Source organism: Citricoccus sp. CH26A (genome assembly GCF_000224415.1).
Classification (GTDB): domain Bacteria; phylum Actinomycetota; class Actinomycetes; order Actinomycetales; family Micrococcaceae; genus Citricoccus.
On record NZ_AFXQ01000014.1, the window covers coordinates 1 to 94,082 of the forward strand.

The 94,082-nt window shown below is 70.0% G+C and carries 77 protein-coding genes, 3 pseudogenes and 1 riboswitch; of the genes and pseudogenes, 30 read left to right on the forward strand and 50 right to left on the reverse strand.

Annotated elements, in window-relative coordinates; all coding sequences use genetic code 11:
• The 4 genes and pseudogenes from CITRI_RS20220 to CITRI_RS17235 form a co-directional block, all read right to left on the reverse strand.
• Positions 1–484: biotin/lipoyl-containing protein (locus CITRI_RS20220; protein ID WP_010144568.1), on the reverse strand; the 484-nt coding region annotated here is incomplete at its 3' end.
• A 99-nt stretch (positions 485–583) separates the two neighbouring features.
• A complete protein-coding gene (locus tag CITRI_RS0109630) occupies positions 584–1,651 on the reverse strand; it encodes an alpha-ketoacid dehydrogenase subunit beta (protein ID WP_010144569.1) in 1,068 nt (355 codons plus the stop codon).
• On the reverse strand, positions 1,648–2,829 hold the full coding sequence (locus CITRI_RS0109635; protein WP_010144570.1) for a thiamine pyrophosphate-dependent enzyme: 1,182 nt from the start codon (positions 2,827–2,829) through the stop codon (positions 1,648–1,650). The genes CITRI_RS0109630 and CITRI_RS0109635 overlap by 4 nt, the downstream gene beginning before the upstream one ends.
• Before the next feature lie 90 nt (positions 2,830–2,919).
• Positions 2,920–4,025 (reverse strand): annotated as a pseudogene (locus tag CITRI_RS17235) (histidinol-phosphate transaminase).
• A 183-nt stretch (positions 4,026–4,208) separates the two neighbouring features.
• Between CITRI_RS17235 and CITRI_RS0109645 the strand changes: the two are divergent.
• Complete coding sequence (locus CITRI_RS0109645) at positions 4,209–4,625, forward strand: phage holin family protein (protein ID WP_040386248.1); 417 nt, start codon at positions 4,209–4,211, stop codon at positions 4,623–4,625.
• A gap of 5 nt (positions 4,626–4,630) precedes the next feature.
• On the opposite strand, the gene CITRI_RS0109650 is transcribed toward CITRI_RS0109645, so the two are convergent.
• The 4 genes from CITRI_RS0109650 to CITRI_RS0109665 form a co-directional block, all read right to left on the reverse strand.
• Positions 4,631–7,306 (reverse strand): HAD-IC family P-type ATPase, encoded by a 2,676-nt coding sequence (locus tag CITRI_RS0109650; protein WP_141566053.1) that lies wholly within the window; start codon positions 7,304–7,306, stop codon positions 4,631–4,633.
• Positions 7,307–7,409: 103 nt separating this feature from the next.
• Positions 7,410–8,489: a hypothetical protein gene (locus tag CITRI_RS18455; RefSeq protein WP_010144575.1), complete on the reverse strand. Its 1,080-nt coding sequence runs from the start codon at positions 8,487–8,489 to the stop codon at positions 7,410–7,412.
• Positions 8,381–9,016: a hypothetical protein gene (locus tag CITRI_RS19645; protein ID WP_157998923.1), complete on the reverse strand. Its 636-nt coding sequence runs from the start codon at positions 9,014–9,016 to the stop codon at positions 8,381–8,383. The genes CITRI_RS18455 and CITRI_RS19645 overlap by 109 nt, the downstream gene beginning before the upstream one ends.
• Positions 9,016–9,507: a hypothetical protein gene (locus CITRI_RS0109665; protein ID WP_010144577.1), complete on the reverse strand. Its 492-nt coding sequence runs from the start codon at positions 9,505–9,507 to the stop codon at positions 9,016–9,018. The genes CITRI_RS19645 and CITRI_RS0109665 overlap by 1 nt, the downstream gene beginning before the upstream one ends.
• Before the next feature lie 210 nt (positions 9,508–9,717).
• Between CITRI_RS0109665 and CITRI_RS0109670 the strand changes: the two genes are divergently transcribed.
• Together CITRI_RS0109670 and CITRI_RS0109675 are read left to right on the forward strand one after the other, a co-directional pair.
• Positions 9,718–10,416 carry a flavin reductase gene (locus CITRI_RS0109670; RefSeq protein ID WP_010144578.1) on the forward strand — a complete coding sequence of 233 codons (699 nt, stop codon included), beginning with the start codon at positions 9,718–9,720 and terminating at the stop codon, positions 10,414–10,416.
• Between the two features lie 160 nt (positions 10,417–10,576).
• Complete coding sequence (locus CITRI_RS0109675) at positions 10,577–12,058, forward strand: DUF1846 domain-containing protein (protein ID WP_029139197.1); 1,482 nt, start codon at positions 10,577–10,579, stop codon at positions 12,056–12,058.
• A 121-nt stretch (positions 12,059–12,179) separates the two neighbouring features.
• On the opposite strand, the gene CITRI_RS0109680 is transcribed toward CITRI_RS0109675, so the two are convergent.
• From CITRI_RS0109680 to CITRI_RS0109695, 4 genes are all read right to left on the reverse strand, one after another.
• A complete protein-coding gene (locus CITRI_RS0109680; RefSeq protein ID WP_010144581.1) occupies positions 12,180–13,619 on the reverse strand; it encodes an aldehyde dehydrogenase family protein in 1,440 nt (479 codons plus the stop codon).
• A gap of 71 nt (positions 13,620–13,690) precedes the next feature.
• Complete coding sequence (locus CITRI_RS0109685) at positions 13,691–15,202, reverse strand: APC family permease (protein WP_010144582.1); 1,512 nt, start codon at positions 15,200–15,202, stop codon at positions 13,691–13,693.
• A gap of 228 nt (positions 15,203–15,430) precedes the next feature.
• Complete coding sequence (locus CITRI_RS0109690) at positions 15,431–16,363, reverse strand: helix-turn-helix domain-containing protein (protein WP_010144583.1); 933 nt, start codon at positions 16,361–16,363, stop codon at positions 15,431–15,433.
• A gap of 258 nt (positions 16,364–16,621) precedes the next feature.
• Positions 16,622–17,218 (reverse strand): TetR/AcrR family transcriptional regulator, encoded by a 597-nt coding sequence (locus CITRI_RS0109695; protein WP_010144584.1) that lies wholly within the window; start codon positions 17,216–17,218, stop codon positions 16,622–16,624.
• Positions 17,219–17,442: 224 nt separating this feature from the next.
• On the opposite strand from CITRI_RS0109695, the gene CITRI_RS0109700 reads away from it, so the two are divergent.
• From CITRI_RS0109700 to CITRI_RS0109710, 3 genes are all read left to right on the forward strand, one after another.
• A complete protein-coding gene (locus CITRI_RS0109700) occupies positions 17,443–19,446 on the forward strand; it encodes a primary-amine oxidase (RefSeq protein WP_010144585.1) in 2,004 nt (667 codons plus the stop codon).
• 151 nt (positions 19,447–19,597) lie between these two features.
• Positions 19,598–20,092 (forward strand): hypothetical protein, encoded by a 495-nt coding sequence (locus tag CITRI_RS18460; RefSeq protein ID WP_010144586.1) that lies wholly within the window; start codon positions 19,598–19,600, stop codon positions 20,090–20,092.
• A gap of 23 nt (positions 20,093–20,115) precedes the next feature.
• Positions 20,116–21,882, forward strand: a complete 1,767-nt coding sequence (locus CITRI_RS0109710; RefSeq protein WP_010144587.1) for an amidohydrolase — start codon at positions 20,116–20,118, stop codon at positions 21,880–21,882.
• A 154-nt stretch (positions 21,883–22,036) separates the two neighbouring features.
• On the opposite strand, the gene CITRI_RS0109715 is transcribed toward CITRI_RS0109710, so the two are convergent.
• The 3 genes from CITRI_RS0109715 to CITRI_RS0109725 all read right to left on the reverse strand — a co-directional run bounded on the left by CITRI_RS0109715 (position 22,037) and on the right by CITRI_RS0109725 (position 26,343).
• Positions 22,037–23,587 (reverse strand): GMC family oxidoreductase, encoded by a 1,551-nt coding sequence (locus CITRI_RS0109715; protein WP_010144588.1) that lies wholly within the window; start codon positions 23,585–23,587, stop codon positions 22,037–22,039.
• A 344-nt stretch (positions 23,588–23,931) separates the two neighbouring features.
• A complete protein-coding gene (locus CITRI_RS0109720) occupies positions 23,932–25,407 on the reverse strand; it encodes an aldehyde dehydrogenase family protein (protein ID WP_010144589.1) in 1,476 nt (491 codons plus the stop codon).
• Positions 25,408–25,509: 102 nt separating this feature from the next.
• Positions 25,510–26,343 (reverse strand): alpha/beta fold hydrolase, encoded by an 834-nt coding sequence (locus CITRI_RS0109725; protein WP_010144591.1) that lies wholly within the window; start codon positions 26,341–26,343, stop codon positions 25,510–25,512.
• A 146-nt stretch (positions 26,344–26,489) separates the two neighbouring features.
• Here CITRI_RS0109725 and purB point away from each other — a divergent pair, with 146 nt between their 5' ends.
• The 4 genes from purB (at position 26,490) to CITRI_RS0109745 (ending at position 30,389) form a co-directional block, all read left to right on the forward strand.
• Positions 26,490–27,983, forward strand: a complete 1,494-nt coding sequence (gene purB / locus CITRI_RS0109730; protein WP_010144592.1) for an adenylosuccinate lyase — start codon at positions 26,490–26,492, stop codon at positions 27,981–27,983.
• 19 nt (positions 27,984–28,002) lie between these two features.
• On the forward strand, positions 28,003–28,728 hold the full coding sequence (locus tag CITRI_RS0109735) for a trimeric intracellular cation channel family protein (protein ID WP_010144593.1): 726 nt from the start codon (positions 28,003–28,005) through the stop codon (positions 28,726–28,728).
• A gap of 121 nt (positions 28,729–28,849) precedes the next feature.
• Positions 28,850–29,710, forward strand: coding sequence for a methylenetetrahydrofolate reductase (locus CITRI_RS0109740; RefSeq protein ID WP_010144594.1), 861 nt, complete (start codon positions 28,850–28,852; stop codon positions 29,708–29,710).
• Between the two features lie 169 nt (positions 29,711–29,879).
• A complete protein-coding gene (locus tag CITRI_RS0109745) occupies positions 29,880–30,389 on the forward strand; it encodes a septum formation family protein (protein ID WP_083843406.1) in 510 nt (169 codons plus the stop codon).
• A 98-nt stretch (positions 30,390–30,487) separates the two neighbouring features.
• Here the strand turns inward: CITRI_RS0109745 and CITRI_RS18465 are convergent, their stop codons facing one another.
• Both CITRI_RS18465 and CITRI_RS0109755 read right to left on the reverse strand, forming a co-directional pair.
• Positions 30,488–31,552, reverse strand: coding sequence for a type IV toxin-antitoxin system AbiEi family antitoxin domain-containing protein (locus CITRI_RS18465; RefSeq protein WP_029139201.1), 1,065 nt, complete (start codon positions 31,550–31,552; stop codon positions 30,488–30,490).
• A gap of 401 nt (positions 31,553–31,953) precedes the next feature.
• Complete coding sequence (locus CITRI_RS0109755; RefSeq protein ID WP_237709034.1) at positions 31,954–33,381, reverse strand: aminomethyl transferase family protein; 1,428 nt, start codon at positions 33,379–33,381, stop codon at positions 31,954–31,956.
• 157 nt (positions 33,382–33,538) lie between these two features.
• On the opposite strand from CITRI_RS0109755, the gene CITRI_RS17255 reads away from it, so the two are divergent.
• The 5 genes from CITRI_RS17255 to CITRI_RS0109780 all read left to right on the forward strand — a co-directional run bounded on the left by CITRI_RS17255 (position 33,539) and on the right by CITRI_RS0109780 (position 37,978).
• Positions 33,539–34,033 carry an acyl-CoA thioesterase gene (locus tag CITRI_RS17255; protein WP_010144598.1) on the forward strand — a complete coding sequence of 165 codons (495 nt, stop codon included), beginning with the start codon at positions 33,539–33,541 and terminating at the stop codon, positions 34,031–34,033.
• Between the two features lie 91 nt (positions 34,034–34,124).
• Positions 34,125–34,328, forward strand: a complete 204-nt coding sequence (locus tag CITRI_RS17260) for a hypothetical protein (protein WP_010144599.1) — start codon at positions 34,125–34,127, stop codon at positions 34,326–34,328.
• Between the two features lie 237 nt (positions 34,329–34,565).
• Positions 34,566–34,799: a heavy-metal-associated domain-containing protein gene (locus CITRI_RS0109770; protein WP_010144600.1), complete on the forward strand. Its 234-nt coding sequence runs from the start codon at positions 34,566–34,568 to the stop codon at positions 34,797–34,799.
• 136 nt (positions 34,800–34,935) lie between these two features.
• The gene (locus CITRI_RS17265) at positions 34,936–36,960 is read left to right on the forward strand and encodes a cation-translocating P-type ATPase (RefSeq protein WP_010144601.1); all 2,025 of its coding nucleotides are present in this window, start codon (positions 34,936–34,938) and stop codon (positions 36,958–36,960) included.
• A 112-nt stretch (positions 36,961–37,072) separates the two neighbouring features.
• Positions 37,073–37,978, forward strand: a complete 906-nt coding sequence (locus CITRI_RS0109780) for an NADP-dependent oxidoreductase (RefSeq protein WP_010144602.1) — start codon at positions 37,073–37,075, stop codon at positions 37,976–37,978.
• Positions 37,979–38,031: 53 nt separating this feature from the next.
• On the opposite strand, the gene CITRI_RS0109785 is transcribed toward CITRI_RS0109780, so the two are convergent.
• Positions 38,032–38,226: a hypothetical protein gene (locus CITRI_RS0109785; protein ID WP_010144604.1), complete on the reverse strand. Its 195-nt coding sequence runs from the start codon at positions 38,224–38,226 to the stop codon at positions 38,032–38,034.
• A gap of 192 nt (positions 38,227–38,418) precedes the next feature.
• On the opposite strand from CITRI_RS0109785, the gene CITRI_RS0109790 reads away from it, so the two are divergent.
• On the forward strand, positions 38,419–39,858 hold the full coding sequence (locus tag CITRI_RS0109790; protein ID WP_010144605.1) for a rhodanese-like domain-containing protein: 1,440 nt from the start codon (positions 38,419–38,421) through the stop codon (positions 39,856–39,858).
• A gap of 202 nt (positions 39,859–40,060) precedes the next feature.
• Here CITRI_RS0109790 and CITRI_RS0109795 read toward each other — a convergent pair whose 3' ends face one another.
• Positions 40,061–40,318 carry a metal-sensitive transcriptional regulator gene (locus CITRI_RS0109795; protein ID WP_010144606.1) on the reverse strand — a complete coding sequence of 86 codons (258 nt, stop codon included), beginning with the start codon at positions 40,316–40,318 and terminating at the stop codon, positions 40,061–40,063.
• A 130-nt stretch (positions 40,319–40,448) separates the two neighbouring features.
• Between CITRI_RS0109795 and CITRI_RS0109800 the strand changes: the two genes are divergently transcribed.
• On the forward strand, positions 40,449–41,039 hold the full coding sequence (locus CITRI_RS0109800) for a rhodanese-like domain-containing protein (RefSeq protein WP_010144607.1): 591 nt from the start codon (positions 40,449–40,451) through the stop codon (positions 41,037–41,039).
• Between the two features lie 98 nt (positions 41,040–41,137).
• The gene (locus CITRI_RS0109805) at positions 41,138–42,034 is read left to right on the forward strand and encodes a sulfite exporter TauE/SafE family protein (RefSeq protein ID WP_010144608.1); all 897 of its coding nucleotides are present in this window, start codon (positions 41,138–41,140) and stop codon (positions 42,032–42,034) included.
• On the opposite strand, the gene CITRI_RS0109810 is transcribed toward CITRI_RS0109805, so the two are convergent.
• A complete protein-coding gene (locus CITRI_RS0109810) occupies positions 42,026–43,033 on the reverse strand; it encodes a hypothetical protein (protein ID WP_010144609.1) in 1,008 nt (335 codons plus the stop codon). The genes CITRI_RS0109805 and CITRI_RS0109810 overlap by 9 nt on opposite strands.
• A 308-nt stretch (positions 43,034–43,341) precedes the next feature.
• Between CITRI_RS0109810 and ppsA the strand changes: the two genes are divergently transcribed.
• Positions 43,342–45,750 (forward strand): phosphoenolpyruvate synthase, encoded by a 2,409-nt coding sequence (gene ppsA / locus CITRI_RS0109815; protein ID WP_010144610.1) that lies wholly within the window; start codon positions 43,342–43,344, stop codon positions 45,748–45,750.
• A gap of 26 nt (positions 45,751–45,776) precedes the next feature.
• Here ppsA and CITRI_RS0109820 read toward each other — a convergent pair whose 3' ends face one another.
• On the reverse strand, positions 45,777–46,208 hold the full coding sequence (locus CITRI_RS0109820; protein WP_010144611.1) for a universal stress protein: 432 nt from the start codon (positions 46,206–46,208) through the stop codon (positions 45,777–45,779).
• 233 nt (positions 46,209–46,441) lie between these two features.
• Between CITRI_RS0109820 and CITRI_RS0109825 the strand changes: the two genes are divergently transcribed.
• A complete protein-coding gene (locus tag CITRI_RS0109825; protein WP_010144612.1) occupies positions 46,442–47,425 on the forward strand; it encodes an MDR family oxidoreductase in 984 nt (327 codons plus the stop codon).
• Positions 47,426–47,429: 4 nt separating this feature from the next.
• Here CITRI_RS0109825 and CITRI_RS0109830 read toward each other — a convergent pair whose 3' ends face one another.
• The 8 genes and pseudogenes from CITRI_RS0109830 to CITRI_RS0109880 all read right to left on the reverse strand — a co-directional run.
• Entirely contained in the window at positions 47,430–47,645 is a 216-nt protein-coding gene (locus CITRI_RS0109830; RefSeq protein ID WP_010144613.1) for a hypothetical protein, read from the reverse strand.
• Positions 47,646–47,836: 191 nt separating this feature from the next.
• Positions 47,837–48,952 (reverse strand): ATP-binding protein, encoded by a 1,116-nt coding sequence (locus tag CITRI_RS0109840; RefSeq protein WP_050813652.1) that lies wholly within the window; start codon positions 48,950–48,952, stop codon positions 47,837–47,839.
• Between the two features lie 516 nt (positions 48,953–49,468).
• Positions 49,469–49,804, reverse strand: coding sequence for a DUF6504 family protein (locus CITRI_RS0109850; RefSeq protein WP_029139203.1), 336 nt, complete (start codon positions 49,802–49,804; stop codon positions 49,469–49,471).
• A 915-nt stretch (positions 49,805–50,719) separates the two neighbouring features.
• Entirely contained in the window at positions 50,720–51,334 is a 615-nt protein-coding gene (locus tag CITRI_RS0109860; RefSeq protein WP_010144617.1) for a TetR/AcrR family transcriptional regulator, read from the reverse strand.
• Between the two features lie 98 nt (positions 51,335–51,432).
• The gene (locus tag CITRI_RS0109865) at positions 51,433–52,593 is read right to left on the reverse strand and encodes an NAD(P)/FAD-dependent oxidoreductase (RefSeq protein WP_237709036.1); all 1,161 of its coding nucleotides are present in this window, start codon (positions 52,591–52,593) and stop codon (positions 51,433–51,435) included.
• Positions 52,594–52,610: 17 nt separating this feature from the next.
• A complete protein-coding gene (locus CITRI_RS0109870; protein WP_010144619.1) occupies positions 52,611–52,808 on the reverse strand; it encodes a ferredoxin in 198 nt (65 codons plus the stop codon).
• Entirely contained in the window at positions 52,805–53,977 is a 1,173-nt protein-coding gene (locus CITRI_RS0109875; protein WP_010144620.1) for a cytochrome P450, read from the reverse strand. The genes CITRI_RS0109870 and CITRI_RS0109875 overlap by 4 nt, the downstream gene beginning before the upstream one ends.
• A 46-nt stretch (positions 53,978–54,023) precedes the next feature.
• Positions 54,024–55,790, reverse strand: a pseudogene (locus CITRI_RS0109880) (MFS transporter); the annotation flags it as partial.
• A 352-nt stretch (positions 55,791–56,142) separates the two neighbouring features.
• On the opposite strand from CITRI_RS0109880, the gene CITRI_RS0109885 reads away from it, so the two are divergent.
• The 6 genes from CITRI_RS0109885 (at position 56,143) to CITRI_RS0109910 (ending at position 62,997) form a co-directional block, all read left to right on the forward strand.
• Positions 56,143–57,162, forward strand: a complete 1,020-nt coding sequence (locus CITRI_RS0109885) for a phosphotriesterase (RefSeq protein WP_010144623.1) — start codon at positions 56,143–56,145, stop codon at positions 57,160–57,162.
• Between the two features lie 56 nt (positions 57,163–57,218).
• Positions 57,219–58,172 carry an aryldialkylphosphatase gene (locus CITRI_RS0109890; RefSeq protein WP_010144624.1) on the forward strand — a complete coding sequence of 318 codons (954 nt, stop codon included), beginning with the start codon at positions 57,219–57,221 and terminating at the stop codon, positions 58,170–58,172.
• Between the two features lie 72 nt (positions 58,173–58,244).
• The gene (locus CITRI_RS0109895; protein WP_010144625.1) at positions 58,245–59,354 is read left to right on the forward strand and encodes an NAD(P)/FAD-dependent oxidoreductase; all 1,110 of its coding nucleotides are present in this window, start codon (positions 58,245–58,247) and stop codon (positions 59,352–59,354) included.
• A 114-nt stretch (positions 59,355–59,468) separates the two neighbouring features.
• Positions 59,469–60,299 carry an alpha/beta hydrolase gene (locus CITRI_RS0109900; RefSeq protein WP_237709037.1) on the forward strand — a complete coding sequence of 277 codons (831 nt, stop codon included), beginning with the start codon at positions 59,469–59,471 and terminating at the stop codon, positions 60,297–60,299.
• Positions 60,296–61,261 carry an MBL fold metallo-hydrolase gene (locus CITRI_RS0109905; RefSeq protein WP_010144627.1) on the forward strand — a complete coding sequence of 322 codons (966 nt, stop codon included), beginning with the start codon at positions 60,296–60,298 and terminating at the stop codon, positions 61,259–61,261. Before CITRI_RS0109900 ends, CITRI_RS0109905 begins: the two co-directional genes overlap by 4 nt.
• Positions 61,258–62,997 (forward strand): CocE/NonD family hydrolase, encoded by a 1,740-nt coding sequence (locus CITRI_RS0109910; RefSeq protein ID WP_010144628.1) that lies wholly within the window; start codon positions 61,258–61,260, stop codon positions 62,995–62,997. The genes CITRI_RS0109905 and CITRI_RS0109910 overlap by 4 nt, the downstream gene beginning before the upstream one ends.
• 60 nt (positions 62,998–63,057) lie before the next feature.
• Here CITRI_RS0109910 and CITRI_RS0109915 read toward each other — a convergent pair.
• The 5 genes and pseudogenes from CITRI_RS0109915 to CITRI_RS0109935 all read right to left on the reverse strand — a co-directional run.
• Positions 63,058–63,387: pseudogene (locus CITRI_RS0109915) on the reverse strand (integrase core domain-containing protein); the annotation flags it as partial.
• A 510-nt stretch (positions 63,388–63,897) separates the two neighbouring features.
• The gene (locus tag CITRI_RS0109920) at positions 63,898–64,779 is read right to left on the reverse strand and encodes a 3-hydroxyacyl-CoA dehydrogenase family protein (protein WP_010144631.1); all 882 of its coding nucleotides are present in this window, start codon (positions 64,777–64,779) and stop codon (positions 63,898–63,900) included.
• Positions 64,776–66,284, reverse strand: a complete 1,509-nt coding sequence (locus CITRI_RS0109925; RefSeq protein WP_237709038.1) for an aldehyde dehydrogenase — start codon at positions 66,282–66,284, stop codon at positions 64,776–64,778. The genes CITRI_RS0109920 and CITRI_RS0109925 overlap by 4 nt, the downstream gene beginning before the upstream one ends.
• 30 nt (positions 66,285–66,314) lie before the next feature.
• Entirely contained in the window at positions 66,315–67,517 is a 1,203-nt protein-coding gene (locus CITRI_RS0109930; RefSeq protein WP_010144633.1) for an acyl-CoA dehydrogenase family protein, read from the reverse strand.
• 84 nt (positions 67,518–67,601) lie between these two features.
• A complete protein-coding gene (locus tag CITRI_RS0109935) occupies positions 67,602–68,981 on the reverse strand; it encodes an aminotransferase class III-fold pyridoxal phosphate-dependent enzyme (protein WP_029139206.1) in 1,380 nt (459 codons plus the stop codon).
• Between the two features lie 81 nt (positions 68,982–69,062).
• On the opposite strand from CITRI_RS0109935, the gene CITRI_RS0109940 reads away from it, so the two are divergent.
• The gene (locus CITRI_RS0109940; protein WP_010144635.1) at positions 69,063–70,556 is read left to right on the forward strand and encodes a PucR family transcriptional regulator; all 1,494 of its coding nucleotides are present in this window, start codon (positions 69,063–69,065) and stop codon (positions 70,554–70,556) included.
• A 139-nt stretch (positions 70,557–70,695) separates the two neighbouring features.
• Here CITRI_RS0109940 and CITRI_RS0109945 read toward each other — a convergent pair whose 3' ends face one another.
• The 7 genes from CITRI_RS0109945 to CITRI_RS0109975 form a co-directional block, all read right to left on the reverse strand.
• Positions 70,696–71,925 carry a CaiB/BaiF CoA-transferase family protein gene (locus tag CITRI_RS0109945; RefSeq protein WP_010144636.1) on the reverse strand — a complete coding sequence of 410 codons (1,230 nt, stop codon included), beginning with the start codon at positions 71,923–71,925 and terminating at the stop codon, positions 70,696–70,698.
• A gap of 117 nt (positions 71,926–72,042) precedes the next feature.
• On the reverse strand, positions 72,043–73,332 hold the full coding sequence (locus CITRI_RS0109950; protein WP_010144637.1) for a Glu/Leu/Phe/Val dehydrogenase: 1,290 nt from the start codon (positions 73,330–73,332) through the stop codon (positions 72,043–72,045).
• An 834-nt stretch (positions 73,333–74,166) separates the two neighbouring features.
• Positions 74,167–75,639 carry an APC family permease gene (locus tag CITRI_RS0109955; protein ID WP_083843407.1) on the reverse strand — a complete coding sequence of 491 codons (1,473 nt, stop codon included), beginning with the start codon at positions 75,637–75,639 and terminating at the stop codon, positions 74,167–74,169.
• 934 nt (positions 75,640–76,573) lie between these two features.
• Entirely contained in the window at positions 76,574–77,359 is a 786-nt protein-coding gene (locus tag CITRI_RS17275; RefSeq protein ID WP_010144640.1) for a thiamine phosphate synthase, read from the reverse strand.
• Complete coding sequence (thiM, locus tag CITRI_RS0109965; RefSeq protein ID WP_010144641.1) at positions 77,356–78,204, reverse strand: hydroxyethylthiazole kinase; 849 nt, start codon at positions 78,202–78,204, stop codon at positions 77,356–77,358. The genes CITRI_RS17275 and thiM overlap by 4 nt, the downstream gene beginning before the upstream one ends.
• Positions 78,201–79,628, reverse strand: coding sequence for an MFS transporter (locus tag CITRI_RS0109970; RefSeq protein ID WP_010144642.1), 1,428 nt, complete (start codon positions 79,626–79,628; stop codon positions 78,201–78,203). Before CITRI_RS0109970 ends, thiM begins: the two co-directional genes overlap by 4 nt.
• Entirely contained in the window at positions 79,625–81,286 is a 1,662-nt protein-coding gene (locus tag CITRI_RS0109975; protein ID WP_237709039.1) for a bifunctional hydroxymethylpyrimidine kinase/phosphomethylpyrimidine kinase, read from the reverse strand. The genes CITRI_RS0109970 and CITRI_RS0109975 overlap by 4 nt, the downstream gene beginning before the upstream one ends.
• 35 nt (positions 81,287–81,321) lie before the next feature.
• Positions 81,322–81,415: riboswitch (TPP riboswitch) on the reverse strand.
• A 108-nt stretch (positions 81,416–81,523) separates the two neighbouring features.
• Between CITRI_RS0109975 and CITRI_RS0109980 the strand changes: the two genes are divergently transcribed.
• The gene (locus CITRI_RS0109980) at positions 81,524–81,931 is read left to right on the forward strand and encodes a hypothetical protein (RefSeq protein WP_010144644.1); all 408 of its coding nucleotides are present in this window, start codon (positions 81,524–81,526) and stop codon (positions 81,929–81,931) included.
• 33 nt (positions 81,932–81,964) lie between these two features.
• Here the strand turns inward: CITRI_RS0109980 and CITRI_RS0109985 are convergent, their stop codons facing one another.
• Entirely contained in the window at positions 81,965–82,630 is a 666-nt protein-coding gene (locus CITRI_RS0109985) for an NADPH-dependent F420 reductase (protein ID WP_010144645.1), read from the reverse strand.
• Between the two features lie 118 nt (positions 82,631–82,748).
• Complete coding sequence (locus CITRI_RS0109990; protein ID WP_029139209.1) at positions 82,749–85,862, reverse strand: DEAD/DEAH box helicase; 3,114 nt, start codon at positions 85,860–85,862, stop codon at positions 82,749–82,751.
• A gap of 200 nt (positions 85,863–86,062) precedes the next feature.
• On the opposite strand from CITRI_RS0109990, the gene CITRI_RS0109995 reads away from it, so the two are divergent.
• Positions 86,063–86,497, forward strand: coding sequence for a hypothetical protein (locus CITRI_RS0109995; RefSeq protein WP_010144647.1), 435 nt, complete (start codon positions 86,063–86,065; stop codon positions 86,495–86,497).
• Between the two features lie 66 nt (positions 86,498–86,563).
• Here the strand turns inward: CITRI_RS0109995 and CITRI_RS0110000 are convergent, their stop codons facing one another.
• Positions 86,564–87,838: an MFS transporter gene (locus CITRI_RS0110000; RefSeq protein ID WP_202798440.1), complete on the reverse strand. Its 1,275-nt coding sequence runs from the start codon at positions 87,836–87,838 to the stop codon at positions 86,564–86,566.
• 66 nt (positions 87,839–87,904) lie between these two features.
• Here CITRI_RS0110000 and CITRI_RS0110005 point away from each other — a divergent pair, with 66 nt between their 5' ends.
• Positions 87,905–88,360 (forward strand): MarR family winged helix-turn-helix transcriptional regulator, encoded by a 456-nt coding sequence (locus tag CITRI_RS0110005; protein WP_010144649.1) that lies wholly within the window; start codon positions 87,905–87,907, stop codon positions 88,358–88,360.
• A 173-nt stretch (positions 88,361–88,533) separates the two neighbouring features.
• On the opposite strand, the gene CITRI_RS0110015 is transcribed toward CITRI_RS0110005, so the two are convergent.
• The 6 genes from CITRI_RS0110015 to mbhE all read right to left on the reverse strand — a co-directional run.
• The gene (locus tag CITRI_RS0110015) at positions 88,534–88,896 is read right to left on the reverse strand and encodes a monovalent cation/H(+) antiporter subunit G (protein WP_010144650.1); all 363 of its coding nucleotides are present in this window, start codon (positions 88,894–88,896) and stop codon (positions 88,534–88,536) included.
• Positions 88,896–89,174 (reverse strand): monovalent cation/H+ antiporter complex subunit F, encoded by a 279-nt coding sequence (locus tag CITRI_RS0110020; protein ID WP_010144651.1) that lies wholly within the window; start codon positions 89,172–89,174, stop codon positions 88,896–88,898. Before CITRI_RS0110020 ends, CITRI_RS0110015 begins: the two co-directional genes overlap by 1 nt.
• Positions 89,171–89,581 (reverse strand): Na+/H+ antiporter subunit E, encoded by a 411-nt coding sequence (locus CITRI_RS0110025; RefSeq protein WP_010144652.1) that lies wholly within the window; start codon positions 89,579–89,581, stop codon positions 89,171–89,173. Before CITRI_RS0110025 ends, CITRI_RS0110020 begins: the two co-directional genes overlap by 4 nt.
• Positions 89,578–91,158 (reverse strand): proton-conducting transporter membrane subunit, encoded by a 1,581-nt coding sequence (locus tag CITRI_RS0110030; RefSeq protein ID WP_010144653.1) that lies wholly within the window; start codon positions 91,156–91,158, stop codon positions 89,578–89,580. The genes CITRI_RS0110025 and CITRI_RS0110030 overlap by 4 nt, the downstream gene beginning before the upstream one ends.
• Complete coding sequence (locus CITRI_RS0110035; RefSeq protein ID WP_029139211.1) at positions 91,155–91,484, reverse strand: sodium:proton antiporter; 330 nt, start codon at positions 91,482–91,484, stop codon at positions 91,155–91,157. The genes CITRI_RS0110030 and CITRI_RS0110035 overlap by 4 nt, the downstream gene beginning before the upstream one ends.
• Before the next feature lie 4 nt (positions 91,485–91,488).
• Positions 91,489–94,082: hydrogen gas-evolving membrane-bound hydrogenase subunit E (gene mbhE / locus CITRI_RS17280; RefSeq protein ID WP_010144656.1), on the reverse strand; the 2,594-nt coding region annotated here is incomplete at its 5' end.

The window sequence follows — 94,082 nt, forward strand, 5'->3', positions numbered from 1 at the left end:
GTCGGCCTTGGGGCCGGAACCGGTCAGCGCGGCCCCCCGATCCCCCGGCCGGGCCGGCACCGGTGCCGGCGCGCGGGACGCCGCCGTCGGCCGGGACCGGGGCCTCCTCGCCGACCCCCGGGCGGGGCGCCGGACCGTCCTCGTCCTCCTCCTGGGTGTCCGTCCCGTCACCGGGCGCGGGCATCCGGGCGTCCGGGATCTCCTGCTCCACCTCGGCGGAACCGTCCCCGCCGGACGGGGGCGCCTCGGCGCCGGTGGTGATGCCGATGATCGGGGTGCCGACGGCGACGGTCTCCCCCACGGGGACCATCAGCTCGGCCACCGTGCCGGCGTAGGGGCTGGGCAGCTCCACCAGCGACTTGGCCGTCTCGATCTCGCAGAGGACGTCGTTGACCGCCACGGTGTCCCCGACCGCCACCTTCCACTCGGTGATCTCGGCCTCGGTCAGTCCCTCGCCGACGTCCGGCAGGTTGAAGGTCTCCATGGTGGTCTCCGGCAGTCTCTCGGTTCGGCAGGCGGGGCGGTGCGCGATGCTGCGCGCGGCCCGGTGGTCGGGTTCGGCGGGCAGGCTCGGTGCGCGGGGTCAGTAGGCGAAGGTGCGGTCCACGGCGTCGAGGATCCGGTCCAGGTCCGGCAGGTACTGCTCCTCCACGCGTGAGGGCGGGTAGGGCAGGTGGAACCCGCCCACGCGCAGGATCGGGGCCTCGAGGTGCAGGAAGGACCGCTCCATCAACCGGGCGGCGATCTCCCCGCCGAGGCCGCCGAAGGTCGGGGCCTCGTGCGTGACGACCATCCGGCCGGTCTTCTCCACCGAGGCCTGCAGGGCGTCGAAGTCCACGGGCGAGAGGGAGCGCAGGTCGATGACCTCGATCGACCGGCCGTCCTCGGCGGCGGCGTTCGCGGCGGCCAGCGCCACGGGCACCAGCGGCCCCCAGGCGGCGATCGTGGCGTCGGTGCCCTCGCGGACCACCTGCGCCTGGAAGGCGGACACCCCGCGGTGGCCGTCCGCGGAGACGTCGACCTCGCCCTTGAGCCAGTACCGGCGCTTGGGCTCGAAGATGATGACCGGGTCCTGGGACCGGATCCCCTGGCGGGTCATCCAGTAGGCGTCGTGGGCGTTGGACGGGGTGATGACCCGCAGGCCCGCGGTGTGCGCGAACAGCGCCTCGGGCGACTCGGAGTGGTGCTCGATCGAGCCGATGCCGCCGCCGTAGGGGATGCGGATCGTCACCGGGACCGTGGCGGCGCCGCGGGTGCGGGCGTGCATCTTGGCCAGCTGGGTGGTGATCTGGTTGAAGCCCGGGAAGACGAAGCCGTCGAACTGGATCTCCGCCACCGGTCGGTAGCCGCGCAGGGCCAGGCCGATCGAGGTGCCGATGATGCCGGACTCGGCCAGCGGGGAGTCCACCACCCGGTCCGCGCCGAAGCGGGCCTTCAGCCCCTCGGTGACGCGGTAGACCCCGCCGAGCGAGCCGATGTCCTCGCCCATCAGCAGGACCTTCTCGTCCGCGGCCAGTTCATCGGCCAGGGCCCGGTTGATGGCCTTGGCGATGGTCAGGGTCTCGAGGGCGGTCCCGGCCCCGGTGACCGGCGCGGGTCCGGCGGCCGTACCGGGAACCGCCCCGGCCGGCGTCGTGGTGTCCGTGGTCATGAGCGGTCTCCTTCCACCTCGGTGTCCGCGAAGCCGGCCTGCCACTGCCGGTGCCAGGCCAGCTCCTCCGCCACGAGCGGGTGGGCCTCGGCGTAGACGGTCTCGAAGACGGTGTCCAGGGGGGCGACGGCGTCCCCGGTCATCGTCAGCACGGCCTCGCGGGTGCGCCGCGCCAGCTCCTCGCCCTCCGTGGCCACGTCGGCGAAGAAGCGGTCCGGGTCGGGCCCCGCGGCGCCGGTGGCCCGCAGGTGCGCCTCGAGCCGGGCCAGCGGGTCGACGGCGGCCCAGGCCTCTTCCTCGGCCCGGGTGCGGTACTTCGTGGGGTCGTCCGCGGTGGTGTGGGCGCCACCGCGGAAGGTGTGCGCCTCGATGAGCACGGGACCGGCCCCGGTGCGGGCCTGCTCGGCGGCCCAGGCGGTCACGGCATGCATGGCGAGCGGGTCGTTGCCGTCCACCGTGACGCCCTCGAAGCCGTAGCCGGCGGCGCGCCTCGCCAGCGGCACCCGGGTCTGGGTGGCGGCGGGCACCGAGATGGCCCACTGGTTGTTCTGGCAGAAGAACACCACCGGCAGGTCGTAGCTGGCGGCGAAGACCATGGACTCGTGGATGTCGCCCTCGGAGGAGGCACCGTCCCCGTAGCAGGCGAGCACGACCTGCCCCTCGGCCCGGCGGCGCTCGGCGTCCCAGCCGGCCTGGTCCCGGGAGATGCCCCAGGCGTAGCCGGTGGCGTGCAGGGCCTGGGCGGCCAGCACGAGCGTGTAGGGCTGCATCCGGTGGTCCTCGGCGGCCCAGCCGGCGTGGGCGACGCCGCGGAAGAGGGCGAGGAGCTGGCCCGGGGTGACGCCGCGGCCCAGGGCGAAGAGGTGCTCGCGGTAGGTGGGGAAGATCCAGTCGTCCTCGCGCAGTGCGGTCAGCGCCCCGGCCTGGGCACCCTCCTGGCCGACGGCGGGGACCCACAGCGCCAGTTGCCCCTGGCGCTGCAGGGAGGTGCCCTCCTGGTCCACGCGGCGCTCGGTGGCCATCAACCGGTACATGCGCTGTAGCGTGTCCTCGGTCAGGTCCGCCAGGTAGGGCGTGAACCGGGCGTCCTCGTGCAGGGTCCCGTCAGCGTCCAGCAGGCGGACGGCTCCTTCCGGCAGCTCGGTCGCCGGAGCCGGTGACGTCGGCGTATGGTGCACGGAGAACTCCTTCCATGCCGACGCACCCGGCGTCGGTCCCGGTCCAGCCTAGACCCGGACCGGCATATGCGCGCGTTCTGCGAAGGTCCGCTACTGCCCGTCCGAGGGCGCCCCGAACTCCCGGCACAGCTGCAGGAACCGTGCGTTGGCCTCCCGCTCGCCGACGGAGACGCGCACGCCCTCGGTGCCGAAGCCCCGCACGGACAGCGCCTGGCGGGCGGCCGCCTCCACGAACCCGGGGTCCGGTCCCCCAGGTCCAGCCAGACGAAGTTGGCCTGGGTCTCCGGCACGCTCCAGCCGGCCTCGGCCAGCCCGGCCACCATCTTCTGCCGCTCGGCGACCACGATGTCCACGCGTTCCATGACGTCCTCGAGGTGGTCCAGCGAGGCGATCGCGGCCTGCTCGGCCAGCGACGAGACCGCGAACGGGGTGGCCAGCACCCGCAGGTACTGGGTGACGTGGGGATGGGTCACGGAGTAGCCCACGCGCAGGTTCGCCAGGCCGTGGGCCTTGGAGAAGGTCCGCAGCACGGCAACGTTCGAGTGCCGGGAGAACACGTCGAGGCCGTCGACGGCGTCCGGCTGGCGGACGAACTCCTGGTACGCCTCGTCGATGACCACGAGCACGTGCTGGGGCACCTTCGCCAGGAAGTCCTCGACTTCCCGGGTGGTCAGCACCGGGCCGGTCGGGTTGTTGGGCGTGCACAGCAGGATCACGCGGGTGCGCTCGGTGATGGCCGCGGCCATGGCCTCGAGGTCGTGGCGGAAGTCCGCGGTCAGCGGCACCTGGACGTCCCGCGCCCCGGAGGAGCGCACCACGATCGGGTAGGCTTCGAAGGAGCGCCAGGCGAAGATCACCTCGTCCGGGGTGCCGTCCTCACCGGTCCCCGCGAAGGTGGTGATGATCTGGGTCAGCGCGCCGAGGGAACCGGCGCCCGTGACGATGTCCTGGGCGGCCACGCCGAGGTGGGCGGACAACCGCTCCCGCAGCGCGGTGGACAGCGGGTCCGGATAGCGGGCGATCGCGTCGAACCGCTCGACGGCCCGGCGCACCGCGGGAACGGGCCCGTAGGGGTTCTCGTTGGAGGCGAGCTTGTAGGAGACCAGCCCCTCCACCGGTGCGGGAGGCTTCCCGGCGGCGTAGGCGGGGAGCCTGCCCAGGACCGGACGCGGGCGGATCGGATGCGGTTCGTTCATGGATCACCAGACTAGTCCCGGCGCGGACGAATCGGCCTCGGATCCTCCCGAAGTCCCGACAGATCGCCTGATCGTTCCCTTCCGCCCGGACAGATTGCCCTCGGGCGAGGGCGCCACCGTCCGATCGGCGCTGGGGACGCGGACGCATATCCGGGCCACAGGGTGGCATGGGACGATGTGGACATGAGGTTTCTGCTCCGCGTCATCGTCAACGCCCTGGCCCTGTGGGTGGCCACCTGGCTCCTGCCCGGCATGGAGGTCATCCCCGGCGGGACCCTCGCCGACACCGGTGACCCCACCCTGAACCTGGTGATCGCCTACCTGGTGATCGGCCTGGTCTTCGGGGCCGTGAACGCGGTGGTCAAGCCGGTCATCTCGTTCCTGTCGATCCCGATCACCTGCCTGACGCTGGGGCTGTTCACCATCATCATCAACGCTGGCATGCTGATGCTGACGGTCTGGCTCACCTCCTACATGCCGATGCAGGTCACCGTGGACTCCTTCTGGTGGACCGCGGTCTTCGCCGCGATCATCATCTCGGTGGTCTCGATGCTGGCCAACGGCGTCCTGGGGATGCTCACGCCGGGCAGCCGGGACTGAGGCGGTCACACGTCCCGGCCCGCGGTGGCCAGCCGGCGGCGGATGAGCTTCTCCACCTCGACCAGGACGAGGACGGTCGAGCCGAACAGGATGCAGGTCCCCCACTCGAGCCCGGTCAGCGGCGCGAGACCGAGGACGCCGGCGGAGGCACCCCAGCTCATCACGCCCCAGTGCATCAGCAGGGCGACGATCGCAGAGATGACCAGGAGCGGGTTGCCCACCAAGTTGACCTGGAACAGTGAGCGCCGCTCGGTACGGGCGTTCATGACGTTGAAGAAGTTGAACATCACCATGGTCGTCAGCGCATAGGTCCGCGCGTGGTCAACGGCGTACCCGGTGTCGATCGCGTGACTGTAGACGAGCAGGGTGCCCGCGGCCATCCACACGCCGGTGAGCACGGTGCGCACCCACATGGTCCCGTTGAGCACGCCCTCGGTCCGGTCGCGTGGTTCCTGCCGCAACTCGTCCCCCTCACCCTTCTCGAAGGCCAGGGCGATGTCCTGGACGCCGTTGGTGACGATATTGGTCCAGAGCAGCATCACCGGCAGGAAGATCAGCGGATGGTCCGTGAAGAGGTTGACCGCGACTGCCAGCATGAACCCCGTGGCATTGGCCAGCAGGAAGAAGCTGGCCTTGCGGATGGCCGCGAAGGTCACCCGTCCCTGTTCCACCGCCTGGACGATCGTGACGAAGTTGTCGTCCGTCAGCACCAGGTCGGCCGACTCGCGTGCGACGTCCGTTCCCGAGCGCCCCATGGCCACCCCGATCGAGGCCACCTTGAGGGCGGGTGCGTCGTTGACCCCGTCCCCCGTCACCGCCACGGTCTCGCCCTCCTCGCGGAGCAGTTCCACGATGCGCAGCTTGTTCTGCGGGGTCATGCGAGCGGCGACGGAGGTGGTGCGCAGCCGTTCGCGCAATTCGTCGTCACCCAGCTCGTCGACCTCCCGCCCGGTCAGCGGCGCTGCACCGGATCCGACGTCCAGACCAAGCCTCCGACCGATCGAGGACGCCGTCACGGGATGGTCGCCGGTGATCATCATGACCCTGATCCCGGCGTCCTGGCAGGCGGTGACGGACTCGGGGACGCCGGGGCGCGGTGGATCGGCCATGCCCTCAAGCCCCAGCAGGTCCAGCCCACGGGGCCGGGGGAGTTCCTCGGGCAGGTCCTCACCGTCGGGGACCGGTCGGCTGGCCGTGGCCAGGACCCTCAACCCCTCGGCTCCCATCCGCACGCTGGCCGCGTTGACGGTGTCCGCGGCCGCCGCGTCCAGCGGCTGCGGACCCGAGGCGGTGGCCCACCGGTCGCAGAACTCCAGGACCTTCTCCGGTGCCCCCTTCACGTAGAGGGTCCGGGCGCCGTCGGGCCCGGTGACGACCGACTGGGAGAACTGATGATGTGGTTCGTAGGGCATGTGCCGCTCGGGCGTGATGGCCAGGTCCGCGGTTCCGACGACGCCGGTGCGCAGGGCGAAGGAGGCCATGGCGACGTCGACGGCATCGCCGTGCAGTTCGCCGGTGGACGGGTCCTTCACCCTGGCCTCATTGGTCAGCGCCCCGGCACGTGCCACGGCGCGCTCGAGTCCGCTGAGGTCACCGGCCGCCCGCTCGGTCGCTCCCTCGCCCGTGAGGTCACGGTCGCCGTCGGCCGTCCAGATCCGTTCCACGGTGAGGCGATTCTGGGTGAGGGTCCCGGTCTTGTCGGATCCGATGACCGTCGTCGACCCCAGGGTCTCCACGCTGGGCAGGTGCCGCACCACCGCGTGGTGGGCGGCCATCCGCGAGACGCCGACGCCCATCGCCACCGTGAGCACGATCGGCAGCGCCTCCGGCATGGCCGAGACGATGAGGGCCACCGCCGTGCGGAACAGTTCGTTCGGCTCATAGCCCAACCCCAGGCCCACCAGGAACATGGCCGCCGCCACGCCCAGGATGACGGCGGCGATGATCTTCTCCATCCGGTGGGTCAGGACCTGCAGGGGCGTTCGGGTATCGGTGGTCTGGACGAGTTCGTTGATCTCACCCAGCTCGGAGTGGCGGCCCGTGGCCGTGGTGAGTCCGACGGCCCGACCCGCGACCACGAGCGTGCCCGAGAACGCCATCGAGGACCGTTCCGCCAGGGGCGTGTCCGCGTCCACGGGCGTCGTCGATTTGTCGACCGCCAGGACCTCACCGGTCAGCATCGACTCGTCCACCCGCAACCCGCTGGTCTCGAGCAGTCGCAGGTCGGCGGGGACACGGTCCCCGGACTCCAGGAGCAAGACATCACCCGGTACCAGCGTGACCGCGTCCACCTGGAGTGCGTGGCCGTCCTGCAGGACCCGCGCCGTCGGGCTGCTGAGGGACCGCAGGGCCTGGACGTCGCGCAGGGCCTTGCGTTCCTGCCAATAGCCGATCACCGCGTTGAGGACCAGTGCCAGCAGGATGGCGCCGGTGTCGATCCACTCCCGCATGAAGGCCGTGACGACGGCGGCGACGAGCAGGAAGACGATCATCGGGCTGCCGAACTGCCTCACCAGCGTCAGCCAGCGAGGGTCGGGCCGCGCGGTCTCCAGGTCATTGGGCCCGTGGCGCGTGAACCGCGCGGAACGTTCGCCGACGGACAACCCGTGCCGGGTGGAGTCGAGGCGGCGGAGGGCATCCTCGGCGGGAAGGCCATGCAGGGCAGTGTCTGCCACGTCCATCACGATCACTCACGTCGACGTCAGGGAAGGGGCGCAGGACCAGCCTATAGAGAAGTCGTCGGCAGTACCGCGTCCCGGTGGCGGCGAGGGGTGACGCCGGTGGTCACGGCCCGGGAGCCGCAGGGCGAACGGAGTCTGCGATCCCGGTGGACGGGAAGGGCGCCAGCGGCCTGGACGGGTGGCCGAGGCCCGCACCCAGGGGGTTGCGCGGGCTTCCCGGACGCGTCCGCTCCAGGGTGACCGTCCGGGAGACGGCCGTTCCGGTGGTGAGCCAGGCGAGACGCTCCTGCGCCGGGACCAGGCGGTCGGCGTCCGGGCCCGCGACAGCGTCCCGCCCCTCGAGCCGGGCGACGTGGGCGCGGTAGTTGCCGAACTCGTGGGCGCTCGACGTGGTCCTCTCGTCCGGCTCCGCCCCCTCCGCGTACCCCGAGAAGGTCACGGTGGTCCGATGGGCGCCCTGCGGGTTTCCGCGTCCGTCCAGCCCGGCGACGACGTCCTGGTCGTGCTCCAGGTGCAGCGCCTCGATGTCCTGGTCCAGCGCGATTTCCCCGGTCGGAGAGCCGATGGTGACCAGGCCCTGCATGTCGTAGACCTCAGCGAGCCCGGGGTCGGCAGCGAGGCGGGCGGCGTGGATGCCGCCCTGGCTGTAGCCCATGGGCACCACGGCGTCACCCGGCCGGGCCCCCGCGGCCGCGAGGGCCTCCTGGACTCCCCTCGCCACGTGCTGGGAGTCCAAGGTCATCGCCTCGGCATTGCCGCTGATGTCGAAGGCGTTCGTGGACCAGCCGGCCGCGTCCCGGTAGTCCCCGCCCTGGGTGCCGGGGAGCGCGACCAGCCAGACCCGTTCCGGGGCGTCCTCCGCGTCCGGGGAGACACGGGTGACCTGCACGGCACCGGGCCCGGAGACGTCCTCCCGGGTGTGGTCCAGTTGCTCCATCAGGCCGGTGAGGGAGCCGTCCATCCGGTACTCGACCGTCGCCTTCCCCACGGAGTGGACCCTCACGGGGCCGATCTGGACCAGCCCGGCCAGGATCCCACCCGTGGCGATCAGCGGATACAACCGCTCCGGACCGGTCAGTGGACCGGAGCGGGCGTCGTCACGGGCCAGGACACCGGTGACATCGGAGGTGATCCAGAAACCGGTGGCCAGCCCACCGGACGCGGCCCCGAGCACCGCGGCCACGACGTCCGGAGCACCCTGGATCGCGAGGTCCGTGAGGGGGACGGGCAGCGGCCGGCCCCCGCGGCGAACCCCACCGCCAGGACGAACGCGGGGATTCCGGCGACGTCCTGGAACGCCCGCCGCGCCCGGTCCTCCGCCTCCCGGTAGGACCGCACCGAGAACCCGACCGCGTGTTCCAGCACCTCCGCCTCCGTGCCGACGGCCAACAGCCCGGACGACAATTCGGCCGTGCGTGCCCCCAGGGCACCGGCCAGGGGGCTCTGCTGTGTGGCGACCGTCAGCAGCGATCCCCACCCGGCGGCCCGGAGGGCCAGCGCCGTCGACTCCGCAGCCGCCGCGGCCAGCAGCATGCTGCCCCGCTCCAGTTCGTCCAGGTTCGCGTGGATGCTCGTGGGGCCGCCCCGGACGGAGAACGAGGGTCCTGCAGGGGTTCGCGCGGGGACCTGCCCCGTGCGCTCCTCCACGGTCCCGTCCCGCACGCCCTCCAGGAGCCCTGGCCGACCCACTCCGGCGGAGTGCCGCTCCATCAGCACACCCCCAACGCCGCGGCGGTGGCGAGCACGGCGCGGGCCGCGGCGAGCTCGGACCGGAGCCTGCCGATCCGCTGGTGCAGGTCATCGATCGCCGTGCGCCCCAGGACGACCTGTTCCTCGGCGGTGGCGGCGAGGTGCTCGGCGCGGACACGCAGCCGTCGGCTGCGCGCGGCGAAGGCGGCGCCGGCCGGGGACTCCCAGTCGATGGCTTCCAGCGCCTGGACCCGTTCGGCGACCTGACGGGTGCCGGCCCCGACCCGGCCCAGCTCCTCCACCACCTGGTGCAGCTGGGCCACCGCCGTCTCCAGCAACCAGACCAGGGACTCGTCCGGCACGATGGACCCGGCCGCCCGCACCGCATGGTGGCAGAGCGCCTCCTGGTTCGGCACGGGCACCGGGAGCGTGGCAGCGCCGCCGGGCAGCACCGGCACCGGCGTCTGGACGATCTCGATGAGCGGCGGCGGGGCACCGTGACCGGTCTTCATGCCTGTCCTCCTGGACGAACGGGATGGTGACGTCTCCGACGCTAGGGAGCCGGGTGGCGTCGGCGGTGGGCGGCCCCGGGGCGTGGGGACGGGCCCGGCGCGCCGGCCCGCTGTGGAGTGCGGGCCGGTGCACCGGCCGACCGCCACCAGCCGTCCACAGCCCGGCCCCACCGGGGCCCGCGGTCCCCGGGAGTGCGGCAGACTGGGCCCATGAGCACCGAGCCGAGCCCCGGACCGAACGCCGGATCGAACAGCGCCCCGGGCACTGAACCGAGCGGCGACGCGAGCACCGCCCCCGCCCCGCGGCGCACTGAGTTCGACCCCGCGGCGCTGGGTGACCGGGAGACGACCCTGCTGGTGAAGTCGATCCTCATCCCGCGGCCGATCGCCTGGGTCGGGTCGCTGTCCGCCGACGGCATCCCCAACCTGGCCCCGCACTCGTTCTTCACGATGGCCTCGGAGCAGCCGCCCATCGTGCTGTTCTCCTCGACCACGCGCAAGGACTCGCTGAACAACATCGAGGCCACCGGCCAGTTCACGATCTCCCTGGTCTCCCGGGCCCAGTTCGAGCAGGCGAACCAGACCTCGGCTCCCTACGGCCCCGAGGTCAGCGAGTTCGAGGCGGCGGGCATCGGGCGGGAGGAGTCCGTGGTGGTGGACCCGCCGCGGGTGGCCGGTTCCCCGGCGGTCATGGAGTGCACCCTGGACCGGGTGATCCCCGTGGGCGGGAACTTCCTGGTGCTGGGCAACGTCGTCCACGTCTCGGTGGACACGGACACGCTCAGCACGGATGCCCGGGGCCGCAGCCTGCCGCTGGCCGGCAGGCTGGACCCGCTGACCCGGCTGGGGCGCAACGAGTGGGGCACCCTGGGCGAGGTCCTCGCGATCGACCGGCCCAGGACCGGCTGAGCCCGCCACCCCTCCACGCGCACCCGCCCGGTGCTAGCGTGTCCGCGTGACCGCCTCGTCCTCCAGCCCCGCCCAGCACCCCTCCGATCCGGCTGCCCGGGCAGGGAACGACGCCGGCCCGCCCCGGCCCGCGGTACCCGGCACCGGTCCGGCCCGCCCCGTGGGCTTCGACCGCGAGAAGTACATCGAACTGCAGTCGCACCACATCCACGAGCGACGCCAACAGATCGGCGGCAAGCTCTACCTGGAGATGGGCGGCAAGCTCTTCGACGACCTGCACGCCTCCCGCGTGCTGCCCGGCTTCACCCCGGACAACAAGATCGCGATGCTGGAGCGGCTGCGGGACGAGGTCGAGATCCTCATCTGCATCAACGCCAAGGATCTTCAGCGGCAGAAGGTCCGGGCCGACCTCGGCATCCCCTACGAGGACGACGTGCTGCGGCTGATCGACGTGTTCCGCGAGCGCGGATTCCTGGTGGAGCACGTGGTGATGACCCAGTTGGAGGAGTCGAACCACATCGCCCACGCGTTCCGGGAACGGCTGGAGCGCCTCGGCCTGGAGGTCGCCCGGCACGGCATCATCCCCGGGTATCCGCAGGACACCCGCCGGATCGTCTCCGAGCAGGGCTTCGGCGCCAACGAGTACTCCGAGACCTCGCGGGACCTGATCGTGGTCACCGCACCGGGCCCGGGCTCCGGCAAGCTCGCCACGTGCCTGTCGCAGGTGTACCACGACCACGCCCGGGGCATCTCCTCCGGCTACGCCAAGTTCGAGACCTTCCCCATCTGGAACCTGCCGCTGGAACACCCCGTGAACCTGGCGTACGAGGCCGCCACGGCCGACCTGGACGACGTCAACCTGATCGACCCCTACCACCTGGCCGCCTACGGCGAGCAGGTCACCAGCTACAACCGGGACGTCGAGGTCTTCCCGCTGATGAAGACCCTGCTGGAGGAGCTCACCGGGGCCTCCCCCTACGCCTCCCCCACGGACATGGGCGTGAACCTGGCCGGGGAGTGCATCGTGGACGATGCCGTGTGCCGCGAGGCCTCCCGCCAGGAGATCATCCGCCGCTACTACAAGGCCCTCGTGGACGAGCGGATCAACGACCTGGACGACACGGTCTCCCAGCGCGTGGCCATGGTGATGTCCAAGGCGGGGTGCAAGACCGAGGACCGAGCCGTCGTCGGGCCCGCCCTGGCCGTGGAGGAAGGCACCGGTGAGCCCGCCTCGGCGATCGAGCTGGCCGACGGCACCATCATCACCGGCAAGACCTCCGACCTGCTGGGCTGCTCGGCGGCCATGCTGCTCAACGCGCTGAAGCACCTGGCCGGGATCGACGACGCGGTGCACCTGCTCTCCCCCCAGGCGATCGAGCCGATCCAGACGCTCAAGACCCAGCACCTGGGCTCGCGCAACCCGCGCCTGCACACGGACGAGGTGCTGATCGCGCTGTCCGTCTCCGCGGCCGATGACGACAACGCCCGGCGCGCGGTGGCCGAGTTGCGCAACCTCGCCGGCTGCAACGTGCACACCACCACCATCCTGGGCACCGTGGACGAGGACATCTTCCGCTCCCTCGGCGCGCTCGTCACCTCTGAACCGAGGTTCCAGCGCAAGGCGCTGTACCGCAAGCGGTAGGGCGGTCTCGGTCCACGGACACGCGTCAGGAGTGGGATTCGTCGGCCAAGACGCGGTTCATAGCCGACGAATCCCACTCCTGGTGTCGCGCGGCCGGGTTGCCCAGCCGGCGGGACTCAGCTCACCAGCTGGTGACCTTGGGCAGGGCCACGGACTTCAGGCCCTCCAGGCCGAACTCCAGGCCGTACCCGGACCTCTTCACCCCGCCGAAGGGCACCCGCGGGTCGATCGCGCCGTGCTTGTTGATCCACGTGGTGCCGGCCTGCAGCCGGGCGGCCACCGCACGGGCCGCCTCCAGGTCGGTGCCCCAGACCGAGGAGCCCAGCCCGACCTCCAGGGCGTTGGCCCAGTCGATGACCTCATCCAGGTCCGAGTACTTCACGATCGGCAGCGCCGGGCCGAACTGCTCCTGGGCCACCAGGGGGTTGTCGTTGTCGATGTCCGCCACCAGCGTCGTGGGGTAGAAGTACCCGGCCTGGTCCGCCTCCGGGTCCCCGCCGGTCAGGATCCGAGCCCCGGACGCCCGGGCCTGGTCGACCAGTGAGGAGACGATGTCGAACTGGGCCTTGTTCTGCAGCGGGCCGAGCACGTTCTGCTCGTCCATGCCCACGCCCATCGGCATCTTCTTGGCCACGTCCACCAGCGCCTCGCACACCTGGTCGTACTGCGACTCGTGCACGTAGAGGCGCTTGAGCGCCGCGCAGGTCTGGCCGGTGTTGATGAACGCCCCCCAGAACAGGCCCTCGGCGATCGCCTCGGGGTCGGCGTCGGGCAGCACGATCCCGGCATCGTTGCCGCCGAGCTCCAGGGTCAGCCGCTTCAGGGTGTCCGCCGCCGAACGCATGATCGCCTGGCCGGTGGAGGTCGATCCGGTGAACATCAGCTTGTCGATGTCCTGGTGCGCGGTCAACGCCGCCCCGAGCTCCCCGCCGCCGGGCACCACCTGCAGCACACCCTCCGGCAGCACCTGGTTCAGCACCGCGGCCAGGCCCAGCACGGACAGCGGGGTGTACTCGCTGGGCTTGAGCACCACGGTGTTGCCCATCCGCAGCGACGGGGCGATCTGCCAGACCGAGATCATCATCGGCCAGTTCCACGGCCCGATCGCCCCGACCACACCCACCGGCACGTACTCCAGCACGGCCTTGCCGGACTCATCGTCCACCAGTACCTCGGGCTCGATCTCGAACCCGGCGGTGGCGCGCAGCCACCCGGCGCAGGCCCCGACCTCGAACCGGGCGTTGGGGCCGTTGAGCGGCTTGCCCTGCTCACGGGAGAGCAGCTCGGCCAGTGCCTCCGCGGAGGCCTCCACGGCGTCGGCGGCGCGGTTCAGCAGCTCCGAGCGCTCGGCGTGGGACCTCGCCGCCCACTCCCGCTGGGCCTGACGGGCGATCTCCACGGCGGCGTCCAGGTCCGCCTCCGCATGCTGCGGAGCGCGCCCGACGACGGCCCCGGTGGCCGGGTCCCTCATCGGGACCCCCTGTCCCTCGGGCGCGGAGATGGCGGACAGCAGGTTCTCGTAGGTCGTCAGGTCGGCGGCGGTGGTGGTCTCGGTGGTCATGAGAGGTCCTTTCCTCAGGAGTTCAGGGTCGGGGAGGCGATGGTGCGGTTCAGGCTGTCGGCAGGATCAGGTCAGTCCAGCTCACCGCCCTGCCCGATGCCGCGGTAGGTCGCCGGCCGCTCGGCCCGCAGCCACCAGGCCCACAGGGTGCCGAAGAGGCCGGGCACCAGCACGATGGCCGGCAGCAGCCAGCTCAGGACCGTGACGCCCTCGGCGCCGATCAGGACGTTGAAGTTCACCACGATCAGCACGAAGAGGACGACGAGGCCGATCGCGGCCAGGCCCGGGGCGATGAGCCGGGTCCACACGGAGTACTCACCGGTCAGGCGCCGCAGATACCCGACCACGGCCATCGAGGCCAGGGCCATCAGCAGCACCAGTCCGAAGGCGCCCATGTTGGTCAGCCAGGTGAACAGGGTCAGCACGGGGAACAGGGGGTCGTCGGAGCCGGCGCCGGCCAGCCCGAAGACGAGGATGACCACGAGGGCCAGCGCCGACTGCGCCAGGGAGCCGGCCACGGGCGCCCCGGAACGGGCACCGGTGTGCTCCAGCACGCCGGGCAGGACGCGCTCGCGGCCGAGGGCGAAGAAGTACCGGGCCACGATGTTGTGGAAGGCCACGAGGGCCGCGAACAGGCTGGTGATGAACATCAGGTTGGCCAGCGTCACGAACCACTCCCCGGCGTGCTCGGCCAAGAACACGAACATCAGGTCCGGTCCGAACTCCTGGGAGCGGGCGATGACGTTCGAGGCTCCCTCGCCCACCACCATCGCCCACGCGGAGAAGCCGTAGAACAGTGCGATGACCGAGATGGCGATCAGCGTGGCGATCCCGGCGGTGCGCTTGGGGTCCTTGACCTCCTCGTTGTAGATCGCCCCGGACTCGAAGCCCATGAAGGCGGCGATCGAGAACGCCAGGGCCGCACCGATGCCGGAGGCGAACAGCTGGTCCGGGACCAGCCCGTCGGCGGTGACGCCCTCGGGAGCCGTGCCGAGGGCCAGCACGTCGTAGACGATGACCACGAGGAATTCGGCGGCCACCACGATGCCCAGGACCTTGGCGGAGAGGTCCACCCGGTTGACGCCCATCACGCCCACGACCACCCAGGCGGCCAGGGCGCACACCCACCACGGCAGCGAGATCCCGGCCGTGCCCTCCAGGAAGGAGGACAGGGCGAAACCGAACAACCCGGCGATGCCGATCTGCATGCAGTTGTAGGCGACCACCGCCACCAGCGAGGCCCCCACGCCCACGGGCTTGCCCAGGCCCTTGGCGATGTAGGCGTAGAAGGCACCGGCGTTGTGCACGTGGCTGCTCATCGCGGCGTAGCCGATGGAGAACAGCACCAGCACGACCCCGAGCACCAGGAAGGACAGCGGGATCCCGACCAGCGAGGTCACCGCGAAGTTGCTGGGCACGCCGCCGGCCATGACCGTCAGTGGTGCCGAGGCCGCGATGATCATGAAGACCAGCGCCGGGATGCCGATTCGGCGGGCGCCGAGGCGGCCGTCGTCGGCCGGCTGTGCCTCGGGACCGGGGTGCACGGAGTCCCCGTGCTTCCGGGTGGTGGTGGACTGGGACATGTCGTCTCCTGGGTCATCCGGGGGGATCCGGAACGGGTGCCGGTGCTGATGGGGGATCAGCGAGGATGGTCACCCAGCATGCCGTGCCGCATGCGCCGGGGTCTTGGCCGTGGGGGCAGGACACTTGACGATGCGTGCAGGGCGGGGCCGTGGTGAGGGTCCCGACGCCGGCCCGGCTGCGAGCGCGACAGGCCCCCGCCGCGGTCGTCAGGGTCGCGTGCGGCCGGCTCAGAGATGGTCGCGGCGGTACTGGGCCGGGGACTGGCCGAACTCGGCGCGGAACACCCGAGAGAAGTGCGCCGGGTCCGCGAGGCCCCAGCGGGCGCCGACGGCTGCCACGGGCACGTCCCGGTGCAGCGGGTCCTGCAGGTCCCGGCGACACTGTTCCAACCGCCGTTCCCTGATCCACCGGGCCACCGTGTGGTCGGTGGTGGCGAAGAGCTGGTGCAGGGCCCGGGTGGAGATGTAGTGCGCCGCCGCGATCATGTCCGGTCCCAGGTCCGGGTTGGCCAGCTGGGACTCGATGAAGTGATGGATCCGGCGCAGCAGTCGCGACTGCTGGGTGCTGTCCGCCTCCTGGCGCGAGTAGAGCTCGTCCGCCATCACGGTGGCCAGCAGGTCCACGACGTTGAGGGCCAGCCGGTGACCGATCGGCCCGTCCAGGGTCGGCAGCATCGCGCCGATCTGCGTGATGAAGGGGGCGACGGCCTGCCCGAGCCGGTGGCCGGCGCCCATCGTGGTCGCCGTGAGCTCCCGGACGTCGTCGGTGGACAGGCCGGCGAGCTGGCGGGGGAACATCAGCACGAGGGTCGAGAACTCCTCGTCGAACGACAGCGAGTAGGGACGCTCAGTGTCGTAGATCGCCAGGTCTCCCGGCTGCAGCAGGGTCTCGCGCCCGTCCTGGACCAGCAGCCCGTGACCGCTGACCTGCAGGCTGAGCTTGTAGTACCCCGGCCCGGCCTGGCCGATCAGCTCCGGAGTGCGGAGCACGGCATGGGACCCGGCCTGGACACGCATGATCGCCAGTTCCCGCAGGTGCCGTCCGGCGAGGTGCCCCGTGAATGGGCCCGGGCGCACCTGTTCGGCGGCGAGCGGCACGAACGACTCGGAGACGAGCCGGCGCCACTGGACGAAGTCCGAGGCGGTGTCCTGCTGGTACATGGCGATCCTCCTGGAGACACGAGCGGGGCACCCGGGCGGACCGGGGCCTGCTCCGGTGGATGACCATGCCATCGGCAGGGGGGGTGTGGCGCAGGTCACCGTCAGGACCACTGTAGGCGGCAGAACGGCGCCCGTCACGGGTTTCTCTCCACTGGGAGGAAAACCCCAGGCGCCGGCGCACCCGGGTAGCGGCGGTGACGACCGGGGATCAGCCCGGGGGCGTGGGGTCAGCGCCCGACCAGCGCCGGGCGGGTGAGCTCAGCGCCGCGCGCGCAACCGATCCAGCTGGGCCGCCAGTTGCCGCTCGAGGTCGGCGGGCCCGGTCGCCGACCGGTCGATGACGGCGGAGATCTGGCTACCGAGCAGGAAGTTCAGCAGCACGTCGCCGACCGCGGGGATGTCCACGCCCGGCTCCAGTTCGCCGGTTGCGCGCGCCTGCTCCATCCAGCCGGTCATGGACCGCCGCCACTGTGCCATCGAGACGTTGTTGAGGTCGGCCCCGCGCGGATCATGGGCGGCCTCCTGCCAGAAGGAGATCACCACGCGGGCCTCGTCCAGCCGCTCGGCGTCCAGGGGCAGCACCTCGCGACAGAAGGCCTCCAGCGCCACCAGCCCGCCCAGGTCGCGGGTCGCCACCTCGACGCGCCGGTTCGTCCGGTCGAAGACGAAGGCGTAGGTCGCCTCGATCAGTTCGGCCTTGGTGGGAAAGTAGGGCTTGAGGGCGCCGTTGGCGAAACCGGCCTCGGCCGCGATCTGGCGCATGGTGGCCCCGGAGAGGCCGTGCCGGGCGATGATCCGCCACGTGGCCTCGACCAGCTCCTGCCTGCGCTGCCCGTGGTCTACCACCTTCGGCATCGCCACCCCCTCTCCCGCGCCCCGCAGCGCGCCGCGGGACCGGCCCGCCGTCGTCGGGATCATTGTGCCACCGCGCCGCGCCCGCCCGGGGGCGTGACCTCGGCGACCACACACCCCTTGCCCCCGGGGCCTCCCCGTGCTTATTCTCTACAACTGTAGATGTAAACGTGACGCACTTCACTGCGGCGTCGACCCCAGGCTCTCCTCCCCCGAAAGGTCCGGACATGACCACCACCGATTCCGGTACTCGCGACGACACCGTGCTCTCCGAGGACTCCACCCCCGGCGCCTACGCCCTGCAGACGCCCGAGGAGATCGCGATCGTGCGCGAGGTCCTCGCCGAGGCCGGGCTCTTCTCCGAGTCCATGCGCATGGGGTACCTCGGTCTCCTCGACCCGGTCCGTGGCACCCCCGCCGACGCCCCGGTCGACCGCCGTTTCCGCGTCTTCCTGCTGAACACCGAGCACGGCCGCTCCCACGACGTCGTCGTGTCCGCCACGCACCGCCGGGTGGAGTCGGACACGGTGCTGGACACCGAGGCCAGTGGCGAGCTGCCCGTGCTGGAGGAGGAGTTTGAGGTCGTGGAGTCGGTGCTCGCCGAGGACCCGCGGTGGCTCGAGGCGCTGGCCAAGCGCGGGATCCCGGTCGAGGAGGTCCGCGTGGCCCCACTGTCCGCCGGCGTGTTCGAGTACCCGGAGGAGAGGGGGCGGCGCATCCTGCGCGGGCTGGCCTTCCACCAGCAGCACGAGACCGACTCCGCCTGGGCCCACCCGATCGACGGCCTGGTCGCCTACGTGGACGTGGCCGCCCGGAGCGTCGACCAGGTGATCGACCTCGGCGTGATGCCGGTGCCGGCCGAGCACGGCAACTACACCGACCCCGAGCTGACCGGCCCGATCCGCACCACCCAGAAGCCGATCGAGATCACCCAGCCCGAGGGCCCGTCCTTCACCGTGACCGGGGGCAACCACGTGGAGTGGGAGAAGTGGTCCCTGGACGTCGGCTTCGACATGCGCGAGGGCCTGGTGCTGCACAACATCTCCTTCCAGGACGGCGAGCGCACCCGCCGGATCCTGGACCGGGCCGTGATCGCGGAGATGGTGGTGCCCTACGGCGACCCCTCCCCCGTGCGGTCCTGGCAGAACTACTTCGACACCGGCGAGTACCTCGTGGGCCAGTGGGCCAACTCGCTGGAGCTGGGCTGCGACTGCCTGGGCGACATCACCTACCTCTCCCCATGGGTCGTCAACAACGTGGGCGAGCCGCGACAGGTGAAGAACGGCATCTGCATGCACGAGGAGGACTGGTCCATCCTGTCCAAGCACACCGACCTGTGGTCCGGGATCGCCTACACGCGCCGCAACCGGCGCCTGGTGATCTCGTTCTTCACCACGGTCGGCAACTACGACTACGGCTTCTACTGGTACCTCTACCTGGACGGCACCATCGAGTTCGAGGCCAAGGCCACCGGCATCGTCTTCACCTCCGCGGTGCCGGACGGGCCCACCGACTTCGCCTCGGAGATGGCCCCCGGCCTGGGTGCCCCCTTCCACCAGCACCTGTTCTCCGCCCGCCTCGACTTCGCCCTCGACGGCGGCGCCTGCCGGGTCGAGGAGGAGGACGCGGTGCGCCTGCCGATCTCAGAGGACAACCCCCGCGGCAACGCCTTCACCCGCAAGCGCACCGTGCTGGCGACCGAGCAGCAGGCCCAGCGCGACGCCGACCAGTCCGTGGGACGCACCTGGGTGGTCTCCAGCACGGAATCCACCAACCGGCTCGGCCAGCCGGTGGCGTACAAGCTGCACCCCGAGGGGACGCCGACGCTGCTGGCGGCGGAGGGGTCCTCCATCCACCGCCGGGCCACCTTCGCCTCCAAGGCCCTGTGGGTCTCCCCGTATCACCAGGACGAGCGCTACCCCACGGGCGACTTCCCGAACCAGCACGCCGGCGACGGCGGCCTGCCGGACTGGACGCAGGCCGACCGGAACGTGGACGGCGAGGACCTGGTCGTGTGGCACACCTTCGGGCTGACCCACTTCCCGCGCCCGGAGGACTGGCCGATCATGCCCGTGGACCACGTCGGGTTTCGCCTGCGGCCTGAAGGCTTCTTCGACCGCTCCCCCGTCCTGGACGTCCCGGCCCCCCGATCCGGCCACTGCTGCGCGCCGGGCGAGGGCGGCACCGAGGCCCCGGCCGGAGCAGGTCATGGCTGCTGTAGCGGCCACTGAGACCACCGCAACCGGCCGGTCCGGCAGGGTGCGGGGGTCGCACCGCACACCCGCGGTGCCACCCCGAAGGGGCCATGCCCCGGGTCCCGACGGGGTCACCCTCCCGTCGGGTGCGGACCGGGCCGGTGTCACCCCGCACCGGACGGGGCCGGTGACCCTGGCGGGCCCGGCCACCCTGGCGGCGGCCGGGCTGGCCGCGGCCTCCGTGCCGCTGCACGGCTGGATGCTGGTGGCCCACTCCCACGGCGTGGTCCTGTCCCTGCTGATGGGCGCCATGGCCCTGTGGTGCCTGTGGTGCGCGGTCGGCGCGGTCCGCCGGGGTGACACCCGGACGGCGGTCACCGCCTGTCACCGGATCCGGGCGCTGCGGCACCTCTGGGTGATGGCCGGGACGATGGCCCTGCTGCACGTGGTGCTGCTGACCGGGGCGCTCGGCGGCGGCGGCCACCACGGAGCCCACGGAGCGGGCGCCGGCACCGCGCCGTCAGCCACGACGGGCCTCACGGCGTCAGCGGTCGTCGAGCCTGGGGCCGGCGCGGGAACATCGCTCATGCTGGCCATCGTCGCCCTGGAGGTCGCGGTCTGCTTCGCCTGCGCCCTGGCACTGCGGACCCGCCGACCGTCACCTCACCTGCTGACTCCATGAACCACACGATGAAGGGAACGCACATGTCCTCACCCTCCCCCTCCAGCGACACGACGCCGGGCGGTGAGCCCGCCCGGGAACCGACCGGGCCGACGTCGGGCTCCGACGGACCGCTGGTGCTGACCGGATCCCGCATCTTCACCGCCGATCGCGACCGCCCCTGGGTGGAGGCCCTGGCCGTGGCCGAGGGGCGCATCCTCGTGGCCGGCTCGCTGGCCGAGGCCCGGCAGGCGGCGGGACCGGATGCCGAACTCGTCGACCTGCAGGGCGCTCTCGTGATGCCGGGCTTCTGCGACGTGCACATCCACCTCGGCCTCGGCGGCCGCCAGCTCGCCTGGGAATTGCCGGTGCTTCCGACGGACAGTGTCGAGGAGATCCTCGCCAAGGTGCGGGACTGGAGCACCGCCCTGCAGCCGGACGACTGGGTCGTCGGCGGGATCGTGGGGTCCACCGTGATGGACACCCTTGTCGATGTGGGGATGCTGGCGGCCCTGGACGAGGCCTCGGGCGGGCGCCCGGTGATGCTGCGGGACGACTCCATGCACAACCGGTGGGTGAACTCGCGGGCCCTGGAGGCGATGGGGGTCGGCCCGGACTCGCCCGATCCCCAGGACGGCACCTATGTCCGTGACCAGGAGGGCCGGCTGACCGGCGTGCTGTGGGAGATGGCCTCCCAGGTGGCCGAGGCGACGGTGGCCGATAGCATCCAGGACCTGGACGCCTACCTCCGTCGCGCCCTGCGGGAGGGCCTGCGCGCGGCGCACTCCTTCGGCATCACCTCGGTGCAGGAGGCGGCCACGATGGAACCCACCCTCCGGGCGCTGCACCGGATGGACTCCGCGGGTGAACTGACCGCGTGGGTGGTGGCCTCCATGCCGGCCCAGCAGTTCCTGGAACCCGGAGCCGTGGGACCGGAGCTGTTCGAGGCCGCCGAGCAGTACCGCAGCACCCACGTCCGTCCCGACTTCGCCAAGTACGTCCTGGACGGGGTCCCGATGACCCGCACCTCGGCCATGCTGGGCCCCTACCGCTGCTGCGCCGACCATCACTCCCCGGAGGACCGCGGGCACCTGATCTGGGATCCCGAGGAGCTCCGCGCCTCGCTGTCGGACACCGTCGGGCGGGGACTCAGCGCCAAGCTGCACGCCACCGGTGACGCCGCCGTGCGGGTCGTCCTCGACACCGTGGAGCACGTCCGCCGTACCCACGGCGGGCAACCGCGGTTCCACGTGGCGCACGCCGAGTACATCGCGCGCGAGGACCTGCCCCGGTTCGCCGAGCTGGACGTCGTGGCAGACGCGTCCCCGTACATCTGGTATCCCTCGGTCATCCAGTCCTCCATCTCCCAGCAGGTCAGCGAGGAGGTGTTCGAGCAGAGCTGGCCGATGCGGGATCTCGTGGATTCCGGGGCCGTGGTGGCGGCCGGCTCGGACTGGCCGTGCGCCCTGCCCAGCCCGGACCCCTGGGTGGGGCTGCAGACCATGGTCACGCGCCGCAGCCCGGACGGGTCCCTGCCCGGTGCCCTGAACGCCGACCAGGCCCTGACCGTGGAGGAGGCCGTGGCCGCGTTCACCCGGGAGCCGGCCCGTGCCATGGGCCTCGGTGACGTGACGGGCCGGCTCGCCCGGGGCCTGGCGGCCGACTTCATCGTGGTGGACCAGGACGTGTTCACGGTGGATCCGGAGGACATCCACCGGACCCGGGTGCTGCAGACCTGGTTCGCGGGGCGTCCCGTCCACACCGCCGCGCAGGACGAGGAGCCCGTCGGGGCCGGCGCACCCCGCGACTGAGCCCCACCGGGGCCGGTCCGGTGGCTGGTCCTGTCCCCCTGGACGGTGCTGGGAGGGACGATTCCAGCCACCCGACGACGGCGGCGCCGCACCTGCCCAGGGTGCGGCGCCGCCGTCGTGGTGCGGGCCGAGGGGTGGACCCGGAAGTGCCGGTTCAGAAGGGCGTGACACCCGTGATCGCCGCGGCGGCCTTCTCCCCGATCAGCACGGAGGGGGCGTTGGTGTTGCCGGTCGTCACCCGGGGCATGATCGAGGCGTCCGCCACCCGCAGCCCCCGCAGGCCGTGCACCCGGAAGGTCTCGGGATCCACCACGGCCTGTGCCCCGGTGCCCATCGCGCACGTGCCGACCTGGTGGTGGTAGGTCGTGGTGGTGTTGCGGATGTACGCGATCAGCTCATCGTCCGAGTCACCCACGGCCGGGCCGGGGAAGACCTCCTGCGCGCCGAGCTCCTGCAGGGCGGGCCGGGCCGCGATGGACCGGCACTGGCGCAGCGAGAACAGCATCGCCTCCAGGTCCTCGGGTGCGGTGTACGCGCCCAGGTCGATGCGCACCGGGTCCTCCGCGTCGGGCCCGGACAGCGTCAGGCTGCCCCGGGAGGCCGGCCGCACGATCCCCGCCAGCAGGGAGAACCCCTCCTCGGGCCCCTCCATGAGCTCCCCGGCGGTGTTGGTGTACATGGGCACGGAGAAGAAGATCGGCTGGGTGTCCGGCACGTCCATCTCCGGGGAGGACTTGGCCCAGTAGTGCACCTGGGCCACCGCCACCTCGGGCGCCGGCTGGGGCTGTTCGGTGGTGCAGACCACCGGCACCAGCAGGTGGTCGTGCAGGTTGCGCCCGACGCCGGGCAGGTCCAGCACCACGTCCACGCCCACCTCGCGCAGGTGTTCGGCGGGGCCCACGCCGGAGCGCAGGAGCAGTTCCGGCGAGCCGATCGCCCCGCCGGCGAGGACCACCTCCCCCGCCTCGACCGTGAACCGATCCTGCCCGCGCGTGAACTCCGCACCCGTCACCGCGCCGTCCCGGATGAGCAGGCGCCGGGCGTGCGCGCCCGTGACCAGGGTGAGCCTCGGATGGTCGGCGATCGGCTTGAGGTAGGCCCGCCAGGTGTTGAAGCGCTTGCGGTCCCGCAGGTTCAGCTGCATCCACCCCACGCCCTCCACGGAGCCGGCGTTGTAGTCGGCATTCCGGGGCACGCCCTCCTGGACGGTGGCGTCGTGCATGGCCTGCTGGACGGGGTGACGCGAGTAGTCCGTGGTGACGTCCAACGGGCCGTCCTGGCCGCGGACCCCGGGGTCGCCGTCCGCGTAGGCCTCGATGGCCCGGAAGTACGGGAGCACCTCGTCCCAGGACCAGCCGGTGCAGCCGTCCTGGGCCCAGCCGTCGAAGTCGGCCCGGTCGCCGCGGACCCAGATGGTCGCGTTCAGGGCGTGCGAGCCGCCGAGCACCTTGCCCCGGGGGAGGTGGACTCGGCGATCGTTGAGCTCGGGCTGGGGCTCGGTGAAGTAGTTCCAGTCCACGTCCGAGCCCCACAGGTAGCCCAGCCGGGAGACGTCGTCGATGTCCGGGTTGATGTCATGGTCTCCGGCCTCCGCGAGGGTGACCGTATGCCCGGCGTCCAGGAGCCGGCGGGCGATGACGCAGCCGGCGGAACCGGCTCCGATCACCAGGAAGTCAGTGGGTTCTGTGGTGGTGGTCTCGGGCATCGCGGCGCTCCGTTCCGGGTCGGTCAGTGCTCTTGCCCGTGCCCGGGCAGGCCACTGCGAGCACCGCCCGGGGCACGGTGATAGGCGTCACCGTACGTCAGGAGCACGGCCTGGGCATTGACTATGGGTGCTTGACCCCTGACGATCCGCGCATGAACGACGGCGGCGTCGCACTGTCAAGGTGCGACGCCGCCGTCGGAGGGGGTGACGCCGAGGGGCCGGAAGGCCTCGGACGCATCAGGTGTGGAATCCGTCGGCCAAGGATGCCCTCATGGCCGACGAATCCCACTCCTGATGTCAGGCGGCGGGGTTCAGGGGCGATCCCCCGCGGCCGGTGCGGCCATTCAGAGGCGCTTGACGCCGATGGTGTGGGCGGTGGTGAACTCCTCGATGGCCCATTCACCGTTGAACCGGCCCAGCCCGGAGTTGCGTTCCCCGCCGAAGGCCACGTGGGCCTCGTCCTGGACGGTCATCTCGTTGACGAAGGTCATCCCGGCCTTGACCCGCTGGGCGAAACGCACGCCGCGGTCCAGGTCCTGGGTGAACACCGCCGAGGACAACCCGTAGACGTGGTCATTGGCCAACTGGAGGGCGTGGTCCTCGTCCTCGGCCTTGAGCACCGCGACCATGGGGCCGAAGATCTCCTCGCGGGCGATCTCCATCTCCGGGCTCACGTCGGTGAACACGTGCGGGGGGACCACCCGGCCGGTGATCTCGCCCTCGACCGCGACCGTCGCTCCGGCATCCCGCGCCCCGGCGATCTTCTTCTTCAGTCCCTCGAGCTGGGAGTCGTTGACCACCGGGCCGACCAGGGTGCCCTCGGCGGCCGGATCACCGAACTTCACCGACTGGGCCGCGGCGGTGAACTTGGCCACGAACTCGTCATAGACCGGGGCCTGGACGATGATCCGGTTCACGGACATGCAGATCTGACCCGAGTGCAGGAAGGTGCCCGGGATCGCCTGGCCGACCGCGGCGTCCAGGTCCGCGTCGTCCAGCACCACCAGCGGGGCGTTGCCCCCCAGTTCCAGGGAGACCTTCTTCAGGTGCTCCCCCGAGGTGGCCACGGTGCCCACGTTCTGGCCCACCGGGGTGGACCCGGTGAAGGAGATCAACCTAGGGACCGGGTGCGCCACGAACGCGTCCCCGATCTCCGAACCGGCACCCACCACCACCGAGAGCACACCGGCCGGCAACCCGGCCTCCTCGAAGACCCGGGCGAGCAGCAGCCCACCGGTCACCGGGGTGTCCGAGGCCGGCTTGATCACCACGGCGTTGCCCAGGGCCAGGGCCGGGGCCACCGAGCGCTGGGACAGGTGCAGCGGGAAGTTCCACGGGCTGATCACCCCGACCACCCCGACCGGGGTGCGGTAGACCCGCATCTCGCGGTCCGGGGTGTTCGAGGGATGGATGGTGCCGTGCACCCGGGTCGGGAACGAGGCGGACTCGGCCGTGATGCCCGCGGCCAGGGACACCTCGATGTTGGCCTTGAGCACGGTCGCCCCGCCCTCGGCGACCAGCCAGGACACGATCTCCTCGCGGCGCTCCTCCAGGATCTCCCCGGCCCGGCGGATGATCCTGGCCCGCTCGCCCGGGGCCATCGCGGCCCAGCCCGGCTGGGCGGCCTCCGCGGCCCGGTAGGCCTCGTCCAGGTCCTCTACCGAGGCCTGCCGGATCCGCGCCACCACCTGGTCGTTGAACGGGTTGGTGTCCGTGTTCACCTTCTCCGAACGCCCCACCCGCCACGCACCGGCGATGAACTGGGTGTCCACCGGCTGCCCGGCGAACGTGGCGGTCGTGGTCTCTGCAGTCGCAGTCATGAATCTCTCTCCTTCGAGGAAACGCCGGCGCCGGGGGAAGACGCCGTGATTGATGGTCTATCAGAGAACGCTGGCGGGAACCTGCATGTCGACGACCACCACTCAGTCCCCGGCCAGGTAGTCCAGCACGGCCCGCGCCACCCCCTCGGGGTTCTCGAGCGCGAGGTCGTGACCGGCGCCGGCGATCGTGCCCAGCCGGGCGTCCCCGAGGCGCCGCGCCATCTCCCCGGCCAGCTCCGGTGACAGCTCGAGGCTGTGCTCACCGCGCAGCAGCAGCACGGGGCAGGAGATCGCGTCGATGGCGTCCCACAGCACGGCCGGGTCCACGCTGTCGAGCGAGCCGACCAGCCCCCGGGCGTCGAAGCGCCAGCGGTACCGGCCGTCGTCGCCTCGCACCAGGCTCTGCTCGACCGACCGGCGGACGAGGTCGGGACGGGCCCGGGGACCACCGGAGCGCAGGGCGAGCGCCTCGGCCACGGTGCCGTGGGACGCGGCTCCGAGCTCCTGCAGGTACTCACGCAACCATGCCTGGAGCTGGCCGTCGGCGGTCTTCGGCGCGGTGTCGGCGATGACCAGCCTGCCGAAGAGGTCGGGCCGCCGCGCCGCGGCCAGCAGGGCCACGGTGGCGCCCATCGAGTGCCCGATCACGACGGGGCGGTCCAGCCCGACCGCCTCCAGCCACGCGATCAGGTCCTCGCCCATGGTGGACCGTGCGTAGTCCCCGGCCCAGTCACTCAGCCCGTGCCCGCGCTGGTCCAGCACCCAGACCTGGTGGGCCACCGCCAGTTCCGCCACGGCCGGGTCCCACTCCCGGGCATGCCCCAGGAGCCCGTGGAGCATCACGAGCGGGGTGCCGCTGGGGCGTCCGACCACGCGGTAGTGCAGCCTCAGTCCCCGCACCTCAGCCCAGCGCGACTCGTCCGGGAACTCGTCCACAGACTCCGTCCCGGCCGTCCCGCTCCCCGCCGTGCGCCTCCACGGCCACCCGAACCTCGATCTCTTCGCCATGTCCACAGCATGGCCGATCCCACCCGTGACGCGGTCAGCATGTCGGCGCCGCGGCGCGTGGGAGAATATGGGCCATGCCTGAGTCCTCCACGCCGCAGTCCGCCTCCGCCACCGGTTCCGCCGCGGGTTCGCCCGCCGCGTCGGCCGCCGTCCCCGCGTCGCAGGGCCCGACGCCGGCCCGCCGGTCCCTGGCCGACGCCGGCATCCCGCTGGGCCCGCTCGACGGACGGTACCGCGCCGCCGTCGCGCCGCTGGCGGACCACCTGTCCGAGGCCGCGCTGAACCGCAACCGCATCCACGTGGAGGTGGAGTGGTTCATCCACCTGGCCAACCACCAGGTCCTGCCGGGACTGTCCCCGCTGACGCCGGAGCAGGAGGCGGGACTGCGGGCCATCGTCACGGACTTCGGCCCCGAGGGCGTGGACGAGCTGGGCTCGATCGAGGCCAAGACCGTGCACGACGTCAAGGCCGTGGAGTACTACATCGGCCGCCGGCTCGAGGGCCTCGGGCTGGCCCACCTGACCCCGCTGGTGCACTTCGCCTGCACCTCCGAGGACATCAACAACCTCTCCTACGCCGTGGGCGTGCGTGACGCGGTGCTGGACGTCTGGCTCCCGGGCGCCCGGGCCGCCGTCGGGACCATCCGCGAGCTGGCCGCGAGTGCGGCGGGCGTACCCATGCTCTCCCGCACCCACGGCCAGCCGGCCACGCCCACCACGCTGGGCAAGGAGATGGCCGTGTTCGTGTTCCGGCTGGAGCGGCAGCTGCGGCGGATCGAGCAGCAGGAGTACCTGGGCAAGATCAACGGCGCCACCGGCACGTACGCCGCACACCTGGCCGCCGCGCCGGACGCCGACTGGCAGGAGGTCTCCCGCACGTTCGTGGAGCACCTCGGGCTGACCTGGAACCCGCTGACCACCCAGATCGAGTCGCACGACTGGCAGGCGGAGCTGTACGCGGACGTCGCCCGGGTCAACCGGATCCTGCACGGGTTCTGCGTGGACGTGTGGAGCTACATCTCGATCGGCTACTTCGCGCAGATCCCGGTGGCCGGCGCCACCGGTTCCTCGACGATGCCGCACAAGGTCAACCCGATCCGCTTCGAGAACGCCGAGGCCAACCTCGAGCTCTCCAACGCGCTGCTGGACTCCCTGGGCGCGACCCTGGTGGAGTCCCGCTGGCAGCGCGACCTCACCGACTCCACCTCGCAGCGCAACATCGGGGTGGCCCTGGGGCACTCGGTGCTGGCACTGTCCAACGTCACCAAGGGCATGAAGCAGCTCAAGGTCGCCGAGCAGGTGCTCGCCGGGGACCTGGACGAGAACTGGGAGGTGCTCGGTGAGGCCGTGCAGACCGTCATGCGCGCCCAGGCGATCGCCGGCGCCGAGGGCATGGACAACCCCTACGAGCGGCTCAAGGACCTCACCCGCGGGCAGCGGGTGGACGGGGTGCGGATGCGCGAGTTCGTGGCCGGACTGGGCCTGGGGCCCGACGCCGAGGCCCGGCTGATGGCGCTCACCCCCGCCTCCTACACCGGGCTGGCCGAGGAGCTGGCGCAGGGCGTCTGAGCCCGCGCCGGGGACAGTGATGATCACGCTGACGCTGTGGCGGGCGGGCGTGGAACCGGAGATCCCGTCACCCTCGAACGAACTGGACCCGCTGGTCGAGCAGCTGGAATCCGCGCTGCCCACCCTGCTGCTGGTCCTGGACCTGCTCGGGGTGTTCTTCTTCGCGGTGTCCGGGTCCCTGCTGGCGGCCCGGCGCCACTTCGACATCATCGGGTCGGTGTTCCTGGCGTTCTTCGCCGGCCTGGGCGGCGGCGTGGTGCGGGACCTCATCATCAACGAGGGCGTGCCGAACTCCTTCTCCAACCCGCTCTACCTGCTCCCGCCGCTGCTCGCCGCGGGCCTGGTCTACGTCCGCTTCATCCGTCAGGACCGGATGCGCCGCGGCCTGCTGGTGTTCGACGCGGCCGGGCTCGCCCTGTTCTGCGTCACCGGTACCCGGACCGCGCTGGCGGCCGGGATCACCCCGGTCATGGCGATCGTGCTGGGCGTGACCACCGCCGTGGTCGGCGGGCTGCTGCGCGACGTCACGGCCAACGAGGTGCCCGAGATCTTCAACCCGCGGGGCCTCTACGCGGTGCCCGCACTGTTCGGGGCCGGGCTGACCGCGCTGCTGTGGTGGCTGCATTGGTTCAACTGGGTCTCGTTGGCCCTGATCATGGTCGCCGTGTTCACCGTCCGAGTCGCATCCCTGCGCCGCCGGTGGAGTGCGCCCTACGCGGACCGGGGCATCAAGGCGACCGACTGAGCGCCACCCCCCTATACCTATCGCCATAGTTATATTAGGGTCGGTTCCAGCAGTGTGATCGAGACCACCGTCGGGGCGCCACCACCGGGCCCGCCGACCCAAGGACCGCCGAGGAAATGCCATGAACGCCACCCCCGCCACCGGCCGCCAGACCGTCATGACCGAGCCCTCGCTGGAGATGACCGGCAAGGACAAGGACATCGAGTCCCTGCGCGATGCCGCCTCCGTCATCCCGCAGGGCACCCGCATCAACGTCACCTTCCTCGGCAACGAGGACCTGTCCATGCGCGTCAAGGCCTCCACCGCCGCCCGGGACCTCGGCTTCATCCCGGTCCCGCACATCTCGGCCCGCCGGCTGACCTCGCAGGCGGAGCTCGTCGAGTTCCTCACCGCGCTGCGGGAGCAGGTCGGCACCACCCACGCATTCGCCGTCGGCGGGGACCCGTCCGAGCCGATGGGGCCGTACGCCTCCTCGCTCGAGGTCATCGAGTCCGGCCTGTTCAAGGAGCACGGGTTCACGGACATCTCGATCGCCGGCTACCCCGAGGGCCACCCGGACATCACCGAGGCCCAGCTCTGGGACGCCCTCGAGCGCAAGAACGCCTCCCTGCAGGAGCAGGGCCTCAACGGCACGATCCTCACCCAGTTCGGCTTCGACGTGGACCCGATCGTGCACTGGATCGAGGAGGTCCGCCGCCGCGGCATCCAGCTGCCGATCCGCGTGGGCGTGCCCGGCCCCGCGGGCATCAAGCGCCTGCTGACCTACGCCAGCCGCTTCGGCGTCTCCACGTCCGCGGGCATCGCCAAGAAGTACGGCTTCTCCCTGACCAACCTGCTCGGCACCGCCGGCCCCGACAAGCTGATCTCCGCCCTGGACGCGGCCATGACCGAGGACCACGGCGACGTGAAGCTGCACTTCTACACCTTCGGCGGCATGCGGGCGACCGCGGAGTGGATCGAGGAGTACCAGCGCAAGCACTGACCTCCACCGCCCAGCTGAGCTGCCGTCGTCGGGATACCGGCGGCGGCAGCACGGTGTGGCAGGGGGCTTCGGTAGTGCCGTGCGGCGAGGGTGGCAGCCACCCCGTGAGGACTGTGGTGACGACCGGGAGGACACGGACGGGCGCGGTCGCCTCCGTAGAGTGGGGGACATGAGTCGTCCCCGGCCTGTGCGCGCCCTGTCCGCCCCGACGGCGGCACTCACCCTCGCGGCCCTGCTCGCCGGGTGCGGTGGCCCGGGAGCCACGGAGGAGGTGGTCGGGGCGTCCACCCCTACGCCCGCCGCCTCCGCGACGGAGACGAGCATCTTCAAACTGTCCCCGGGCCAGTGCTACGACCGGCCGACTGCGGACGGCCTCTATGCGGTCGAGGTGGTGCCCTGCACCGTGGCCCATGACCTCGAGGCCTACGCCCTGTTCCAGCTCGACGAGCCGTCCTGGCCGGGCGACCAGCGGGTGCACGGGCTCGCCGACGCCGGCTGCCGCGCGGAGTTCACCGCCTTCACGGGCACGGCCCCGGAGGACTCCGATCTCGGGTACACCATGTACACCCCGTCCTCGGGGTCCTGGTCCGAGGGCGACCGCCAGGTGCTGTGCGCCCTCCAGCTCAACAGCGGCGGTCGGTTGATCGGCTCCCAGGCCGGTCACACCGGTCGGGGCTGAAGCCCGGACGCCCCGCATCACGGACGCCAATCATCCCAGGATGGACATTTCAGGCCGGGAGGAACTGGGGAGATGTCCATCCTGTCCTGACATTCCGGTCACCTCCGCCAAGGCACACCCGCTCGCCGCAACTTCGCCTCCAGCCTGGCCGGGCTGCGCAGGTCCTCCGCCAACCACCGCACCATGCGCAACCCCTGGTCGCAGATGGCATCCTCACGGCGCCTCTCTTCGGCGATGACCTGCTCCGCGGAGAGCCCGGAGTAACTGCGCCGGCCCAGGTACTTAGCCAGGCCGTCGAACTCCCCCACCGTGCCGGCGCCCTCCCACCAGAAGTCCGTGATGCCCAGCAGCGCGCCGCTCTCATCGTGCACCCGATGCTGCATCTCCGGGAGGGCGAATCCGAGGTCGCGGATCACCACCCGGCTGACGGATTCTCCCGGCGAATCGGTCTCCCCCGTGGCGAATCGCGCGCGCATCAGGAAACGCTCCCTCGCGGCCGCCGAGGTGCAGAGCTCCTGCAGGCCCAGCAATTCTTCCCGGGACCAGGGCGTCGGTGTGGATGCCCTCGTGTTCTTGAGTCCGGCAGGCCGGCCGGCCAGGAGGGCGTCGAGCACCGCGGCGGCCTCCGCGGGGTCCATGCAGGGAATGGTGTCAGCCAGCGTCCGGTCCAGGGATTCGACCCGGAGGGAGATCCCTGCCAGCACCAGTTCCTCGGAGGGCATGCCACCCCGGTCCACGCCTCGGAGTGGTCGCCATGCCCGCGGCCACATCCGGTGCCGCTCCGCGAACGGCGCGTGCTGGGCGCCCGCTTTTCGAACCGGCCTCCTGGTTCCCGACGATCCGGCGCGTGCCGACCGGACACTGATCTCCCGGGGGAACGACCACAGGCTGATCCCGTGGAGGGCCAGCGCCGTCTCCCGGCAGAACATTGCGGCACCCGCTCGCCGGGAGGCTGCGATGGCCAGCACGGTGGCCATGTACCGGTTCATCGGATAGGCGTCATTCCATCCCGCGCGCTCGGCGTAGACACCCGGACGGATCCGGACGAGATCACCGCGCTCCACGGCCCTCGACAGTCGCCTGGGGTCCTGCGCAGAGGTGCCCGATGGGTCGGCCAGCATCATCGGGATGGTCCAGGCGCGCAGGGTTCCGTCTGCCTGCATGCGCACGGGATGGTCCGCGTAGAGTCCTGGCACACCTGCACGGGATGGGGATGTCGTGAGCGTCATCGGTCCAGCACATCGCGGAACGCGGTCGCCGTGCCGCCCTGGTGGCCGAGCGTGTGGACAACCCGGCCAGATGATCCCCGGGAGGCGAGCTGTGGAATGACCGCCGCCGGTCAACAATGCTCCAATGGACCATTCAGGCCGGCAGGAACCGGGGACCTGTCCACCGCGGCATGATTCCCGGCCGCCCCACCCACGACGACGGCGCCCCACCTCCGAGGAGATGGGGCGCCGCGCGCTCGGGCCGGGTCAGGATGGGGCCAGCGACCCGTCACGGGCCGCCCGCGAGGGACTACCCATCACGGGCCATCCATCCGGGTCCGGACAGCGGACCGGGATCAGGCCTTGTAGCCGGTGCGCCAGCCTTCCTGGTAGGACTCACGCGCCACGGCGGAGTACGGCACCGGGGAGACGGTGGCGTTGACCTCGGTCTGCTGGTGCGGCTCGACGGTGGTCTTCTTCGTGCCGCCGTCCTCCTCGCCCCAGACGACCTTCAGCCGGGCGCCCTCGGGCACGTCCGGGTTGATGGTGGCCAGGGACAGGGCGCGCTTCTCGTTCGCCGAGTAACCGGTGAACATGGACACGCCCACCACGGTGCCGTCATCGTCGATCACCTTGTCGAAGTTGGACGAGCCGTAGTTGGCCAGCGGCAGGTCGAAGTACTTGAAGGGGGTGCCCTCCGTGTCGTACAGCGAGGCCTGGATGCGCTGAATGTCCTCGGCGTCCCACGCCAGGGTGACCTTCTTGCGCTGGGCGGCGGGATCCATCTTCTCCAGGGCGTCGCGGCCGATGAAGTCGTGGTCGAACTTCACGAAGGACCCGTAACCGAGCTCCCAGGGGGTGTGGTAGTAGTCCTCGATGTTGTCCGAGACGAACGAACCGGCCACGGCGTTGTTGGCCTCGTAGGAGTCGGCGCCCAGCCACTGGCGGTACTCGGCCAGCAGGCCCTCACCGGTGTAGATGGCCGGCAGCGGGGACGGGATCCAGCCGGACTCCAGGGTGTTGGAGGGGTAGGCCCGCGAGCCCACGGCCAGCATGCCGAACTCCTCGCCGGCGGCCAGGATGGCGTCGCGCATGCGGTCGTAGTCGGCGTAGGGGCCCCAGATCTCCAGGCCCGGGGCGCCGGACATGCCGTGGCGCAGGGTGCGGACCTGGGTGCCCTCGATGTTCATCCAGGACATGTTGAAGAACTTCAGCTTCTCGAGGGAGCCGCCGTGCAGCTTCTCGATGATCTCCCAGGCGCGCGGGCCCTGGATCTGGAAACGGTAGTACTCGCGCTGCACCGGCTTGCCCATGGGGCGGGAGGGCGAGCGGCGGTCCTCGACGATCTCCAGGTTCTGGTAGCCGTTCTTCTCGGCGTTGAACAGCAGCCAGTTGGTGGACGGAGCGCGGCCGACGTAGACGATCTCCTCCTCGGCCTGGCGGAACATGATGCCGTCACCGATGACGTGGCCGGCCGGGGTGACCGGGACGTACTGCTTGGCCTTGTCCACGGCGAAGTTGGCCACGGAGTTGATGGCGGTGTCCGAGATGAGGTTGATGGCGTCCGGGCCGCGCAGGATCAGGTTGTCCATGTGGTGGGACTGGTCGAAGAGCACCGCAGAGTCCCGCCAGGCGCGCTGCTCGGAGCGCCAGTTCGAGAACTCGGGGGCCACGACGGGGTAGATGTACGCGCCGATCTGCGCATTGCGCAGGCGCTCGACGACGTTGCCGGACTCGTCCAGCACGTCCTGCAGAGACTTGGTGGTCGACATGGTTTCAGACATCGGTTCGGTCCTCTCGGATGGTCCTGCGGAGGGGGTTCTGCGAGCAGGGAGTGATCTGCCCCACACCTGCTTCGTCACCGACCATATACCTATACGCATAGGTATGTCGATACCCTCCGCCCTGCCCCGCAGCCACGCCCCGGGCTACGCTCCCCCCATGACCATCCAGCCCCCGAACGAGCCCGCCGACCGCACCTCCGACCTGCCCACCCCCGGCCCGGACGGCACCGCGCGGGCCGGCGCGGACCCCGTCAGCTTCCACACCCGCAAGTGGGTCAAGCCCGAGGACCTCAACGCCAACGGCACGCTCTTCGGTGGGTCGCTGTTGCTCTGGATCGACGAGCAGGCGGCCATCTACGCGAGCATCCAGCTGGGCACCCACCGCGTGGTCACCAAGTTCATCTCCGAGATCAACTTCGTGTCCTCGGCCCGCCAGGGGGACATGATCGAGATGGGCCTGAAGGCCACCCACTTCGGCCGCACCTCCCTCACCATGCGCGCGGAGGTCCGCAACATGATCACCCGCCACGTCATCCTGACGATCGAGCGGATGGTGTTCGTCTCGCTCGGCGAGGACGGCAAGCCCGCCCCGCACGGCTACACGGACATCACCGACGACCGGGACCGGTTGCCGATCGAGCTCCGGGACTGAACAACACCGCGATTGCACATCCCCGGGACCGGTGCAACCGTGCATTGACACGGGAAGAAGCCGATAATGGAGACAACCGAGAGGAGACGTCATGAGCGAAGCCACCCACGATCCGCAGACGACGACCGAGACGGTGACGGTCACCAAGACGGTGACCACCACGGACGCCGACCTGGCACAGCAGCTCGTCAACGACGCCACCCAGCAGCAGGTGAAGTACGAGCACGACGACGCCAAGGCCGATGACTGGGGCAAGGCCTCCTTCCCCGCCTCGGATCCGCCGCAGAACTACTGACCACCCCGCAAGGCCCGACGGCGCCGCCGTCGCCTTCCAGCCCCGGCCCGGCCCCGGACACCCTCCGGCGCCGGGCCGTCCTGCGTCCTGCCTCCTGCCTCCTGTGTCGAGCTCCCCCGCGGTCCCCGGCCGGCGCGAGGACGATTCCCGGACTTGACCCAGGTCAAGGATCCGCATCCCGCTCCCCCGTAGGTTGACGGTGTCAGCACCAGACACGACGAACGAAGGGAGTCACAGATGACCACCGCGACCACCGCCCACACCATCTTCCGCGCGGAGGGCTTCTCCTGCCCGTCCTGCGTGGGCAAGATCGAGAAGCAGGTCGGCCGGCTCCAGGGCGTGCAGAACGTGACGGTCCACTTCGCCTCCGCCCGCATCGAGGTCGACCACGACGAGACCACGACCTCCGTCGAGGACATCGTCACCGCCATCGCCAAGGCCGGTTACACGGCCACCCCCTCGGCCTTCTGATCCGGTCGCCCGCCCGTGACCCGCCGCGGTCACGGGCAACCGGTGGTCCGCACCGTGACCGCCCGGTCCAGCCGCCCTCTCCCCCTCGCCCCCTCGCATCCACCCCTCGCATCCACCCGGAAAGGCCGCACCCACCGTGAACAGGCTCCAGACATGGCTCCACAGCAGTTGGTCCGTCCCGATCCTCTCGGGCCTGCTCATCCTCCTCGCGCTCGGCATCGGACGCCTCGGTGGCGGTGCATGGAACGCGGTCATCGGGCCCCAGTGGTGGATCGACGCCGGTGAGCACGCGCACGGCTCCGGCCACGCCTTCACCCTCGCCAACCTCTTCCTGCTGGCGGCGACCGTCGTGGCCGGTTACGGGATCGTGCGCACGGCGGTCCGCTCTCTGAGGATCAGGGTCATCGGCATCGACCTGCTGGTGGCCATCGCGGCCATCGGCGCCACTCTCATCGGCAACTTCTGGGAGGCGGCCGCGGTCACCTTCCTGTTCGCCATCGGTCACGCACTCGAGGCGGCCACGCTGAACAGGACGCGCTCGGCGCTGACCGAACTGGTCGCCGTCGCGCCGGACACGGCGATCGTGATGCGGGACGGTGAACAGGTCGAGGTCCCGGCCCACCTGGTCCGCACGGGTGAGATCGTGCTGGTCAAGAACGGCGCGAAGGTCCCCGTGGACGGCCAGGTGGTCTCCGGTACCGGCGCCATCGACGAGGCCTCCATCACCGGCGAGTCCATCCCGGTGGAGAAGTCCACGTCGGACCGGGTCTTCGCCGGCACCGTCTCCCGCGGGGGCTTCCTGCAGGTGCTGGCCACCGGGATCGGCGCGGACACCACGCTGGCCCGGATCATCCACCGCGTGGAGGAGGCCCAGGACACCAAGGCGAAGACCCAGGCCTTCATCGACCGCTTCTCGAGGTGGTACACACCGGCCGTGATCGTGCTGTCCCTGGTCACCTGGCTCCTCACCCAGGACGTGGTGCTGGCCCTGACCCTGCTGGTCATCGGCTGCCCCGGTGCCCTGGTGATCTCCATCCCGGTCGCCATCGTCGCCGGCATCGGGCGCGCCGCCCGCAACGGCATCCTCATCAAGGGCGGCGAGTTCCTGGAGACCTCCGCCAGGATCTCGGCCGTGGCCGTGGACAAGACCGGCACCCTCACCGAGGGCAGGCCCCGGTTGACGGATGTCGTCGTGCTGGGCGAGGGCACGGACCGCACCGACGTGCTGCGCTGGGCCGCAGCCGCCGAGGCCGGTTCGGAGCACCCGCTGGCCCGGCCCATCCTGGACTCCGCCCAGGAGGCGAGAGTGCCCCCGGTGGGCATCCCCGGTCACGTCACCCCGGTGCCCGGCAAGGGCATCGTGTCCGACGTCGGCGGGCAGCGGGTGCTGGTCGGCAACCTGCCGCTGCTGGCCCAGTACGGCGTGGCGGACGACGTCGGCGCCGGCCCGGCCGCGCACGGTCTCGCCGCCGCGGGCAAGACCCCGATGATCGTGGCCGTCGACTCGACGGTGATCGGGGTGATCGCGGTGGCCGACCAGGTCCGGCCGGACGCCCCGGCCATGGTCACCCGGTTGCACGAGGCCGGCGTGGAGAAGGTCGTCATGCTCACCGGTGACTCCCGCCTGGTGGCCGAGTCCATCGGCGCGACGACGGGGATCGACGAGATCCACGCCGCGCTGCTACCGGAGGACAAGCTGGAGGTGGTGGCACGCCTGCAGCGTGAGGGCCACACGGTGGCCATGGTCGGCGACGGCGTCAACGACGCCCCTGCCCTGGCCACGGCGGACATCGGCGTGGCCATGGGCGCGGCCGGTTCGGCGGTGGCCGTGGAGACCGCGGACATCGCGCTGATGGGCGACCACCTGATGAAGCTGCCGGAGTCGATCAGCCTGGCCCGGCGCACCGTGAGCGTGATGAGGCAGAACATCGCGATCGCGCTGATCACGGTGGTGCTGCTGCTGGCCGGTGTCTTCGCCGGCGGGGTGACCATGTCGGCCGGGATGCTGGTCCACGAGGCGTCCGTGCTGCTGGTGATCCTCAACGCCATGCGGCTGATGCGCAACGACAGCCACTCGACCGTGATGACGCGGCAGGCGCGGACCCCGTCCCGCCGCCAGGGACTCGAGGCCACCGAGGGCGCCCCGTCCGTGGGCGCCTGAGCGCCGGGTCCGCAGGACTGGATCGGGAGGCGTGAAACGGGGAAGGTGGGCTCGACGGCCCGCTCGCCACCCAGACGCGCCGCCCGGGGACAGGACACAGGAGGAGAACCAGATGTCGAAGGTGTTGGTCTTCACGGACTTCGGGGGCCCGGAGAACCAGGAACTCATCGAGCGCGAGGTGCCCCGGCCGCGCCCCGGACAGGTCGTCATCCGGGTGAAGGCGGCCGGCGTGAATCCGGCGGACGCGAAGATGCGCCAGGGGCTCTTCGGCAGGAAGCGCACGCTGCCCTCCCCGATGGGCCTGGAGGCCTCCGGGGTCATCACCGCGGTCGGCGAGGGCGTGGAGGACTTCGCCGTGGGGGACGAGGTCCTCGGCCTGCCGGTGCGGGGTGAGGGCACGTTCGCCGAGCACGCGGTGCTGGACGCGGCCAGGACCGTGGCCAAGCCACCGGAGATCTCCTTCGTGGAGGCGGCGACCATCCCCGTCGCCGGGACGGTCGCCTACGACGTCACCCACCAGGTCGAGCTCGAGCCCGGCCAGAGCCTGCTCATCCTCGGGGCCGGCGGCGGCGTGGGCCTGATGGCGGCTCAGATCGGCGCGGCGCACCGGTTCCGGGTGATCGGGGTGGCCAGCGCCTCGAAGAAGGAACTGGTGGAGTCCACCGGCGCCACGTTCGTCGAGTCCGGTGACGGCGTGGTGGACCGGGTGCGCGAGATCGCCCCCGAGGGCGTGGACCTGGTCGTGGACCTGGTCGGCGGGCAGGCGCTGCGGGGCATCGCACCCGTGGCGAAGGACCCGGGGCACGTCCTCACGACCGTGGACCCGGAACTCGCCGGGGAACTCGGCGGGTCCGGGGTGCGGCGCACCCGGGAGGCGCTGGCGAAGGTCACCGGCCTCTTCCAGCACGGCCTCATCGACCCGCACGTGGGCCGGCGCTTCAGCCTGGCCGAGGCCCGGGCCGCGATGGCCGCCGTCGAGGGCGGGCACGCCGCGGGCAAGGTGGTCATCGAGCCGTGAGCGCGGGCCACGACCGGATCGACGGCTGACCGACGACTGACCGACGAGTCGGGTCAGCGGCCGAACAGCCTGCCCAGCCAGCCCGAGCCGGCGCCCGCGGAGCCGCCCGCCCCCGCACCGACGGCTGCCTTCTGGTCGCACGTGCACCGGTTGGACACCGGGACGTTCCTCATCACCTGGTCCACGTGGTTGCCACACCCGGCCCACGTGGTCTTACCGCACTTGGCGCACTTCACTGCCTGGCACATGATGTGTCTCCTTCTCCTGAGGTCCTAGGGTCGGAGGCGTACCGAATCGAACGATCGCCGACCCCTCCGGAATATACCCCTAGGGGTATTAGTTACCAGCATACATCACCTTGCGGGATACCCCCGTAGGTATTACTCTCGACTCAGAACCGATACCCGAGGGGGTATCTGGAAACCAACGAAGGAGACTCCATGCTGCTTGAACGGATCTACGACGAGGACCTCGCCCAGGCCAGCTACTTCATCGGCTGCCAGAAGAACGGCACGGCCGTCGTGGTCGACGCCCGCCGTGACCTGACCCCCTACCTGGATCTGGCCGCGAAGAACGGCATGACCATCGTGGCGGTCACCGAGACCCACATCCACGCCGACTACCTCTCCGGCACCCGCGAGCTCGCCGCCAAGACCGGCGCCGAGATGTACGTCTCCGGCGAGGGTGGCCCCGACTGGACCTACGGCTTCGAGGCGAACCTGCTGCACGACGGGGACAAGATCACGATCGGCAACATCACCGTCCAGGCTGTCCACACCCCCGGCCACACCCCCGAGCACCTGTCCTTCCTCGTCACCGACGGGGCCTTCAGCGACCAGCCGGGCTACATGCTGACCGGTGACTTCGTCTTCTCCGGCGACCTCGGCCGCCCGGACCTGCTGGACGAGGCCGCCGGCGGGGTGGACACGCGCTTCGGCGGCGCCAAGGACCTGTTCCGCAGCCTCAAGGAGAAGTTCGTGACCCTGCCGGACCACGTCCAGGTCTACCCGGCCCACGGCGCCGGTTCGGCCTGCGGCAAGGCCCTGGGCGCGATCCCCTCCTCCACGGTCGGCTACGAGCGCCTCTACGCCTGGTGGGGCAAGTACGTCGCCGACGACGATGAGCAGGGCTTCGTCGACGAGCTGCTGGCCGGCCAGCCGGACGCCCACGCCTACTTCGGCCGCATGAAGCGCGAGAACCGGGACGGCCCGGCCGTGATGGGCGATCGTGCCCCGCTGCCGGAGCTGGCGATCGAGGACGTCGCCCGCGACCTCGAGCAGGACAAGGTCACCTTCGTGGACACCCGCCCCGTGGACGAGGTCCACGCCGGGACCGTTCCCGGGTCGATCAGCATCCCCGCCCCGGGCAAGATGGCCACCTACGGTGGCTGGGCCTACGACCCCGAGAAGGACGATCGCCCATTGGTACTGCTGGCCCAGGACCAGGAGCAGGCCCAGCAGTTCTGGGACCACCTGGTGCGCGTGGGCATCGACCGCGTCTCCGGGTACGTCACCGGGATCGAGGGCCTGCCGACCACCACCCCGCGTCTCATCCAACCGGAGGAGCTCGAGGGCTTCGACGCGGCCCTGGTCCTGGACGTGCGCAACAAGACCGAGTACACCGAGGGCCACATCCCCGGCTCGCGCCAGTTGAGCGCCGGCCGCGTGCTGTGGCACCAGGACCAGCTGCCCACCGAGGGCACCATCGTGACGTACTGCCAGTCCGGGATGCGCAACTCGGTGGCCGCCAGCGCCCTGCGCCGGGCCGGACACGACGTCGTCGAACTCGACGGCAGCTACAGCGCCTGGTCCGAGTGGGCCCGCCGCAGCGGAGTCCAGCCGGAGACCTCGGAGACCGCCCAGGAACCGGTCGGCGCCTGACCCGGCAGCCGACCGGCTGACGAGTCGCCCGGTCCACCGGACCGTCCGCAGAAGGGGCGCCCCACGGGGCGTCCCTTCTGTGCATCCCGCCTGCGCACTCCTTCCGCCTCCCCCGGGCGCGCCAAAGCCTCCGGGCACGCGAAAGCCCCCGGAGCGTTGACGGGTCAATGCTCCGGGGGCCTCGGAAACCGCAGTCCAGGCCTCAGGCCAGGGAGAGGAAGAGCTTCTCCATGTCCGCCTTGTCCATGGAGCCGTCCTCCGTGCGCAGGCACTGCTCCAGGCCGGTGGCGATGATGGCGAACCCGGCCCGGTCCAGCGCCTTGGAGACGGCGGCCAGCTGGGTGACCACGTCCTTGCAGTCGCGGCCCTCCTCGAGCATACGGGTGACCGCGGCGAGCTGGCCCTGGGCCCGCTTGAGCCTGTTGAGGACCGGCTTGAGCTCGGTGGTGTCGAGTTCCATGAGGTGCTCCTCGGGTCGTGGAGGGGGTATCAGTCCCCGCCATTCTATACCCCCGGGGGTGTGTTGCATACCCTAGGGGGTATGTGGCAGACTCATGGAGTCATATCCAGACGAACGGAAGAGAAGCCTCTTGACCTCCCCCACCCCCGCCCTGACCGACGTCGACGCCCCGACCCTGCGTGAGTGGATCGATCGCCACGATGACCTGATCGTGCTGGACATGCGTTCCGCCGCGGAGTTCGAGGGCCTGCACATCAAGGGTTCCTACAACGTCCCGCTTCCGCTGCTGTCCGAGCACGCCGACGAGCTCGCCCAGCGCCTGGACCGCCACGTGGTGCTGGTCTGCCAGTCCGGCGTCCGCGCCGGGCAGGCCCGCACCCGGCTGAACACCGCCGGCCTGGAGAAGGCCACGGTCCTCACCGGCGGCGTCCCCGCCTTCGAGGCCGCCGGTGGGGACGTCGTCCGCGGAGCCCAGCGCTGGTCCCTGGAGCGCCAGGTCCGCATGGCCGCCGGCTCCCTCGTGCTGGCCGGGATGCTGGGTGGGAAGCTCGTCTCCCCCAAGGTGAGCATGCTCGCCGGTGCCATCGGCGCCGGGCTGAGCTTCTCCGCCGTCACCAACACCTGCGCCATGGGCAACGTCCTGGCCAAGATGCCCTGGAACAGGACGGCCTCCGAGCCCACCGCCCAGTCCGCGATCGAGCAGTTGCCCTCCGCGGGCTGACCCAGACCGCCCGGCGGCGGCGCACCCCCTCCCCCCTCCGCGCCGCCGTCGGGCCCCTTCCTTCCCAGCCCCGCCCGGCCTACTCCCAAGGACCATCCATGACCGTCACGCTCATCGTCACCCTTGCGCTCTCGGTGCTGATCGGGGTCTCCCTCGGCCTGCTGGGCGGTGGGGGGTCCATCCTCACCGTCCCGATCCTCACCTACGTGGCCGGACTTCCCGCCAAGGAGGCGATCGCCGCCTCGCTGTTCGTGGTGGGCACCACCTCGCTGGTCAGCGTGGTCTCCCATGCCCGCAAGGGGAGGGTGAGGTGGCGTACCGGCCTCGTCTTCGGAGTGGCGAGCATGGCCGGTGCCTTCGGCGGCGGGCTGCTGGGCGGCCACATCCCCGGCACCGTGCTGATGATCGCCTTCGCCCTGATGATGGTCGCCACCGCGGCCGCCATGATCCGGGGCCGGAGGAAGGCCCCCTCCTCCGGCGGGGACGAGGCGAAGAAGCTGCCCGTCGTCAAGGTCGTCCTCGAGGGCCTGGTGGTCGGCCTGGTCACCGGGCTCGTCGGCGCCGGGGGCGGTTTCCTGGTGGTGCCCGCGCTGGTGCTGCTGGGCGGGCTGTCCATGCCGGCCGCCGTCGGGACGTCCCTGGTGGTCATCGCCATGAAGTCCTTCGCGGGCCTGGGCGGCTACCTCACGAGCGTCCAGCTCGACTGGGGGCTCGTGGCCGGGGTGACCGCCGCCGCGATCGTCGGTTCGCTGATCGGGGCGAAGCTGACGGGGATCATCCCCGAGAACATCCTGCGCGAGGGCTTCGGCTTCTTCGTGCTGGCCATGGGCGTCTTCGTCCTGGTCCAGGAACTGCCCTCCCCCGCAAGCGCAGTCGTCGGCGTCCTGGGCTCCGGCGCGGTGGCCGCGGTCCTGCTGTGCCGCTACGCCATCCCCTCCTGCCCGCTGAACCCCCGCCGGCACCGGGAACCGGTCGCGGAACCCCAGTCAGCGTGACTCCCCGCCGGCGGGCGTCACCGGTTCCACGGCGATGGTCCCGTAGACCCGCCGGTAGGGCTCGAGCGCACTGCTGATCCGCTCCAGGGTGCTCGCCGAGCCCGGGATCACCTCGAGGACGTCCTCCAGGACCGAGACAGTCCGGCCCCGGCGGCCCATGATGGTCTCGCGCGCCGGCTCGGCGCAATCCTCGTCGGCGAGGATGTCCTCGAAGCCGTCGCGGAGCACGTCCTGCAGTTCGGCCGCGTACAGGTCCGTCCTGCGCAGGGCGTAGTCGTAGAGCGCGAGGACACAGGCGACGGCCGCGCTGGGCCCGGTCTCCCGTCGGTCCATGGCCTCGGTCAGCAACCGCTGGCCGTGGCCGTCGAGCCGGGCGAGGATCTCTCCCGCGCCGGCCCACGCCACGGTCAGGGGCAGGTCCACCTGCGCGGTGATCGTGCCGGGTTCGGCGGAGATCCAGACCGACTCCCCGGGGAGGATGAAGGCCGAGGCGTTGGACGGCTTGCCCCGTTCCTGTGCCGTCCGGTGCATCACCCCGGACTGGAGCGTCTCCAGGCGGGTGCGTCCGGGACGGTGCTCCTGCACCGCGTCCCAGGGCGTGGTGCGCAGGATCCACACCGCGCCGGTGCGGTTGTGCAGCCACGTGTAGGCGGGCCTCGTGTCCGTGCGCAGGCACGCATCCCACTCGTCCAGGATCCTCCTCCCCGCCGGATCGGTGGTGGACAACCGCAGCGCCTGCGCGGACCCGAGATCTTCACAGGTCCCCTGGGCGGTCTTGTGCACGTGCGGGGTCGGAGTGGCGGAAGCCCGGCGGGACCTCGTGTCGGTGCCCTCCGGCGTGGGGACGCCCAGCCCCGGCCCGGGAGCGTCCCCGGGGTCCTCGAACGGCGCACGGGTCGCGGGCGGTGGATCGGTCCCTGGTCCGGTATCCGGCTCCCCCGCCTCGCAGCCCGTGAGTGCGATCACCAGGGCCGCGACGATCCATCGTCCCCGCCTCATGCGGTCATTCTGGGCCAGCCCGACAGGCGGGGGAAGTGCTCGTGCCCCCTCGGGGCGCCGGTCCGTGCAGGTGTTCGGGGCGCTGATCCGCACGGATGCACGGGGTGCCGGCCCGCGAGGGCACCCACGGGTGCGGCGCAGGGGTGCGGTGCGGAGATGCGGCGCAGGGGTGCGGTGCGGAGATGCGGCGCAGGGGTGCGGCGCAGCGGTGCGGCGCAGCGGTGCGGCGCAGGCCTGCCGGACCTGTGCACGCGGCGAACCCCTGGCCTACCCTGTCTGCCACCAGGGACCGTATCGCGGAGGCGCACATGGAGCGGCAGCACATCCTATGGCTGGAGGACACCGGCCTCGAGGACCTTCCCCGGGTGGGCGGCAAGAACGCCTCCCTCGGTGAGATGATCCGGACCCTGACGGCCGAGGGGGTCCAGGTCCCCGGGGGGTTCGCGCTCACCGCCGAGGCGTACCGGGAGGTCGTGCAGGCCAACGGCCTCGAGCCCCGCATCCGGGAGCTGCTGGAGCACGGACGCGGTGGCGGGTTGCCGCTCCGCGAGGCCGGCGAGCGCATCCGCCGCCTGTTCCTGGACGCCCCCTTCCCGCCGCCACTCGTGGACGCGGTGGCCGCGGCCTACGCCGAACTGGCGCGGCGCACCGGCACCACGGACCCGGCGGTGGCCGTGCGTAGCAGCGCCACCGCGGAGGACCTGCCCGAGGCCAGCTTCGCCGGCCAGCAGGAGACCTTCCTCAACGTGTGCGGGGTGGACGGGCTCCTGGACGCCTGCCGCCGGTGCTTCGCCTCCCTGTTCACGGACCGCGCCATCAGCTACCGGGCCCTGAAGGGCTTCGACGACCTGCAGGTGGCGCTGTCCGTGGGCGTGCAGCTGATGGTGGACTCCGCCTCCGGGTCCTCGGGGGTGATGTTCACCCTGGACACGGAGTCCGGCTTCCCGGACGTCGTGGTCGTCAGCGCCACCTGGGGACTGGGTGAGACGGTGGTCCAGGGCACCGTGGACCCGGACAAGTACGTGGTGTTCAAGCCGTTCCTCGACGACGACCGGCTCGTCCCGGTGCTCGAGCGCACCGTGGGGGCCAAGGAGGTCAAGCTGGTCTACGGACCGCACGCCGGCTCGCCGACCGCCCTGGTGGAGACCTCGCCGCAGGAACGCCGGGCGCTCGTGCTCACGGACGCCGAGGTGCTGCGGCTGGCCCGCTGGGCGGCGGTGGTGGAACGCCACTACGGTACCCCCATGGACCTGGAGTGGGCCAAGGACGGCCCCACCGGGGAGCTGTTCATCGTCCAGGCACGCCCGGAGACCGTCCAGGCCCGACGCAGCGCCACCCGGTTCACGGTGCACCACCTCGAGGAGTCCGGCCGCGCGCTGGCCACGGGGGCGGCCATCGGGGACGCGATCGTCGCCGGTGAGGTGTGCGTGATCCGCAGCGCGGCGGACATCGGCAGCTTCCGCGACGGGGCGATCCTGGTGGCCGAGATGACCGACCCGGACTGGGGGCCGGTGATGAAACGGGCCGCCGGGATCATCACCGACCACGGCGGGCCCACCAGCCACGCGGCCATCGTGAGCCGGGAGCTGGGGGTGCCGGCCGTCGTCGGGACCGGCTCCGCCACCCGGGACCTGGACGACGGCGGAGTGGTCACCCTGTCCTGCGCCGAGGGCGAGGTGGGCCACGTCTACGCGGGGCGGCTGCGGTGGCGCACGGAGGAGGTCGACCTGGAGCGGTTGCCGCGCACCCGCACCAAGGTGATGGTCAACGTGGCCAGCCCGGCCGCCGCCTTCCGGTGGTGGCGGCTGCCCGTGGACGGGGTGGGGCTGGCCCGGATGGAGTTCATCATCACCGAGGCGATCCGCGTCCATCCCATGGCCCTGGTCCACCCCGAGCGCGTGGAGTCCGCCGAGGACGCCGAGCGGATCCGCGAGCTGACGAGCGGGTACGGCGACCCGCGCGAGTACTTCATCGACCGCCTGGCCACCGGGCTGGGCAAGCTGTGCGCGCCGTACCATCCCCGCCCGGTGATCGTGCGGCTGAGTGACTTCAAGACCAACGAGTACGCGCACCTGCTGGGCGGGCGGGCCTTCGAGCCGGCCGAGGAGAACCCCATGCTCGGCTTCCGCGGCGCCTCGAGGTACGACGACGACCGGTACCGGGAGGGCTTCGAGCTCGAGTGCCGCGCCCTGCGGCGGGTGCGGGAACGCCTGGGCTTCACGAACCTCGCCGTCATGGTGCCCTTCTGCCGGACGGTGCCCGAGGCGGACCGGGTGCTGGCGGCGATGGCCTCGCACGGGCTGGTCCGGGGCCAGGACGGGCTGCTGGTCTACATGATGTGCGAGGTGCCCTCCAACGTGGTGCTCGCCGAGGAGTTCGCCCGCCGCTTCGACGGCTTCTCGATCGGCTCCAACGACCTGACCCAACTGGTGCTCGGGGTGGACCGGGACTCGGAGATCCTGGCCCGGCAGTTCGACGAGCGCGATCCGGCGGTGGAGTCGATGATCGCGGACGTCATCCGCCGGGCGCAGGCGGCGGGCATCACGGTGGGCCTGTGCGGGCAGGGTCCGAGCAACCACGCGGACTTCGCGGAGTTCCTGGTGGAGGCCGGCATCGACTCGATGTCCCTGAACCCGGACTCCGTCCTCCGCACGATCCCGGTCATCGCCGAGGCCGAGCAGGCGGCCGAGACCGGCGGGCACGTGGGGCACGGCTGACGCACGTGGCGCCGCCGGTGGGAGCCCTACTCGGTCCTGCCGTGCATGATCAGCACGGGGCACGCGGCGTGCGCGCCGACGGCGGAACTGACCGAACCGAGCAGCAGGCCCCGGAACCCGCCCCGGCCGCGGCTGCCGACCACGAGCATGCGCGCGCCCTTGCTCAGCTCGGTGAGCACCTGCGCGGGCTGGCCCTTCTGCACCACGGTCTGCAGCGATGCCGGCTGTTCGTCGCCGAACGCCTCGGCGAGCGTGCCGTCGAGCCGTTGCCGGGCCTCCTGCTCGGGATCGTAGCCGACCAGTTCCGGGATCTCCCCACTCGCCGCGGGCCACTGCCAGGCCGCCACCGCCATCAGCGGGGCGTTCATCAGATCCGCCATGATCTTGCCCTCGCGCAGCGCCTCGATCGACTGGTCCGACCCGTCAACCCCGACGACCACCGGCTTCGACTCGTCCATGGTGTTCCCCTTCTGCGTCGTTTCCACTGCCGGTCCGTCGTCTCCACGTCAGCAGGAGCGCGCGGGGTCCAGCACACGGGTCCGGAGGGCCCGTGGAGTGTGGCCACAGTAGGCAGCGGCTCGGCTGCGGCACAAGGTCCGGAGCGCGGGCGGGGCTGACGGACGACCACGTCGGCCCGTACCGTGACGTGGGAGCGGTCCCCACCGTGGGGCGAGGACAGGAAGGGTGAGGCATGCGGGCAGTGATCGTGGAGTCCCGGGGAGCGGAGGCGCGCCTGGAGGAGACGGCCGACGAGGGCATCCTCAGTGGTCCCGTGGAGCTGGACGTACTCTACTCCAGCTACAACTACAAGGACGGCCTGGCCATCACCGGTGCCGGCCGGGGCGTGCTGCAGAACTGGCCGATCATCCCGGGCATCGACATCGTCGGCACGGTCACCCGCTCCGACGACCCGGCCTGGGACCCCGGGGACACGGTGGTGCTCAACGGGGACGGCATCGGCGAATCGCGCCACGGCGGCTTCGCGACCCGGGCCCGGGTCCACGGCGAGGCCCTCGTGGAGCTGCCCCGGGACATCAGCCCGGTGCGCGCCGCGGCCATCGGCACCGCCGGCTTCACGGCCATGATCTCCGTGCTGCAGCTGGCCGATGCCGGACTCACCCCGGGGTCCGGGGACATCCTGGTCACCGGCGCGGCCGGTGGCGTGGGTTCGGTGGCGGTGTCCCTGCTGGCCGGCCGCGGTTACCGGGTGGTGGCCTCCACCGGACGGGCCGAGGAGGAGGGTGACTACCTGCGGGACCTCGGTGCCGCCGACCTCCTCGACCGCCACGAGCTCTCCGAGGACCTCGGCAAGCCCCTGCAGGAACAGCGCTGGGCCGGCGCCGTGGACGTCGCCGGCAGCACCACCCTGGCCAACGTCCTGGCCCAGACCAACTACGGCGGGACCGTGTCCGCCTGCGGCCTGGCCCAGGGCATGGACCTGCCCACGACCGTGGCGCCGTTCATCCTGCGCGGCGTCACCCTCACCGGCGCCAACTCGGTCTACGCACCGCAGGCCCTGCGCCAGCGGGCCTGGACCGCCCTGGCCGACGAGCTCGACCTGGACCAGCTCGACCTGATGACCACGACCATCGGGCTGGCCGAGACCATCCCCTACGCCCAGCAGATCCTGGCCGGGCGCACCCGCGGGCGCACCGTGGTGGACGTCAACGGGTAGGCCCTCAGCCGCAGGTCCGCGCGTGCCGTGGCACTCCCGGTCGACCGCCCCACACCCTCTCGGTGGAGACCGCGTTCACGTGCGGTGCCGACTGCACCAGGTCGGCATTCAGGGACCTGGTCCCTGCTTCAGCGTCCACGAGCATCCACGCCAGCAGGCACAGGGTCGCGAGCACGCCGACGGTGATGATCCGGCGGGCCGCCACGGACAGGCACAACATCCAACGACCGCCACGGCCACCCGGTGGTACATGCCGGGGTGAAGTGCGAGATCGAGGCCTCAGCCCGGCTGGCGCTGGGTTCACTCAGTGCGAGCCTTGCCGATGTACGCCTTCATCTGCTTGCGGAGCAGTATGGCGTTGGCTGCCGACAGGCCGATCTCGTAAGTGGCGACCATCAAGGACAGAAGGCCTCAGGGGCGCAGGTGCTCGCGCAGGCCCGGGATGGCGAAGTCCACCAGGCCGTGTCCGGTGGACTCGATGAGCCCGGCGTCGATGAGCCGCGCCCGATAATTGCCCACGGTGTTACGGGCATCCCCGAGCCGCCGGCCGATATCGACGGTCCGAGACGACCCGTCGTCCTCGGCCATGGCCCGCAAGAACTCCAGGTCCTTCGGGGAGGCCGAGGCCAGGGCCGCGTCGATGACCATCCGGGTGTTGCGCCGGCGTGCGGCCGCCACCGCCAGGCCGACGTCCTCCGCGGTCAGGGGCCCGTCGGTGGCCTCGGCGACCTGCCACAGGTGGTACCCCACCAGCTGGATCAAGAACGGGTACCCGCCAGTGACCTCTGCCGCGGTGCGCAGCAACTCCGGGGCGATCGCATGCTCCAGGACGGTAAGAGTGTCCCGGTAGGAGGCTTCGACCTCGTCAATGGCCGCGGGATGCAGGTCGATGCGGTCCGCCCGGCGCAGGAACGTGGCCACGCCCTCGTCCAATAGATCCGAGACCGCTGCGGGCAGGCCGGCGAAGACCAGGGCCACCGGGAGCCCGGCCCGGATGAAGTGCTGCACCGAGGCCGCCAACTGGGCCAGCTCGTCCCGATCGGCGCCGTGAATCTCATCCACCGTGATGGCCAGCCCGGTGCCTTGAGCATCCAGCAGTCTCAGCAGTTCCTCCCCCAGCTGGCGCCACCCGGCCTGCTGGGCCGGGGCCAACTCGGTGGTCACTGAGAACCCGCCCAGGCCCACCCCGGTGATGCGCCGGCCGGCCGGCCCGGAACCGAGCTCTTCCAGGAAGGGGTGCATCGCCGCGCCAATCCGGCCCAGGAACCCGCGCGTGGCGGTCTCGGAGATCACCGCCCACCCGGCTCGACGGGCGGCGTCCTCGGCCTCGCCCAGCATCACCGTCTTGCCCACCCCGCGCGCCCCGGTGAAGATCGTCAACAGTCCCGGAGCGCCCGAGCGGATCCGCAACCCATATTCGAACTCATCCAACAACCCCGCTCGTCCGACCAACTGGGGCGGCTCGGCCCCGGCCGTCGGCCGGAATGGATTCAGTCCTGGCACCACAGTCACCCTTTCGGTGTACATCGGTGAACCTTATGAACATGAGTGTACATAGTGACTACCTGTGATTCCCCAGGATGGCTGCCAAGTCCTCGCCCGCAAACGGCCGAACGGCCGGAGGATGCCCTGTTACTCACAGACGCCGTGGCTTCCGGACTGTCGGAGTCCGTGAGTAAAGCACCGCGGCGGGCGGGTGCTCACGAACCCTCCACCACGGCCTCCCTGGGGGCCGGAGCACGTTGTCCCGCAGGCTGTGGGACAACTGGCTCCGACCAGTTGGGGCGAAGACCCGAATAGAGAAGGGGTTGCCAGAATGCCGAGGCCCTGGGCTACATCCAAGACGACCTCGGATACACCCAGGCCCCCGTCGTCGTGGTCGACGACCAGGACCACTGGTCCAGATTCCAACCCGACCAGATCCACCGGGTCGCCACCATCCTGGCCCGCAGCGGCTCAATCGTCTAACCCCCGGCACCCACGACCGGACCCCGCCGACCCTCCCCAGCGCTCTGTCGGGAAGGGAGTCTTCGGCCGGGATGGTCAAGCGCTGCGCTGCAACGATGCGCTGGCGCCGGTGCCGTCATGGGCGCGGACCAACCGCCACCGCCCCGAATCCCGGTGATGGGCGATGTCCAGGGTCAACAGAGGCGCACGGCGCGCGGCGGCCAGGCGGACCTGCAACCGCCAGATCTCATGATCGATCAGCCCGGCACCCCGTCCACGTTCGACCCGGCGCTCCTCCACCCACCACTTGCGCCGCTCGTACCAACGCACAGGCTCAGCGGCCACCACATACCGCCGCCCCTCCCACACCAGATACCGCGGCATCCCGTGACCGTCGCGTTCGACTCCCACCGACTGCGTGAACACTCCCACCCGTGCCGACGTCCCTTCATGTGTCCTGTGTTAATAGTTGCCCCGCCGCGAGTTGCCGACGGGGGTGGCCGGTCAGCTGCCGTTCGGTCCACGCGTGCGTCTGGGAAGGAACGCCACAACGAGGAACCGGGGCTGACCGGTCGGCGGTGGGAAGCGCCATCACCCCGGGACACTATGAGCACCGGAGGACACGCTAACCACCGCCCCCCCCCCCCGCACGGACCGATCACAGCCAGCATTCCCCCACCGACGTGCCCTTCTACGGGGAAAGGACGTCGACATCGAGATCCACCCTGCCTCGGGCCTCGCCGACTGGGACACTCGGCCGGGCCCAATCGAAGGCGCTGCCGCTACGGCCAGGGTGAAGGCTGCGGCTCGAGCCCTTTGTCGCGGTCGGCCGGACGTGGCGGCCGACCTGGCGTTATCGCTGACGGATTCGGAACGTGCCCGTTCTTGCCGGTTCGTTCGACCGGACGGCGTACTGGCGACTGGCGCACCGGGAGTCGGTGTTGATGTATCAGCGCGGCCTCAGCGTCGAACAGATCGCCCGCCTCTACTGATGCGAACCGGCCCGGGTGTGCCGGTACCTGATGGGGGTGTACGGGCGCGCCCCTGAACTGTTGCAGAACGGGCCGCACCGCGAACTCGTCTACGACCGGCCGCGGCCGGAGACCTGGCCGGACCGCGGCCAGTGCTTCAAGACAATGCTGACCCGGTTCGAGGCCTTCCTGTCCGAACACGGGCGGAGACACCAGACAGTATTAAAGGAGGACGTGGGCAAGTCCTCGGAGACGCCGGGGTCTCGACCTGGACTCGCGACGCCGGCGGGCAAGCCGTGGCCCTGCGGGTCGCATCGGCCATGGGAGAGCGGCGTCGTTGTTTGGATTCCAGGGGGGTATTGTGCGTTGCGCCGGTTCAGCCTTCGCCACCAAGCAGGTGGTACCAGCTGTCGGCGAGTACTTCGAGTGCGTGGTCGCGGTTGGGCTCGCCCTTGCGGCGTGTCCAGAGGGTGCTGATGTAGTCGAGCTGCTCGTAGGCGAGGCTTCCCCGGAGATGGCGCGTCTCCGGGGGGAACCGGTTCGCCAGTTCCATGCCACGGACCATGTCGGCGATGACCTCCTCTCGCCATTGTTCGAGCAGGGTCCGTACCTCGCGATCGACGGCGGACGCTTCGATGAGCACGTCCAGGTAGGGGCGGAAGTCTGGCCAGAGCGCAGCGCGGGACTCCAGCCATGCCAGGATGCCCGGCAACTGGCCCACTCGGACGATATCGACGAGTTCGGCGGCGGTGGAGGGCGTGCCGGGGGCCTCGGCGCGTTCGAGCACGGTGTTGACGCGCGCCAAGAACTCCCTCATCAGGTGGGTACGTGAGGGGTAGTGCGCGTAGAAGGTTACCCGGCTGGTGCCGGCGGCCACGGCGATTTCGTCGATGGTCGTCGCGGCGTAGCCCTTCTCGGTGAAGAGCTCCAGCGCCCGGTCGACGATCGTGTCGCGGGTCAGCTGTTTCTGGGCTTCTCGCAGCGACTGCATGAGGCAATCCTATCCGTGGTGTTAAGCGTCCTTACGTTGATTGGAGGAAGGCTGGGGTACGGCGGTAGGCGCCTCCTTGGGGGAACCGAGGATCGGCATCAGAGTCTCGCGGGTGCTGCCGGACGCAGGGCGTCCGGGCCGGTGGTGGCCAGTCGGCGTAGTTTCGGGATGGGAATCCGGTAGTTGATCGCTGCGGCGGTTCCGGTCCCGTCCGCGTTCTCCCAGCGCAGCAGCATCGATTCCGGGTCCTTGCCGGGTTCGCAGTAATCGGGTGCGCCGATCACGGGCGTGGGGCCGACCGCCTTGAGCGAGAGGCCGAAGCCCTCGGTCCAGAAGTACGGTTGGAAGTCGAACTCAGGGGCCGCTTCGCCCCGGAGTAGGCCCAGGGCCGCGGTCTTGGCCTGTTCGATGGCGCTGGTCCACAGCGGCACCCGCGCTAGCCCGTGGCGGGTCGGGAAGAACGCTACGTCACCGGCGGCGACGATGTCCTCCCGGAGCCGGCCCCGGGAGTCCACACGCAGCGACCCGTCGACGAGCAGTCCCGAGCCGGCCAGCCAGCCGGTGTTCGGTTCGTCGCCGATGGCGGTGACGATCAGGTCGGCGTCCAGCTCGGTGCCGTCGGCCAGCACAACGAGGGCCCCGGCCCCGGACTCGACCAGGCGGGCTTTCCCGCCGCCCATGACCCGCAGGCCACGCCGGATTGCCGCGGAGGTGAACACATCGGACAGGTGCTCACCGAGCTGGCGGGCCAGCGGGGCGGCGTCGGAGACGAGCGTGACCTGGCAACCGGCCTGCAGGCAGCCCGAGGCGACCTCCATGCCCAGCGGTCCGCCGCCGATCACCAGGACCGAGGGGCGCGCCGCGACGTGCTGCTTCAGCGCGATCGCGTCCTCGATCGTACGCACCGTGACCTCGCGGGCAGAGCCATCACTCCCTGGGGCTGTGGCCAGGCGTTTGGCGCGGGCACCGGAGGCGATGACCAGCCCGTCGTACGGCAGTTCCCCGCCGTCTTCGAGTCGCACGAGCCGGGCGTCGGTGTCCAGGCTCGTGGCGCTCAGCCCGAGCAGCTCGGTCGCCTCGTGGGTGGGCGCCGGCAGTTCGTGGGACGTCAGGTCGTCGTCCCCGTGCAGCAGTGCCTTGGACAGGGCTGGGCGGCTGTAGGGGTGGTGGCGCTCGGCGCCGACCACCGTGAGCTCGCCGTCGAAACCGGCCGAGCGCAGGGAGTCACAGGCCGTGAGGCCGGCGATGCCGTTACCCACGACGACGATCCGGCGCATCACGAGGCCCCCGTCAGGCGCAGTGCGGCGACCGGACAGACCCGTACCGCCGCCCTGGCGGCGTCGAGGTCGGCTCCGTCCACGTCGGGGACGTCGATCACCAATTCGCCGTCATCGTCCAGGTGCATCAGCGTGGGCGCGGCTTCCTCGCACAGGCCGTGGCCTTCGCAGCGGGGGCGATCCAGTTCGATCTTCATGCCGCCACCACCTCGAGGACCGGGAGCGTCTCGAGGCTCCGGACCATGTTGCTGGGCACCCGGCTCCCATCGGCGACCGTGATCGATTGCACCTGGCGGGCCAGGGCGTTGATGATGGCGTGGCCCTCGAGTCTGGCCAGGCCCTGGCCGGCGCAACCGTGTGGGCCGTAGCCGAAGGAGAGGTGGTCCACGGGGTTGCGTCGCACGTCGAAGACGTCCGGGTTCTCATAGTGGCGCGGGTCGCGGTTGCCGGCCCCGATCAGGATGCCCAGCTGGGCGCCTGCCGGAACCGTTGCCCCGTCGATCTGCACGTCGCGGGTGGCCGTACGGCCCCAGATGTGGAGCGGCGTCCAGTAGCGCAGCACCTCGGCGAAGGCCGCGGAGACGAGCTCGGGGTTCTCGCGCACGAGCTGGAGCTGCTCCGGGTGGCGCCCGAACAGGGCCACGATGTTCCCGATCGAGGCGATCGTGGTGTCGACGCCGGCCCCGAGGTACTGGTGGATGATGTGCCCGGCGGAGCCTTCGGGGATGTCGCCGCGCTTCTCGGCGTCGAAGATCCCGCGGCCGATCGACCCGGGAGCCAGGTCCTCGGCGGTGACCGAGGAGCACCAGCCGTAGAGTTCGCCGGCGATCGGGAAGCTCTCTTGGGTGCGGTGGTTCAACGGCCCGAGGACCTGCATCGCGGCCTGCCCCCAGCGGAGCATGTTGTCCTTGACGTGCCCCTGGAAGCCGATGAGGTCGGCGACGATCTCGATCGGGAAGGCGCGGGCCAGGGAGTCGATGGCCTCGAAGTTGCCCTCGGCGACGAGTTCGGCGACGAGCCGGTCGGCCTTGTCCTCGATGGTCACCTTCAGTCCACGCAGGGCCCGGGGCGTGAGGTTTTCCGACAGCGTCGCGCGCAGCTGGGTGTGCGTGGGCGGGTCGGATGCCAGCGAGGTGCCCTGCAGCGCCTCGTTGACCATCGGGTTGAAGCCCAGGGTGGTGGACGAGAACGTCTGCGGATCACCGAGCACCTCACGGATGATGTCGTAGCGCGTCAGCACGTACAGGTCGTTCTGGGGCAGGTGCACGACCCCGGCCTGCTCGCGCAGCGCGGCGTAGGTGGGGTAGGGGTCGACGACGATGTCGTCAGCCCAGATGTCGATGGGTGATTCGGTCGGTGCGGTCACGGTGTTCTCCTTGCGGATGGTGGGTGGTCGGTGTGGTGCCGCCGTCTCAGACGGTGGCACCGGTGGTCGCTTCGGCATTTGCCTCGGTGGTTTGTGCGCTGGCATCTGAGGTCGGTGCGGTGACGGGTTCCGTGGTGGGTGCGGAGGACCGGGCGGAGATGAACAGGGTCAGAAGGGCGGAGAGGGCCGCCGCGATGCCCGCGGTGAGGTACACGGCCTGGAACCCCTGGCCCAGCGAGGTTCCTGCGGCGCCCTGGATCTGCGGTTGTGCGGTGTTCAGGGACTGGACCATGCCCTCGACGGCCGGTGCGGGGGCGCCGGCGGCCGACGCCTGGCCGGAGAACTCAGCGATCACACCGTCCCAGCCCGAGAGATAACCCAGGGGTGGCACGTGGGACAGGCCGGCGACCGCGTGGGCGGGCAGCCCCGTCCCGTCGAGGATCCCGGCCAGGGCGCCGGCGAAGACGGTGGCGCCGATGCCGAAGGCGATGGCTGAACCGACCACCGGACCGAGGGCGAAACCGAGGTCGCGCAGCAGGTTCGTCGTCGCCGAGGCCATGCCGATCTGCCGGGATGGGACGGCGTTGATGGCGACAGCGGTGACCGAACCGACGGTCAGGGCGAATCCGGTGCCCAACAGCAGCAGTGGCGGGATGAAGGCTGTCCAGGGGGTGCCGCCGAACGCCTCCGGGGTGCCCAGGGCGAATGTCGAGAGCCAGAACCCGGAGGCCGCCATGAGGGTGAAGCCCGCGGTGAGTACCCAGCGCGGGGCCACATGGTGAATGAGCCAGCCCACGACCGGGATGAAGGCGAAGGCGGGGCCTTGGATGAAGACGAAGAGCACCCCGACCTTCCAGGTCTCGGCCAGGGCCAGTCCGCTGACTGCGACGCTGGTACTGAAGCAGATCGCCAGGAAGGCGAACATCCCGGTGACCGCCACGATGCCGGTGATCGAGTAGGCGCTGTTCTTGAACAGCGACAGGTGAATGAGGGGCTGTTCAGTGCGTGATTCGATGACGACGAATGCGACCAGAAGGGCCGCGCCGACGACGTAGCTGGCCATGACCTGGGCACTGCCGAAGCCGGCGTCCACGGCTGTCACCGTGGCGTAGAGGATGGCGATGAGGCCCAGGGCGAGCGTGATCTGGCCGGGCAGATCCAGGTTGCGCACCTCGGTGACCGCGGAGTCCTTGGCCCGCAGCGCGACGATGAACACCACGACGGCGAGGGCGGCGGCAACCAGGTAGGCCACCCGCCAGCCACTGAACTCGTTCGGTGCACCCGGGGCACTGCCCGGCACGGTGAAGAACTGCGCCGTGAACCCGGCCAGGACCGGGGAGATCACCGCGCCGAGAGAAAGGAATCCCGCCCACGTGGCGATGACTTTCGCCCGCGCACGGTGGTCCGGGGTGATCGCCGCGATCATGGACAGCGAGATGGGGAAGAGGATGCCCGCCCCGATGCCGCCCACTGCCTGGGCGAAGATCATCATTCCGGTGCTCTGCGCCAGAGCGACCAGCACGGAGCCGGCAACGCTGACGACGGCCCCGATGTACAGCAACTTCTTCCGACCGAACATATCCCCCAGCAGTCCCCAGCTGAGCTCGAACACCACGATGCCCATCAGGAACATGCCCGCGATCCAGGTCAACCCGGCACCGGAGGTCTGGAATTCCACGGCGAAGGTACCGCTGAGCGCACCGGGCAGGGAGTTGGTGATCTGGGCCAGCGCGACCGCGCTGTAGGCGGCCACGAACGTGGCTCGGCTCGAGCCTCGGCTCGCGACCTTGATGGTCTGGCTCATCGATGAAACTCCTTTGGTTTCCGGTCGATCCTCGGGGGACGGGCGAGGGGCCGCCCACTGTTCCCCGAACGCCCCGCGGGCCCTGGCCTTGGCGGGTCACCCCTGAGACAGTGTGACCTCTCGCTTTACATTGCGTCAAGAAAATTTGTGACGTGATTCATAAATTGGCACCGCATAAGGAAATCCCGCCCATGCCCCTGCGGCCGGAGGGTGGCGCGTGGTGGCGGCTGCGAGAAACGCAGTGACTATTTACTTGACACTACGTAAAGTCAGCTGTGATGCTGATAACAGCGCGTGGTTGCGCCGGCTCCCAGGCCGGTGGAACCCGTATCCCAGTCCCCGAGCCTCAAGAGGGAATCCAGTGAGCCACCCCACCCCCGCCGACACCGGTGACGCCCTCCCCGCGACACGCGCCACCGTCAACACCGTGCTGGGGCCCGTTCCCGCTGATGACCTGGGGGTCGTGGCGGTCCACGAGGCCCTGCTGTCGGTGCTCCCGGGCGCCCAGTACGCCCCGGATATCTCCATGGACCGGGCGGAGATCTACGAAGCGCTCGAAACCAAGGTCCTCGCCTTCCGCGCGGCCGGCGGCACGACCATCGTCGATGCCACCGGCATGTTCCACGGCCGCGACCTGAAGCTCTACGAGGCGCTGTCGAAGGCCACCGGGGTGCACATCGTCGCCTCCACCGGGATGGGCCCGGAGGAGAAGCTGGGCGGGTACTTCTTGACCCCGCAGACCAACCCGCCGACCCCGTGGCCGGCCGAGAAGTTCGCGGACCTCTTCGCCAAGGAGGTCACCGAGGGCATGGTGGTCCCGCGCATCGAGCGCCGCGCCGCCGCCGGCATGGTCACCACCGTGGCCGACCGCGCCGGGATGACCCCCACCGAGGAGTCCCTCTTCCGTGGTTCGGCCCGCGCCGCGAAGAACACGGGGGTGGCCGTGTCCATCCGCTACGGCGTGGACGCGCTGCGTGAACTGGAGATCGTCCTGGACGAGCAGGTCCCGGCGGACCGAGTGCTCATCGGGGACCTGGACCGCACCGACGCCGCCGGCGCCCCCGCCGAGGTGGCCGCCGCCGTCGCCGATCGGGGCGCCTTCGTCGGGATCGACCACGTCGGCCTGAACGACGACACCGGCTATCTCACCGATGAGGAGCGCGCCACCCTGGTGCTGGACCTGGTCGCCGCGGGCCACGCGGACAAGGTCATCCTGTCCTCCAACGCGATCGGCGTGGCCAAGGGCCTGCCTGACTACGACCTGCCCTACGAGCACGCGCTGACCACCTTCATCCCGTACCTGAAGGGCAAGGGCCTGTCCGAGGACGACGCCCAGCGGATCCTCGTGGACAACCCGGCCCGCCTGCTCTGGGTGCGCTGACGCCCGGAACTGCGCACCCCACCCCCACACGCTTTCGAACCCCTTGAGGTGAAACCATGACCAAGGTCAATACCGTGCTGGGCACCATCCCGGCCGCAGAACTCGGCGTCGTCGCCATCCACGAGCACATCGGCTACGGCATGCCCGGCTCCGAGCTGGACACCAAGTGGTGGAAGACCCCGGAGCAGGCCTTCGAGGAGACCGTGCCGAAGCTGCGGAGATTTCATGACTACGGCGGGCGCACGTTCGTGGACGCCACCGGCATCTGCAACGGCCGCGATCCGAACTACTACCAGGCCCTGTCCGCCAAGACCGGGGTGAACATCGTCGCCTGCACCGGCTTCGTCGGCGGTGACACCGCCCTGGCCCACTTCGCCCGGGCCTCCGTGGACTACCTGGCCCAGGTCTTCATCCACGAGATCACCGTGGGCATCGGCAGCACCGGGGCCAAGGCCGGCATCATCAAGGTCGGCGTGTCCCGCGGCGGGAAGATGACCGAGCTGGACAAGCGCATCTACCGCGCCGCCGCCCGCGCCGCCGTCGTGACCGGCGTGCCGATCCTGACGCACCTGGCGATCGATCCCGAACCGGCGGTGGCCATCTTCCACGAGGAGGGCCTGGACCTGGACCGCGTGCTGTTCGGCCACGCCGACGACGGGCTCAACGCCCCGATCACCCCACACGACTACATCTACGCCCAGGGCGGGCGCATCGGCTTCGACACCTTCGGCTACGACCTGGAACTGCCGGACCCGCCGTTCTGGGGCCGCAAACGCGCCGAGCGCATGGGCCACTTCAAGCAGCTGGTGGACAAGGGCTACACGGACAAGCTCCTGGTCGGCGCGGACGCCAACTGCTCACCCCTGGGCTGGCCCGGGGTCAAGGGCCACACGGTCAACTACATCTTCGAGGACATGATCCCGGACATGAAGGCCGTTGGCATCGACGACGCCACCATCACGCAGCTGCTGGTGGAGAACACCGCGGACTTCCTGTCCATGCAGAACTGACTGGCCACCGGCAAACCACCTCAACCTAACCACCCCCCAGGTGCGACCTGGATCAGGAAAGTGAATCAAGACATGAAGACCTCGGAACTGAAGAACCTCAGGATCGCCATCATCGGTGGCGGCTATGGCGGGGCCTCCGCCGCCAAGGCGCTGCAAAGCGTGGGTGCGGAGAACATCGATGTCTACGAGCAGGCACCGGCTCTGGGGCAGGTGGGCGCCGGCATCGGCCTGCGCCCGCCTTCGGTCGAGCTGTTCCGCCAGTGGGGCATCTTCGAGGCGATTGCCGCCGCGAGCTCGCCCAGCGACCACCTCGAGATCCTCACCGCGGACGGCAAGCACGTCCTGGCCCAAGAAGAGTGGCCCTTCCTGCGCGCCTATGACCAGATCAACCACAACCGCATGATCCACCGCGGAGACTTCATCGACGTCCTGCTGGGCGCGCTGCCTGAGGGCATGGTGCACCTGGACCACAAGCTGGAGACCATCGAGGACCACGGCGAGACCGCGACGCTGAGGTTCACCAACGGCCGGGCCGTCACCGCCGATCTCGTCATCGGTGCCGACGGCATCCGCTCGACGGTACGCAACCAGGTCTTCGGCGAGATCCAGCCGGTGTTCTCCGGTGAGCACGCCTACCGTGCGGTCATCTCGATCGAGGACGCCCACGGGCTCGTCACCGACGACAACCCGCGCTTCTACATGGGCGAGAACGGCACGATCGCCTACAACCTGCCCCTGCGCCACCGCGGGCAGCTCTCCTACGACATCACGGCCCCGTCCGAGGACGACTCGTGGGCGCCGGAGATCTCGACGGAGTACCTGGAGAAGATCCTGGAAGGCTTCGACGAACGGATCGTCCAGGTCGCCCGGGAACTGGACCTGAGCCAGGTGACCAGCCGTTCGGTGTTCGACATCGATTCCCTGGACTCCTGGCACACCGACTCCGTCGCATTGCTCGGTGATGCCGCCCATGCGATGCTCCACCACCAGGGCCAGGGCGCCAACTCGGCCATCCTGGACGCCGGCGGCCTCGCCGACGCCCTAGTGCAGGGCGACTCCGTGAAGGATGCGCTGTCGATCTACGAGACCACCCGCAAGCCGCTGACCGACGAGCTGCAGCGCGTCTCGCGCTTGGGCTGGCATGCCGACGCGGTGGACTCAGCATTCCCGGCCAACCAGTAGAAGGGTCCTCTGATGCCTATTCACCCGCAGATCGCCGAAATCCTTGGGCACATCCCGCCGTCCGACGGAACACGTCCGGATCCCGCAGCCAAGCGTGCGGCCGATCTGGAGTTCGTGACCCCTGAGGGGGAACGGTTGCCGCTGCACCAGGTCACGGACGCCACGGCGGCCACCCCGGCCGGGGACGTGCCAGTGCGGATCTACACCCCGGTCCAGGCCCGGTCCTACGGGGTCATCGTGTTCTTCCACGGCGGAGCGTTCTTCTCGGGAGACCTCGAGACGCACGACCACGTGGCCCGCCACCTGGCGAAGGAAACGGGCCACCAGGTCATCGCGGTCGACTATCGGCGGGCCCCCGAGTCCGCGTACCCCGCCGGCCTGCAGGACTGCTATGGCGTGGTCCGCTGGGTGGTGGAGAACGGCGAATCCCTCCAATGGGACGGGAAGCTGTTGGCGGTCGCGGGCGACAGCTCGGGCGGGAACTTCGTCGCAGCCGTCACCGCGCTGGCCCACGATGAGGGCTTCGAGAGCATCTCACACCAGGTGCTGTTCTATCCCTCGCTGGATCTCGACTTCAACCTCGAGCGGTACGCGTCCCTGCAGGAGAATGCGCACGGGTACGGGCTCGAGACCGTCGCCCTGCAGCCCTGGAACTCCTTCTACCTGGAATCCGGTGCCGACCCGGCCGACCCCCTGGTCTCCCCCGCCAAGAGGGCAGATCTGGCGGGTCTACCCCCGGCTCTGATCATCACAGCCGAGTACGATCCCCTGCGGGACGAGGGCGAGCTCTACGGCCGGCGCCTTCAGGAGGCGGGCGTCAACGCCACGGTCAGCCGCTACGCCGGGGCCAACCACGGCTTCGTCCAGAACTTCTCCTGGATCCCGGAGTACTACCGGGCCTTCCGGGAAACGGGTGACTTCCTCAACGGGAGTGCTCGGAGATGACGCAGCAGGTCGCCGTCCATCCGCTGGTCTCGCCCTGGGGGCGCTTCGGTCTCTACAGCTTCTTCATCGATGCCCCGGAGCCGGCCATCGTCGACACCGGAATCGCCTCATCGCCCGCCCAGGGCATGGCGCCGGCGCTGGAGGCGCTCGGGCGCCGGATCGAGGACGTGCGGTGGATCCTGCTGACCCACGGGCACATCGATCACATCGGCGGCGCCCATGCCCTGTGGGAGCTCACCGGCCGACGCGCGCAGGTGGTCATCCACGAGGCGGATGCACCGATGCTGCGTTCCCGGCGGGCCCACGTGCAGGAGTACCTCGTCGGCCGCGGACGGTACCTGCACGACCCCGAGGGTGCAGCGAAGGTGGCCGCGGCCGGGAACGCGGTCATCTCCGGCGAGATGGAACCCACGCTGTTGGTGCGCGGAGGCGAAACCCTGTCCCTGGGGGGCGAGGTCACGGTGTCCGTTCACTCGATACCGGGCCACACCCCCGGGTCGGTCGCCTATGTCCTCAACGACCAGAACGACGCGTTCGTCGGTGACGCCGTGCAGGTCCACGGTGCGGCCAACGGTTTCCCCGGATACGTCGACCCTGCCGCCTACCGCGCGAGCCTGCAGTTCCTGCGCGACCACATCCGGCCTCGCCACCTCTACCTGGGCCATCCATACCGCCGCACCGACGGCACGCCGCACGGCGTCGAACTGGACGCGGAACAGGCTCAACAGGCCCTGCAGGAGAGCCTGGAGGTCCAGGCCCGCATCGGCGACACCGCCTACCGCTGCCTGGAGGCCGGACTGCGGGACACCGAATCCCCCTACTCACCCTTCGCTCCGGTGGCACACGAACTCGGCTACACCGGTGACCCCACACTGGAACCCTCCCCGTTCTTCACCACGCTTCACGGCCACCGCACCCAGTTCACCCGGACGTCCTCAGTACAAGGAGTTACCCACCCATGACCCAATACACCACGTGGCAGGCCGGCACGGAGACCATCCGGATCGGCAAGGACCTCCGGGTGCCGATGCGTGACGGGGTTCAGCTCGTCGCCGACACCTACCAGGGCGTCGAGGACAAGCCGCGCCCGGCCCTCGTGGCGCTGAGCCCCTACGGCAAGGAACTCCAGGCCCTGGCCCTGACCACTCCCCCGCAGCAGCGTCCCTCCGTGCTCTGGGACGGCTGCATCGAGGCTGGCGACATCGCCCGCATCGTTGCAGAGGACTACGTCCACGTCATCGGCGACCTGCGCGGCTCCGGCGGCTCCGGGGGTGAGCACATCGGCAACTACAACGCCGGCGGCGTGCCGCTCGGCGAGGACGCCTACGACTTCATCGAGTGGGTGGCCGAGCAGCCCTGGTGCGACGGCAACGTGGGCATGGTGGGCATCTCCTACTTCGGGTCCATGCAGGTCCTGGCCGCGGCCGAGCGCCCGCCGCACCTGAAGGCCATCTTCGTCTCCGGTGGCCACTACGACTTCTACGAGACCACCTACCACGGCGGCATCATGTGGTTCATGCCGCGCGCCGCCCGCGAGGGCCGCGGTGGCGACTCCGGCTGGGCCTTCACCGACCAGACCACGTCCCGCATGCTCGAGCAGTACTCCCCCGAGGAGCTCAAGAAGCTCGTGGACCAGCGCCTGGCGGACCCTGACGTCGCCGCCTGGCCAAACCTGGTGCACCTGCTGAACTACCCCAAGCACCACGAGGCCTGGTTCGACATCGTGATGAACGAGCTGGACGGCCAATGGTACGAGGAGCGCAACCCGATCACCCTGGCGCCAAACATCGACATCCCGGTCTACCTTCAGTTGGACCAGGGCCGCGGCTGGACCCTGGACGGCACCATCGAGCTCTTCCACGCACTGAAGGGCCCGAAGAAGCTGGACATCGGCTCCTACCCCCCGATGCAGTCCCGTCCGTGGGTCGAGGAACACGACAAGATGTTCCGCTGGTACGACTACTGGATCAAGGGCATCGACAACGGCGTCATGGACGAGCCGGCCGTGTCCGTGTTCGTGGAGGGCTCCCGCGAGGTCCTCACCGCCGAGGCGTGGCCGCCGAAGGAGATCGAGTACTCCTCGCTCTACCTCAAGCCCCGCCGGAAGCTGACCGCCGAGCCCGAACTGCTCGGCCCCGAGTACGCGCACCCGGACGGCTGGTACCAGCCCCCGATGACCGTGACCGACGACGTGGCGATGATCCGCTACTCCACCCCCGCGTTCGAGGAGACCACGGAGATGATCGGTACCGGCGCCGCCCACCTCTTCGCCGAGATCGACCAGCCGGACACCAACTTCGTCCTGCGCCTGTGGGACGTGGCCCCGAACGGCAAGCGCCAGCTGCTCACGACCGGTTACCTCAAGGCTTCACACCGCGAACTCGACGCGGAGCGCACTACCGAGGGCAGCCCCGTGCACCCGCACACCCGTGCGGTGCCGGTGGAGCCGGGCACCATCGAGGAGTACGTGATCCGGCTGTACCCATTCGCCGCCACCTTCATGGTGGGCCACAAGCTGACGGTGGAGCTGTCCACCAACGAGCCCATGGTCGACGACGCGAATTCGCTGCTGCCCCCGGACGCCTTCCACCTGCCGGTGGGCCGCCCGGTGACGACCAAGATCTACCGCGACGCCCTGCACCCGTCCCGGTTGGTCCTGCCCTTCACCCGAAAAACGGCGAACGGCCACGCGGACTAACCACATCGGCCACGAAACCCAGGGACGAGGAACTGAAGCGCCCTGGGTTTCGTTCCGTGGTTAGACCACCGCGGGCGCGGGCGTCAGGTGTTGAGTGTATGAGGCTTCGACTTCTGCCGGGGTTCGGTAGTCGAGGTTCTCGTGCAGCCGGTGGGTGTTCCACCACTGCACCCAGTCCATCGTGGCCATCTCCACGGCCGTGACCGAGGGCCAGACCCGGCGAGTGTGGATGATCTCGGCCTTGTAGAGGCCGTTCACGGCTTCGGCGAGGGCGTTGTCGCACGAATCGCCGAAGGTGCCCACCGACGCGGTGACACCGAAGGCGGCCAGCGTGTCGGTGTAGGCCAGGCTGACGTATTGCACGCCTCAATCCGAGTGATGGACCAGCCGCCCGTCGAGAAGCTCTGCCAGGCCGTGGCCTCCGGCACGTCCAGATTGACAATCAACGGTGTCAACGAGAAGCCATCGATCGTGTCGAAGAATCCCAGTGCCCGGTCATAACCCGACGACCCGCGCTCATACACCTCCGGCCGCATGGGCCGAGGGTAACCGAGCCGGGCACGTCTCGATGAGGGTTGCCAGCGCAGGCGAGAGACGTCCCACGCGTTGAGCTTCGCGCCGTCGGGGCACCGCGGAATGCGTGTCGACTTCTCGCATGGGTATCGGTCGGCTTGGGGCTGATTGGCAGCCTACTGGAAGTACACCCTGCAGCGGGCCGTCCAGGGGTTCGGGACGGACGGTGGCGCCGACCTGGCGACCATGCTCACCCTCTTCTCGGCTGACCCAGGGGCGCACGGTCCCACATGCGCCGTCGAACTGCTTCGGGGTCAGCTAGTGAACCTTGCCAACAGAGGTGGCCACCGTCGTCTGGCCGTACTCGAGGAGGTTGTCAGATCTTCTTCAGGAGCTTTGAGCGTAGTCGTAGAATCCAGCTCCGCTCTTTCGTCCCTGCCGTCCTTGGGCGAGCAATGCGGTAACGGTGGGATGGGGTTTGTCGGAGTCGTCCTGGGTGTCGGCATAGGTGGCCTCGGCGATGAAGTTGATGACGTCCAGACCAATCATGTCCATGAGTTCGAACGGACCCATGGGATGGCCCAGTGCGGTTCGAGCCGTAGTGTCGATATCTTCCACGGTGGCAATCCCTGCCGCTGCAAGGTCCAGGGCTTCTCGCTGGACGGCGCCCATGAGGCGGTTGGCGATGAAACCGGGGATCTCCCGGGAGAGGAGCACGGGCAGTTTGCCCAGACGCCGGGTGAACTCCAGGACCGTGCCCACGGTGTCCTCGGAGGTGCGGTCGTGACGGACGACTTCCACGCACTTCATCACCAGGGCGGGATTGAAGAAGTGCATGTTGCATACCTTCTCAGGACGTCCGGTGACGTCGGCGACCTTGGAGGAGCCCAGGGTGGAGGAATTGGTCGTCAGGATCGCGTGGTCCGGTGCGCACCGGCCGAGGGTCCTGAAGATCTCCGTCTTGACCGGCAACCGTTCGGTGGCGGCTTCAATGACGAAATCCGCAGTGACCGCGGCGTGTTCCACATCCGTGCTCCACGTCAACCGCTCCAGTGCATCCTGGGCGTCGCCTTGTTGAAGCTTGCCCTTGACCACCCGCTCCTTGGTCCAGGACACCAGGTCAGTGCGGGCGGTGCTGAGCATGTCCGCGGAGATGTCCTGGACTGTGGTGCGGTATCCGGCCAGGGCTGCGGTCATGGCGATCTGCCGGCCCATGGCCCCGGCGCCCACGACGAGGACGTTCTCGATCATCTCGATGGATGTGCTCATGCCGGGCTGCCTCCGCGTAGGTAGACGGTGGTGGTGTGGGTGAAGAACTCCTGGGCGGCGCCGCCCTGCTCTTTGGGTCCGTATCCGGATTTCTTGGCTCCGCCGAAGGGAACGTGCGGGTCGGCGCCGGCGGATTCGGAGTTCACGTGCAGGATGCCCACGTCGATCTCGTCCACCGCGTCCAGCACCCGGGTGACATCCTGGGTGAACACGGCTGCGGAGAGACCGAAATCGCTGTCGTTGGCCAGGGCGAAGGCATCCTGGGGACCGGAGGCACGGGCGACGGTGAGGATCGGACCGAAGAACTCGTCCCGCCAGGCCGTGTTCGTCGCAGCCGCGTTCCGGTCGGCGGGAAGCTGAAGGACCGTGGGCGGGACGAAGCATCCGGGGGCGGAGCCGTTGGAAGGGCCAGCACCCTGGTGCAGCAGGGTGGCGCCCTCTCCTAGCGCGGTGTGGACCCCCTGGCGGACGTCGTCCGCAGCGGACTCACTGACCAACGGGCCCATGTGCACCCGGGTGTCAGTGGGATCCCCCACGGTCCAGCCGTCGATGCGTGCCCGGAGCCGGTCGATGAACTCCCCGGCTACGGCGTCCTCCACGATCAGCCGCGAGGTCGCGGTGCACTTCTGGCCGGTGGAGCGGAACGCACCCAGCATGACCTGCTCGGAGGCCAGGTCGAGGTCGGCATCGGCGAGGACGATCGAGGCGTTCTTTCCGCCCATCTCGGCCTGCATCGGTACCCCACGTGCGGCGGCGGCCGCGGCCAGCTGTCGGCCGACCCCGGTGGACCCGGTGAAGGTCAACCCGTCCAGCCGCGGGTGCTCGACGATTGCGGTGCCCAGGGAGCCGCGCCCGATGACCAGGTTCAACACGCCCCGGGGCAGCCCTGCCTCCTGCAAGGACTCCGCCAGGCGGACGGCGAGCAACGGCACGGTGCTGGCCGGCTTCCAGACCACGGTGTTGCCGTAGACCAGGGCCGGGGCGATCTTCCACGCCGGGATGGCGATGGGGAAGTTGAACGGTGTGACGACGCCGACCACGCCGAGTGGCTTGCGTGTCACCAGGATTCGTTCACCCCGGCGTGGGGAGGAGAAGACCTCACCTGCCACCCGGTCCCCCGCACCGCCGTAGTAGCGCATGATCTGCGCGGCGCGCAGGACCTCACCGGTGGCCTCGGCCAGGGTCTTGCCCTCCTCGCGCGCCAGCTCCAGGCCCAGCTCGTCTGCGGAACGCTCCAGGACTTGGGCGGCGCGGAGCAGGACGGCCCCGCGTTCGTGCATCGGGGTCCGAGCCCAGTCCCGGGTGGCGGTGGACGCGGCGGCCATGGCCCGGTCCACGTCCTCGACCGTGGCCTGCAGGCCGTGGGCGACCTGCTCCTCGGGACGCGTGGGGTTCTCGGAGACGAGCGGTGCACTCGTGCCTTCCTGCCAGGCGCCGTCGATCAGGTGCCGCAGCGGGACGGCGGGGGGTGCTTCGGGGTTCATCTGGTTCGTCTCCCGTGTCATTCGGCGAGTGTCCGCGGAGGTCGGCATCGGTCAGCGGAAGGCCGGGGTACCGGTGAGCTTCTGGCCCAGGATCAGGGTGTGGACCTCGTCGGTTCCCTCGTAGGTCCGCACGGATTCCAGGTTGTTGGCGTGGCGCAGCGGCGAGTACTCCAGGGTGATCCCGTTGCCGCCCAGGATGGTGCGGGCCTCGCGGGCGATCTCAATGGCCTCACGGCAGTTGTTGAGCTTGCCCACGGAGATCTCGTGCAGCTTCAGCGTGCCGGCGTCCTTGCGGCGGCCGATGTGCAGGGCCAGCAGGAATCCCTTGTTGATCTCCAGGGCCATGTCCACCAGCTTCTGCTGGGTGAGCTGGTAACCGGCCAGCGGCTTGTCGAACTGCAGGCGCTGCTGGGAGTAGGCCAGGGCCACCTCGAAGGCGTCCCGGGCAGCGCCCATGGCGCCCCAGATGATGCCGTAGCGGGCCTCGTTCAGGCAGCTGAAGGGTCCCTTGAGCCCCACGACACCGGGCAGCACGGCGTCGGCGGGCAAGCGCACGTCGGTCAGCTCGATCTCACACTGGATCGAGGCGCGCATCGAGAGCTTGGGCTCGATCGGGGTGGCCGAGTAGCCCGGCGTCGAGGTGGGGACCACGAACCCGCGGATCCCCTCGTCGGTCTGGACCCAGATGACCGCGACCTGCGCCACGTTGGCCAGGCCGATCCACCGTTTGGTGCCGTTGAGCACCCAGTCCTCACCGTCGCGGCGGGCGAAGGTCTTCATCGCGGAGGGGTCCGAACCGGCCGTGGGCTCGGTGAGCCCGAAGCAGCCGATGGCCTCGCCGGCGGCCATGGCGGGCAGCCACTGCTGCTTCTGCTCTTCCGAACCGTGCTTGTAGATCGCGGACATCGCCAGCGATCCCTGGACCGAGACGAAGGTGCGCAGTCCGGAGTCCCCGGCCTCCAGCTCCGCCCCGGCCAGTCCGTACTCCACCGCCGAGGAGCCCGGGCAGCCGTAACCGGACAGGTGCATGCCCAGCAGGCCCAGCTTGGCCATCTCCGGGACGATCTCCAGGGGGAACACGGCGTCGGCGTACCAGGAGGCGATGTTCGGCTTGACCTCGGCGTCCACGAAGGCGCGGACGCGGTCCCGCGTGGCGATCTCCTCGGCCGTCAGCAGCGAGTCGAAATCGATGAGGTCGGCGGGGTCCAGGGTGATGTCCGCGGCCTGGTCCGGGCCCGTGGCGAGGGTGGTCATGATCGTCCTTGTCTGGCGCTTAGCGGTGGGGGGTGGAAGTGGTGGGTGGGGGTGGGCGCCGGTGTCGGCGGCCACCCCCGTGGTTCACGACCCTGCGGTGGCGTCCAGGATGGCCTGGCGCAGTACGCCCAGGCCGTCGCGGAGCAGCTCGGAGCCGATCACCAGCGGCGGCAGCAGGCGGATGACGTTGCCGTGGGTGCCGCAGGTCAGGGTCAGCACCCCCTGGGCGTGGCAGGCGGCCGAGATGGACTTGGCCAGCTCCGGACGCGGTTCCAGGGTGTCCCGGTCGGCGAACTCGAGGGCCAGCATGGCCCCGCGGCCGCGGAACTGGGCGACGACGGGGGTCTGCTCCACGAGGGGTTCGAGCATCTCGCGGGCGATTGCCTCGATCTCGCGGGCGTTGGCCAGCAGCGTGCCGTCCTCGAACTCCTCGAAGACCGCTAGGGCCGCCTCGCACGCCAGCGGGTTCCCGGCGTAGGTCCCGCCGAGCCCGCCGGCGTGCACCGCGTTCATGAGTTCGGTCCGTCCCGTCACCGCAGACAGCGGAAGGCCGTCGGCCAGCGCCTTGGCGGAGAGGGTGATGTCCCCGGCGATTCCTTCGTGCTCGCTGGCGTACAGGGCGCCGGTCCGGCCCATGCCGGCCTGGATCTCATCGATGACCAGCACGATCCCGTGCCGGTCGGCGATCTCGCGCAGTCCGGCGAGGAAACCGGGAGCCGGCACGATGAACCCGCCCTCGCCCTGGATCGGTTCGATGACCATCGCGGCGAACGTCTCGGGGCCGCGCGCGTCCAGGGTGGCCTCGACGGAGGCCAGGGCCATGGCGGTGACGTCTTCACCGGAGGCACCCTGGACCGAGGGCCGCAACGGGTTGGCCGAGGCGGCACGGACGACCTCACCGGGCAGGGGCCCGAAGTTGAGGCGGTAAGGGTTCTCCTTGGCGGTCATGGCCATGGTCAGCAGGCTGCGGCCGTGGTAGGCCTCGTCGAAGACCAGCACGTGGGGCCGGCCGGTGGCCGAGCGGGCGATCTTCACGGCGTTCTCCACGGCCTCGGCGCCGGTAGAGAACAGTGCCGTGCGCTTGTCGAAGTCACCGGGGGTGTGCTCGTTGAGCCAGCGGCAGACGCGGGTGAAGGACTCGTACTCGGTGACCATGAAGCAGGTGTGGGTGAACCGCTCCAGTTGCTCGGCCACGCGCTGGCGCACCCGGGCGTTGGCGGCGCCCACGCTGGTCACGGCGATGCCGGAGGCGAAGTCGATGAAGCGGTTGCCGTCCACGTCCTGGATGATCCCGCCGTCGGCGCGGTCGACAAAGACCGGCAGCGCCACGCCGAACCCGTCGCTGACCTGCGCGAGGCGCTCAGCGTGCAGTTCCTGGGAGCGGGGACCGGGCACGGTGGTGACGAGCTGGCGGGTCTGCGGCAGGGATCCGGTGTGGACGGAAGCATCGGAGATCTGGGTCATGGCGCCCACGCTACGGAGCGCGCTCTGACCCGTCATTGAACATTCCAGCCAAACAGGCCCGGTCTATCGGATAATTCGTCCATGGTCTCTCTCCTTGAACTCAGCACGGATCTGGGCACTCATCTCGTGCCGGTCGCGGGGCGGAAGCTGTCTGCCCGTCAGCTCAGCGGCGTCCACATCTCCGAGCTGGAGGACCCCACCCCGTACCTGGATGGCGGCGAGCTGTTGCTGACTACGGGTATGCCGCTCGGCGGCAATGAGGCCACCACCGGCGCCTACGTGTCCCGATTGCAGGCCAGGGGCATCCACGCCCTGGGGATCGGTCTGGGTCCCTGGCTCGAAGAGGTTCCCGCATACCTCACGGACGCCTGCCGAGATGCTGGCATCGACCTGCTGACCGTGCCCGACGGAGTCCCGTTCCAGAGCGTCTCACGCGCTTTCTGGGGACTGACGGCCCGCAGTGGACAGGCCGACCTGATGAGCAGCCTGGGCACCCAGACCGCCCTGGCGCAGGCAGCCATCCGTCAGGACGCCTCCCACGCCGTGGTGCGCGGCATCGCCCAAGCCCTGGGCGGCTGGGCGGCTTACCTGCCCGCAGACCAGGGGCCCGAGCTCTACTGGCCAGCCAGCGCGAAGGCATCGTTGCCGGTGCTACACGCCGAGACTTCACGTCTTCACCGTGCCGGGGCACATTCAGTGGCCACCTTCGAAATCCACGGCCAGCCCGTGGTGGAATACCCCATTGCCTCGGGCGACCGCATCCACGGATTCCTGGCGATCGGCCCGGGGCGTGCTCTGACCGCCGCGGACCGCCAGGTCATCCTGACCGTATGCACCCTGCTGGCCATCAAGGCCCGTCAGCGGGAGGTCGTCTCCAGCACGACGGCGACCCTAGGAGCGGTCGCTGCCAAGTTGCTGCTGCGCGGCCAGGCCGAAGCGGCCCGGATCTTGGCGGAGGATGTCGGCCTGCGCGAACTGCCCTCGCGGGTACGCCTGCTGGGTCTGAGGACCCAACCCGGTGATGATGCCGAGTTGCTGGTGCGGACCGCCTCGTCCCTGCGCCGAGAAGAGGGCCTGCCCCCGCTGGGGGCGTCGGCGACCGATTGCCTGCTGCGCTATGAGGAACCGGGAGTGCTCTTCCTGGTCTTGCCCGCTGGCGGGGTCGATCCCGTGGCCGAGGGTGGCTACCGCGTGCAGGACATCCCCGAGGGCCTGGCCGGGGCCCTGAGTGAACCGATCAGCCTGGCCGAGGTCTCCCAAGCCCTACCGACGGTGCGGCAGGCGTTGCGCCAGGCTCCTGCGGGGTCCCTCGTCGGAACCGGCGGCCGCGACGAGGCGCCGGCCCAGGCCTGGGTGAAGATCCTGTCCGACTACTCCCGCGCCGACCTGGTCGGTACCGTCACCCAGTACCTGCGCCACCGGGGCCACTGGGAAAACGTCTCCCGGGACCTGGGCGTGCACCGTAACTCGGTGCGGCACCGCATCGGCATCGCCCAGTCCTTGCTGGGCGTGGACCTGGACGACCCGGACGTCTTCGCACCGTTGTGGCTGGCGTTGCGCCAGCACGGGCAGTGAGCGGGCATCCCGGTGGCCCCACCCCGCCTGTCTGACAAGGCATGTGGGGCGGGACCGGTGGGCATGAGGACAGGCCGGACCGACGCGGCATACGACCCGCTTGGACTGCGGTGGGTCAGCACGGCATGCCGGGGCCCCGTTATGGGAGTTCCAGGGAGGCCAAACCGTCTACATCAACATTGCGGCCCTCCCGCAGCCACGCCACCACGTGCTCGGTGTGCTCGCCCAGGCTGGGCGGGGCTTGGGTGCGCGGGGCCAGCGGTGGATTCCAGGTCGCCGGATGACGGATCTGCCGGCCGACATCGTTTCCCTGGACATCGTGGACCACGATGGTGGGCTCCAGGCCCAGGGATTGCGCGTAGTCGATCCCCTCGTCGATACCAGCGACCCGCCCGGCGGGCACCCCGACACGGGTGAGCCGTTGCTGCCACTCGCGTGAGGGTGCAGCGGCGAGCAAGCGCTCCAGCAGCGGTATCAGGATCTCCCGGTGTTCCACGCGGGCACTGTTGGTGGCGAACCGCGGGTCGCTCGACAGCTCCGGTGCCCCCAGTTCCTGGGCCAGGCGGGCGAACTGCCCGTCATTGCCGCAAGCCACGGCCAGGGGCCCGTCACCGCACTCCAGCAGCTGGTAGGGCACGATCGAGGGGTGGGCATTGCCCATCCGCCCGGGCACCGTGCCCGCTCCAAGGTAGGCCTGCCCCTGATTCGCCAGGGCGCCCTGCAGGCTGGACAGCAGGTTCACCTCAACGTGACTGCCGCGCCCGGTGTGCTCCCGGGCCCGCAGCGCAGCCAACACGGCGACGGTGGCGTCCTTGGCCGTGAGCACGTCCACCAGGGCAACACCTGCCTTATAGGGTGACCCGTCGGCCTCACCGGTGATGCTCATCAGCCCGCCCAGGGCCTGCACGATGAAGTCGTACCCGGGGATCTCCCGGCCGCCAGCGGCCCCAAACCCGGAGATGGAGGCATATACCAGACCCGGGTTCTCGACCGAGAGTTCCGCATAACCCAGCCCCAGCCGCTCAAGCCCGCCGGGCTTGAAGTTCTCCACCAACACATCGGCGCGCAGCGCCAGTTCCCGGCCCAAGGCCAGGTCTTGGGGATCCGTCAGGTCCAGGCACACGGATTCTTTGTTCCGGTTCACGGACTCGAAATACGTGGCACCGGTGGCGGACCATGGCGGTCCCCAACTGCGGGTGTCGTCACCGGTTCCGGGGCGCTCGACCTTGATCACGCGCGCCCCGAGGTCGGCCAGGGTCATGGTGCACAGCGGCCCGGCGAGGACGCGGGAGAAATCGGCGACCAAGACCCCGTCCAGCGGTCGCTGTCCGTCCGGGCCAGGCACGTTCTTCAATGGCAGGGTGGTCATCAAAAACCTTTCGCAGAAGGGGTGTCGACTCAATCAAGCCGACAGGGTCGGCGGTCGGCTTGTTCTCTGGTGTCATCCCGCCGGCCCACGGGATTGGCCAGGAACGGCACGGGTGGATCAGGGGTAGAGACCGCGGGTGCGGTGGGCGTCGGCCACACGCTCAACGGCAGTAACCGTGGCTGCCTCGCGAAGGCTCAAGCCCCGAGCGGCGGATACCTCCAACAGGTGGTTCCAGGCCGCGAGCATCCGGCGTTCCAATCCCTCATTCACCTCGGCTGCGGACCACCAGTAGGCCTGGTTGGACTGCACCCATTCGAAGTAAGAGACGATCACCCCACCGGCGTTGGCCAAGATATCTGGAACGACCAACACCCCCTGGTCCGCCAGGATCTGGTCCGCGGCACCGGTGGTGGGCCCGTTGGCACCTTCCACGACCACCTTGGCCGCCACACTGGCAGCATTTCCTTCGTGCAGGACCCCCTCGACGGCCGCGGGCACCAGCAAATCAACCTCGAGGGCCAATAGTGCTGCGGCGGGCAGTGCGTCCGCCCCGGCGAAGTCGACCACGGATCCGGTGACGGCCACGTGGGATTGCAGGGCCCTCACGTCGATGCCGTCCGCGTGGTGGATGGCACCGTACTGGTCTGAGACAGCGACAACTTTGACCCCCGCCTCGGCCAGGAACTGTGCGGTCCCCGCACCGACCTTGCCGAAGCCCTGCACGGCCGCGGTCGTGGTCGAGGGGCGCAACCCAAGGTGCCGCAGGGCGGCCAGAGCGATGTGGACGACCCCGGCCGAAGTGGCCGTAGACCGCCCTAATGAACCTCCGAGGCTGACCGGCTTGCCGGTAACGACTCCGGGCACGGTGTACCCCGAGGACACCGAATAGGCATCCATCATCCACGCCATGGTGCGTTCATCAGTACCGACGTCCGGAGCGGGGATGTCCTTGTCCGGCCCGATGATCGGCAGGATTTCGCTGGTGTAGCGCCGGGTGACGCGTTCGAGTTCTGCCTGAGAGTAACCGCGCGGATCGATCCGGATGCCACCCTTGGCCCCACCGTAGGGAACATCGAGCAAGGCGCATTTCCAGGTCATCCACATCGCCAAAGCCCGGACCTCGTCTAGATCCACATTAGGAGCGAACCGCAACCCGCCCTTTGCCGGGCCACGGGAGAAGTTGTGCTGGACCCGGTGACCGGTCAGGACCTCCACGGTCCCGTCATCGCGGCGCAGCGGGATGCTCACTGACATCTCCCGCCGAGGCTGTGATAACAATCCGTATAACCCCTCGTCATACCCCAGGGTAGCCACCGCGGCCGCAAGCTGGGCCCGAGCATCGGTCAGCGGACCCGGTTGATGAATCGGGATATCCCGAACGGGAGAGAACGCAATATCTGTCGTCATTGACCTACCTTTGATCGAGATCCCGGAATGGGCACACAGCCACGGTATGGCCTCGCTCACACTCATACTTGGAGGAAAGATCCAAGGAGCCGAGTACGGTTGTGCCCTCCATCCAATGGCTGGACACCGTAGGGGTGGTTCTTCCGCATGCTCGGATCGCACCCTGTGCGCGCCGGAGTCGATCCACCCGCATCCCTTACAGCGTGGCCCTGACTCTTAGGCCTCGAGGCCCCGAGCGAGGCAATTTTCGCGCCGAGCATTCGCTCACCACGGCGTGCGAGGCTCGGTCTGCTGCACCTTTGAATGGCATCCGCCTGCATGCTCCGGCAGCTACGCCACGAGCAGGTTGCCACCGGCGCCGCCAGTGGCCAACGCAACCCATGAAGACCCACTCGGGCACTAGAGGGGCCTTCACGACGGAGCACGAGTGCGGGCGGGAGCCTCCACACCCGGGCCGTGCTCCAGTGCGAGTTTCCGCCAATCCGGTAGACCGATGTCCCACCGAGCGTGCGGGGAGGCACTCACCGGGAGATGTCCACCAGCGTCTTCCCGCCGGGACCGCTTGCTTCCTCTTCGCTCATGCGAACGGGCGCGCAGAGTGAGGTCAGCGGCCCGCCGTCATCGCGACGCACTTGGCGGGCTATCGCACATTTGAAGTACCGGACCCCGGCGGATGTCCCCACCCCCGCCTTGCACCCGCACTGGGGTGTATCTTCCGCCTGGGGCGGGCACCGAATGTCGACATCCGGTGCCCGCCGAATATGTCTCCGCTCCCGACGCCGAGAATCTGACTACCGCGGTTCGATCGATGGTCGCGCTCCCCCGACCGTAGTCCTAACCGCGGCGGGATGCGATGCGTGCGAGTAAGTCGTGCTCCGCATCAGGACCGGGAGTAATCCCCCGGGGAACCCTGAAGAGGAAGAAGGCGCCGAGCACCCACCACAGGCCGAACAGGATCCACGGTGTCGGCCCCAGCCCGGCTGGCATCCCGGGCAGGTAGAGACTCAACAGTCCTGCGCACAGGAGCACTGAGGCACCGCCAATGGCCACGCCGAAGTTACCGCGGCCGCCCACACGCAACGGCCGTTCCATATCCGGTTCCCGGCGTCGCAGGATGATGAAAGCCACACCGACCAGCAGGTAAGCAAGGACGATGCTGGGCGATCCGGAGTCCACGAGCCACCCCAACATGGCCGACCCGAAGAACGGTGCCAGGACGGACAGGGCCCCGATGAAGAGCAGCGCGTTCACCGGCGTGCCGTAGCGGGGGTGTAGACGGGCGAACCACTGCGGCAACATGCCGGATTCTGCCATTGCGTAGAGCAAGCGCGAGGCCCCCATGAGCAGGGAGTTCCAGGAGGTCAGGATGCCGGCGATGCCCCCGGCGATCAGCAGGTTGGCCATCATCTGGGAGCCGAAGAGTGCCCCCATGGCGTCGGCCGTGGCGAGGTCACTCGTGGCGAGCTGGCCCACGGACAGGCCGGACGCGGTCGTGAGGATGACCATCACGTACCAGGCCGCGGCGATCAGCACGGCAATCACCACGTAGCGGCCGATGCGCCGCGGGGGAAGGTCGCATTCCTCGGCAGCCTGCGGGATGACGTCGAAACCGACGAACATGAAAGGGACCACGATCAGTACCCCGAAGAAGCCAGCAACCCCATTGGATACCAGTGGCTCGAAGTTGGCCGGTTCCCCGTTGGTGACGGCACCGAGCAGGTGCAGGGCACCGATGGCGAAGAGGAAGATGACGACAAACGTCTGGACAACGCCGGCCAGTTTCACGCCAAGGATGTTGATCGTCGTGATGACGACGGCGGCGACCACACCGACCAGCGCCCACGTGAGGTAGACCTCGGAGCCGGCTATCTCCCACAAGAACACCTGGTTGAGTTCTGGGAACAGGTAGAGCGCGGTCTTGGGCAGAGCCACGGCCTCGAAGGCGACAATGGTGATGTATCCCCCGGTGATTGCCCATGAGCCGATGAAGGACCACCGGGCCCCCATGGCCCGCAGCAGGTAATTGTGCTCTCCTCCAGCTCGGGGCATCGCGGCCACCAGCTCCGAGTAGGTCAGACCCACCACGGCCATGATCCCTCCGCCGATGGCCATGGCGGCCGCGGCGCCCAGGGGGCCGGCGGTGGTGATCCAGTCGCCGGTGAGCACCACCCAGCCGAATCCGATCATGGCGCCCACGCCAATCGCCAAGGTGTCCCAACGGTTCAGGACCTTCTTCAGTCCCGGTCCGGCCGGGGCCTGTGGAGCAGCCTGCGAAACGGCCTGTACAGGAGAGGTTCGGAGCGCCATGCTGCCGCCTTTCATTGATGCGTGACGCGCCTCACTGTAGTGGGGGTGAAAACAGCATCTTTAGCCATCTCATCCAAACCCGTGGATGGTCTGTCCCCAGCGCCTGGGAACCGTCGCAACGGGTCGAGAACATCCGCTGCCAGTTGGGTCGGAATAGCTGCCAGCTAGGTCGGGATAGGGGTCCCCTGAAAAAAACACTGCAGACGCCCGAGCACGAGCGGACATCCTCTGTGCCTGTAAAGCGGCGTTCTGCGCTCGGCAGATCCGCCGATTTGGCGGCGACGATCCACGTCTCGAGTCTGACCGGAATGGACACCCCGGGCTCCAGCAGGCCGGTGAAGTTCGGGATCAGACAACACGAGGCGGACGTCGCTGAGCACAAGGCGGCGAACTGGTCACACGCTCGCCTTGAGGATCGGTTCGGCGTGAACCCCTGAGGGTGTCCAACTGGGTGGACCTGATCTGCACACCTGCACGACGACATGGTGTTGGGTGGACAGAAGTGTTCAGAACCCCCCACTTGCGTTGACCTCAGACTGCGGGTGCCCAGCGGTCTATCGGGCGCGGTTCTGGTTCTAGACGAGGCGCCGGTGCATCACCGGGGCGGACCGTTCTGTCAGGTGCAGGGCGGTCGGAGGGGGCATGTCTCTCCCCGGATTCCATTGCGGTGGGGACGTGCCCATTCAGGAGCCTGACATACATCTCGGCTTCGGTCACGGAATTGTGGGTGGCTGGCGGGTTTGAGCGGTGATGTGGGCGAGGGCCCAGTCCAGGGCGTGGTCGGCGACGGCCTCCCAACCGGGTTCACCGCAGGTCCAGTGAGACCGACCCGGGAACTCCTTATGGGCGGTGAGGGCTGTGGACTTGCGGTACTTGCGAGCATTGGCCTTGTTTACCGACGGGGGCATGCCCTTCGACAGTCAGTTCACCGTGCTCAACGACACCCGGTACCCGGTCGATTGACCCTGACCGGTTCAGCGCCTCCTCGGTGGTGCTGGCCGGTGTCCATGCCGGCCAGCACCTGACCCACCACGGCGCCCGGGTCCGCGGCATCCATGATCGCGCGCACCAGCGCGACGCCGGCCACTCCCGTCCGGGCGAGCTCCGGCACGTCCCGCGGCTCGACACCCCCGATCGCCACGATCGGCAGCGACGTGGCCGCGACCAGCCCGTGGTACCCGTCCACCCCGATCGGGTCCCGGCCGGAGTCCTTGGTGGGGGTCGGACGGAAGGGCCCGGCCCCCACGTAGTCGATCACCCCGCGCAGCCGCTCCGCCGCGCGGACCAGGTCCGGGGTCCCGGTGGTCAGCCCGATGACGGCGTCCGGGCCCAGCAGCGCCCGGGCCTCGGTGACCGGCAGGTCGTCCTGACCCAGGTGCACCCCGTGGACGGCCGCCCCGCGGGCACGCGCGGCGAAGGCCACGTCGGCCCGGTCGTCCACCAGCACGCGCGTGACCGGCCGGACCGCGTGCACGGCCTCGGCGACGGCGCAGGTCAGCTCCAGCAGTTCGGCGGCGGTGGCCTGCTTGGCCCGGACCTGCACGACGCCGGCCCCGGCGTCCGCCGCCGCGGCCGCCACCTCCACGGTGCGCCGGCCAGTGCCGGAAGTGACCAGGTAGCAGCGCAGGTCCGGCGGTGCGTGGGTCCCGTCGGTCGGCGTGCGGTGTCGGCCCGGGAGGGTCACCCGCGGGCCGAGCCGTCCGGCCGCTCCCCCGGTCACCGTCCCACCTCGTCGAGCGCGTCCAGCAGGTGCATCCGGAACGACCCCGGCCCGGCGGCCCGCCCGGCCGCGACCTCACCGGCCAGGTTCAGCCAGGTGGTCGCGGCGAGCGCGGCGCGGAAGGGGTCCGGTTCGACCGCGGTGCAGGCGGCCGTCAGGGCCCCGAGCAGGCAGCCGGTGCCGGTGACCCGGGTGAGCAACTCGGTGCCGCGTTCCAGGCGCGCCTGCCGACGGGCGTCGAGCACGAGGTCCACGGCACCCGAGACGGCGACGGCGCCTCGGGTCCTGAGCGCGGTCGACATCGCGGCGTCCACCGCCGCGTCCGGCCCGGCCACCGAGTCGGCCCCGCGCCCGCCGGCGCCCGCCCCGGCCAGGGCGAGCACCTCGGAGGCGTTGCCCCGCACCACGGTCGGCCGGGAGTCCAGCAGCTCGCGGGCCAGCGGCGTCCGCACCGGCGCGATGCCGATCGCGGTGGGGTCGAGCACCCAGGGGCGCCCGTCTGCGACGGCGACGGCCACCGTGGCGGGGATGCCCTCCATGGCGTCCGTGCTCAAGGTGCCGAGGTTCACGGCCAACGCGTCGGCCGCCCTCGACACGGTGGGGGCCTCTGCGAGGGTCTCGGTCATCATCGGGCGGGCCCCGGCGGCCAGCAGGCCGTCGGCGACGAGGGCCATGGAGACGGTCGCGGTGAGGCAGTGCACCAGCGGCCGGCCGGCGCGCACCGCGGCCAGGACGTCCGCGACCGGTGCGAGGTCCGGATCGGCGGCCGGAGGCACGCCCGTCGTGGTGACGGGGTCCAGGGCCCGGTCGGCGGCGGGCTGAACGTCGGCCCGTGCCCCGGTCACCGGAACCCTCCCCGGGTGGCCCCCACCGCGGCGTCGGGCACCATCCCGGCGGCGACGTCGTCGATGTCCCCCTCGATGTCCCGCGGTGCCAGCCGCGGGCCGAGCGCCGCGCCGAGCACCACGAGGGCCCCGCCGAGCGCGACCATGCCCATCACGGAGCCGTGCCGGCCCAGGACCGGTTCGATGAGCGGCAGGCAGAAGGGGTAGAGCGCCGGCAGCACCAGGGACAGGCTGTAGCCCATGCCGTAACCGGTGGAGCGGACCTCGGTGGGGAACCGCTCGGAGAGGTAGGCCGAGACCGGTCCGTAGGCGGAGACCGTGATGACCTGCAGCACCGCGGCAAAGACGGCCGCGCCGGCGAGGGTGGGCGAGGTGAGGGCGGCCCACCACACCAGCGGACCGGCCAGTGCGGCGACCGCTCCCCACAGGATGAACAGCCGTCGCCGGCCGGTGAGCGTGGCCAGGTGACCGGCCAGGGCCATGACGATGGCCTGCGCCACCGAGGCGATCCCCATGACCACGGGCACCCCGGTGGCGGGCAGCCCGGAGTCCTCGGCGAGCCGGGCGGTGAGCAGCAGCACCGTGGAGTTGGTCAGCAGCCACAGCCCGGTCATCAGGATGAACACCTGCCAGAAGGCCCGCGCCCACCGGCCGGTGAGCAGGTCGCGCAGTCCGGCCCTCGGGGCGGCGGGCCGGGCGGCGGCCTCCCGGGCGCGGCGGTGGAAGACCGGGGCGTCAGTGACCTGGCGACTGTAGTAGACGAGCATCCCCAGGGACAGCGCGGCGCCGAGGACGAAGAGCAGCCGCCAGCCCCAGGCCGCGTAGGCGTCGGGGCCCAGGAGCACGAGCAGTCCGGCCACGGAGAACGCGATGGTGGCCTGTGCCCACGGGGCCATGGACAGGATGAGCCCGCTCATCAGCCCGCGGCGCCTTGCGGTGGACCACTCCATGGCCAGCGGGATCGCCGCGGAGTACTCCCCCGCCACGAAGATCCCGCACAGGAAGCGCAGCACGAGGATCAGGCCGATGGTCCCGGCGCCGAGGATCTCGTGGGTGGGCGTGGCGGCGATGGCCAGCGCGCAGGCGGCGGTCCCGGCGATCGCGATCCGCGTGGTGCGGGTGCGCCCGAGCCGGTCGGAGATGCGCCCGAACACGATCCCGCCGATCGGCCGGCCCAGCAGCATCGCGATGACGATCAGCGCCCCGGTGGACGCGGCGGCGGCCGGCCCGGCGAGCACGAGCATGGCCGGGGCGAGTGCGGTCAGCGGCAGGAAGACGTGGATGTTGTCGATCCAGTTGCCCACCACCCCGGCGCGCAGCGCGGCCCGTCCCGCCGGGGGCAGGGTCTCATTCGGAGTCCCGGTGGAGGTCCTGGTGGTGGTCTGGGTCCCGACGGCGGACTGCGCCGTGGTCGCGCCCGTCACCGGACGCTCCCGGCGAGTGCGGCGGCGGGGGCCTCGGTGCGCGCCATGGTGGGAGCCTGGATGCGGGGCTGCACGGGGGTCTCGGCCCGTCCCCCGTACTCGCCCGGGTCGAGGCGCAGGGCCTGGTCGAAGAACTCGAGCTCGTGCCGGCAGGCGGTCAGGTAGGCGCGGGCGGCCCGGGCGCGAACGGCCGGGGAGGCCGCGGCGAGCTCGCGCTCCACGTGGGCCAGCGCGGTCTCGGTGGCGGTCACGAAGCCCGGGTCCCGGTAGGTGTCCAGCCACGCGGCGTAGGGGTGGTCGGCGGGCACCGCGGGCAGCATCGCCCCCACCTGGGCGTAGAGCCAGAAGCAGGGCAGCACCCCGGCCACGCCCACGGCACGGTCCTCGCCGAGGGCGGTGGCCAGCAGGAAGTCCGTGTAGGCGCTCGTCACCGGTCCGGAGACGGGGGCCGGGCGGTCGCCGAGCCAGGTGCGGTGCAGTTCGGCCTCCTCGGTGAGGCAGCCGTGGGCCGCCCCGGACCAGAAGACCTGGGCGTCCAGCTCGGTTGAGCGGGCGGCGAGGGCGGCCATCGCCCGGGAGTACCCGTTGAGGTACAGCGCGTCCTGGGCGAGGTAGAACTCGAAGGCGTGCCGGGTCAGGCTGCCGTCCACGAGGGCACGGACGAACCCGGAGTCGGCGATGGCGGCGTTGACCTCCGCCCCGGCGGCCCACAGCGCCGCGGTCCACGGACCGGCGGGGGCGACGGCGGCCGGCACCCGCGCGTCGGGGTTCTGGGGCGGGGCGCCCAGGTCCTGCGGGGACTCGAGGGCGGGCGGGACGGCGTCGTGGGCGAACCAGGGGGCGGCGGAGGCGGCGGCCTGCAGCCGGCGCGAGCGGTGCCCGTGGTCCACGGGGCCGTGGCCGGAACCGACCTGCAGGGCGGCCCCGTGGGCGATGGCCTCGTGCAGCCACTCGGTGGCCCAGGCCAGCGCGGCATGCGGGGTGTCCCCGCGGCCCAGCCGGGTGGCGAGCGCGGAGGACAGGGAGCAGCCGGTGCCGTGGGTGCTGGTGGTGTCGATGCGCGTGGACGGCACGGAGACCAGCGCACCGTCCGGGTGCACCCAGGTGTTCGTGACCCGCCGGGTGTCCAGGTGCCCGGTCTTGACCACCACGGCCACGCCGGTCGCGGCTGACCAGCGGGCGGCCTGGTCGAGGGCCTCGGCCTCGTCGGCGGCGCGGGTTGAGCCGGTGAGGACGGCGAGCTCGTCGATGTTGGGGGTGACCACGGTGGCGCGGCGGCAGAACTCGATCATGGCCTGTTCGGCCTCGGGCTGTAGCAGGCGGTCACCGCTGGTGGCGATCATGACCGGGTCCACCACGAGCACGGCCGGCGGGTGCTCGTCGCACCAGGCGGCCACGGTGTCGATGATGGCGGTGGTGCCGAGCATGCCGGTCTTGACGGCGTCCAGGGTGACGTCGTCGCTGACGGCCTCCAGCTGGGCGCGCAGGAAGTCCGTGGGAGGGACGTGGAGGTCTCTCACGCCGTGGGTGTTCTGGGCGACGAGGGTGGTCACCACGGTCATGCCATAACCACCGGCGGCGGTGATGGACTTCAGGTCCGCGGCGGTGCCGGCGCCCCCGGAGGGATCGGTGCCGGCGATGGACAGCACACGGGGCACGGATGCGGGGGCAGGCGGAATGTGGGTATGGCAAGAAGAAGTCACGCGGACATCCCTTCGCTAGTCCTAACTAGATCAGGTTCCACGGGTGTCATCTCAGCGCCCTGCGGCGCACCCCGTGTCCGCGGCCCAGTATAGGCAGGCGTCGACTCTTGACAACTCCATGACGATGCCGAAAATCACTGGTACCAACAGAAATATCCGGGTGCCATGCCGAGATCCGGCAGAGGAGGAACGATGTTGTACCCGCCCGAGGATGCCCGCGAACTGACGGTGCTGATGAAGCTCAGTCGCGAGCTGGATGTCGTCGGCGACCTGACCGCCACCGTGGACGGTCCCTCAGAACTGATCGCCTGGGTCCTGGTCCTGGGCCGACCCGAGATCACCGCCTGGCGCGCCGAGCACACCGGCCACCGGTATATCCATGCCACCGCTCAGCGCGACCGTGCCCCGGTCCGGGGGATGCTCACCGCCTTGTTGTCCTGCGAGCATCACCGGGGGTTCTGGCGGGCGCTGGGCCTGGACGACCTGGCCGAGGGCGAGCGCCGGGCGCTGAAGGGCACGGACCTGTCCACCGCGTGGGAGACCATGCCGATCACCACGGAGGACATCGCGCCGAAGCCGCCGGCGACCGAGGGTGCCTGACCGGGCTGCCGGCGTCTCCGGCGGGCGTGCCCCTCAGCGGGTGGCGAGGGCGCAGGCCTCGCTCAGCAGTTCGCTGAGCCGTGCCACCGGGTGCGTGGTGGCGAAGATGGGGGTGTCCGGTTCGAGCGCGCGGCCCGCGGCGAGCGGGCCGGCGTCCACCGGGTCGTAACCCAGGCGGTCCAGGAAGGTCCCGACGGCGGCCCGGGCGGCGTCGCTGTTACCGGCCAGTGCCAGCGCACGGCGGCCCGGATCGCCCGCGGGGCGGGCCAGGGTCTCGAGGTCCCGGTACCCGATGTGGTTGAGGGTCTTCACGAGCGAGGAACCGGCGAGGAAGTCCTGGACGACCTCGGAGGTGGAACGGTGATCGGCCTCGAACTCGGCGATCTCCCCGTCCGTGGGGGCCCAGTAGTTCATGGTGTCGATGACGGTGCGGCCGGCCAGGGCGTCAGCGTCCAGGGTGCGGAACTTGTGCATGGGAACGGCGAGAACGACCAAGTCCGCCTGTGCCGCCTCGGCGGCATCCACGGCCTGAGCGCCCGGGGTGATGATGTCCGCGATCATCGCGATCTCCTCGGCCGGCTTGGCGGTGGCGATCTTCACCTCGTACCCGGCCTGCAGCGACTGGCGGGCGACGGCCGTCCCGACGCGGCCCGCGCCGAGGATGCCGATGGTGAGGGGCAGGGAATCGAGCGTGGTCACAAGGCTCCTGAGGACGCGCGGAAGAATGCTCTCGGATTGAAGTAACGCGACCGGGAGTGAGTTTGTTCCGCACCATCCACAAGTCTTCCTCTCCAGTTATCGCTGGTCCACGGATGGATCAGGCCACAGCGCTCGCGACCCTGAAGACTTCCAGGGGCATCTCTCGATGCAGATCCCACGTGACTTGCATGGGGCGCTCACCATGCCACGAGTTGAGATCCGCCGTTCCCAAACACACGAACGGCGCGGTTCCAATGTCGTTGCTGGGCGTTTCACGAACGAACAACAGCGTGTTCGACCCGTTGGACTCCTTAGTGGCATATCTTCGACCCGTTGAAGACGTAACTCGTGTGTTGTTCTGGCTCTCCCAATGGAACTGGTCCCGGCTGATGGCGTAATCGCGGTACATGGTCGTCGGCGAAAAATCCCGTTCGGACTTCCTTAGATTGATGAGAAGGGCATCTGTTGAATACTTCTTGGACCACGCCACGCCGCTGACGTGAGCCATGTCAGGAGACGAATCGAAGGTACGGATCCCCAGTGCCGACAAGATTTCTTCACGCCGGTAATGAGCGTGGGCCAGCAAGGGAACCATTGTTCCCAGTGCAGTGGGCGTCGGATTAACTCTCGTAGAGGAAAGCGTATGTTCGAAGATCTCCTCGACTTCCGCCACAAACCTCGTCTGGGTTCGCACCCATCCGAAGGCCTCGTCCAGGGAATCGAACCGTCCCTTTTGATGGATCGTGGTGAAATAGAGCATTTCGGCGAAGCTCTTGTCGCGGCCGGTCAACTCCGTGATGTGTATGTCATCGCGGAGCAGGCGCAGGTAAGCCTTCGCCCGCTCGTGATCATCGACATGCAGCAGCGATGAGGCACGCAGAATCTGGCTCACCTCCGCCGGGGTCACCCCTGCTCTCGGTTCTGCATGGTCTGCTCGCATTTTGAGTGTCGTCCATGATCGACCGTTCGAGCCTGAGCGGTATACGTCTGCGAGAGTTCGGCCAGCTTCTTCGAGGTATTCATGGAGTCGGTACTCCCACAGTGAGCGACCATTGGCGTGCTCTCGAATATCTTGCGCCAGCTGGTTCGCAGTCATCGCGATCTGCCCCTTGACGTTCCTGATGACAACATCCTTAGCGACGGAGTCAAGAACGATGTGGGAACCGGCAGGAAGGAACGGGAAGTCCTTGCCGATGTCCTCAAGAAGGCGTTTACGCCCCGATCCGGTCAACGCTCGCAGTTTCTGGTCGAACCGGAACTCCTTCCGTTGCATGCCGATGAAGTCCAAGACCGTGAGGACGTCCTTTCCATACGAGCGCCGAAGACCACGCCCCAACTGCTGGAGGAAAATCGTCGCGCTTTGGGTCGGGCGGAGAAAGAGAACCGTATTGATCTGAGGGATGTCGAGACCCTCGTTGAAGACGTCGACGGTGAAGATGCACTTGATCTCGCCTCGGCGGATTGCTTCAAGCGCCTTCCTGCGCTCATCACTTCGCGTTTCTCCCGTCACGACGGCCGAGGGAATATTGGCGGAGTTGAATCGATCTGCCATGAAACGCGCGTGAAGAACGGAGACACAGAACCCCAGTGCCTTGATGTCTTCCAGCGAACCCGCTTTGTCCATGAGCTGGTGCGCGATCAATCGCACGCGCGCATCATCGCCCGTGTAGAGGTTCTCGAGTTCCCGGGGGTCGTACTTCCCTGCTCGCCACGAGATACCGGAAACATCAACATTGTCGGACACGCCAAAGTAGTGGAAGGGGACCAAAATATCGGCGTCTAAGGCGTCCCACAGTCTCAATTCCGACGCGACACGATTATCGAAGAACGCCTTGACATTGACGCCATCCGCTCGCTCCGGAGTGGCGGTCAGACCTAACAACTCGCGTGGCTGGAAGTGCTTGAGGATGGAACGGTAGGTGGCGGCCTCAGCGTGATGAAACTCGTCAATAACGACGACATCGAAATGGTCGTCAGCGAAGGAATCAAGTCCCTTGGCCGTCAACGACTGAACGCTGGCAAACACATGGTTCCACCCTGTCGGGCGACGCCCGTCCACGAAGAGCTCCCCGAAGGAACCGTCGGCGAGAACATTTCTGTATGTCCGCAACGCCTGCTCGAGAATCTCTCGTCGATGCGCGACAAACAACAGTCTCAGATCCTGTCGGTGTTCGGTCAGGAGGTTCCGATAGTCCAGGGCCGCGATGACTGTCTTACCGGTACCTGTTGCTGCAACAAGGAGGTTCCGATGACGCCGGTGGATCGCTCGCTCCGCTTGGAGATCTTCCAGCATCAACGCTTGATGTGGATAAGGGCGAACATCCAGTCCGGCAAGATCAACCTGCTGTCCCTCACTCGCGAACGAACCGTTCTTGATCTCTCGGTCCAGATGTGCAGCGTCCCGATCTGGGTCATACGGTTCGAAGGATGGATCCTGCCAGTACGTTTCGAAGGCTGCCTCGAACTTTCGCATGAGTTCGGGCGTGGCGATAGCGGACAACCGGACGTTCCACTCCAACCCCTCCAATAAGGCGGACTTGGAAAGATTCGATGAGCCCACATACGCAGTACTGAATCCACTGTTCCGGTGGAACATCCAGGCCTTGGCGTGCAGCCTTGTCGACTGCGTCTCGTAGCTGATATGGACCTCACCGCCAAAGTCCTTCACGATGCGGTCCAGAGCCCGCCGCTCCGTTGCTCCCACGTAGGTGGTCGTGATAACTCGGAAGGGCACCCCACGTCTCTTCAGGTCACCGAGCTGCCTCTCGAGCACTCGAAGACCATGCCACTTGACGAACGCGCACAACAGATCAACCCGGTCTGCCGTCTCGATTTCGGATCGCAGTTCGGCACCCAGGCTCGGTTCATGGGAGGAGTTCGTCAGAAGCGCTGCGTCGGACAACGGTGCTTCCGGTCGGGTCATCATCGCTTGCGACGGATCATCGACCCGGCGAATCTCTGCCAGCGTCGACAGACCGTTGTGAACATCGGGTAATTCAGATCGGTAGTCCTCACCCAGGAGACCGATGATCTGCTGCGCCAATTCAACGCGCTTGGAGACGTCTCTCTCCGCCTCCAAGGCATGCCGAATGACAGTGGACACGTGGTTGGTCAGTCGTTGTGGGTCTTCACCCCCGGGGACATCCAACGTGCGATAGGTGGAGTCCTGTAAATGCGCCAGCCGGTCTGACAGTCCTTCGGTCAACAACGACTCATAGACCCCCACCGGCATGGCGGACAATCCCTCACCGGGCCCAGCAGGCACGGACGCCTCCTCCCTAACGATGACGAGACGCCGGACCCTCATGTGACCAGCGACTTCGATGATCGAACGCTAACAGTCGACGGGAACGGGTGTTGCCCACGGGCCCGGTTCCACGTCGTGAATTGCGCCTGTAGCCGCCGCCAAGAGAGCACCATAGACTCACCCCCATGACCTCGGAGCCACAGCATCAGGACAAGGACCAGAACGCTGCTCGAGAAGGCCGCACCGCCGACTCCACGAACCAGCCCGCCGTGCCCGTCTCGGTCCGCCGGAAGGCGGGCGGGCCGACGTCGGGGGTCTCGGCGCGGTCGAACACCGCCGACGCGTGGGATCAGTTGCGGAGCACGACCTCATCCGTCACGCAGCAGATCAACGACTTCATGACCCGCACCACCGGGAGCCGCACCGAGCGGGACGCCACGATCCGCCAGGCCGCCGAGCGCGGCCGCGGCGAGGCCGGACGCGGGCTGCGCGCCCTGGCCGAGGCCGCCGCGAAGCTGGCCGACCTCGTGGACGGCAGCTCCGAACGCAAGGGCCAGCACGCCGGCGAGCCCCGCATCCTGGAGCAGAAGCCCGAGAACCAGCGCGACGACCAGCACTGACACAGGCCGACTGGCTCGAGCGGCCAGTCCGGGTGCTATCCAGCAGGATCAGGTGACGCGGAGCGATCACCGCCGGGCGTGGTCGAAACGCCCGTGGGCGGCGGCATACCAGGCCGCAGCGACCAGCACGAAGCCGGCCAGCACCAGGTACATGGCGCCGAAGCCGGCCGCGCTGGCCAGCCCGCCCAGGGCCACCGGCCCCAGGCCCAGGCCCACGTCCGCGAACAGCAGCAGCGTGGATATCCCGGCCCCATACTGATGCGGCTGCACCCGCGAGACGGCGATAGCCTGCGCGGCCGGCATCAGCGTGCCGTAGCCCAGGCCCGTCAGCGCACCGGCCACGACCACGTGCCAGTCCTCCGTGGAGACCGCCAGTAACACCAGGGCGAGAGCGAAGAACATCAGCCCGAAGGCGACCACCGGGTTGTCGCCACGGCGATCCTGCAGGGTACCCAGCGTCAGCCGCATCAGCAGCATCGCTGCCGCGTAGGCCACGAAGAACAGCCCGGCCCCGGCGGCCAGGTCCCGCTCTTCGGCCAGGGCGTTGAGGAAGGTCATCACGCCGCCGTAGCACAGGCCGATCACCACCATGAAGATGCCGATCGGCACCACCGCTGGATGTACGACCACCGCCAGGGAGAACCGCGGACGCGCCGCGGGGACCGGCGTCGTGCCCTCTCCCGCGGCCGTGGTCGCGGGGTCCTGGAGGAACACCGCGAGGACGAGCCCGACGACCGTGGAGCCCAGGGCGACGGCGAACAGCACGGCATAGTCGAGGGTGCCGGTCACGAACAGGCCCAGGGCCGGACCCACCGCCGTGGCCAGGGTGGTGCCCAGGGCGAGGTAACCGGTGCCCTCGCCGCGGCGGGTCGGCGGGATCGCCGCCTGCGCCAGGGCCATGATCGCGGTGCTGGCGAAGGCGTAGGTGAATCCGTGCAGGACGCGCACGGCGACCAGCAGGGCCAAGGAGCCCGCGGCGAAGTACAGCGCGCAGGAGACCGCCGCGAGGACCAGGGCGGCCATCATGACCCGGCGGCGGCCGAGGCGGTCCACCACGTAGCCGGTGAACAGCCGGGCCACCGTGGCGCCGATGACGAAGGCACTGGAGGCCAGTCCGCCCGCGGCGTCCGAGGCGGCGAAGGCCCGCACCGCGTAGAGGGCCATGGTGGTGACGAGGAAGTAGAAGGTCAGGTACTGGGAGAGGTTGACCAGCCAGGCCAGCACGAAGGTGCGCGTGATCAGCTTCTGACCCGTCGGTGTGGGGCCCGCCCCGGCAGGCTCCGCCATCGTCCTGTCCACGTCTTCACGGGCCCGGGAGGCCCCCTCCGCACCAGTTTGCATGATGCAAATGGTACACCCGGTTTGTATCATGCAAAGAGCATGCGGAACGAGAGGACCAGAACCGCCATGGCCGACAGCACCCACGACGACCTCACCTACGAGCAGATGCTGCTGACCCGCTCGGCGCTGCAGGGAGCGCCTGCCAAAGCCCGTGAGTGGCTCCTGGACCGCAGCGCCGTGGTCCTCATCGCCCGGCTGGAGGCGTCCGGGCCGATGTCCGTGGGCGAGCTGGCCGAGGCCTTCGGCCTGGACATCTCCACGGTGCACCGTCAGGTGGCCACCGCCATGCGGGCCGGGCTGATCGAACGGATCACGGACCCCCACGGTGGGGCCGCCCGCAAGCACCGCCCTACCGCCGAGGGCCTGCGCCGCTTCCACGCGGAGATGGACGCCCGGGCGGAGTCCTTCCGGACGGCCACGGCCGACTGGACCGAGAACGAGGTCGCCACCTTCACGGCCCTGATGCGCCGGTTCAACCAGGGGCTCGAGGAGTTGCGCGGCCAGCCGTGGCCCCGGCCCTGAGCCGCTCCCGAGTCATCCGGTCGCCGAGAGCCACCCCTCAGCGCTGGTGGACGTCCGGGATCCCGTCGTCGGACACCTCCACGGCCGCGGCGGCCTGGATCGCCGGGTCCTCCTGGCCGGGTGCCATCCGGAGGACCGAGGCCGGCGGCCCAGTCTCGTGAATCGTCGACGTCTCAGGCGTCAGGAGAGGTACGCGCCGAACCGGCCAGGTCCTGGGGGTGGGTCTGGGGATCCACGGGAGCACCGGACTGGTACACCGCGCGGGCAAGGGTGTTGGAGGCCAGCGAGGACACGATGACCAGGGCGAAGATGGTGACGAGGCTGACCAGCAGGACCCACCAGTCGAACCCGTCCCGGCCGGTCAGGTGCGCGAACACCCCGGCCGCCATCAGCGGAAGGCCCATCGCCGTGGCCGGCGAGAACACGTTCATCATCTGCAGGGCGTCCCGGGCCCGGACCATGGCCACGGCCGAGAGCAGCACCAGCAGCGCGCCCCCCAGGATCAGGACGGCGGCGAGGATCTGATACCCCTCCACTAGCGTTCCCCTCTCGTCAGGATGCGGGCCAGGGCCACGGTGGCCAGGATGCCCAGGAACGCCGCGAGCATGGCCGCGTCCTGGATGACCGCGGACCCGGACTGGATGCCGACGATCATCAGGATCCCGATGCCCGCGAAGTACACCAGGTCCCCGACCACGGCCCGCTCGGCGGCCGCGGAGGCCGTGAAGATCCGGTAGAGCCCCAGCAGGATCGCGACGGCCAGGATCAGGAGCACCCCGGCGAGCACCACGTCATAGGCAGAGTCGATGCTCATCGAACGTCCCCTTCCGCGTGGTCCTGCCATCGTGGCCCCCGGGTCATCCGCAGCAGCCGGTCCTCCATCTCCCGCAGACCCTCGTGGACGGACTCCCGGTCCGCGTCGAAGACCGAGTGGACGAAGACCGTCACGGGTTCCGAGTCCGTGCCGTGGGCGGTGCCCACCACGAGGGTGCCCGGGGTGATGGTGATGGAGGAGGCCATCCACGTGACCTCCAGGTCGGTGGTGCAGCGCAGCGGGAAGGCCACGATGGACGGCTCCGCGAACCGGCCGGGGATCACGGCGCGGCGGGCCACGGTCATCGACCCGGCGATCACCTGACCGATGAGCCAGGCCACGTAGGTGATCATGGACCCGACGCTGAACCGCCAGGAGCTGCGGTGACGCGGCTGGTCGGTTCTCATGGCAGCACCGCCTCGATGTAGGGACCGGTCTCGAAGAGCCCCGCGGTCGCGGTGTCGATGAAGGGCATCAGGAGCCCGGCGAAGAGGAAGAGGACGATGGACACGCCCATCATCATCGTCCCGGGGGCCAGCAGGCGCAGCGGGATGCGCACCTCGCCTTCCAGGGTCTGGGCCTTCGCCCGTCCCCCCTCGGGGGCGGCCGGCCAGTAGCGGTGGAGCGGGGCCCCGGCGAAGCTGGAGCCCCACAGCCGCTGCAGGGCCACGAGGGTGACCACGGACGAGACCACGATCGCCCCCAGGAACACCGGGGTCTGCCAGGCACCGGCCGGGCCGGTCTCACCGGCCTCCGCCACGGCCAGGCCCAGCCCCAGCTTGCCCCACAGTCCCGAGGTGGGCGGCAGCCCGGCCAGGGACAGCAGCCCCAGGGCCACCAGGACGGCGGCCAGCCGGTCCCGGTGCATCACCCCGGAGATCCGGCCCAGCACCCCGGTGCCGTAGGTGTGCTCGACGGCCCCGACGGTGGTCAGCAACGAGGCCATCGTGACCACGTGGTGGACCAGGTAGAACAGCCCCGCCGCCACGGCCGCGGGCGAGGTCACGGCCACACCGATCAGGATGTGCCCCACCCCGGCGACCATCTGGAAGGCCAGGACCCCGCGGAACCGCTGTTCGCCGAGGGAACCGATGGCGCCCACCACCATGGTGGCGAGCACGACGACGGCGATCACCACCGCGACCGTGGACGCCATTGCGGCCCCGGCGGCACCGGACGGCGAACCCGGCTCGAAGGTCGTGAAGTAGATGCGGAAGATCGCGTACAGCGCGACCTTGGTGTGCAGGGCCGAGAACAGTGCCATGATCCCCGCCGAGGTCCCGGGGTAGGCCCGGGGCAGCCAGCCGTGGACGGGCACCACGCCGGCCTTGATGGCCAGCGCCAGCAGCACCACGGTCACCGCCAGGGCGACCTGGGGGTCCTCGGCGGCGCGCCCGGCCAGGGCGGCGAGGTTCACGGCTCCGGCCGATCCGTAGACCAGGCCGACGCCCATCAGCAGGATCAGGCTGGTCACCAGGTTGACGATGACGAACATGCGTCCCAGGCCCAGGCGCCGCCAGGTCCCGGTCACCGCGATCAGGGCGTAGGACGGCAGCAGCATCACCTCGACGAAGACGAAGAGGTTGAACAGGTCACCCGTCAGCAGGGCGCCGTTGACACCGGTCATCAGCAACAGGGCCAGCGCCGGGACGAACCGCAACCGGGCCTCACCCGTGAGGGTCAGGAACCAGCCGGAGGCTGCCGTGGCGAGCCCGGTGGTGGCCAGCATCAGGGCCGTGAGCGTGTCCGAGACCAGGGGGATCGCGATGCCGCCCTCGTAGGCACCGATGGCACTGGCCAGCACCGGGACCTCACGGTGGAACAGCATCAGCGCCACCGCCCCGGCGATCGCGAGGACGGGGACCCCGACGAGCAGGATCCGGTCGACCACGCGCTGGCGGAGGATCACGGACAGGCCCGCACAGAGCAGCGGCACGGCCACGAAGAGCGCGAGCAGGGATCCGGGGGTCATCAGTTCGGTCATGCGTGCTCCTCCCCGGTCTCGGGCACCTTCTCCTGGTCGTCGTCCCGGCCGATCACGGCCAGGGCCAGCATGAAGATGGTGGTGGCCATGGAGATGACGATCGCGGTCAGCACGAAGGCCTGGGGCAGGGGATCCGCGGCGTCCGCGGCCTGCGCCGTGGACATCAGCGGTTCCACGCGCCACCCCGGCACCCCGGTGGTCAGGAGCAGCAGGTTGACGGCGTGGGAGATCAGGGTCAGCCCGAAGATGGCGCGGACCATGCTCCGCTGCTGCAGCAGCCACACGCCCGCAGCGGTCAGTACGCCCACGGTCACGGCGAGGACCAACATGTCACCGCCCCCATTCGTCGGGACGGGTGCCGGAGGAGATGTGCTGGGTGGTGGGCTTCACCGGTTTCGCGGGCCTTCCGTCGGTGGCGGCCGTCCGGTCTGCGGCGAGCAGGCCGTCGATCGGGTTGTCCATCGGCCCGTCCACCTCTCCCAGCACGGCCTCGTCCACGCGCTCGCGGGCACCCTCCCCGCCGGGGCGCTGGTGGGCCGAGCGCGCGGTGCCGAGGACGTTGAAGGCGAGCAGGATGAGCCCGACGACGGCCAGGTAGACACCGGCGTCGAACACCATGGACGTGCTGAGGTGCTGGCCGAGGACGTACCCGTGCTGGGGCTCCATGTAGGTCCCCGTGAACGCCATGTTCCACAGGCCCGTGCTCACGGCGAGCACCACGCCGCCGCCGATCAGGTAGATGGGAACCCGGGGCGCGCCGATCTGCCGGTCCCGCGAGGTGGAGACGTAAATGAGCCCCACGATGCCGGAGCCCACGAGGGCGGCGATGAAGCCACCCCCGGGCTCGTTGTGGCCGCGCAGGAACAGGATGGCGGAGATGACCGCGAGCAGCGGGAGCAGGAACCGCAGCATCAGCTGGAGCTGGCTGATGTTGCCCCAGGAGCTGAGGATGGCGCGGCGGGCGGTGTCGCTGCCGAGGTCCGGGCCGCCCGGGCGGTCGGCGCCGTCCTGCTCCTCACCGGCCGTCAACTCCTCGCGGGCCACCTTGTCCGGGTCCGGGTCCATGTACCGGTTGCGGACCGTGGAGAGCACGGCGGCCAGCGCGATGCCGGCCATGCCCAGCACGGCCAGCTCCCCGAGGGTGTCCAGGGCTCGGAACTCGACCAGGATGACGTTGACGATGTTGTCCCCGCCGGTGATCTCCTGGCCGTTCTCCAGCAGGTACGTGCCGACCTCGGACTTCTCCCGCCGGCCGGTCAGCCCCCAGGTGGCCAGACCGGTGGCGAGCCCCGCGCCGACGGCGATGACCGCGGCCGGCAGCGCCCGGGCGACCCGGGGGCTCTTGAAGGTCCGCGGCAGCTTCTGCAGCACCAGCATGATGACGATGATGGTCAGGCTCTCCACGAGCAGCTGCGTCAGGGCCACGTCCGGGGCGCCGAGGGCCAGGATCTGGACCGTCATGAGGATGCCGATGGCGGACAGGGCCACCGTGGCACCCAGCCGCGAGCGGGTGAACGCCACGCCGAGCGCCGAGGCCGCGAGCAGGACGAGCAGCACCACGTCCACCGGCTGGTTCAGGCCTTCGCGCAGCGGGGGCAGGCTGCCCTGGGCACTGAGCAGCAGGACCCCGGGGACCACGACTGCCGCCAGCGAGGCCACCATCATGGCCGCGTGCGAGGCGGCGGCGTCCCGGGCGGTCAGCCGGGCCACGGCGTGGCCGGCCACGGTCAGGCCCCGGGTGCAGGCCTCGATGATCGAGGCACCGCCAAACGGCAGACCCGCGTCCTCCAGCGCCGGCCAGAGCCGGTGGCGCAGCAGGACCGTCACCACGCCGGCGGCGAAGACCGCGAGGGTGGTGAGCAGTTCGGCGGTGATCCCGTGCCAGAGCACGAAGTGCGGTTCCGCCCCGGCGCCCGGCAGGGCCGTGTCCGTGGCGGCGCCGACCGCGACGTCCAGCAGCGGCAGGGCGAAGAGCGCCGCGACGGAGGCGAGGATCGGCACCGCGGTGGCGGTCACCAGGATGCCGCCGGGGGCGTGCACCGGAACGTCCGCGGCCGTGCCGTGTCCGCGATCCCGCCCGTGGTCCCGCGCGGCGGCCGGCGCATGGTGACCGGCAGGGCCCGGACGCCCGGGCCTCTCCGGGTCCAGGAAGCCGCCGACGACGATCTTGGCGCAGTAGGCGAAGGTGAGCACCGAGCCGAGGGCCGCGCCGGCCAGCGCGACCGGGCCCGCCCAGGCGGCGAGCGTGCCGGACGCGCCTCCGTCCGCGGCCCAGTGGTTGAGGGCCGTGAAGATGGACTCCTTGGAGATGAATCCGAGCAGGGGCGGGATGCCCGCCATCGCACCGGCGCCCAGGACGGTCACCACGAAGGTGAACGGCAGCGCCCGGTACAGCACCGGCAGGCGCCGCAGGTCGCGGGTTCCGGTGGCGTGGTCCACGACTCCGACCACCATGAACAGCCCGGACTTGAACAGGGCGTGCGCGATGGTGTGGATCAGGGCGGCGGCGATGCCGGCCTCGGTCCCGGTGCCGATCGCGGCCACGATGAGTCCCAGCTGGCTGACCGTGGAGTAGGCCATCAGCTTCTTCAGGTCGTGCTGCTGCAGTGCCCGCCAGCCGCCCACGGCCGAGGTCACCAGGCCCACGACGACGAGCAGGACGGACCACAGCACGTCGTCGTGGAAGACCGGCGAGAAGCGCAGCAGCAGGAAGATGCCGGCCTTCACCACGGCAGCGGCGTGCAGGTAGGCCGAGACGGGGGTGGCGGCGGCCATCGCGTCGGGGAGCCAGGAGTGGAACGGGAACTGGGCCGACTTCGTCATGGCGGCCAGCGCGATGAGCAGCCCGACCGTGGTGGTGAAGGCGGGGTCCTGGGCCCACAGGTCCGAGGCCATGATCTCGCCCAGGTTCGTGGTTCCCGCCC

Bases quoted from the DNA above. Each gene is read 5' to 3' on its own strand.
- CITRI_RS0109630 (WP_010144569.1), bottom strand. From the start codon at position 1,651: ATGACCACGGACACCACGACGCCGGCCGGGGCGGTTCCCGGTACGGCC.
- CITRI_RS0109645 (WP_040386248.1), top strand. From the start codon at position 4,209: ATGAGGTTTCTGCTCCGCGTCATCGTCAACGCCCTGGCCCTGTGGGTG.
- CITRI_RS0109650 (WP_141566053.1), bottom strand. From the start codon at position 7,306: ATGGACGTGGCAGACACTGCCCTGCATGGCCTTCCCGCCGAGGATGCC.
- CITRI_RS19645 (WP_157998923.1), bottom strand. From the start codon at position 9,016: ATGGAGCGGCACTCCGCCGGAGTGGGTCGGCCAGGGCTCCTGGAGGGC.
- CITRI_RS0109665 (WP_010144577.1), bottom strand. From the start codon at position 9,507: ATGAAGACCGGTCACGGTGCCCCGCCGCCGCTCATCGAGATCGTCCAG.
- CITRI_RS0109670 (WP_010144578.1), top strand. From the start codon at position 9,718: ATGAGCACCGAGCCGAGCCCCGGACCGAACGCCGGATCGAACAGCGCC.
- CITRI_RS0109680 (WP_010144581.1), bottom strand. From the start codon at position 13,619: ATGACCACCGAGACCACCACCGCCGCCGACCTGACGACCTACGAGAAC.
- CITRI_RS0109685 (WP_010144582.1), bottom strand. From the start codon at position 15,202: ATGTCCCAGTCCACCACCACCCGGAAGCACGGGGACTCCGTGCACCCC.
- CITRI_RS0109690 (WP_010144583.1), bottom strand. From the start codon at position 16,363: ATGTACCAGCAGGACACCGCCTCGGACTTCGTCCAGTGGCGCCGGCTC.
- CITRI_RS0109695 (WP_010144584.1), bottom strand. From the start codon at position 17,218: ATGCCGAAGGTGGTAGACCACGGGCAGCGCAGGCAGGAGCTGGTCGAG.
- CITRI_RS0109700 (WP_010144585.1), top strand. From the start codon at position 17,443: ATGACCACCACCGATTCCGGTACTCGCGACGACACCGTGCTCTCCGAG.
- CITRI_RS0109710 (WP_010144587.1), top strand. From the start codon at position 20,116: ATGTCCTCACCCTCCCCCTCCAGCGACACGACGCCGGGCGGTGAGCCC.
- CITRI_RS0109715 (WP_010144588.1), bottom strand. From the start codon at position 23,587: ATGCCCGAGACCACCACCACAGAACCCACTGACTTCCTGGTGATCGGA.
- CITRI_RS0109720 (WP_010144589.1), bottom strand. From the start codon at position 25,407: ATGACTGCGACTGCAGAGACCACGACCGCCACGTTCGCCGGGCAGCCG.
- purB (WP_010144592.1), top strand. From the start codon at position 26,490: ATGCCTGAGTCCTCCACGCCGCAGTCCGCCTCCGCCACCGGTTCCGCC.
- CITRI_RS0109735 (WP_010144593.1), top strand. From the start codon at position 28,003: ATGATCACGCTGACGCTGTGGCGGGCGGGCGTGGAACCGGAGATCCCG.
- CITRI_RS0109740 (WP_010144594.1), top strand. From the start codon at position 28,850: ATGAACGCCACCCCCGCCACCGGCCGCCAGACCGTCATGACCGAGCCC.
- CITRI_RS0109745 (WP_083843406.1), top strand. From the start codon at position 29,880: ATGAGTCGTCCCCGGCCTGTGCGCGCCCTGTCCGCCCCGACGGCGGCA.
- CITRI_RS18465 (WP_029139201.1), bottom strand. From the start codon at position 31,552: ATGCAGGCAGACGGAACCCTGCGCGCCTGGACCATCCCGATGATGCTG.
- CITRI_RS0109755 (WP_237709034.1), bottom strand. From the start codon at position 33,381: ATGTCTGAAACCATGTCGACCACCAAGTCTCTGCAGGACGTGCTGGAC.
- CITRI_RS17255 (WP_010144598.1), top strand. From the start codon at position 33,539: ATGACCATCCAGCCCCCGAACGAGCCCGCCGACCGCACCTCCGACCTG.
- CITRI_RS17260 (WP_010144599.1), top strand. From the start codon at position 34,125: ATGAGCGAAGCCACCCACGATCCGCAGACGACGACCGAGACGGTGACG.
- CITRI_RS0109770 (WP_010144600.1), top strand. From the start codon at position 34,566: ATGACCACCGCGACCACCGCCCACACCATCTTCCGCGCGGAGGGCTTC.
- CITRI_RS0109780 (WP_010144602.1), top strand. From the start codon at position 37,073: ATGTCGAAGGTGTTGGTCTTCACGGACTTCGGGGGCCCGGAGAACCAG.
- CITRI_RS0109785 (WP_010144604.1), bottom strand. From the start codon at position 38,226: ATGTGCCAGGCAGTGAAGTGCGCCAAGTGCGGTAAGACCACGTGGGCC.
- CITRI_RS0109790 (WP_010144605.1), top strand. From the start codon at position 38,419: ATGCTGCTTGAACGGATCTACGACGAGGACCTCGCCCAGGCCAGCTAC.
- CITRI_RS0109795 (WP_010144606.1), bottom strand. From the start codon at position 40,318: ATGGAACTCGACACCACCGAGCTCAAGCCGGTCCTCAACAGGCTCAAG.
- CITRI_RS0109805 (WP_010144608.1), top strand. From the start codon at position 41,138: ATGACCGTCACGCTCATCGTCACCCTTGCGCTCTCGGTGCTGATCGGG.
- CITRI_RS0109810 (WP_010144609.1), bottom strand. From the start codon at position 43,033: ATGAGGCGGGGACGATGGATCGTCGCGGCCCTGGTGATCGCACTCACG.
- ppsA (WP_010144610.1), top strand. From the start codon at position 43,342: ATGGAGCGGCAGCACATCCTATGGCTGGAGGACACCGGCCTCGAGGAC.
- CITRI_RS0109820 (WP_010144611.1), bottom strand. From the start codon at position 46,208: ATGGACGAGTCGAAGCCGGTGGTCGTCGGGGTTGACGGGTCGGACCAG.
- CITRI_RS0109825 (WP_010144612.1), top strand. From the start codon at position 46,442: ATGCGGGCAGTGATCGTGGAGTCCCGGGGAGCGGAGGCGCGCCTGGAG.
- CITRI_RS0109830 (WP_010144613.1), bottom strand. From the start codon at position 47,645: ATGTTGTGCCTGTCCGTGGCGGCCCGCCGGATCATCACCGTCGGCGTG.
- CITRI_RS0109840 (WP_050813652.1), bottom strand. From the start codon at position 48,952: ATGTACACCGAAAGGGTGACTGTGGTGCCAGGACTGAATCCATTCCGG.
- CITRI_RS0109860 (WP_010144617.1), bottom strand. From the start codon at position 51,334: ATGCAGTCGCTGCGAGAAGCCCAGAAACAGCTGACCCGCGACACGATC.
- CITRI_RS0109870 (WP_010144619.1), bottom strand. From the start codon at position 52,808: ATGAAGATCGAACTGGATCGCCCCCGCTGCGAAGGCCACGGCCTGTGC.
- CITRI_RS0109890 (WP_010144624.1), top strand. From the start codon at position 57,219: ATGACCAAGGTCAATACCGTGCTGGGCACCATCCCGGCCGCAGAACTC.
- CITRI_RS0109895 (WP_010144625.1), top strand. From the start codon at position 58,245: ATGAAGACCTCGGAACTGAAGAACCTCAGGATCGCCATCATCGGTGGC.
- CITRI_RS0109905 (WP_010144627.1), top strand. From the start codon at position 60,296: ATGACGCAGCAGGTCGCCGTCCATCCGCTGGTCTCGCCCTGGGGGCGC.
- CITRI_RS0109910 (WP_010144628.1), top strand. From the start codon at position 61,258: ATGACCCAATACACCACGTGGCAGGCCGGCACGGAGACCATCCGGATC.
- CITRI_RS0109920 (WP_010144631.1), bottom strand. From the start codon at position 64,779: ATGAGCACATCCATCGAGATGATCGAGAACGTCCTCGTCGTGGGCGCC.
- CITRI_RS0109925 (WP_237709038.1), bottom strand. From the start codon at position 66,284: ATGACACGGGAGACGAACCAGATGAACCCCGAAGCACCCCCCGCCGTC.
- CITRI_RS0109930 (WP_010144633.1), bottom strand. From the start codon at position 67,517: ATGACCACCCTCGCCACGGGCCCGGACCAGGCCGCGGACATCACCCTG.
- CITRI_RS0109935 (WP_029139206.1), bottom strand. From the start codon at position 68,981: ATGACCCAGATCTCCGATGCTTCCGTCCACACCGGATCCCTGCCGCAG.
- CITRI_RS0109940 (WP_010144635.1), top strand. From the start codon at position 69,063: ATGGTCTCTCTCCTTGAACTCAGCACGGATCTGGGCACTCATCTCGTG.
- CITRI_RS0109945 (WP_010144636.1), bottom strand. From the start codon at position 71,925: ATGACCACCCTGCCATTGAAGAACGTGCCTGGCCCGGACGGACAGCGA.
- CITRI_RS0109950 (WP_010144637.1), bottom strand. From the start codon at position 73,332: ATGACGACAGATATTGCGTTCTCTCCCGTTCGGGATATCCCGATTCAT.
- CITRI_RS0109955 (WP_083843407.1), bottom strand. From the start codon at position 75,639: ATGGCGCTCCGAACCTCTCCTGTACAGGCCGTTTCGCAGGCTGCTCCA.
- CITRI_RS0109980 (WP_010144644.1), top strand. From the start codon at position 81,524: ATGTTGTACCCGCCCGAGGATGCCCGCGAACTGACGGTGCTGATGAAG.
- CITRI_RS0109990 (WP_029139209.1), bottom strand. From the start codon at position 85,862: ATGCCGGTGGGGGTCTATGAGTCGTTGTTGACCGAAGGACTGTCAGAC.
- CITRI_RS0109995 (WP_010144647.1), top strand. From the start codon at position 86,063: ATGACCTCGGAGCCACAGCATCAGGACAAGGACCAGAACGCTGCTCGA.
- CITRI_RS0110000 (WP_202798440.1), bottom strand. From the start codon at position 87,838: ATGCAAACTGGTGCGGAGGGGGCCTCCCGGGCCCGTGAAGACGTGGAC.
- CITRI_RS0110005 (WP_010144649.1), top strand. From the start codon at position 87,905: ATGGCCGACAGCACCCACGACGACCTCACCTACGAGCAGATGCTGCTG.
- CITRI_RS0110020 (WP_010144651.1), bottom strand. From the start codon at position 89,174: ATGAGCATCGACTCTGCCTATGACGTGGTGCTCGCCGGGGTGCTCCTG.
- CITRI_RS0110025 (WP_010144652.1), bottom strand. From the start codon at position 89,581: ATGAGAACCGACCAGCCGCGTCACCGCAGCTCCTGGCGGTTCAGCGTC.
- CITRI_RS0110030 (WP_010144653.1), bottom strand. From the start codon at position 91,158: ATGACCGAACTGATGACCCCCGGATCCCTGCTCGCGCTCTTCGTGGCC.